Origin of the sequence: Clostridioides sp. ZZV14-6153, from assembly GCF_020657855.1 — a bacterium.
Classification (GTDB): domain Bacteria; phylum Bacillota; class Clostridia; order Peptostreptococcales; family Peptostreptococcaceae; genus Clostridioides.
On record NZ_JAGWCZ010000006.1, the window covers coordinates 57,672 to 173,014 of the forward strand.

A 115,343-nucleotide genomic window follows, 5' to 3' on the forward strand; every position below is an offset into this window, starting at 1 on the left:
GTAAATGGAATGATACCAGAAGGATTAACGCTACTTACAAGTATTGCTTTAGCTGTTGGGACAATAAAGCTTGCAAGTCACAAGACTTTAGTTCAAGAATTATATTGTGTAGAGACTCTTGCTAGAGTTGACACATTATGTCTTGATAAAACAGGTACAATTACAGAGGGTAAAATGCAAGTTGATGATGTAGTAATGCTTGAAAAAGTTGATATAAACGAGATAATGGGAAATTTGTGTAATTCTCTTAAAGATGACAATGCAACATTAAATGCTATAAGAGATAAATATGATATTTCAGATACATATAAAGTAAAAAATTTAATTCCATTCTCATCAGCAAGAAAATACAGTGGTGTTGTTTTTGAAAATGAAGGTACATACTTAATAGGAGCTTTTGAGTTTATTTTTAAAGATAGATATAAAGACTTAAAAATAGAGATTGAAAAATATTCTAAAGCAGGAAATAGAGTAATAGCTTTAGCTCATAGTAACTCTTATATGGAAGAGCATAATATACCTGAAGATATAAAACCGCTTGCTTTTATACTGATATTAGATAAAATTAGGGATGAGGCCAAGGAAACTTTAGAATTTTTTTATAATGAAGGTGTAGATATAAAAATTATATCTGGAGATAATCCTATAACAGTAAGTGAAGTAGCAAGAAAAGCAGGTCTTAAAACAGCTAATAGATTTATTGATGCAACAACATTTAAAAATGATAAAGACATATATGATGCTGTTGATAAATATAGTGTTTTTGGAAGAGTAAGCCCACAACAAAAGAAACAAATGATTATAGCATTAAAACAACAAAATCGTACAGTAGCAATGACAGGAGATGGTGTAAATGATGTGTTAGCACTTAAAGAAGCTGACTGTAGTATTGCTATGGCATCTGGAAGTGATGCTACCAAAAATGTTTCTAATTTAGTTTTATTAGATTCAAACTTTGCATCCATGCCAAAGGTTGTTATGGAAGGAAGAAAGGTAATCAATAATATTCAAAGAGCATCTTCTTTGTTTTTAGTAAAGACAATATTTTCATTCTTCTTGTCATTATTAACATTATTTTTCTTTAGTAGACAATATCCATTTGTACCAATTCAATTATCCTTGATTGGAGCTGTAACAGTAGGTATACCATCATTCTTTTTAGCTCTTGAGGCAAATAGAAGTAGAATTTCAGGAAATTTCTTGCTTAATATATTAAAAAATGCTTTACCAGGAGCACTATGTGTAACATTAAATGTAATTATTGTTTACAATATAGTCGAATATTTAGGTTATAGTTCAAGTGTATTTTCTACAATGTGTGCTATATTAACTGGTATATGTGGTCTTTTGATATTAAGACAGCAATGCTTGCCATTTAATAAAGAAAGATTATTTTTAATTGTAAGCATGACTATATCATTTGTTATTGGTATTCTATTTTTAGGTGGACTATTCTCCTTTGTAGCTCTAAGTAAAGAGCTAATCCTTATAACTATGGTATTAGCGGTATTAATGCCAATTATGATAAAAGTTATGTTATTTGTATTAGATGAGATACTAGACACAATAGCTCCAGATTTAAACTGACTTGAATAATATAAAAAAGAGCAACTTAATATTAAATAGAGTTGTTCTTTTTTTATTTACATTAAATTTTATATAAGAATATCATGTATATTTATTAATCAGCTATGTATGAACAGCAATAGTCAACAACTTCAGTTACTTTTAAATCAAAGCTTGAATCAGAAGGAACATTAAATTTTTGACCTTCTGTATATGTTACAAACTCATTGCTTCCAGGCAGTTTTACATCCATGCTTCCAGCAAGCATTTCCATTATTTCTTCTTCTCTAGTAGAAAAAGTGTACTCTCCAGGTAACATCAATCCTAAAGTTTTTCTTTCGCCATTAGGAAATATTAGTACTCTACTACTTACCTTACCATCAAAATAAACGTTTGCTTTTTTCACTGCATTAACATTTTTAAATTCACTCATTAGACAAGTCCTCCAAAATTATTTATTCATATATATTATATAAGAATAATGTAAAAATTACTATATATTTACAAATAAAATTTAGTATTTCTAAAAAAAATTAATAAAAATAAAATAAGGAAATATTTTTAAAATAATAAATGGTAAAAATTTCATAGAAATATTATATTGAACTGACAATTTTACCAATATATAATAGGAGAGGAGTTTATGAGAATTGCCTTATGCTACACATTAAAAACATAAAGATAATGTATAATCTAAATATATATAAATATACAACCTAAAGTTTATAGTTATAGAAAGAGGGGATAAACTTGTCAAAGAGAATATTGGTCATAGAAGACGATATAGATATCCAAAATATAATAAAAACATTTTTAGAAAATGCAGGTTATATCATTATAACAGCAAATGATGGTCTTGATGGGATTGAGAAGTTTAAAAGACAACAATTTGATTTGATTTTATTGGATATTTTGATGCCAAAGATAGACGGTTTTGTAGTTTGTGAAATGATAAGAAATGAATCTAATATTCCAATTATTATACTTACAGCATTGGATGAAGAAACAGACCAAGTAAAAGGATTTGAATTAAAAGTGGATGATTATATTACAAAGCCCTTTTCTACAATTGTTCTTCTAAAAAGAGTAGAGGCAGTATTAAGAAGAATCGGTGACAAAGAAGAAAATCATGAAGATAGGGAATTTTTATTATATAGAGATATCAATATTGATGTTGAAGGATATAAAGTTTTTGTTAATGGTAAAAAGATTGAATTGACTGCTAGAGAATTTGAAGTTCTAAAAGAATTAATAGAACACAAGGGTCGTGTACTTACTAGAGAAAATTTAATAAATAGTCTGTGGAAGTATGATTTTTTAGGAGATGAAAGGGTTGTAGATACACATATAAAAAATCTTAGAAAAAAACTTGATGTGGATTACATAGAAACAATAAGAGGGGTAGGATATAGGATTGATGTATTGGATTAAGAAAAGTCTAAATAGAAAAGTTTTTTTAAGTACAACCTTGATACTTATTTTGTCCTGTACGCTAATTTATATATTTATCATGATGTCAATGCCCAAAACATATAAATCATACCTAACCGATGATATCAAAAAAAATCTTGATGAATTTGTTAAAGTTATTGAGAATACTAAATATGAGGATTCAGCACCTAAATTTTATGATTTTATAATTGAAAATAATGTGTCTATTGATTTAGTGAAAAATGGAAAATTAGTAGAAATACCATCTAATATAAAGTATGGTAAATTAGGTGATGAAAATATTATATCAAATAAGAAGCAAAAAGCTATATTCAATGAAGATAATTTTTTATATAAGTACTTAAATAATAATCAAATTTCGGGAAGTAGCTATGTAAGTGCTATATCCACTGAGATTACATTTAAAGATAGTTCAGATAAATATATTCTCTCTGTTGTACCAAAATTGATGGTAGTTGATGAAGCTTCTATAATTTTATTAAAATTGATACCAGTAGTCGCAATAATGATTTTGATAATATCACTAGTTACTGCATTTATTTATTCCAGAGTAATTACAAAACCTGTTGTCAAGATAAGTAACACCTCAAAAAAAATTGCACAGATGAATTTAGATGTTAGATGTGATGTAGAAAGTCACGATGAAATAGGTTCTCTTGCTTTAAGTTTAAATGAACTTGCACATAATTTATCAATTACACTTAATAATCTTGAACATGCAAATTCAAAGCTTCAAGAAGATATTGAAAAGGAAAGAAAGAACGAAATAAGTAGAAGAGCTTTTTTTGCAGCGGTATCTCATGAGCTAAAAACGCCAATTACGATTATAAAAGGTCAACTTGAAGGCATGATATATAATATTGGCATGTATAAGGATAGAGATACTTATTTAAGACATTCACTTAAGGTAATGGAAAGCATGGAAGAAATGGTACGTGAAATTCTTGATATTTCTCGTATGGAGTCATCTGGATTTAAATTAAATACAGTAGAAATCAATATGAGTTCATTAATACAAAAATCAATACAAAATTACTTAATATTAGCAGAAAATAAGAATATAGATATTCTTAGTGATATAGAAAAAAATTTATACTCTTTTGTAGATATAAAATTGATGAAAAAAGCTATTTCTAATATTATTAACAATTCAATTAAGCACTCAAAAAACGGTGCTTTGGTAAATATAAAATTGTATAAGAATAATGAATGTGGAGTTTTTGAGGTTGAGAATTCAAATACATTTATAGAAGAATCTGAGATAGAAAATATTTTTAATCCTTTTTATCGTGTAGATAAGTCACGAAGTAGACAATCTGGCGGAAGTGGTTTAGGATTGTATATTATTAAAATTATATTTGATATGCACAAGGTTAAATATAAAATTGAAAATACATCAGTGGGTGTAAAATTTACAGCTATATTTCCTATCGCATTAAAAAATACATTGCAGTAAATATTTTATAAATAAAATAACCCTATACTAAAATTTTAAAGTTAAATTTTAGTATAGGGTTATTTTGAGTATAAACATGTATTTAAAAAGTATTTAGGTGCCATATAAAAAACAAGGTAAGAACATATTAACTACATACTTCATTTATATAATAAAAAATGTAATAAGAAACTAAAAATATGAAAGGTGAGTGAAATATGAAAATCGATGTTAAAAATTTAAATATGACTTATAAAGCAGGGAAGGAAGCACTAAAAAATATAAATATGAGTCTTGAAAGTCCAAATTTTATAGGCTTATTGGGTCCAAATGGAGCAGGAAAAAGCACTTTAATGAAGCTACTAACTTCAAGAATATTACAAACTTCAGGTCAGATTTTAGTAAATGGGAAACCTCTTCAACAGTGTGAGACAGAGTTAAAAAGTAAATTAGGATATTTACCACAAGAATTTGGATTATATGATGAATTGACAGTGTATCAATTCCTCGAATATATGTCAGTTTTAAAAGGTATTAATAAAAACACAAAAAAGATAATAGAAGAAGTTATTAATCAGACCAATTTATTAGAAAAAAGAAACTCAAAAATTAAAACCCTGTCAGGGGGACAAAAACAGAGAGTAGGTATAGCCCAAGCAATAATGGGAAATCCAGGACTATTAATACTGGATGAACCTACAGTTGGATTAGACCCTGAGGAGAGAATAAACTTCCGTAACTTATTTTCAAAAAATTCAAGAGATAAAATTGTAATATTGTCGACACATATTATAGAGGATGTTCAGTCAGTATGTAATAGACTAATCGTGATAAATAAAGGAAATGTACTGTTTGATGGAAGCTCAGAAGAGTTAATTAAAAAAGCACAAGGACATGTTGGTATTTATGAAGATAAAAATGGAGAAATACATAAAAATGGAAAAAGCAAATTTAAAGTTACATCAAGTATTCTTACCACAACAGGAACTTCATATCGTATTGTAAGTCATAAACTTCCAGATTTTGCAATATCTGTAGAACCATCCCTAGAGGATGCATATATGTTTTTAATATCTGAGGAGGAGATAAAGTAATGCAATCAATTAAATTTATCAAAGATGAGATAAAGAGGCTTTTTAGTTCAAAGATTACATGGACTTTCATATTAGTAATAGCATTGATACCAGGTTTATCAATAATAATGTATGAAATGCCTGAATTATTACTACAAAGTAATTTAGGACAAGAGCTTAGTTTGAGTGTACCTGTTTTACTTAATCCAGCAAAACTAGGGGCTTTAATAGGCACAGTCTTATTTTCGATGTTTACAATATATGAGATGGATAATGTCTACAGAAACAAAACTAATGGGATTATAGAAACTATCATGGATGCCAAAAGTTTAAATCTAGCTAAGGTAATTTCTATTCTTGTATCAGCCATAGTATCTGTAATAATTTCAATGATTATCTGTCTACCATACTCTATCATTAAGATGGGTGAGGATTTTAGTTTAAATATTTATCTGATAAATTACTTAGTTTTAATGTTACCAGCTATATTATTTGGTATTTTACTTTCAGCTGGATTTTACTCTATAACAAGACGCATTGATTTAAGTATAATTATGTTACTTATACTAATATTTTTATCTATAAATGTAAAAGATAGTTATCTTATTGATTGGGTACAGACAAAGGTAACTATTTACTCTTCTAGTTTTGGAAATGCCTTGCAATTAAGAGCTTTATATTGGAATAGACTGCTTTGGAGTTTCGTGTCAATATCAACTTATTTAATGGGTGTAATATGCACAAGAAAATATGAAAAAAATATCTTTTCATCTATGATGTTTAATATGAAGAAAGTATCAATATCAATTTTAACTGTAGTGTTAATTGCTAGTTCTTATAGTATATATGCATTAGAACCGTATTATGATGATAGTCCTCCAACTAAAATGGAGAATGTAGTAGATAAGAAATCTGGTTCAGGTGTAGTTATGGCTACTAAAGAGGATGAAAAGTTAAATAAGGATATAAAATTAATTGATTCAAATCTTGATATAAAAATAAATCCTAAGAAGGCAAGCTTGGATGGGAAAATAGAATATACTATGGAAAATAATAGTGGTAAAGAACAAAAATTGAAATTTGATTTAAATCCTGGATACAATGTTAAAGATATCAAGATAAATGGTAAAAAAGCTAAATTTGATATCTCTAAAAAGAAGCAACCAGAAGGACGAATTAGTTTAGATACAACTAAAGAAAAAAATCTTAAAATTGAAATTGAGTATGGAGGTAAATTAATAAATAATCAATTGCTAGAAGAAATTCTTTCAGGATATATAATAAGTGAAGAGAATATTAAGATAGTTGGTAGCTCAATATACCCAGAACCTAAAATTGATGTTATGAATACAATGGAATCAATGATTCACGGTAACATCACTTTACCTACAGGTATAACACCTGTAATAAGTGGAATAAGTACAGAAAAGCTAAAAGTTGATAAAAAGAATAATGAATGTACATGGAAATTCAATACACAAGGAACTAAATTAACTATAATAGCTGCGGACTATGTAAAAAAAGATATACAAGCAGGTGGGATTAAGGTACAGTTTTATTATAATAGAAAGAATGAAGACAAGATAAACAAAATGAATGCAGAGAAAATTATAAAAGATTCTATTGCTTTTTATATGAAGCAATATGGAGAATTAGAGCGTTATAAAGTTATTCCACTTAAGTTAGTAGAAGGAGGAGCTACATCAAGCATTGGGACTGGAGGAAAAGCATATGAGAATATAAGTTATATGGATGAAAGTATTTTCAACCCAGGTGTATTTGAAAATAGTATAGGAGAAGGTAGTAATGGGGCTGAAGTTTTGGCACATGAAATATGTCATCAATGGTGGGGAATTATAGTACAAGTTGATCCAATGGTATCACCTTGGTCAGCAGAAGGTATAACAAATTATGCGACTAATAAGTTTATGGAGTATGAATATGGAAAAGAGTATAGTAAAAAAACTATAGATAATTGGAAAAAAGAAAATGATAAACTTAATAGGAATTTCTATATGAATAATCCACAATATCTAGAAAAGTTACCTGAGAACTATGTATTCAATATTTTATCACCTAATTCTATGAGACTTCTTTACAACAAAATGCCACTACAACTTTTAAAGGTGGAAGAGATTTTAGGTCAAGATAAATTTGAAACTATTCTCAAAAGTTTATATGATAAATACAAGTACAATATATTAAAATATGATGATTTCTTAAAAGCTTGTAATCTTACAGGGGAGGAATTGAATCTTGAATAATTTAAAAATAATGAAATATGAAATGAAGAGACTATTATTTTCTAAGGTGTATTTAGTTTTACTATTAATAACAGGATGGTTCTCCTACAATGTTCTTAAGACAAAAACAATCTATGGTTTAAATGATACAGCACCATTTTCAGAGTGGAGCTATTCAAGTTTTTTACTTGATGTAAATCCATTTTTACTAGTTATAGTTCTTATGTTTTGTACATATATATTTTCAAAAAAAGAAGAAGCAGTAAGGACAATTACTATGACAACTAAGATAAAGCCTACAACATATTTTTGCTTAAAAAGTATTACAATAGCAGTTGGATATCTTCTAACAGTTGCAATTGTAATTGCGATAAGTTTTATTTTTTACAATAGAGTATTTCAATTCAATAACTTTGGTCAGTTTGTACAGCCTATATTTCTTATTTTAATACCATCTGTATTATTTGTATTAGGGATGGGTATGTTTATTGGTAATATAAATGGAAATTTACTATATATTTTTATTCCAATAATATTTCTTATAACAAATTCTGGTGCACTATCTATTATATCTGGTAAGAGTCTAGTAAACTCTATACTGGAGAGTAAAGTTGCAGATATGATGGGGAATCTTGCATTTAATATTCCACAGGGATTTGTAATCAGTAGAATATCACTTGGAGTTATAGGTATACTCTTAATAGTTAGTGTATGTAAAGCATACAACAAAAGTAAAAATAAAGTTTAAAAATGCTTACAAAGAAAAAATTGATTAGTTCTATAAAATCATAATTATTTTTTTAATATTTGGATGTATATAGATAATCTAAGATGTGAATAGGGGATTATATTAAGGGAAATATGATATAATTACTAAAGTTATAAATAGATTAAAGAAAAAGAGTATATTTTAACCTATAGTTTTTTAGGTTCAAAATATACTCTTTTACTAGTTATAGTTATATAAATTAAACAAATTCTATATAATCAAAATTTTTATTATAATTCTATATTAGGTTCTTCAATTAATTTTCCACATACATATCTATGAATGATATTTCTGTCATCACCAACATATATAAATCTTTCAAGTCTTTCAGGTATAGAATAATTGTCATGATTTAAATCTGAATCATCAATAATTAATGCATCAAAATCGTAGTCTTCTTCAAAACTACCAACATTTCCAAAAAAACTTCCTCCACCTTTAGTTGCAATATAAAAGGCTTCAGATAAAGATAGAAAATTGCATTTCTTATTAGAATTTACCCAGTATAATTTTGATAACTGTATTGCAGATACTATTGCCTTAAATATTGATAGTGTATGGCCACCACTTATATCAGAACCAAGGGCTAGTTTAATATTATTATCAAGTAATTTTCTAATAGGCATAGCTCCACTACCAACATTAAAATTAGAAGCAGGACAATGAACAGCCATAACCTCATTTTCTTTCATTAAATCTATTTCTTCTTGAGAGCAGTGAATACAATGAGCCATTAATGTAGGGGTTTGACCAAATAAATTGTATCTATTATAGGCATCTCCATAAAATTTAGATTCAGGTTCTAAACTTTTAACCCATTCAATTTCATCATGATTTTCAGATAAATGTGATTGTATAGGAACATTATATTTTAAACATAAATCGCCTAATTCTTTTAAAAGTTTACTTGTACAACTAGGTATAAATCTAGGCGTTATAATTGGTTTTACAATAGAATTTATGTCATTGTATTTGCTTATTATTTCTTCTGTATCGTTGATAGAATCCTCCGTATTTTCTAGTAGAGTGTCAGGACAATTCATGTTCATATTTACTTTACCAACATATGCTCCAAGACCAACTTCTTTAAAAATATCCATAAGTTTCATAGAAGCTTTTTTATGTACTGTTGCAAATACAGCTATTCTAGTAGTACCTGCTTTCCAGACTTCTTTTACAAATTTTTTATACATCTTTGTAGCATATTCTATATCTATATACTTTGATTCTTCTGGGAATGTATAAGTTTCAAGCCATGGTATAAGTTCTTTATCCATAGCCATGCCTAAATTTCTAAATTGGGGTGCATGACAATGAAGGTCGTTCATACCAGGTATTATAAGTTTATCAGTGTAGTCTATGATTTCTAAATTTTTATATTCTTTAGGGATATCTTTAAAGACACCTTTTACTTTGCCCTTGTTTAGTATAATGTAGCTATTTTCAAATACTGTAAAAGTATCTGAGGTCTTTGTAAAAATTATATTTCCTTTTATTGCTTTTAACATATAGCTCTCCTTAGTTTTAAATTTGTTAACTTTAATATATAAGTAATATATAGGCTTTATTGATTAAAATTTTACCATATGTATTATATCAAATCTGAGTTATAAATACTATTAAATAATAGTAAATAGTAGTGAAATACAGTTATTTAGTAGTATTTAAGACCAGACATATAATTGACATTAAAGAAAAAAATGTCATCAATTAACATAAAACTGAGCTGTTATCTAAAGAGAGTATTGATTATATATTCAACCCAAAATAGTAACAATGTATTATGGTCTGCTTGGATAGGGTTCTATAATAACAATAGAAGCAGTAGTAAATTTTACAGAGAACCATTCTACTGTCTGCTGAAATATTTGTTCTTCATTTATTGTAGCATTAAGGTTATAAGGAATTTATTGATTAAGTAAATAATTGTGAGTGTTCTATGTAATGCATTAAAACATACAATATTGTAAATATTATCTATCTTATAGGTTTATATTTCATTTTAGATTCTTCATCAGTTCTCTCAATTTTAAAAATGACAGGACGAATTCCATCATTACAGGAGCATATAGCCACTCCTTCTTTATCTATCCAATCTCCATAGTAAAATTTTTCACTACCATGAGATAAAGCAAATACATATTGATACATTGCTTTCCATGCTTCATCACATAATTTTTCAGGTTTAGCAAAATCTCCAAAAAATACTTCCCCTACTTCATGCATAGGACATTTCCCAATACCTTTACATCCATACTCATCTGCTAAGTTTTTGTGGAATGTTGTTTTTATCACTTCTATTTTACATTTTTTCATGAAAGTCATCTCCTCATATTTTTTAACTTTTATTTATATAAGTATATGTACTATTTTATATTTAAACAAGTACTTACTTTTAAGTAAGGTACTAACGTTTAGGATAGTAGTTTTATTACATAATGGTGATTAAATGAGTATGAAAAACTACAATATATCTGATTTAACTAATATAACTTCTACACCATTTGGATATACTCTTTCAATTATTGGAGGGAAGTGGAAAATTATTATATATTCACTTTCAAAAAAGGGATTGTCATTAATTCCTATTTTAGAGGAAATGTTGTAAATGGGATGAAAATAAAAAAATAAAAAATATATAAATAAAATGATTGTTTTTCTTGAATTTTTTATATAAATATGGAAATTTGTCTAGTTATACGTTTTTATTGACCAGTTACGCAATTGATATTGAATATTCTAAATATTGATGTTACTTTATATATGATTTAAGTGTAATAGGGGGATATTTTATAAATATGATTTGCGTTATAGATAGATAAAATTTGAAGTAGTAAAAACTTAGATTCATATTTGATGAGATTGTAGAATCTGTGTATAGAATGATTCATGTGTTTCAAGAGAATATAAAAGGTGTAATTTGTATTAGTTGTTTTGTTTTATAGTATACACTTTTTAATTGTATAATGAAAAAGTAAAGATGTACTCCCAATACATCTTTACTTTAAAAGAAGTTATAGTTACTTACAAAGTATAAAAAATTATATAGTTATTTAAGGTAGAAAATCTAAAAAGGTTTTTCTAGAAAATGAAACTTAATTTTAATTATATCTACTTACTAACAATAAAACTTGATATAAACAAGATTCAACTACAGTTTCTCCATATTCTGATATAAAATCATCTAATTGTGTATCTATAAAATTACAATAATCATATGAACTACTGATATAAGCAGTTAATATATGTGTACATCTGTCTATTTCTCCAATAAACATATTATCCATCCCCCTAAAAACTTTAGTAAAAATAAAAAAATTATATATGTGCTAACTTGCTAACATAACTTACAAAGAATTTTTTAGTACTTATCACTATAACTTTTATTACTAAATTTTTCTAGTTTTACCAATTTAGTTTTTATTCTACAAGTTAATAATACTAGAATATGATTTATTATTCAACATGCTTGTTTTAGATTAAAAAATATTATAAAATTATATTTATTTTTTGAAGAATAAACTACAACAATAAACTGATAAGGTTTACATGGGTGCATTGACTTAAAGGCTTATATATTCGAATTAATTAAATTTAAAGTAGAGAATAAACATAAAAAAGTATTCAGTGATATATTATTAAAATGAATGTAAGAATAAATAAAGTGAGATGTTGGAATATTAAAATCAACAATAAGATAAAAAATAAAATTTACTGTTACTGTTAGTAAGAACTTTAAAAGAGATATTTTGAAGAGGATGTAAAAATTAATTGATTTACTTATAGATATTTAAAAGATATAAAGAACTTGTAGATAGTTCTTTATATCTTTTTTATTATGCTAAAAAATTTTAAGATACAACAAAAAAGATAAGACTATACCTATAGCATATATATATTCTTTTATAAAAATAAATAAAACAAATGCAATTAAATTCGGTTAAACCTTAATTATTTATATGTAATATCCTGATTATCAATAATAAAATTTCTTTATTAAATATAAAATGCAATTTAAATCACTATTTGATAATTTTTCCACAATATGGGCAATAAGTGATATCCTTTACAAGTTCCATTCTTGAATTTAAATAATGATTACAATTTGGGCAACGATAAAATTTCCAATCAATAAAAATACCAACAAGTACAAAAATAATTGATATTATATAATTTTCTATAAAAAAGATAAATGCTGCTCCAATAACAAACATAGCCATAGATGTTAAGAAGATTATTTTTAATTTGGTATAAATATTTATACTTTTCATACAATCACCAACTTATTTTAGATTTAATCTTATTAATAAAAGTATAGCAAGTTTATTATAAAAAATGTAAACTAAAAAATTACAATAAAAATAAGTAGCGAATAAAACTAAACACATAATTTAAATAATTTAAGTTTTATTTAAGGTTAGAATTATATTGATATAAGATTTAAGTTTTATTATGTATATAGATAAAAAGCAATTAAAAATATTATCTCTATTTGCACACAATCAAAATCAAATTTTTAGTATAGTCATCTATACTTATTTAAGCTGTCTAATATTGAATAAGAGTGTTTATTTTGAGGGTTATATACGATGTTTGTATATAGCCCTTTTATATTGTCATTTATTATTAAGTATTAAAACAATATAAATTATTTAAAGCGTAAGAGCAGGAGGGTTGTATTAAAGTACAATACTTACTGCTTTTTTTATTTTAATTATAAAAAGAGAGGAAAATTTATATCATGAAAAGAATAGAAGAAGATTTAACTACTGGTAATGTGTTTACAAAGTTAGTAAAACTTAGTATACCATTATTTTTCATAAATTTATTGCAATCATTTTATAATATTGTAGACATGATTGTTGTTGGTCAAGTAGTAGGAAGTACTGTGTTTGTATTTGGATACAATTCAATTTGTTCTATTCTTAGGGGACTTGGAGAGACTAAACAAGCACATATTTCCAGCGATTATTGGGGTAGTCTATTTTTATAAAAGAAAATGGAAAGGTATAGCTGAGCATGTCAGAAATTAATCGTTTTAAACAGATGAAATAATAAACTAGTGGTTTTGATATAAATAAAATCAAAACCACTAGCTAGCTATTACACTGTTTTATATGAGCTATTCTATTTAGTAAGCATGACTTTAATCTTAAATTAACAATTAATAAAACTCAATTATTTATTGTATAAAGTTAGTCATAACTTTTTCTTCATATTGAGGGTCTTTGACTCCTGTTTTTTGCCCAGCTGAAATACACTTAAGGAGCCATGCCATGTTTTCACCTAAAGTTCTCATAGTTTGTAATCCCTCTTTATCTTTCATAACTTCCTCTGGTGTAAAACCATGCACCTGATTCCAGTATTGTGATGATACAATAGGCATATTACTAATTGAGAAATATTTATTTAGTTGGTCAAATGTTGCAGTTGCTCCACCACGTCGACATGATACAACTGATGCACCAAGTTTCTTTGCCATTTTACTTCCAGCTGAAAAAAATAAGCGGTCAAGAAATGAAGTTAGTTGTCCACTTGCACCAGAAAAATATACAGGAGAACCAACAATAATGCCATCAATATTATCTAGTTCTTTCGCTAACTCATTGACCTTATCATTCCAAGTACATTTGCCAGTTTGAAAGCAGGATGAGCAAGCGATACAACCTGGTATTGGCTTTTTATCTAAATACAATATTTCGGTTTCAATATCATGCTTATTTAATGTTTTAGCAACTTCATTTAATGCTGTATAAGTACATCCGTATTGGTTTGGGCTACCATTTATTAATAAAACTTTCATTAGAAATTCCTCCAGTAAACTTTATTTAATAGACATTCCAAGGGTCTTTGCTTTTTCTAAAATAGGTTTTCCATGAATATCTCCAATTTGCATGACACCACCAGCTAAGACCTCGCCTAAATTTTCCCATCCTAAATGTTTGATTAATCCGTTATAATACTGTATAGTTTCATCAAAATCATGTCCTTCTGCTACCATTAGCAAAATACAGTCTTTTTTGGGATTGTTGTAGTTGGGGTCAATTTCTGCTACAGCAAATAAACGGTCAAATGCGCACTTAAGTTGTCCACTGATACTCCAGTAATAGAGTGGAGACGCAAGTACAACGATGTCTGCTTCTTTATAGTATGGATAGATTTTATCCATATCATCTTTTTGAACGCATGGACTTTCAGTATCTTTGCCACCACCGAAACAGCCCATACAAGGGTGTATATTCATTTGTTGAAGATTAAAACTTTTAACTGTATTTTCAGATTCTTCAGCACCTGACACAAATGAATCTATAAGTACAGATGTATTTCCATTTGTTCTTGGACTTCCATTTAAAACAATAATTTTTTTGCCCATTTAAAACACCTCCTATTATTAAATTTATCAGTGATATGAAAGTACATTTGTTATAAGTTTTTTATAACTTGAATTGAAGAGTAATTGAATTAAAAATTTGACAATATGCTAAAGTACTAGCATTTAAGCAAGATTTATATGTATTATAGCAAATTGACTTTTAATTGTTCTTACACTATAATTTTATTATAAATTAGTTAAAAGACAAGTACGCACATTTTTGTTCAATACTAACCTAAAGGAGAGTGTAGCACATGGGTATGGATTGTATCTCACAGGCAGATTTAAGTGAAACAGGGTTTAGTTATACACTTTCACTGATTAATGGAAAATACAAGATGGTAATTCTTTATTGCCTTGCTGAATTTAAAGTTGTTAGATATAATGAACTAAAACGTTATATAAAGACTATTTCTTATAAGACTCTGAGCTTATCATTAAAGGAATTGGAAGCAGATGATTTGATTATTCGTACTGAATATCCTCAAATACCACCTAAAGTAGAATACAGTTTATCAAAGAGAGGGAAGTCTCTGATTAAGATTTTAGATGCAATGTGTGAGTGGGGAGAACAGAATAGAATTTAATTTTATATTTGAAGATTGTACATATTATAAAAAGACTGTAGGTAAGTTTGAATTTAAACAAATATACTTACAGTCTATATTTAAAAAAATATATATTTTCATTTATAATTTAAAAAGTTTATTTTAGATATTTATTATGAAATTTCACCACCAATTTCTTTTATATCATCTTTGTGGATTATACAAGCTTCTATGGCTAATTCCAAACCTTTAACTATTTCTTCTAAAGACATAAATGGTGTATTCTTTTTATCTATTATTTGTGAAGTCACATATGGTATGTGTATGAAGCCTCCTCTTATATTAGGATATTTTTTATCTATCATGTAGAGAATTCCATACATTACATGATTACAAACAAATGTACCTGCAGTATTTGAGACACTAGCTGGAATTTTATTTTCATTCATATGTTTTACCATGGCTTTTACAGGTAATTTTGAAAAATATGCAGGTTGACCATCTTCCTTTATAACAGTGTCTATAACCTGATTTCCTTCATTATCTTTTATTCTAAAATCATCTACATTTATAGCAACTCTCTCAGGTGTAATATCAAATCTACCTCCTGCTTGTCCGACTGATATTACTATATCAGGGTTGTGTTTTTGAATAGCTTTATCTATTGCTTCAACAGATTTTGTCATAACTGTTGGTATAGTTATTTTTATAATTTCTGAGCCCTTTATATTATCTTTGACCATTTCAACAGCTTCTTGAGCTGGATTTATTGGTTCTCCACCAAATGGGTCAAATCCTGTTAATAAAACTTTCATTATTTTACCTCCTATTCATATTAAAATCCTAAAAAATACATTACTAATATGTGTGCTACAATTAATATTAAAGCAACTGGTGCTTGATACTTTATAACAACATAATCATTTTTACATTCAAGTAAAGCTGCTGGAACTATATTAAAATTAGCAGCCATTGGAGTAAGTAGAGTTCCACAATACCCTGCTGTTAATGCTAATGCTCCAATTATAGCAGGATTTCCACCTTGAGACAATACAAAAGGAATTCCAATTCCTGCTGTTATGACTGAAAATGCAGCAAATGCGTTTCCCATTATCATAGTAAATATAACCATACCTAATACATAAGCTATAACACCAAATAATCTATTGTCAGTAGGAACTACTCCTGATATCATACCTGAGATAACTTCGCCAACTCCAGCTTGAGTAAACAAAGCACCTAATGCAACTAAAAGTTGTGGTAGCATACTAGCTGGTCCCATTTGTTGAAGTAATCTTGAACCATCGTGAACTGAGGTAGATGATTTTGATTTGGTTATTATAAGAGCAGATATTAATGCGATTATTGAACCTACACCTATTGCAAACTGTGAAGAGTTATCAAAATTAGAAAGACTCATAGCTACAATTACTGCTGCAAAAGCTAATATTAATGATGGTATGAATATTTTATTTTTAAGTTTGTCTGCCTGTTCTTTCCCAAAATTTTCATTTGGTTCTTCGTATCTTGCAAATACGACTTGTTTAGTAAGTGTTAATAAACTAGACAATATTAGTATGATTCCTATTATATTAGCTGGAATTAATCTTCCAAATATAAATGGTAGTGATATTAGTATCCAAAATAATGATGTACCATATTTTTTATTATTGTCTATTGTAGTAAAAGACCTGTATGCTATGACAATCATTAAAAGCCCCATTAATGCATAAAAAATTTCCAACGATATGTTTATAAAATTTTGCATTTTTATACCTCCTAAATAAATCTATCTCTTATGACTTTTATTTAATTTTTTATCATATAGAGTAAATTGGATTGTGGCAGCTATAAATGCTATTACGGCCATAATGATATTAGCTTTTACAATCTCAATTCCAGTTACATTATATCCAAATTGAGTAAGAGTAGATGCTATAAGTAAAACTCCACTACTACCTGCAAACAAGTTTTGACCATAGAAGTTACCATAGTTTTCTGATGCAGCAGATAATGCTTTTATGGCTTCTTCGTCTGATTCTTTTAATTCATCACTGTTGCTTAATCCAGCAGCTTGTGCCATAGGATTAACAAGTGGTCTTACAAATTGAGGATGTCCACTCATTCTTATTGATAATGCTCCAGCTATTTGTCTAGCAAACATATATATACTCAGTACTTTTCCTGTTGTGAGTCTTTGTAATTTTTCTATTAGAGAAACTGCTCTTTGTTTTAATCCATATCTTTCTAAAACACCAATTACGGGTAGTGTTAGTATAAACAATGACACACCTCTATTTGAGACAAAAGAATCTCCTAGTATTGTAAAGATTTGATTAAAATCTAATCCTGCTACAAGTCCTGTTGCTATTCCTGCTAATAATACAGTAAATAATGTATCAATTTTAAGTATAAATCCAATCACAACTATTAATATACCAATTAGTTTTATCATCAATTATTCTCCTTCCATTTTTTCTATTTTGATTTGATTTTACTAAATAAATAAAGTTAAACTCTTTTTATAGTATTTACGTTAATATGACTATTATTATAAAATTTAATAAAAAATAAGAAAGTAACTTTAAAATACTTATTTTAAAGTTACTTTCTTATTTTTATTTTAGTTTATTTAAAGTTTGTGTTTTAAAGTAATTTAACAAGAAGACTGCTTTTTTCTAAAATAGTAGCGATTTCTTTTGTATCAATTTGTTTAATTGTTTTTATGTAGTTTGGTTTTATAGGATGAGTACCTATGTATTTTTCAAATAACATAACATCATGCCAACTACCAAATTTGTATCCTGTATTATGATAAATTCCACATAGTTTGAAACCAAAGTGTTGATGAAGTCTTTCGCTTTTAATATTAGGTGATGTAATGCTAACATATAAGTTTTGAATATTTTGTAATTTTAATATATCTATTATTGAATTATAAAGAGCTATGCCTATTTTACAACTGACAAACTTTTCGTCAACATAAATTGATAATCCAGCATTCCATTGATAAGCAGTTCTTTCATTATGTTCATGAGCATAAGCATATCCAACAATTTTTTCGTCAATTAAACATACTAGATATGGATATTTTGAACAAATTGTTTTTATTCTATTTTTAAAATCACTAATATTTGGTACATCGTATTCAAAAGTAATTGCTGTATTAGTGATATATGGTGTATATATTGCTAATATTTCTTCAGCATCTGTTTCCTTTGCCAGTCTGATTTTAACTTTTCCCATAAATATCATCTCCAATGTAGTAAATATAATAGTTTTTATTTTATAATGTTCAAGTTTAAATGTGAAAACATATTATGTACTTTATTATATTTTATATCAAAAGTTATATAAGGGAAAGTTATGTAACGAAATGTACAAAAATATATGGCAAAACGTTCTATGACTTTTGAACTCTTTGAAACAAAGCAGGGGTAGATGGATTTATCAACGAAGAGTATAGCTTATTTTAGTCATTAAAATTTCTTAAAAAATTATCTATATTATCCTGTGATATTTTCAAACTATTGTAATCATTTTTTGTAACTGATTTCATAATCAATTTGTCAAAAAATTTCATTTTCTCTAATCTAGCTTCACCACCAAATACACTTATTGATTTTGCACTCTTTAATAATGATGATGGGAAATTGCTTGACAGATATTTATCCGTTTGCTCAGAGAATGCGCAACAAAGAAAGATTCCAACTTTCTTTTGGTTTAACAACTCTATATTATCATTACAGAATGTACGAATTTCTTTTGAAACTGAACCCACATATATTGAACTTCCAATAATAATGGTATCAAATTTTGATAATTCAATTTTACTGTTTTTATCCTTAATATCAACAATAGTAACATTATTTGATAGTCTACTTTTTAATATATTTGCACAGTCTGCGGTACAACCATATTTACTTGAATATATAATAATAGTATTCATATTTTACTCTCCTTTTTGTAACGCATTTTCTATAGCTTTTCGTATAGTATCACTGCTGTAAGTTGCAGAAGTTATAGCATCTACTTCTAAAGACTGTTGCTTAATAATATTATTTACAATCTTTTCAGCTGGCTTGCCTAAAAGAGTGTCATGTTTCAATATATCAATATCTTTTATTACTCCATTGTTAACTTCGACAGATACAGTAGCTTTTACTAAACCATTATCAGCACTTCCAAGATAAGTACCATTTTTTATTTTAGTAGGATTTATATTTTGTACTACTAATTTTTCTGGTTTCAAATTAACTACAGCTACAATAATAATACATATAAATATAAAAAATAAAACTGTTAATACTTTTAGAATTCTTAAAAATTTATTTTTCTTATTAAGATTTTTGCTGTGAATGCTCATTGTAAATTCCTCCAAGTAAAATATCCATGAAATTGTCTATAAATTGTGGGAAGTTATGTAAAGAATACAATTGATTTTCAACAGCACATAAAACAAAGCCTAATAATGCACTTATAAGCATCCAAGAAGCATTATCTATATTTGGTTTAAATATTTTTTGCTTAATTCCAGTAGCAATAAGTTCATCAAACACCTCTATACCATTATTAGTAGGGGTACTAGCAGTACTTTGAGATGCAAATATAATATTCATTCCACTATACATTATGGCTTTTGTCATTTCTGGATTGCTAGAAAGAATTTTGATAAAAGTAAGCATAATTTCTCTGATTTGTTTATCTACTGAAAATGATGAGTATTTATCAATAATAGCAATAGAATTATTTTCTATTTTATTATAAAGTTCATTAGCCATATCACTAATAATCTGTGCCTTATCTTTGTAATAAAGATAAATAGTGGTTGGAGAATATTCTATTTTTGTAGCAATCTTTCTAATTGATAAACTTTCATATCCCTCCTGGTTGATAATTTCAATGGCAGCATCCATAATTTTTTTTTTCATTTCTATTTTTTCATTTTTACGTCTTTCTTTGATACCCATATAATCACCTCTTTAACTTAACAGTGTTAATTTAATTTATAATGTTATTGTATCTTTTTTTTTTAAGTCTGTCAACAATCTAGTAATAATATAGATTTCTATACTTTCTATATTGGTACAATGTTTACAAATTTAATTAAGTTATTCTTAAATCAGTTTAATTTGGTCTTGTAAAATAATTTAGGATATTAAAATTGATTAGAATCTTTTTAGGCGAATACTTACTATTTTGATAAATGATATTAAAGAAAAAGATTTTTATGTTAAAAAGATATATTGGATTTATCTTGTGTTGATTTAGATAATATTAAGATAAAAAAGATATTATTTATCTAATAATTGATTCTTATATAGGATTGAAAAATGAAGATTTATTACATGGTATCTGAATGTTTTACATAATTATAAAAAACAAAAAAGAGTGCTATAGCACTCCTATTGTGAGAAATATATATGAAATTCATTTTTGCGTTAATGCAAAATGTACATATAACAAAGTTTATTTTTTATATTTACTTTATATAATAGTATATTAATATTAACTGAATATTTATTATAATTAGTAAAAAAGAAAAAGGAGTGATTTTACACTCCGGTTGTCAAAAATCTAAAACTGTCATCGCAATGTTCTTATTATAACATAATTTATGAGAATGTGTGAATATATTTAAGATTAAAAAGATATTTTTGATATAACTAAAATTATATTAAAAAATGTAATGAAGAGATATTAATATAAAAAAATTAAGACAGAGTATTTATAAATTATATAAATGAGAAAAGTGTTATAGTTAAAAAAAGTATTATCAATTAATAATTTTACGAATTTTTAAATAAAAATAGACAATAAAGATTATATGGTAGAATCACATAAAAATAAATATGTTTTTGTCTAGTTGTGCATTTTAGATTGCCAGTTATGTATTATACATTGAATATTAAGAATATTTGTGATATTTTTATAAAAAAAATAAAATAATGATTATTTTTTTTTTTATGAAGATGAATGATTTATATGCATTTAGATTTTCATTATTATGGGACATATACACGAGATAAAATCTAATTAAGGGAGTGAAATGTTATGAAAATATGTATTACAGTAGGACATAGTATTCTAAAAAATGGGGCATGTACTTCTGCTGATGGATTAGTTAACGAATATCAGTATAACAAGTTATTGGCGCCAATAGTAGCAGATATATTTAGAAAAAAAGGGCATACAGTAAGTGTAATAATATGCCCTGAAAAACAGTTTAGTTCTAAAAATGAAGAAAAGTCTTATAAAATACCTAGAGTTAATGATGGAGAATATGATTTACTTATAGAGTTACATTTAAATGCAAGTGATGGTCAAGGAAAAGGCTCAGAAGTGTTATATTATAGCAATAAAGGCTTAGAATATGCAACTAGAATATGTAATAAATTAGGTATGGTATTCAAAAATAGGGGAGCTAAATTAGATAAAGGATTGTATATTTTAAATAGTTCAAAACCTACAGCTATATTAATAGAAAGTTTTTTTTGTGATAATAAAGAGGATTATGAGAAAGCAGAAAAACTTGGATATGAGGGCTTGGCTAAGCTAATCGTAGAAGGTATATTAAATAATAATATAAAAAGTGAAGATATCAAGAAGATTAAACATACAATAGTTTATAGTGGAGATGATAGAGTTTCAGCAGAAATAATAGGATTATATTATAAAAGAAAAGACGAAAGTTATTTAGTAATAGATATAAAAGATTATAAGCCATATAAAACAGAGAATCTGTATGTTATTGGCGGAGGTGCCTGTAGCAAGATGAAAGAAATGAGTAAGACCACAGGAGAAAAATTTACACAAATATATGATAGTGATGTGTGGTCAACAATGGATAAAGCAAGAGCATTTATAAAAGAAAAAGCGTAATTTAAAATTTTTATTAAATTAAATATTTAGATAAGAAGAATTTTATATAAAATTCTTCTTATTATTTTTGATAATTTAAATTTTATGCCAAACCACATTCACATAATAAAATCATAATTCTATGAAGACAAGACTCCACAATATCTTCTCCATATTTTTTAATAAAATCATCAATCTGAGTTTCTATAAATGAATAGTATTCTTTCAAACTAACAATGTATGCAGTCATTATATGAACACATTCATCAACTTTGTCTTTAAACACAATACATCCCCCTAAAAAATAAAAATATTCAGTAAATAAAATAAATTATTTTATTTGAAAATATATATGTATAATACTTCGCTTTAATATATTTTACAAGTGTATATGTAAAACTGGATATTACAATTGTAAAACTGGTTGAATTATTATCCAATTCATTTTTTATTTACAATTATCAGTAAGCACTTGGATGTCATACTAAATAATTATTGGTTTTCGTAAACATCAATATTGAAGTATTGCAAATCTTATCATCATCTTTTTTTATTAAATAGATAAATTAATAAAAATCCAATTCCAGTTCCAATTATTATTCCTATCATAGTATCTATCGCTAATTTTTTTAATATAAAAGCTACTAAAAATACTATGAATAAACCAAATATATATCCCCAAAAGTGTGTTGAAAGTTTTCTTTTCATATAATCACCAACTTATATTAGTTTTAATCTACTTAATAAAAGTATAGCAAAAATTTTAAGAAGAGAATAGTTGCTAATTTTTTATATATTCAAAAATTTCCTCTATACTTACATTGAATACGTTAGCAATGTCAAATGCTAATTTTAATGAAGGGTTATATTTTCCGTTTTCAAGATTTCCTATAGTTTCTCTTCTTACTCCTACTAATGATGCCAGTTCATCCTGTTTCATATTATGTTTTGCTCTATATTCTTTAGTTCTTGAACGAAACATCATTATTCTAGTCCTTTTCCTTCTTTGTATTGTAAATATGCAAAAATTGCAACAAAGCTAATCATTGCTATAGAAAAACTTATTCCTAGACCATTTTCAATAGTAGAAATATTATCTGAAATGATGGATAAAACCATAGCTATTGACAGTGATGAAAGTGTAAAGAAAAATGCTGACACAGCTACTTTTCTTAAGTTTTCTCTAAATAATTCATCTGGCATAATATTAAAATATCTAAAAAAAACAATGAGATATGATTTTTATAGAAATAAATAAAAAACGCAAAAACTTAAATAAAGATTTATATAGAATAAAAATATAAACCCTTAAAAATAGGCTATATGTTAGGTATAATACTATTTGAGTATTTCAATGTTTTGATAGTTTTATATGTAAAGTTAATTAAAGGTATTAATTGTAATATTTATGATATTGTTGTATAATAATAATCGGTTTAAACGTGCCACATTTTATTAAAGTTTGTTTATTATTTGAGCATGCTTTAATGAGACACATAAAAATATAATAAATTCTTTTAAACTACAAACAGAGTTTTTGTAGTTAGTAAATCAGGTGTTTGAAAGGTTCTAGTTGATTGACATGTTATAATAAATAACTTAAAATCATAACTAAACTTAACATCTGTACTTGTTCGAGAACTCCAAGTATAAAAAACTAAGGAATTATATAGTGGCAGTATATAATTAATACCCTTAGACACACCTTTTTGAAAGTGGAAAAAAGATGTGTAGTTCTCCTCGACCACAAATCAAGGAGGATAGTAATATGGAAAAAAGAAAAGTAATAATTGATTGTGACCCAGGAATTGATGATTCTTTGGCAATCCTTCTGGCTTTAAACTCACCAGAGCTAGAAGTACTTGGAATTACCACATGCTGTGGTAACGTACCAGCAAATGTAGGTGCAGAAAATGCACTAAAAACACTTCAAATGTGTTCTTCACTAAATATTCCAGTATATATAGGAGAAGAAGCACCACTAAAAAGAACACTTGTAACAGCTCAAGATACACATGGAGAAGATGGTATAGGAGAAAATTTTTATCAAAAAGTGACAGAGGTTAAAGCAAGAAATGGAGCAGTAGATTTTATAATAAATACTTTACATAATCATGAAAAAGTATCTATAATAGCACTTGCACCACTTACAAACATAGCTAAAGCACTTATGAAAGATAAAAAAGCCTTTGAAAATCTTGATGAATTTGTATCTATGGGAGGAGCATTTAAAATTCATGGAAACTGTTCTCCAGTAGCAGAGTTTAACTATTGGGTAGACCCACATGGAGCGGATTATGTTTACAAGAATTTATCTAAAAAAATTCACATGGTATGTTTGGATGTAACTAGAAAAATTGTACTTACTCCTAATATTATTGAGTTTATAAATAGACTTGATGAAAAAATGGCTAAGTATATAACTGAAATCACTAGATTTTATATTGATTTTCATTGGGAACAAGAAGGAATAATAGGTTGTGTAATAAATGACCCTCTAGCAGTAGCATATTTTATAGATAGAAGTATATGTAAGGGATTTGAATCATATGTAGAAATTGTGGAAGATGGAATAGCTATGGGGCAATCTATAGTAGATTCATTTGATTTCTACAAAAAACATGCTAATGCGATTATTCTAAATGAGGTTGATGAAAAGAAATTTATGTACATGTTTTTAAAAAGACTTTTTAAAGGATATGAAAACATTATAGACTCTGTGGAAGGAGTGATATAGTGTGAAAAGAAAAATATGTGTCAAAACTATTACACTTATAGCCTTTGGTATTTCTATAAATATAGTAGGTGCATTTATAGCTATGGGACTAAGATTACCTATATATTTAGATTCAATAGGAACTATAATGATAGCTTCACTTTTGGGACCTAAATATGCTGTTATTACAGGCGTGTTTGGAAGTTTAATAAGTGGGGTTACATTTGATGTATATTCTCTTTATTTTGCACCAGTCCAGATATCAACAGGATTACTTGCTGGTATTGCTTTTAAAAAGAAATTCTTAACTGGTCTAAAAACTCCATTAGGAGTATTGTTATTTGCCATACCAACATCTATAGTAAGTTCAGTAATTTCAGCTTTTTTGTTTGGAGGTGTTACATCATCTGGTTCTTCTTATATAGTTCAAATTTTAAAAGTACTAGGGTTTGGAGATGTATTTAGTGTGTTTATAACTCAAGTGTTCACAGATTATACAGATAAATTAATTGCGCTTGTTTTGGTAAATTTAGGACTAAATGCAGTTCCAAAGACTTTAAAAGTATCATTAACTGGAGAAAGATAGGAGAGAATATGGATAGATATAGTGAGATAATAAATAAAAATCAAAGAGAAATAGTTTTACTAAAAAGCTTTCCATGTATATGGGGAAGATGTTCTTTTTGTGATTATATAGATGATAATTCTAATTTGGAAGAAGAAATGAACAAATTAAATTTTGAAGTTTTAAAAAATATAACTGGAACATATGGAGTTCTTGAAGTCATAAATTCCGGTAGCTGTTTTGAAATACCTAAAGATACTTTAGAGAGAATAAAGAAGATTATAAAAGAAAAAAATATAAAAAAACTATTCTTAGAAAGTCATTGGTCCTACAAAAATAGACTAAAGGAAATGAGAGATTATTTTGAAATACCTATAATATTTAAAATTGGGGTTGAAACATTTGATTATGATTTTAGAAATAATTTTTTAAATAAAAATGCAAGATTTAAAACTCCAGAAGAGGTAAAAGAATATTTTGATTCACCTTGTATTATGGTTGGAATTAAAGGACAGACTAAAGAAATGATAGATAATGATATAGATATTATTTTAAATACTTTTGAAAAAGCAACTGTGAATGTTTTTATAAACAATTCTTCTAAAATAAAAAGAGATGAAGAGCTGGTTAAATGGTTTATTAATAAGTATGAATTCTTAAATGAAAATCCAAATATAGAAGTTTTGTACAATAATACAGACTTCGGTGTAGGAGATTAGTAAGGTTTTCTAAAGAGATATTATGTTGTAGTAAATCTTAATTTAATTTAAATTTTAAATTGAAAAATTTAGTATATTTTTGAAAAAGCTTCTGATAGTTAGAAGCTTTTTTTTATATAATTTTATGTTACAATAAGAAAAAAGGAACTAAGGAGTAAATAAATGATGCTTAGTAGGGAAAAATGGGATAAATTGGAATATACCGAATTTTTAGAGTATATGAAATCTATGCAAGATATTAAGTATAGAGATTTTAATAAGAAACTTATACCAGGGACAGAAAATATAATAGGTATTAGAATTCCCAATTTAAGAAAGTTGTCAAAAGAAATAAGTAAAGGTAACTGGAAAGAATTTTTAGAAGTAGCAGAAGATACTTATTATGAAGAAGTTATGTTACAAGGTATGGTGATTGGTAATATAAATAGTAATTTTGAAGAAATTTCATATTATATAAAAAAGTTTGTACCTAAAATAAGTAATTGGGCAATTTGTGATGGATTTTGTTCTGGACTAAAGAGTACAAATAATTATAAAGAATACATGTATGATATACTAAAAAAATATGTTTGTTCAGAAAATCTGTGGGAGATTAGATTTGCATTAGTTATGTTTTTAATATATTATGTTGATGATGAATATATTAAAGATATCTTTGAATACTGTAACAATATACAAAGTGAAGAATATTATGTTAAAATGGGTATGGCATGGCTATTATCAATTTGTTTTGTTAAGTATGAAGAAGAAACACTTCTTTATATAAAAAACAACAATTTAGATGATTTTACTTATAATAAAATGTTACAAAAGATAATTGAATCAAACAGAGTAGATTTAGAAAAGAAGAATATAATAAGAAATATGAAAAGAAAGACAAGAAGATATTGACGGAGGAGTATTAATGAATAATGAAGAAAGAATTGATAAATTTTTAGAGCTTCAAAATAAAGGAATAAAATTTACAGAGATAGCTCAAAATTTAAAAATTAGTCAAAGTACTTTAAGAACTTTTTTAAATAAAAAAGGATATAAGTCAGAAAAAGGTAAATACATATTAAAAGACGAATTAAAGTATAAAGAAGATTTAGATAAAGAAAAAACTAAGGAAGATAACATTAATAATATAAAAAAGGTAAGCACCAAAAAGAAGAAATCTAATGAAAAGGTTTTAGATAAGAGTATTGAACAAATTGAGTTTAACGACACAGATTTAAAAAATACAAAGGTAAGAAAAAATATTAAACCTAAAAAAGACAGAAAAATAAATATAACTCAAGAAGATTTAGATAAGCTTTGTGAAGTGTATGATTGGTATTTAGAAGTGAAGGATTATAATATAAAACCTAAAAAAATATCTAATAAAAAAGATGTACATATAGATAATGAATCTTTAAGTGAATTAAAAACAACAAGAATACGTATAGATAAAGAAACTTGGAGTGACTTTGAAAGATTATGTAGCAACTCAAATTTTGAAAAACACCAAATACTTACACAAGCATTGAAGGAATTCATGAAAAAATATAAAAATCTACTATAAAATACTACTATATGAGGTGCTTAATATGAATAAAATAGTAAAAAAATTAATTTTTTTAATGATTATATTAACAATATTTATTTTTACACTGACTGCATGTAAAAGGGAAAAAGAACATTCTGATTCAGTTGAGATTCAAGCAGAAGACAACAATGAAGTGACAATAGATAAGGACAATGCAAAAGTATTGAATATAGGAGCAACAGATATTATAAATATAGCTGAAGATGGAAAAATAGATACATCCACAAAGATAGAAAATAATTCAACATTTAATATATCAAATGTTGAACTAATATATAATGAATACGATGCAAATAAAAAAATTACTTCATCTGATAGTAAATCTCTGTTAGATATGACTTTAATGCCTGGAAAAGTAGCTTATGTAGAATGTGGACATAAAACTTTTGCTAAAAGTGTAGAAGTCTATGCATATGAATATGAAGCAGAGGGTAAAATTGTATATGTTAATTTAAAAAAAAATACTATTGATATAAGAAATAATAAGATTAAGCTAGAAAATAGTAGTCAGTATGAAGTATTATCTACTTCAGAACTTAAAAAAGTAAATGAGTCAAAAGAGGGAATCACATATCAAATAAAAGTAAAGAATTCATCATCAAAAGATTTGGGGAATATTATCCTTAAGACAGCGGAAGTTAATGATAATGGAGAATACTTAACAGTAAGTCGTGTACCATCATACAAAGTTTTAAAGGCTTCAGAAGAAACAGATATAGATATAACATGTTCAACAAAAGCAAAGAATGTTGAAATAGTAGGATATACTTATGATGATATAAAAGAAAAGGCAAATGTAGATATTGATTTGAAATCTCATAAAGTCAAGATAGACAAATAAAGGTAGGGGATATTTATGAAGGTTTTGATAGTTGAAGATAATAGGGTGCTTTTAGAAAGTGTAGTAGAAGAACTTAGTACTCATTTTGAAACTGAAAAATGTGAAGATGGAGAAGAAGCATTATATTTAATAAATCAAAATATATATGATTTAGTTATCTTAGATTTAATGCTTCCTAATATAAATGGAATTGATATTTTGAAGAAAATGAGAATCAATAATATAGATACACCTGTACTTATATTGACCGCCAAAGAAGCATTAGACGATAAAGTAGAAGCATTTACTATAGGAGCCAATGATTATTTGACAAAACCTTTTTATATGGAGGAACTAGTAGCAAGAGTATATGCCATATTGAGGACTAATGGAAAAATAAAAGAAAGAAATGGATTAGAATTTAAATCTTTATATCTGGATACATTAGAAAAAAGAGTGTATATTGAAAAAGAAGAAATAAAACTTCAAAACAAACAGTTTAACTTATTGGAATATTTTGTTTTAAATAAAGGTTCGATTCTATTAAAAGAACAGATTTATGATAGAATATGGGGAATTGATTCAGATGCAACTATTGAAATAGTAGAGGTATATGTAAGCAATCTGAGAAAAAAACTAAGTAAATATGGATATGATAAATATATTAAAACTAAGCGTAAAGTAGGATACATATTCGATGATAAATAAGAATGTATTCACCAGCACTAAAAACCATTTAATAAAAATGTACATTGTTGTAGTGGGTAGTTTTTTAATAATATTTTCTATATTTATATATTCATATTTTAGAGGTCTTACATATAGTGGAATTGATAGTGAAATCAATGATGAACTGGAGTATATAGTTTCTCAATTTAAGAAAACCTCATTTTTAAACCCAATAAGACTTAAAGACCCTAAAGATATGGTATATGTCTATGAAGATGACAGAATAAGTTACTATACTCAAAATGAATATTTTGATGAATTACTTCCAGACAGAAGACTAGATAAGAAAAATACATTTTTTAAATATACAGAAAATGGTTATACATTTAGAGAATTAAATGTGGATATGGGCAGATATCAGATACAAATAATCAGAAACATTGACTCAGAGATGAATTCTTTAAAACAGTTGACATCTGTACTTATAATTGGAATACTAATTTCTGTTATAATCACGTACTTTGTAGCTGTATATCTTACTCGCAAAGCATTAATTCCAATAGAGACTGCTTGGAGGAACCAAGCTAAATTTATACAAGATGCTTCACATGAGTTAAGGACTCCAATAACAATAGTTTCATCAAAATTAGAAAGTATGTTAAAATCTCCAGAAAATACAGTAAATGATGAAGTTGAAACAATAGCTACTGCAATGAAAGAAACTAGAAGACTTAAAAAGATGATAACAGATTTACTATCTCTTACTAAGGAAGATTCTATTGTTAAAGTTAATTTGGAGGAAATTGATTTAGAAAAATTACTAGAAGAAATATCAGAGGATTATGTAGATATTGCTGAATTTCAAGAAAAAAAATTTACATTTCACTCTGAATTAAAGAATAAAGTTATAATAACAGATAAAAATAAATTGAGACAACTTATATTAATTTTTATTGATAATGCTTTTAAATATACTAAACTAGGTGATGAGATAGTATTAGAATTAAAAGAAGATGTGGAAGATGAAGTAACATTAATTATAAGAGATACTGGTATAGGTATAAAAAAAGAAGAAATACCTTTTATATTTGACAGATTTTTTAGAAGTGAAAATGTGAGAAATAAAGATTTAGAAGGTTCTGGAATAGGCCTTTCAATAGCGCATATGATTAGCTTGAATTTGTCTATTGAAATAGATGTAACTTCTGATATAGGCATTGGAACTACATTTGAAATATCAATACCAAAAAAATTAAAATAATAAAAATATAAAAAATCTGTTTTTACAAATAAAGAATGGGTATACTAATTAGTATAAAATAAAATATAAAAGAATTTATAAAAGTAAAATTATATTTATAAATTTCATAGTATAATTATAAGGATAATAAATTTTTAGGAGGATTAAAAAAATGGCAAAAGTTATAAATACATCTGAATTTAGAAGTAGTGTTGAAGGTAGTAAAGGAGTAGTTGTAGTAGATTTCTTTGCAACTTGGTGTGGACCTTGTAATATGTTAGGACCTGTATTTGTAGAATTAGGTGAAGAGATGAAAGACAAAGCTAGATTTGTAAAAGTTGATATAGATGAAAGCCTAGAAATAGCTCAACAATTTAGTGTATCTACAGTACCAACTATGATTATATTTAAAGATGGAGAGCCAGTTGAAACTCTAATTGGATTTATGCCTAAGAACAAAATTGAAATGAAAGTAAAATCATATTTATAAAAAATAGGTGAATATTATGAGATATGACATAGCTATAATAGGTAGTGGTCCAGCAGGATTATCTGCTGCTATAAATGCAAAAATAAGAAATAAAACAATGATTATGTTTGGCAATGATAATTTAAGCAATAAGCTTGTTAAAGCTCCTTCAATAGATAATTATTTAGGTTTTTATGATATAAGTGGAGATGAATTAAAAGACAAATTTAAATCGCATATAGATAACATGGATATTTCAATTGAAAATAAAAGAATAAATAATATTTATGCTATGGGAGAATACTTTGCAATAATGTCTGGAAATGATATATATGAAGCTACTACTGTAATCCTTGCGACTGGTGTAGAATATACTAGACCAATAAAAGGTGAAGAAGAATTTCTAGGAAGAGGAGTAGGGTATTGTGCTACATGCGATGCACCACTTTATAGAAATAAAAAAGTAGCAGTCATAGGATATAATGAAGAATCTAAAGAAGAGGCGAATTTTTTAAGTGAACTTACTTCAAAAACTTATTTTATACCTATGTATAAAAAGGAAAACCTTATGAGAAGTTCAGATAATTTAGATGATTCTATTGAGATTATACACGATAGACCAGTGCAAATAGATGGAGATAAACTTGTAAATAAGATATCTTTTAAAGAAAATCACATTGAAGTTGATGGAGTATTCGTTATAAAAGATAGTACAGCTCCAAGTACGTTGATTCCTGGAATAGAAATTGATGGTATCCATATCAAGGTTGACAATAATATGAAAACTAATATAGAAGGATGTTTTGCTGCAGGAGACTGTGTAGGTAAACCATATTCTTATATCAAAGCAGCTGGGCAAGGACAAATAGCAGCATTAAATGCTGTTTATTATCTGGATAAATTAAAAAGAGCTTAATATAACTAGTAAGTAAATTTTTAAATATACAAATAAAAAACTGTCTAAAATAATTATATTATTTTAGACAGTTTTTTATTTGTATATTATTATTTCCTTTCGAGATATCTTAGAAATGTATCTCTAGGTGTGTTTATTTTGATAGATTTAAACTAACAATTGAAATATATATAGAAATAATTAGAATTATTTATAATAAGTTCCAAAATTTAAAAATAATAGTTGAAAAATCTAATTAAGAGTACTATAATTTAATTAAGTAATTACTTAATCAAAAAGAGGTATTTATGGAAAATTTGGTTAAAATATTTAAAGCATTGAGTGATGAAACTAGACTTAACATACTTATATTAGTATCTAAAAGAAATATCTGCCAAAAAGGAATTTCTAAATATTTAGGAATTTCGGATTCTGCTGTTTCACAACATATAAAAATATTAAAAGAAGTTGGCATAATAACAGGATATAAAGAAGGATACTATGTCTTATATCATATTAACAAAGAAGTGTTTAACATATGTATGGATTTTATAAATTCTATGTTAAGTAATTCTAGTGAAAGCTTTATAGATGTATTTGATGTAAATACAATACATCTAGGATGCAGTAAAGAATGTAAATCTATGAAAAAATGTTGTAAGAGAAGGGAGAAATAATAATGAAAGTATGTATACCAGTAGAAGAAAATAAAGGATTAGATAGTAAACCATATGGTCATTTTGGTTCTGCACCAATCTTTGTTGTGTGTGATTTAGAAAGTGGAGAAGTTAAATCTTTAGACAATGGAGATTTAGGTCATGAACATGGAAAGTGTCAACCAATAAAAGCATTATCAGGTACAATTGTAGATGCAGTGGTAGTTGGAGGAATAGGGCAAGGTGCCATAGTTAAATTAAATAGTATGGGAATAAAAGTTTATAGAGCTGAATCTGATACTATCAGTGGTAATTTGGACTTACTTAAAGATGGGAAATTAGTAGAATTTCCATCAAATCATACTTGTTCACATGATGGATGTGGACATCATTAAAAACAAGATAGCTGATGAAACATATGCTTCATCAGCTATTTTATCATTTTAACAAATAAGATTCTTCATCTTTCGTATTAAATTTTGAAGTTGTACAAAGTTTTTTATATAATCTTAAATTTATAAGTATCTTACTTTAGATTTTCTTTGTATGCTTTTCTATATAGTTAATATCATTTAATATATCATTAAGTTCTTTATTGAGTGTTTTTAAATCATCTCCATCTACATTATAGTTTAAAAATAATTCTTCTACATTATCAATAATAGAATTGACTTTTCTAGTAACTTCAACAAACGTTTTAAAGTTACTACTATTTTTAGCATTTAGAAATTTGTTTAAATCCTTTGATATAAATGATATTATTTCATATTCATCATTAAACAGACCTCTACCAATAGGATATGGTTCAATTCTTTGTAAAAAATATTGATCTTTAGCATTAATATTATAAGTATAAGATATTTCCCAGTTGTCTCCTAAATCAAACTTGATAAAATATAATGTACTACTTACTTTTGATATTTTTGTAGCTCCAAGTTGTCTTAAAAGAACTTCAATTGAATCTCCTTGAACAGTATTAATATTCATATATACACATCCCCTTTAATACTATTATACTATATTTTCTAAAATTTTATAATTAAATAAACAGTAGATATAATAATAGATATAATCATAAGTGGAAAACCTATCTTAAAATACTCTTTAAAAGATATAGGATGACCATGCTTATTACCTATACCTGCTAGTACAACATTGGCAGAGGCTCCAATAAGTGTCCCATTACCTCCAAGACAAGCTCCAAGAGATGTTGCCCACCATAGTGGCATTACATCAATTCCTTCAGCCTGCATAGTCAAAATAAGTGGAATTAATGTTGCAACAAAAGGAATATTATCTAAGAATGAAGAAACTATTGCTGATAACCATAATATTAATAACATCGTAAATACAATATGGCCCTCTGTAAGTCCAATTAATGCTTGAGCTAATTTATTTATTATACCCACTTCTACTAATCCACCAACTACTACAAATAATCCCATAAAGAATAATATTGTGGACCATTCAATACCTGCCATAATTTCATCTACATCTTGTTTTCCTATAAGAAGCATTATAGATGCACCAGTTAATGCTACAACAGAAGAATCTATATGGATTGTGCTATGAAACATAAAACCAAAGAGTATAAATGCTATTAAAAGAAGACTTTTTATAAGTAAGGGTTTATCTTTAATAGATTTTTTTTCATCAAGTTTTAATATTACTTCTTTGGCTTTATCATCCACAACAAGTTCTTTTCCATAAATAAATTTAAAACATATTATTGTTATAATAAGTATTACTATAACAGCAGGTCCTAAATTTATCACAAAATCCATGAAACTAAGATTGGCAGCACTACCAATCATAATATTTGGAGGGTCACCTATAAGAGTAGATGTACCTCCGATATTTGAAGCTAAAATTTGTGTTATTAAAAATGGAACTGGATTAAGTCCCAAAATTTGTGTAATAACTATAGTCATTGGCCCTATAAGTAAAACAGTAGTAACATTATCTAATACAGCAGATAAAATGGCTGTTATAATAGCAAAACAAATCATTATTCTCCATGGATCACCTTTAGCTTTTTTTGCAGTCCAAATAGCTATATATTCAAATAGCCCTGAGTTTTTAACAACAGCAACAAATAGCATCATACCAACTAATACTCCAATAGTATTGAAGTCTATATGGCTTAATCCTTCATCAAGTGTAAGTATATTGAAGATTATCATTAATAGTGCACCACCAACAGCTGCTACAGATCTGTTTACCTTTTCTGTAATAATAGCTGCCATAACTATTAAAAATATACATATAGCTATTATTTGTTGAAATTCCATAATATAAGTACCTCCATTTGTATTCTTTTGTGTCTAATGCTAGTACTATATATAGTATTACTTTTTTCTAGTTTTTTCAATGGATGTATAAAAGTATATTATTTAACAAAGTTTTCGAAAAATTAACAGAATTTAAAGAAAATTTTTGTTATTTAAATAAATTTTAAAATCATATCATTACTTATAATATTAAACGACAAACGAAAAAATATACTCCAAAAGTATAATTTATTGTATTTGATAAGCAATATAAAATATTAATTATATCTAAATTATAAAATTAATAGAATAAAGTTGAATTTAAAGATAAAACTGCAATTTATCAAACAAATTATTCACTTTAAACCTTGTAATTTAAATTTATAAATATTATAATTAAATTAATGAATTTTTCACAAGGAATTATGCATTTTTTTGATTTTAAGATTTATTGAGAAAACAATATTAACAGGGGGTAATTAATAAAATGGATTTTTTAAATGGTATTTTAACGGGCATTAATAATGCGGTAGTATTTGTAAACAATTACTTATGGTCTTATATTCTAATTATAATGTTAGTTGTAATTGGTATTTACTTTACTATTAAAACAAATTTTGTACAATTCAGATATTTTATAGAAATGTTTAGGCTTTTAGGTGATGGTGCAGCAAATAAAAATGCAAAAAAAGAAGGAAAAATATCTTCATTTCAAGCCTTTTGTATAAGTACATCTTCAAGAGTTGGTACTGGAAATATAGCAGGAATAGCAATTGCAGTAGTAGCAGGAGGTCCTGGTGCTGTATTTTGGATGTGGCTTATAGCATTAATTGGTTCTGCTTCAAGTTTTGTGGAGAGTACATTAGCTCAAATTTATAAAGTTAAGAATGGACCAGCTTTTAGAGGTGGACCAGCTTATTATATGGAACAAGGTTTAAATAAAAGATGGATGGGTGTTTTATTTTCAATACTTATAACTATCTGTTATGGATTTGTATTTAATGCAGTTCAAGCAAATACTGTTTCATTGGCATTTAATAATGCATTTGGTATAAGTAAAATGGCTATGGGAATAGGTCTTGGAATTTTAACAGCAATAGTTATTTTTGGTGGTGTTCATAGAATAGCAAAAGTTTCAGAAATAATAGTTCCTGTATTTGCAGGATTATACATATTAGTTGCTTTAGCTATAGTTGTAATGAATATAACAGAAATACCAGGAATTATATCATTAATAGTAGAAAGCGCATTTGATTTTAGAGGAATGGCAATTGGTACATTTATGGGAGTTGTAATGACTGGAGTAAAAAGAGGCTTATTTTCTAATGAAGCAGGTATGGGTAGTGCGCCTAATGCTGCTGCAACAGCACATGTAACTCATCCTGTAAAACAAGGTTTAATCCAATCTCTAGGTGTTTTTACAGATACTATAATTATATGTAGTTGTACAGCATTCATGGTATTATTATATTCAGATTATGCTAGTAGTGGAGCAACAGGAATTGAATTAGCTCAAGAAGCTTTAACTCACCATATAGGACCAATAGGAAATATTTTTATAGCAGTTTGTATATTCTTATTTGCATTTAGTTCTATAGTAGGAAATTATTACTATGGAGAATCAAATATGGAGTTTATGAGTGGAAGTAAAACTAAACTTAATGTATTTAGAGTTTTTGTTGTAGGTATGGTTTTATTTGGTTCTCTTACTCAAGTAGAGGTAGTTTGGAATTTAGCAGATTTATTTATGGCACTGATGGCTATAATAAACTTAATAGCAATAACTCTTTTAGGTAAGTACGCATTTATTGCTTTAAAAGATTATACAAGTCAAAAAAAATCTGGAATAAAAGATCCTGTATTTATTGCAGATGAAATAGAAGGATTAGAAAATGTATCAGAGTGGCACAATGAATTATCTGATGAACGTTTAGGATAAAAAGTATTATAAAAATTATAAAGTAATTTTGATAGATTAGAGTGTATTTAATTTATATGAATATAGTATTTTAGTTAACTTATATTACTGGAATTTTTAATTTCAGTAATATTTTTTTATCTCAAGTACTTTATATTTTATTAAAAGTTTTTAGTATTTAAATACAATTTAATTATTATAAATCCTATATTAAAACTTATATTTTTAAATACTACACAATCAAATCTTGTAAGTTATCTTCAAAACTTTCTAAGTAATCACAAAATAATCTAAACTCTTCTATATTTTTGATTTCTTGTAAATTTCTTAAGTCTATCATCATATTGCTATATTTATGCAGCATAAAACTCATATCATATATTTCACATTTAACAAATCCTTCTTGATAACTGTATTTATAAGGTTCATATTTTGAAAAATTTGATTCAAAGTATTTTATTTTAGCATAACATAATCTGTGTATGTTGAATAAAAGAGCAAGCACAGATTCTTTAACTGCAAACTTGTGTGTGAAGTATTTTATAGTGTGGTATTTATCGTGTTTAAATTCCCAAATTAAATCTTCATTCAAAGTAAGAGAATATTTTTTTATAAGGTTACGTTTTTCTAGTGTTAAATTTTGTATTGAACTTGTTTTCATAATTCAGTCCCCCATAAATATTCAATAAACAACCATTAAATTATGGTGTTCATTTATAGTTTATTATTGCTTACTTAATTATATTGTATAATTAATCGAGAAAATAATAAAATAGATAATTAATATAACATTAATATATGCTATAAATAAAAACGATAGCTTTGATAGTAATATATGCGAATTTATGGTATTTTATATTCAGAGTTATATTTGTAGTTATTTTAGGCTTTTAAAAGTATTTCTAATTATTAACTTATATTTTAGGGGAGAGGGAGATAAATTGTTCAGTAAGAATGAGTATATTGTTGTAGTATGCCGTGCTTGTTTTATGTTTTATCATAAAGATAATGATTTAAAGGAGAGAATATCCTTTTCAATACAGCCTATACCAAATGTACCATTTTATCACTATCTATTTGAAGGTGATGTTGAAAACTATATTAGAAATGTACAAACCAAAGTTTCTATTAAGAAAGCAACTTTGTATGTATTAATCTCAGATGACGCATTAAGTATAGACATAAGAATATTACAAGAGTTTTTCACTCAATTAGGATGTAGAAAACTAATTTTTTCTAAACAAAATATTCTTTTAAGTAACTATGTAGAAAACTATGTTTCAATATCCTTTACTAATAGAGTTATTGCAGTTTCATATATAATCATGTTTAAAATTATTAAGTACCAAAAGACAAATATGCTTTGCCATCTTGGTACTTAATAGTATTTTATAGTCTCTATGTTAATTTCCACTATTTAATCAATAATAGTATTTAATCTAGAACCTTAAATAGGTTTGCCATTTCTAGTGCATTCATAGCACAATCATATCCTTTATTTCCGGCTTTTGTGCCAGCTCTTTCAATAGCTTGTTCAATATTTTCTGTTGTTACTATTCCAAATATAACAGGTAATTCATTATCCAAAGATACTTTTGCAATGCCTTTAGATACTTCACTACATACATAATCATAATGAGAAGTAGCACCTCTTATAACACATCCTAAACATATTATAGCATCATACTTACCATTCTTAGACATTTTTTGAGCAACAAGAGGAATCTCAAAAGCTCCAGGTACCCAAACTACTTCTATATTTTCCTGAGTAACATCATGTCTTAAAAGGCAATCTTGAGCACCAGATAAAAGTTTTGATGTTATAAATTCATTAAAACGAGAGTTTATTATACCTATTTTTAAGTCTTTTCCAATAAGTTTTCCTTCATATATCATTTTTATTTCCTCCAATTTTATTTAGGTTATAAATTTATATTTTTAGTATGTATACATATTATTGTAATAAAAATTACTTAGTAGAATAAAAATTAAATACCATTAGCTATATAATATCTAATAGATGTCCCATTTTATCCTTCTTAGTTTTTAGATATAATTTATTAAAATCATTGATTTCTTCATTAATAGGAACTCTATGTTCAATCTTTATTCCATATTTTTCTAACTGGTTTATTTTGTCAGGGTTATTACTTAAAAGATTTATACTTTTTATATGTAAGTTTTTTAATATCTGAGCAGCTATATAAAAATCCCTCATATCTTCTTCAAATCCAAGCATTAAATTTGCTTCAACAGTATCATAACCTTCTTCTTGAAGCTTATAAGCTTTAATTTTATTTAAAAGGCCAATACCTCTACCTTCCTGTTTCATATAAATTAAAACACCACTCCCATTTTCTACAATTTTTTTCATAGAAGTTTCTAATTGTAGGCCACAATCACATTTTAAAGAATGAAATACATCACCTGTTAAACATTCAGAATGAAGTCTAACTAGTGTATTTTCTTCATTTACATTTCCGTAAGTAAGTGCAATGTGTTCTTCATTTGAATAAATATCTTTATATCCTATGATTTCAAAATTTCCATATTTTGTTGGAAGAAAAGCACTAGAAATTTTTTCTATAGTGGTTTCATTTCTTTTACGATATTCTATCAAGTCTTTTATAGTAATTATTTTTAAATTATGTTTTTCTTTAAATATCATTAAATCATCAACTCTTGCCATTGTACCATCATCTTTCATTATTTCGCAGATAAGACCAATTTCTTTAAATCCTGCAAGTCTAGCAAGGTCTACAGAAGCTTCTGTATGACCATCTCTAACTAGGACACCTCCAGTTTTTGCGATTAATGGGAATACATGTCCAGGCGTTTTAAAATCTTTACTTGTGGAACTTTCATTACAGAATAGTTTGACAGTCTCAGCTCTCTCATATGCAGATATACCTGTTAAAGTGTCTATGCCATCTATAGTGACAGTAAATGCCGTTTGAAATGTGTCTGTATTTTCTTTAACCATAAGAGGTATATTTAAACTTTTAAATTTTTCTTCAGTAGCAGGTAGACAAATAAGTCCTCTACCATATGTAGCCATAAAGTTTATTGTCTCAGCTGTAGCCATTTCAGCTGCCATCAATAAATCTCCTTCATTTTCTCTACTTTCATCATCAACTACGATTACCATTTTTCCATTTTTGATATCATTAATAGCTTCTTCAATAGTATTAAACATGTAATTCACTCCTTTATTATTTTTAAAAACCATTTTTAAATAAAAATTCTTTATCTATATTTGATTTATAGTTATTACTATTAGAATTTAATTCCTTATAGTTTTTTACAAGAAAATTATTAACATACTTTCCAATTACATCACTTTCTAAATTGACAAAATCTCCAACATTCTTAGTTAAGAGAGTAGTGTTAAATTTAGTATGAGGTATAACAGAAACCTTAAATATTTCATCATCTAGATAAGCTATAGTTAGGCTTACACCATCAATAGCCACAGAGCCTTTGTGTATTATTGTTGATAAAAGTTCTTTGGATGATTGTATGCTTATTAAAACTGCATTTTCATCTTTTTCAAATTTACAAATAGTACCTTTACTATCAACATGACCTGTTACTATGTGTCCACCAAATCTAGAAGAAAGACTCATAGCTCTTTCGAGATTTACTTTATCATTTGGATTTAATGAACTTAAATTTGTGGAACGAACTGTTTCCATCATGACATCAGCAGTAAATTCATTTTTACCTAAACTTGAAACAGTTAAGCAAACTCCATTTACAGCAATACTATCTCCAAGATTTGTGCCATCTAGTATTTTATTTGATTGTATGGTGACTTTTCCACTTTTGCCATTAGCTGTGATTTTTCTAAGTATTCCAACTTCTTCTACTATGCCAGTAAACATTTTGACCTCCTAGACATGTATATTTATAAATTTAATTTAAAACATCAGACTCCACCAAAATATCTCCATCTATTAAAGTTACATTCTTAATTTCTAATTGTATAGCATCTGATAAGTAATTTATTCCCTCTCCAGAAACGAAAGTAGGAGCATCTTTTCCACCTATAATTTTAGGTGATAAAAATAATTTGACTTTATCAACTAAATTGTTTCTAAATAGACTGTCATTAAGTGTAGCACCACCTTCAACTAAAACAGAATCAATTTTTAATTCGCCTAATTTATACATTACAAATTCTAAATCTACCATATTATTTTTTTTAGGAGAAAGTACTACGTCAATATTATTTTTTATTAGAACTGATGATTTTTCACTATCTTCACAACATGTAAAAACTATAGTTTTACTGTTTTTATCTTTAACTAATTTGCTATCAACTGGCAATTTTAAATTTGTGTCTATTATTATTCTTACAGGGTGAGATACATTTTCCTGGTTAAGTCTGCAAGTTAGCAGCGGATTATCATTTAAAACTGTATTTATCCCAACCATTATACATTGATATTTATTTCTATACTTATGACTTAGATATCTTGATGATTCATTAGATATCCATTTTGATTCTAGCGATTTTGTGGCAATCTTGCCATCTAAACTTATTGCTGATTTTACAATACAAAGAGGTTTTTTTGTTTTTATGTAGTAAAAAAATATTTCATTTAATTGTTTTGCTTCTTTTTCTAATACACCTACAGTAACATCAATGTTATTGTCCCTTAGTTTTTTTACTCCATTACCACAAACGATTGGATTTGGGTCTAATGTAGATATTACGACTCTCTTAATCTTATTTTGAATAATTTTATCTACACAAGGAGGTGTTTTGCCATAATGAGAACATGGTTCTAAATTTACATAAAGAGTAGTGTCTTTTAAACTTTGATTAGCACTATTTATAGCATTTATTTCAGCGTGATTAGAGCCAAATTTCTCATGATATCCTTTACCTATTATGTCGTTATCCTTAACAATTACACATCCCACTAATGGATTTGGATTTACAAAACCTTCTCCATTTTTGGCCAATTCAATAGCTTTTTTCATATAATAAATATCTTTTTCTTTTTGACTTATAAATTTCACAATATTTACACCTCCTATTTAAACTTAGATAATTTTCAAACAAAAAACCCTGAGAATTAACTCAGGGTCTAGAATAATCTACAATAAATATTGCATAAATGCTCTACAAAAACACTTATTTAGCATATATCTTCTTCCATCCAGACTTTACTGTCGGCTTTGGAATTTAACCAAATCAACCAAGTTTTAACTCAGCTCGCGGGCTATACCGCCGATTGGGAATTTCACCCTACCCCGAAGATTAAGTATTAATTTTATATTTAGAATGTATCATAAATTATTTTACTTTGCAAACTATTTTTTAAAAAATATATGTTAATATATAATATATAACAGCTAGAAACTTTGGAATAATGCGATTGTGAATATAAAAATAAAAATTTGAACATAATCAGAAAAGAAGTTTAATTAATTTGAATTGGGAGAGAAATATATGAACAAAAAACCTTTAGAAATATTATCAAAATACTATGGATATACAAGTTTTAGAAAAGGCCAAGAGTCCATAATAAATTCTATTTTGAATAAAAAAGATGTATTAGCTATAATGCCAACTGGAGGAGGAAAATCTATATGTTATCAACTTCCAGCATTGATATTAGATGGAATGACAGTAGTGATTTCACCACTTATATCTCTTATGAAAGACCAAGTAGACGCTTTAAAAGCCATGGGAATCAATGCTGCTTTTATAAATAGTTCATTGGGAAACAAAGAATTTAATGAAATATTAAGTAATATTAGAAAAAATACTTATAAAATACTTTATATTGCTCCAGAAAGATTAGATACTCAAGAATTTCTTGAACTAATAAATAATAATGACATAAGCCAAATTGCAATAGATGAAGCACATTGTGTATCTCAATGGGGACATGATTTTAGACTGAGCTATAGAAGGATTTCTACGTTTATCAATAGTTTGTCTAAAAGACCCATAGTCACAGCTTTTACAGCTACTGCATCAGAAGAGGTAAGAGCTGATATAATAAATTTATTGTGTTTAGAGAGTCCAGATTGTTACATAACAGGGTTTGATAGAGAAAACCTAGCAATAAATATAGTAAAATCATCTAGTAAAAATAAATATATTTTAGATTATATTCAAAATCATAAAAATGAGTCTGGAATTATATATACAGCTACTAGAAAAGAAGTTGAAAATATCTATAATGGCTTAGCAAAGAGAAATATATCTGTATCAAAATACCATGCAGGTTTATCTAAAAATGAAAGAAATAAGAATCAAGAAGATTTTATAAATGATAATATAGATATAATGATAGCAACAAATGCATTTGGAATGGGTATTGATAAGCCCAATATAAGATGGGTTATACACTATAATATGCCTCAAAGTGTAGAAAATTACTACCAAGAAATAGGGAGAGCTGGTAGGGATGGAGAAAAAAGTGAATGTATACTTTTATTTTCTCCAGGAGATGTACATATACAAAAATATTTAATAGATATTGGTGTTGAAAATCCTGAAAGAAAATTATTTCAACATAAAAAACTTCAGAATATGATTGATTTAGTCTATAGTAATTCTTGTTATAGAAAGACAATATTAAATTATTTTGGGGAAAATCATGTAGAAAATTGTAATAACTGTAGTAATTGTCTAGTGGAGGGGGAAATAGTAGATAAAACCATAGATGCTCAAAAAGTTATTTCATGTGTAGCTAGAATGAAAAGAAGCTATGGTGTTACTACTATTGTAGATGTACTTAGAGGGTCTAAAAACAAAAAAATTTTACAACTTGGTTTAGATACTTTGTCTACATATAATATTATGAGAGATTATTCAAGTGAAGACTTGAAGAATTTTATAAATACATTAGTTTCTCATGGGTTTTTAGATTTAGTCGAAACTTTAGGTAGCGGAAACAGAGGAAGTTACCCAACTATAAGATTAAATGATATGTCTATGAAAGTTTTGAAGGGTGAGGCAAAGGTAGAATTTAAGGAAATTGTAATGACAAAATCCCTAGAAGTAGAAGATGAATTATATAATGCTTTAAGAGAGTTAAGACACTTAATTGCAAGTGAAGAAAAAATAGCTCCATATATGGTTTTTGGAGATGGAACACTTAGAGCTATGTCTAGTAGTTATCCAGTCAATAAAGAAGAAATGCTAAATATATCTGGAGTAGGAGAAATTAAATATCAAAAATATGGTGAAGATTTTGAAACACTAATCAAGGAATATGTCGAAAAAAATAATATAAATAAAAAAGATAAAGAAAAAAATATCGATTTAACGAATGATAATAGTGAATTTCTTGAAGTTAATACAGATAAAGCTTTATATGAAAGGCTAATAAATATTCGAGAAGAATATGCTAAAAAAGAAAAATTACTTCCATACATGATTTTAACTAATAAAGCTTTGAAAGAAATAAGTGGAAGATATCCCATTGATAAAGAACAATTAAAGGATATTTCAGGTATAGGTGAAGTAAAAATTGAAAAGTATGGGGCTAGTATTTTAGATGAAGTTAAACATTATGTAAAAGAAAATAATATTGATGTTAATTGGGAGAAAAAGAAAAAAAGAAAATTGATACTAGATGGAGAAAGCAGAAAAAACAATGAAATAGCATTAGATTTACTAAATCAAGGGAAGGACATACAAAGTGTTAGCCAAGAAATAGAAGTATCCTTATCTACAGTTATTGGATATGTATATGATTATGTGAAAGATGGGCAGAGTATGTCATTTACATTGGATTTAGAAAGTTTTTATACTGAAGATGAAAAGAAAATGATTTTAGAAGTGTGTGAAAAAATAGGTTATGAAAATTTAAATAACATAAAAAGAAAACTTCCAGATTCAATAAAGTATGAAAATATAAGGGCTGTAATACTTAAAACTTATCTTGAAAATTCGAAAAAAGGTGTATCATTAGAGTAAAGTTAGGTGGATTAAAATATAAAATTTGTATTATTGTGTTGAACTAATATTTTTGCTGTGTTATACTGAATTTGTAAAAATGATAAAAATTTAGAGCTAGGGGCGCTAGAATTGGCTAGCTGAGAGATAAAGCCGTAACTTACAAACCCTAATAACCTGATCAAGATAATGCTTGCGAAGGGAAGCTTTGTAATATAATTTTGTTATATAAATAGATAAATTATTCTGTATAGTGAGAAATTTGTCTAAGTGTATATATGATTATAAGAGTGCTTTCCAAAACAAGGAAAAGCACTTTTTTTATTGTTAAAAACTATAACTTTAATCTTGGAGGAATGTAATATGAATTATACAACGCAAATGGATGCTGCTAGAAAAGGCATAATAACTAAAGAAATGGAAATCGTTTCTCAAAAGGAACAAGTAGATGTAAATGAATTAAGAGAATTAATAGCAAAGGGACAAGTTGTTATACCTGCTAACAAAAATCATAAATCCTTAAGTGCAGAAGGTGTAGGTAAAAATTTAAGAACAAAGATAAATGTAAACCTAGGAATTTCAAGAGATTGTAAGAATATAGAAAATGAACTTGAAAAAGTTAAAGTGGCAATAGACATGAAAGCTGAAGCAATAATGGATTTAAGTAACTATGGAAAAACTAGAGAATTTAGAGAAAAAGTTGTTGAAATGTCACCTGCAATGATAGGTTCGGTTCCTATGTATGATGCAGTAGGGTATTTAGAAAAAGAACTAAAGGATATAACAGAAGAAGAATTTTTAAATGTAATAAGACAACATGCTATTGACGGAGTTGATTTTATTACTATACATGCTGGTCTTACTAGAAGTGTTTGCCAAAAGATAAAAAATCATGAAAGATTGACTCATATAGTATCTCGAGGAGGTTCATTATTATTTGCTTGGATGGAGTTAAATAATAAAGAAAATCCTATTTATACTAATTTTGATAAGATTTTAGATATATGTGAAGAATATGATGTCACATTAAGTTTAGGAGATGCTTGCAGACCTGGTTGTATAAAAGATTCTACAGATGGTGTTCAGATTCAAGAACTTGTTGTATTAGGAGAGCTTACTAAAAGAGCATGGGAAAGAAATGTACAAGTCATGATAGAAGGCCCTGGTCATATGGCTATTGATGAAATAGAAGCAAATGTAGTGTTAGAAAAAAGACTATGTCATGGAGCGCCTTTTTATGTTCTTGGACCATTGGTTACGGATATAGCACCAGGTTATGACCATATAACTAGTGCAATAGGAGGAGCATTAGCATGTGCTAAAGGAGTAGATTTTTTATGCTACGTAACTCCAGCAGAACACTTAAGATTACCTAATTTAGATGATATGAAAGAAGGGATAATAGCTGCTAAAATAGCAGCTCATGCAGGAGATATAGCTAAGAATGTTAAAGGAGCTCGTGAGTGGGATAACAAAATGAGTAAAGCTAGAGCAGATTTAGACTGGTGTGAAATGTTTAGACTTGCAATAGACCCTGAAAAGGCTAAAAGATATAGAGATGAGTCAACTCCTACTCATGAAGATAGTTGTACTATGTGTGGAAAAATGTGTTCAATGAGAACAGTTAAGAAAATATTAAACAATGAGGAACTTAATTTAATATAATTTGTACTGAAGATTGGTTGAATAAAGTCAAAAGGAGGAGGTGAGTTAGTGAAGGTTAATGGCAAGAATATTGAATTCAAAGAAAATTTAACTGTTATAGATTTGTTGAATAAATATAACTTAAAGAGTGATAGAGTTGTAGTTGAGATAAATCTAGAAATAGTTGAAGAATCTAATTACAATACATATATATTAAAGGATGAAGATGTTGTAGAACTTATTGGCTTTATTGGAGGTGGTTAAAATAAAAATCTTTGTAAATGAAATATTAACAGATGTTGAAGAAAATACAACTGCCTATAAAGTTAGAGATAATTATAATCACAAATGTGATGTATTGGTGTTGAATGGATATCCAATTAAAGCTGACATTCCACTTTCTGAAAATGATAAATTAACACTTATACAAAAAGGGGTTAAGCCTTCTTTTGATGAGCTAGAAAGCTTGTTGATAGCTAGGCATACTCCAAATGTGCATAATAAATTAAAAAAAGGAAGAGTTGCTATATTGGGACTAGGTGGACTTGGATCCAATATAGCTATCTCTTTAGCTCGAATTGGAGTTGGAGAACTTCTACTTATAGATTATGATGTTGTAGAGCCATCTAACTTAAATAGACAGCAATACTTTATAGACGATATAGGAAAACTAAAAACAGATGCTATGGTTGAAAATATAACAAAAATTAATCCATTTGTAAAATTAAAAACGCAAAATGTTTTTTTAAATAAATACGATATGGATGTACTTAAAGAGGCAGATTTGATAATTGAAGCTTTCGATGATGCTTCATGTAAAGCACAAGTTTGTAATTATACCTTACTAAACTTGAAAGATAAATATTTGATAGCATCATCAGGTATGGCAGGTTATTATGACTCAAATATAATAACTACTAAGAAAATAAGAGATAGATTTTATATATGTGGAGATTTTGTAAATGAAGCTAAATTTGGAGAAGGACTTATGGCACCAAGAGTAGCTATTTGCGCAAATCATATGGCAAATTTGGCAACACAAATACTTATAGATATGTAAATGCGTGAGTCACAAAATAAAAAGATTGAAAATTGAAAAAGTTAAGACTGGGAGGAAAGAAAATGGATAAATTAGTACTTGGAGGACATGAATTTAATAGTAGATTATTGGTTGGAACAGGTAAATATGGCTCAAATGATATATTGCCTAAAGTAATCAAAGAAAGTGGAAGCGAAATAATAACAATGGCACTTAGAAGAGTAGATTTAGATAATAAACAAGAAAATATCTTAACATATATTCCAAAAGAAATGACTATACTTCCAAATACATCAGGAGCTACTAATGCAGAAGAAGCTGTAAGAATAGCTAGAATATCTAGAAAAATGGGTTGTGGAGACTTTATAAAAATAGAAGTAATATCAGATACTAGATACTTACTTCCTGATAATGAAGAAACTATAAAAGCTACAAAAATACTTGCTGATGAGGGATTTATAGTACTTCCATATATGACACCAGACCTTTATGCTGGAAGAAGACTTATAGAAGCTAAAGCAGCAGCGGTTATGCCTCTTGGTGCTCCAATTGGTTCAAATAGAGGTCTTCAAATGAAAGAAATGATAAAAATAATGATAGATGAATTAGATATACCAATAATAGTTGATGCAGGTATTGGTAAACCGTCTCAAGCTATGGAAGCTATGGAAATGGGAGCTGATGCAGTACTTGTTAATACTGCTATAGCTTCAGCAGGTGACCCGGTGCAAATGGCTAGAGCATTTAAGTTAGCTGTAGAAGGTGGACGAGAAGCTTATATAGCAAAAGCAGGAAGTGTATCAGAATTTGCAAACGCATCTTCTCCTTTAACAGGTTTTTTAGGCAATTTATAGAAAGTGGTGATTGATGATGAGTTTTTATGAGGTAATAGAAAAATATAGGGATTTTGATTTTGATGGATATTTAAATAATGTTACAGACAATGATGTTTTAAGAAGTTTATCAAAAGACAAACTTGAGGATTTTGATATATTAAATTTACTTTCTGAAACTGCTGTAAAATATTTAGAAGCTATGGCACAAAAAGCACATAAATTAAGTGTTCAATATTTTGGAAAGATAGTCTGTCTATATACCCCAATGTATATAGCAAATTACTGTGTAAATCAATGTGTTTATTGTAGTTACAATATAAAAAGTGGAATAAAAAGAAAAAAACTAACTATGGATGAAATTAGAGAGGAAGGAAATGAAATTTCAAAAGAAGGTTTCAAACACCTACTTGTTTTAACTGGTGAAAGTAGTTTTCATTCAAGTGTAGAATATATAGGTGAAGCTATAGAAATATTAAGAGATAAATTTCCATCTATAGGAATTGAAGTATATCCGATGGAAGTAGATGAATATAAGTATATTGTAGACAAAGGTGTTGAAGGTCTAACTGTATACCAAGAGACTTATGATGAGGAAATATATAAAAGAGTACATTTAAAAGGGCCAAAATCAAATTATAAATTTAGATTAGATGCTCCTGAAAGAGGAGCAAAGGCAGGTATGAGAACTCTATCAATAGGAGCGCTTTTAGGATTAAATGATTTTAGAAAAGAGACCTTCTTTACGATATTGCATGGGAAATATCTAAAAACAAAATATCCTCATATTGAGCTTTCATATTCAACACCAAGAATGAGACCATTCAAAGGTTGTTTTGAAGAATTAGTAGATATAAGTGATACTGATTTAGTTCAAGCTATGGTTTGTATGAGACTGTTTGACCCTCATGCAGCTTTAAATATATCTACTAGAGAAAATTTAGAAATGAGAAGTCATATAATACCTTTAGGGGTAACTAAATTAAGTGCAGGTGTATCTACAGATGTAGGAGGTCATTCTCAAGATGAACATGATACTGCTCAATTCAAAATAAATGATGAAAGTACTGTTGAAGATATAGAGAAAATGCTAAATTCAATTGGTTATCAACATGTATTTAAAGATTGGGAAAGATTTTAGATGTATTTGATAACAAATAGAAATTTATGTAGTGAGGAACGATACTTAGAGGTTATTAAAGAATCTATATTGAATGGCGTAGAAAATATTATAATAAGAGAAAAAGATTTAGAATATGAAGCATTAAAAGATTTATATATAAAGATAAAAAAGAAAATCAAGTGCATTAATTTTCAAGAAAAAATATTGGATGAAAGCTTGAAGAACAGTATAAAAAAGAAAGAAAATAATGATGCCTTTAACGTAAACTTCATAATAAATAGTAATATAGAATTTTTTGAAAAGATAGATTGTCAAGGTATTCATCTTCCATTTAAATTGTTTTTGAATTTACTGGGAAATAGGTATAATTTCAATAAAAATAAAATATTGGGATTATCATTACATAAAGTAGAAGAAGTAAAGTATCTAGAAGGAATAATAAGAAAACAAAATATAAAAATAGATTACATAACATTATCACATATATATGAAACTAAGTGTAAAGAAAATTTATTGCCAAAAGGAATTGAACTTTTAAAGGAAGCTAAGAAAATTACTGATATTAAGATAGTTGCACTTGGAGGAATTCTACCATCTAATGTCAAAGAAACATTAAAATACTGTGATGATTTTGCTGTAATGTCAACTATAATGAAATCTAAAAATATTGAAGAAACAATATCAAATTATAATGAAAAAATTCAATTAGCAAAATAGGAAGTAAAGTATTTAAATTGAATAAAAATAAAAAAAGCTATCTTTTAAAATCTAAAAGAGAGCTTTTTTATTTTGTATCTTTGCTAATAAAAAATTGTAAAAAGGGAAAACTTTAGTCAGAGAGATTAAAAAATATCCTATATAGATTCAAAATTTAGTAAAGTATGGAGGACATTATAATGATTGACAGTAAGAAGAAACGATTTATTATACCACACACTTTTACAATTATATTCTTGCTAATAGTCTTAATGGCAATATTAACTTGGATAGTACCAAGTGGTGAATTTAGTAGAGAAGATGTAGAAGGTAGGATGGTTGTTGTACCAGGGACTTATCAAAGTGTAGAAAGTAATCCTCAAGGATTTACAGATGTTTTTAAAGCGCCTATAGAAGGTTTTATTGATTCAGCAGAAGTTGTAGGATTTGTTTTAATAGTTGGAGGTGCTTTTGGTATTGTAAATAGAACTGGAGCTATAGAAGCAGGAATAGCATCAGTTATATCGAAGTTTAAAGGAAAAGAACTACTTATAATTCCGATATCAATGATTTTATTTGGTCTTGGAGGTACTACATTTGGGATGGCAGAAGAAACATTACCATTTTATATGATATTTGTTCCACTTATGACATCCTTAGGATATGATTCTCTAACCGCCATTGCGATTGTATTTATAGGAGCAGCGGCAGGAGCGGCTGCATCGACAATAAATCCATTCTCAGTTGGTATTGCACAAGCACTAGCTCAACTTGCTCCTGGTTCAGGAGTAGCATATAGAGTAGTGATTTTTATAGCATATATATTAATCAGTATAGCGTTTGTAATGTATTATGCTAAAAAAGTTAAAGAAAACCCTGAAAGCTCAATAGTGTATGAGATAGATAAAAATAATAAATCAATACTTAATCATACTTCAACTGAAATAAAAGAGTTTACTTTTAAAGAAGTATCTGTTCTTGCTATATTTGGAATAGGAATGGCGATAATGATTTGGGGTGTTTTAAGCCAAGGATGGTATATCCCAGAAATATCAATGTGTTTTGCTGCGATAGGTGTACTTTCTGGATTAGTTGGTAGATTGTCACAAAGTGAAATTTCTGATAGTTTCATAGATGGAGCAAAAGATTTAGCATCAGCTGCTCTTGCAATAGCTTTAGCTCGTGGAATTGTAATAATTGCTCAAAATGGATTCATAATAGATACTATATTAAATTCTGCAGCAAGCTTTTTAGGTGGACTTCCAAAGGTTATATTTGTATATCTATCATTTTTCTTGGAAGCTGCGTTGGCATTTTTGATTCCATCATCTTCAGGACTTGCTTCACTTACAGTGCCTGTTCTTGCTCCTCTTGGTGATTTAGTTAATATATCAGCTCAAGTTATAGTAACTGCTTATCAATTTGGGGTAGGTCTTACAAACTTTATAACTCCAACATCTGGAGTACTAATGGGAGCACTTGCAGTAGCTCATGTTCCTTTCTCAAAATGGGTAAAATTTATAATGCCTATATTGTTGATTTTAACAGCTGTATCTTTAGTTTTTTTAACAATAGGTATATATATAGGTTTTTAATTGAAGAGAGTTTAATTTAATATATTTAGAAATTATATAAAATACTAAAAATATGATTATTAATAAATTGCCACCATAAATTTTTTGGTGGCAATTTATTTTATAAATGTTTCATTTCAATATTAAAACAAATTATAGCTTCCCTTAAGAAGAAGTTGCTTTATTTTATTATATTTATAATTATTTATTTAGAAGTAGGAGCTCTAAATTTATTTCTATAATGAAGCAATAAATATAATAAAGGTATTGCAAACCATATGAACTGGCATGCTGTTGTGACTGTAGCTGAATCAAAGTAAAAACTCAATATAATCATTCCAATAGCTATAACAAATGATAAATACGCAAAAATCTTACTTGCCTTTTTCCATATTTTTTCATCTCCAATGGCCCAAGCATATTTAGTATCTATGTTCTTATAAATTTGTAGTTTAGGTAATAAATTACCAAAATACATAATTATAATGGCATTTATTATAACTGATACTTTGTCGTTAATTTCATAAGAAAATATCTCATCTATACCTAGTAAAGGAATGATAAACCTTCCAACTGCGACTATTAAAAATAACATTTGTAACCTTCTTGCAGTTTTAACTTTTGGGTTATCTTTTGAAAAACCTAAAATTTCTGGTGCATTTACATAGTTTATAATTAATAATGCTACAAGTAATATTAAACCTATATTTTCCATAATAACCGTTGCCAAAACCTTATAAAACTTTATAAAGTATGTTTAATTATTGTTTCAACGTATCTGATTTTGCAAGTCAAACTACAACAAGCTACTTTCATTTGATGTGATACTCCACAATCGTAAATTCGGATACAACGCATCCTACATATTAGCATTATCTTTTTGGTGATTTATGCTAATTTATAATTTGAAAGATTAATTGAAGCATTTAAATCTCTATCAATAGATAATCCACATTTGCAATTATAATATCTATTTTTAAGTTTTAAATCTTTCTTAACCTCACCACATTGACTACAAGTTTTTGATGATGGATAAAATCTACCTGCTATAACTAAATCTATTCCTCTAAACTTACACTTGTATTCAAGTTGTCGTCTAAATTCATAGAAGCCTTGTTTTGTAATAGCTTTTGATAAATGCTTATTTTTCATCAAATTAGAAACTGATAAATCTTCTATTACAACTCTGTATGGTTTGGCTTTCACTATACTCGTTGTAGTTTGATGAAGATAGTTATTTCTAATATTTGCAAGTCTTCTGTGCATTAGTTGTATTTGCTTTTCAAGTTTTATAATATTGTTAGTTTTGACATACTCCTTTCCTTTTTTATTATTTTCATACTTACAAGAAACTTGACGTTGCAACCTACGAAGTTTCTTATCTAATTTTCTAACTACATAAGTTTTATTTATGTTCTTGTAGACTATACCATCAGAACAAATTGCTAAGTCTTTTAGTCCTAAGTCTATTCCTAATGATACATCTGTTAACTCTTCTTTAATTTCTTCTTGCTCTATACCTACTGAAATGTACCAATACTTGTTATCATAACTTATTCTTGGATTACTATATTTAACTCCAGTAGGTAATTGTTCATTAGTTCTTATCCAACCAACTTTTTCAATATTAACTAACTTTCCTTCCTTTACTTTTAACTTACAGTTATCATTGTAGAAGGACTTCTTACTTTTCCTTCTACTCTTAAATATTGGTTTATCTGATAAGCCTTTGAAAAATCTCCTGTAACTATCACAAGCATCTTTAACTGATTGTTTCGCTACATTATTAGATACTTCTTTAAGACAACTTAATTCAGATTTCTTTAATTTAGTTATTTCTTTTCTTAGTTCGTTATCTGAAATAAACTTACCACCATTTTTATAATTTTCTTCTTGTTTCGCAAGTGTCCAATTATATATAAATCTAGCAGTACCTACTGATTGCCACAACTTTTGCTCTTGAAGTTGACTTGGATACAATCTAATTTTTTTCGCTAGTATCATCTTCTATCAACTCCTTTATCATCTTCTTGGCTTTATTACCTCTCTTGCCTTGAAGCCTACAACTAAAAACTGTGATTATCTGTATCATATCTTCAACTAACTCTTGTTGCTCTGCTTTTTCAGTATTGTCAATTTTAACAGTTGCAACTTTCCTATATCTTTTTAAAAATATCCAAGAAGTTTCCAAGTACTTCTTGAAGGACTGATAAATTAATAGAATAAATCAAAAATTGTCCCATTTTTTCTGAGCTAATAAGTTCTGCATCTTTTAAAATATCTAAATGTTTAGATATTGCTGGTTTAGACATATTAAAATGACTTGCTATTTCTCCTGCATTCATATCTCTTTCATTAAGTAATTTTAAAATTTCTCTTCTAGTTTCATCACTTAATGCTTTAAATACTTTTACCATAATATCCTCCTTGCTATAGATATAAATATTTAACTAATTAGTTAAATATTTATATCTATAGTATACTCGTATTAGGAAAAAAAATCCACTATTTTTATAACTTCATTATTACGAAATCTTTTAATTTTATCTGATATTTTAATTCTAATTTGAAATATATATGAAGGTTTTTGGAGAATACTTACTTATAATAGGAAAAAATGTTAAAATAAGAATGTAGTTAAATATAAAGAACTGAAATAGCTAACAGTTATTAAACATAGGAGTGTAAAAATTTATGGGATTAAAAGAATTTGATTTTATTGAAGAGTCTATAGAAATGTTGAGGACAATGTCTCCAACATTAGAAACTATATCAGATGAAATAGAAGAGTACTTTGAAAATATCTTGGATGAAAAAAATCAAGAGTATATAAATGTAACCTCTAGAATAAAATCAGAATCAAGTTTACGGGAAAAGATAATTAGAAATAGATATTTAAAAAAATATGGGGAGGCAAGTAATCTTATTCATAATGTATCTGATTTAATAGGACTAAGAATTGAGTGTAGATTTATTGAGGATGAAAATAAGATATATAGGCTTTTAAGAAGATACTTTAATAAAACAGATGATAAAATAAACTACTATAATAAAGAAAATAAAAATATTAAATTAAAATTGTCTGAAAGACAACCTAATAAGCAAAAAAATGGATTTGAAATATATAAGATAGATGGAGTTTTTGCATATTTAGATAGAGAAGTAAAATTTGAACTTCAAATTAAATCTCTTGTAAATGTGTTTTGGAGTGAGATTGAACATAAAATAATTTATAAAAATAACACATATTTACTTGCTGATAAATTTATAAAGGATATGATGGACTCTATAAAGAATAATCTTACTATGATAGATAATCAGCTTTTGAGTATTTATAAAAACTTTCACTCAGGAAAGTCTTTTAACATGAAAGGAAGTAAAAAAGAAATTGAAAAGCTCTTTGCAAAATTAGTGTACGATGCTTTTTCAGAAAAGATGAATAAAAGTATAGGTTTTGTTGTGGATTTTAAAAAGCCATGTGAAACTATATTAAGTTATTCTTTTAATAAACAAGATATAAGCGATGAAGTTTTAGGTAATTTTATGCTCGATGAGTTTGCAAGATTAAATGAAATTGTAAATAAAGATATAGATTTTAATGACCAAATAGAGTTTGAAAGAGAACCTACATTTGATGATAAATTCTGTAATGATTTAGGAAATCATTTTAGAAGTAGACTAAATACGGAGTTTCCATGGAACTTATTTTTTAGGATATTGTTTGAAATAGAACCATGTAATAACACTGAAGACTTTGAAAACTTTGTAGAGTTTATAAAGGAAAATGTATTGCTTGAAGAAAATAGAGAACAACTCTTATGTCAATTTGAAGAAGATAGTAAATTTATAATTGAAGATATATATAATTGTATTTTTAATAGTATAAGTGAAGTTGATAGTGTTGAAATTTTATATAACTATAATCTTGAAAAAATCAATTTTACATCAAGTGAAATTATAAATTGTATCTGTAGAGAGTATGAGTGTTATAGTGAATATTTAGAAGAAAAAGAAAAACTTATGAATGCATTTAAAGAAAAAATTATTCAGGTTTTTGAGTAGTCAATCAATATTGAAATGGCGCAATAGCGCCATTTTTCAAATATATATAAATAAAAGTATTTTAGAGGAGGCGATTTGTATAGAGAGAACAGGTGTAATTTTAGCAGGAGGGAAAAGCTCTAGAATGGGGAAAGATAAAGCTTTTTTAGAATTACATGAAAAGCCTTTTATTGAAATTGCAATAGAAGTTTTTAAAAATTTTGATGAAGTAATAATAGTATCTAATAATGAAGAATTATATTCAAAATATAACATTAAAGTTTATAATGATATAATAAAAAATGTTGGTCCAATAGGAGGAATATATACTGCTCTTGAACATGCAAAGTATGATATAGTTACAGTTGCATGTGATATGCCGTATCTAAATAATGAAATAGTCGAAAAAATAGCTGATGAAATGGATGATAAAAGTGTAATTTCAGTAACAAATGGAAAGTTACAACCATTGTGTTCTGGATACAAAAAGAGTATAATAAATAAAGTATCTTTATGTATAGGGAAAAATGATTTGAAGCTTAGAACTCTTATAGAAAAAATAGATAAAAGCTATATATACTTTGATAACGAAGATTTATTTTTAAATGTAAATACTATTGATGAGTATAAAAAATTGACTGAAGTTTAATTAGCTACGGTTGTAAAATAGAGTAGGATTTATATGGAGGAGAATTTATGAATTTACTTAAATGTGATTCTTGGGCAGTGATATTAAATAATAGTGACGAAGGAAGCAAAGCATATAAAATATTAGATGAACTTAAAAAGAATATGTACAAAGTTGTTGCTATAGATGAAGAGAAAAAGAATATTGAAGGTATAGATGTATATGAGTGTCTAAAAGACGTACCACACAATATTGATGTTGTAGCTATTATAGATAAGCAGTCTAAGATGGATGCCATTTTAGAAGAGATAGAACTTTTAGACATACAAAATATCTGGTTTGAAAAAGGAAGCTTTAGTGAAATGATTATTAAAAAAATTAAGGATTTAAAATTGAATGTAGAATACAATTTAAGTTTATATGATGAGTTAACTAAGTAAAATTATATATAGAAATGATTAAGAACATAATTGGTTAACGAAATATCTTATTTTATAATATAGATTTCCTAGATAAAGTATCAAATTAAAAGATTTATTAAGAAAATTCCTATTTACATGATATAATATATTAAACAGGAATATTAAGGAGTTGATATATTATGTTAATAGTAACTACAGAAAAAGTAGAAGGAAAAAAAATAGCAGAAGTGTTAGGATTAGTTAGAGGAAGTACAATAAGAGCAAAACATGTTGGAAAAGATATAGGAGCAAGCTTTAAGAATCTTGTTGGTGGAGAACTTACAGGATATAATGAAATGCTTACAGAAGCAAGACAAATTGCAATAGGCAGAATGGTTGAAGATGCAGAATCTAAAGGTGCAAATGCAATAATAGCATTTAGATTGTCTTCAGCTTCAGTTATGCAAGGAGCAGCAGAAATGCTTGCTTATGGAACAGCAGTTATTTTAGAAGATAACAATGATATAGCTGAAAAATAAAGTATAAGTAATTAGAAAGAGACATCTTTTATAAATTTTATGGATGTCTCTTTTTGTTTGAAAAATATCAGGTAAAAGTAATTTTTAACCATTATGATAATAAAATAAGATGATATTATATAAATAAGTAAAATTATATTATATAATATAAAGTATAGACTTTAAAATTTTTATTAGTAGGAGAAAATATGAACAATGTTATAATAGTTAGAGGAGCTGGAGATTTAGCAACAGCAGTTATACACAAGTTACATAACTGTGGTTTTAAAATAATTGCTTTAGAAGTTGAAACTCCTCTTGCAATAAGAAGGAAAGTTTCTTTTAGTGAGGCTATTTATGAAAAGGAAGTTTCTGTGGAAGGTGTCTATTGTGTGTATTGCAAAGATAAAACAGAAATAAAAAAAGCTTTAAATAAAAGAAAAGTGGCGCTAATAATAGACCCAAAAGGTAAATATATAGATGAAATACGTCCTGTAGCAGTTATAGATTGTATACTTGCAAAAAAAAATATTGGAACAAATAAAGCGATGGCACCACTTACAATAGCTTTGGGTCCAGGGTTTTGTGCAGGTAAAGATGCAGATATAGTTATTGAAACTATGAGAGGACATAATTTAGGAAAAGTGATAAGAGAAGGATATGCTTTAAAAAATACAGGAATACCAGGTGCTATATTGGGTATAACTAAAGACCGAGTTTTTTATTCTGAGAACGTTGGAATAATAGAAACTATATGTAATATAGGAGATGTAGTTAAAAAAGGAGATATAATATGTTATATCACTGAAAAAAATGGAAATAAAATAGAAGTGAAAACTTCTTTAGATGGTGTTTTGAGAGGCATATTGAGAAATGGTTCACAAATAGAAAAAGGATTAAAGATATTGGATATAGACCCTCGAATGGAAGAAGTAAAAAATTCATTTACGATATCAGATAAAGGACGTTGTATAGCAGGAGCAGTTTTAGAAGCATTATTATCAGAAGGAATATTACCAGAATAGGTTCTATTAAATAGATTTTTTATTTATAAAAGTTTAATTAATATGTAAAGGGGTGAAACCATATGTTTAATGTAGCAATTATAACACTTAGTGATAAGGGCTATGAAGGGAAAAGAGAAGATATAACAGGCAAAAAATTAACTGAATTTGTTGAAAATACAGGGAATTATAAAGTTATTGAATATGTGTTGATAAAAGATGATAAGGAAATGTTAAAGGAAAATATTATAAAAATTTGTGACAGTAATAAAGTAGATTTAATTCTTACCAATGGAGGTACTGGATTTTCAAAGAGAGATATAACTCCAGAGGCTACTAAAGATGTTTTAGAAAGAGAGATACCAGGTCTTAGTGAATACATGAGAATGAAATCTACAGAAATTACTAAAAAAGCTATACTAAGTAGGGGTGTAAGTGGAATAAGGAATAATTCTATAATAATAAATTTACCTGGAAGTCCCAAAGGTGCAGTTGAAAATCTAAGCTTCATTATTGATGTCTTAGACCATGGCATAGAAATTTTAAGAGGAGAAGCCACAGAATGTGCCACTAATAACAAAAAATAGTATATAATTCAGATAGATAAAAAATAGACAAAGAGGTAGATAAAGTATGATTGATAAGTATGGAAGAAAAATAGACTACCTTCGTATTTCACTTACAGATAAGTGTAATTTAAGGTGTGTTTATTGTATGCCACCAGATGTTAAATTTGAAAAAAATTATATAAACGATAATCTAAGTTTTGAAGACTATAAATTTATTATAAAGGCTATGTCAGAACAAGGGATAACAAAGGTTAGATTTACTGGAGGAGAGCCTCTTTTATATCCCAATTTAAATGAACTTATAAGGTTTACAAGAGAAGAATGTGGAATAGAAAATATAGGAATGACAACTAATGCTCTTGGACTTTCTGATAGAATATTTGAGCTTAAAGAATGTGGTCTGAATAAAGTAAATATAAGCTTAGATTCTTTAAAGGAATATAAATATAAATCTGTGACAAGAGGCGGCAATTTAAAAGAAGTATTAAAATCGATTGAGTCATGTTTAAATTTAGGTATAAAAGTAAAAGTAAATTGTGTTGCCATAAATGGATTTAATGATGATGAGCTTAAAGACTTTATGTTTTTAACAGTTAAATCACCAATTGATGTAAGATTTATTGAACTTATGCCATTAGGTGAAGCTAATAGAGTCTACAAAAAAGGATATTTTAATGTAAAAGAAATGGTTGAAAAAATATATGGTTTATATAAAGTTAAAAATGATGAAAAAAGTACAGCAGAATATTATAAGTTTAAAGGAGCAAAAGGAAGAATAGGAATTATAACTCCATTAAGCTGTTCATTTTGCAACACTTGTAATCGTATTAGACTTACCTCTAGTGGTGCAATAAAACTGTGTCTACATTCAAAAGAAGAAATAGATATAAAACCACTTTTACATAAACCATTGTTATTTAGAGAAACTATGAAAGATATAATAAAAGAAAAGCCAGAAAAACATCATTTAATAGAAAATAAATGTAGTGATACAAATAGACGTATGTATGAAATTGGAGGATAGGTAATGTTAACACACATAAATGAAAAAGGGTATGCTAAAATGGTAGATATAAGTGAAAAAGATGATACTAAGAGAACTGCTATAGCAACAGCTACGATTACTCTTGGCAAAGAAGCTTTAGAAAAGGTAAAAAATGGACAAATAAAAAAGGGAGATGTATTATCCGTAGCTCAAGTTGCAGGGATAATGGGAGCTAAAAATACATCTTCAAATATACCAATGTGCCATCAAATTAAATTGGTTGGATGTGATTTAGAATTTGAGATAGATGATTCTATGTCTGCTATTAAAATATATGCAACCTGTAAATCGCTTGGCAAAACTGGTGTAGAAATGGAAGCATTAAATGCTTGTTCTTTAGCAGCGCTTACAATTTATGATATGTGTAAAGCAGTTGATAAAAAGATGGTCATAAGCAATATACATCTTGTGGAGAAAACTGGTGGAAAATCAGGTGATTTTAAGTTTGAATAATTTAAGAATATATGGGTGAAAATTTGGAGGAAATATGGCTAAAGTAGTGTCAATAAATATAAGTGACAGAAAGGGTGTCATTAAGGTTCCTGTGCAATGTGCAGAACTAAAAATAAATTATGGAATAGTTGGAGATGCACATGCAGGAAACTGGCATCGTCAAATAAGTTTACTTGGAAAAGAAAGTATAGATAAAATGAAAATGAGAGGCTTTGACCAATTAAAATTTGGAGACTTTGCTGAAAATATAACTACAGAAGGAATAGAAGTATTTTCATTACCTGTTGGTACAAAATTAAAGATAGGCAAATGTGAAGTTGAAGTAACTCAAATAGGGAAAAAGTGTCATAATGGATGTGAGATTAAAAAATTAACAGGGGACTGTGTAATGCCACGCGAAGGAATTTTTGTTAAGGTTTTAAAGGAAGGAGTTATAAATATTGGAGATTCAATAGATATAATTCAATAAAAATTTGATTAAACTTAAAATAAATTTCTGATTATATTTAAAAATTTTCTTAAATGTTCGTATAGCCTTGTTTTATAGGCTGTTCGGACATTTTTACTGTCAGGAGATACTTCACAATATTTCAGAATGTGTAGTGTAAAGTATTTTAAATAGATAGATTTAACAATATAACATACTGTTGTATAATATGAGATATGATTAATAAATTAAATATGGGAGGAGAGATACTCATATGCGGAAAAAGAAAGAGGAAGATTTTTAAAATATCAGAGGTTTTATTAAAAGAAAATGAGAAGAAGCTTTACACGAAAAAACATTCTTTTGCAGATGTAAGTGTAAGGAAATATTACTCAGGAACTCATTCGATTGTACTCATCATTAATGGCATAGAACAAGATAAGTTAGATTTTGAATTGAATGTATAATTTTACCTGAGTAACAAGTAGTATCCATCATATAAAATGAAAATAATTTGTAAAATTATATTCAATTGTATATAAAAATAATATAAAATTTTATTAAATTTAAAAAATACAAAATATAAATACAGTAATAATATAAAAAATTACATATAAAACTAAAAGATACAAGTAATTTACTTTTTAAGTTGACAAAATATTGCATATATATTATGATATAAATCATAAATAAATAACGTAGATTCGCAGAAGAAGAAAGTAGCATAAAGGAATTTTACAGAGAGTTAGATTTAGCTGAGAACTAATATTGAAATTTGTGTGAAAAGAACTTTGGAGAATACTATTACAGCTCTATTGTAGTAGTGGTTTAATTCGCCTTAAGAAAATGAGTGAGTAAAATAAATTTTTACTAATAAGAGTGGTAACACGGATTTGTATTCGTCTCTTGGATTTTTTCCAAGAGGCGTTTTTTATTATAAAATTATTTCAGAAAATTTAAAACTATATATTAAATGAAAATTATAAATATATAGTTGTTAATAAATTTATAAATTAGAAAATTGTAAAATAAACTAACTAAATGGTTTTACAATTTTAATGGAGGGATGAAAATGGAAGAAGAAAAAATTAATTATGCCTTGGAACAGGTTCCAGAGAATCAAAAACGTGGTTGGGTAGCTATGTTTTCAGTGCTAGTAGCGATAGGCGTGGATTTATCATCTGTTATTTTAGGAGCTGAGTTAGCTCAAAGTATGCCAATGAAACAAGCAATATTATCAGTAATTGTAGGTTCATTTTTTTCTGCTATTTTGTATACTATATGCTCTTTAGTTGGCTCATCTACAAGTTTATCTACATCTATGATAACAAAATATGTATTTGGAGAAGCTGGAGCAAAAATATTTTCTCTAGTTATAGGGGTTTCTCTATTAGGATGGTTTGGAGTTCAAGTAGGCTTCTTTGCTCAAAATGCTCAAATAATAATAAAAGATATATTTAATCTAGATGTGAGCATGCAAGTTTTAAGCCTCATAGGTGGTCTTTTGATGATGAGTACAGCTATTTATGGATATAAAGCAATGGAAAAATTAAGTGTGTATTCAGTACCATTCTTATTAATTCTTATGATGTTAACTATATTCTTGTCTTTTAAAGCAAATGGAATTCCAGTTGATGATAATATGAAATCGACTATGACATTTGCAGGTGGAGTTTCTCTATCAATGAGTATAATAATAGTTGGAGCAATAGTATCTCCTGATATAAGTCGCTGGGCTAAAAGTAGAAGAGATTGTGCACTTTCAAGTTTTCTAGGGATACAATTTGGAAATGCCTTTATGATAGTAGTATCAATAATATTAGTAAAATGTATGGGTACTTCAGATATTATGAGAATTTTTATTACATTAGGAATTGCTATACCAGGTATAATTGTACTTACATTAGCTCAATGGACTACAAATACAAGCAATGTATATTCTGCATCACTAAGTATAGCTCTTGTACTAAAAAAAGCTCCTGAAAAAGTATTAACTATAGTTCTTGGTGTTGTAGCAACTTTATTAGCTGTATTTGGAATATATGAAGGATTTATAGGATTTTTAAATTTACTTGGAATTGTTATTGCACCTGTTGGTGGTGTGTATACAGCAGAATATTATATAGTAAAACAAGAACTTAAAGGATTTGATAAGGGGATAGCATACAAACCAATAGTTAAACATTCAATAATATCTTGGATAATTGGTATATTAATAACATACCTTTCTACATATGGATTTATAACTCTTACTACTATAGCACCTTTAGATGGTTTTATAGCAGGATTTATAATACAATCAATTATTGGAAAAGCGATTTGTTCATCAAAAAACAAACAAGAAGTAAAAAAAGCAGTTTAATGAAATATGCTTGTAAAGTATAAAATAAATTTGGGATATGAGGAGAAAGTAACATGAGATTTTTAACAGAAGAAAGCGTGGATAAAATAGCAGTTGGCGCAGCAGTGCTTGGAACTGGAGGAGGAGGAGACCCATACATAGGTAAATTAGTTGCAAAACAAGCAATTAAAAAGTATGGACCTGTAAAAGTGATTAGTTTAGATGAACTAGAGGATGATGCTTTAGTAGTACCAGTATCTGGTATGGGTTCTCCTGTAATTACAATAGAAAAATTACTTTCTGAAGTGGAATTAACTACTCCTTTAGAGATAATGGAAAAATTATTGAATAGAAAAGTTGATGTTATAATTCCTATAGAAATAGGGGGAATAAATTCACTTATGCCAATAGCAGTTGCTGCAAAAAAAGGGCTTCCTATTTTGGATGCAGATTCTATGGGTAGAGCGTTTCCGGAAGCTCAAATGGTAACTTTTTATCTTGAAGGATATGAAGCATCACCTGCTGTAATGGCTGATGAAAAGGGTAATTCAGCTATCCTTTATCCTGTTGATGGAATTTGGTCAGAAAGATTGGCTAGAACTTTAACAGTAGAAATGGGAGGAAGTTCTTCTATTAGTGACTATAATTTAAGCGGAGCTCAAGTTAAAAAAGCTGCTATAGGAAATACCTTGACTATAGCTGAAACTATAGGAGGATTTTTACTTGAGAATAAGTCAGACTCAAAAGGTGCTATTGAAAATATATTGAAAGAATTAAAAGGATACAAATTATTTGAAGGAAAAGTAGTTGATATTAAAAGAGAATTAAAAGGTGGGTTTACTAGAGGGCATGCATTCTTTGCTGGAATTAATGGATATGATGGAGAATACTCTGTACTATTCCAAAATGAAAATCTAATTGCAAAAAAAGGTAGTACACCACTTTGTATTACACCAGATTTAATAGCAATATTAGATTTAGAAACTGGATTCCCAATAACTACAGAAAGAATAAAATATGGTTCTCGTGTGATGGTAGTAGCTTTTCCTTGTAATGAAAAATGGAGAACTAAAAAAGGAATTGAGACAGTTGGACCTGGATACTTTGGGTATGATGTAGAGTATAAAACAGTAGAAGAATTACAAGGAAAATAAAAATTTAGGGGGAAATTTTGATGTATCGTGTAGGAATTGACGTTGGAGGAACAAATACAGATGCTTGTATACTGGATAAGGAATTAAAAGTAATCCATTCAGTTAAAGTAGCAACTACAAAAGATGTTGAAACTGGTGTTTATAATGCCTTAAAAAAAGTTATAGATGAAAGTAAAATTGACCATTCATTAATAAAATATGCTATGCTTGGTACAACTCACTGTACAAATGCAATAGTAGAAAGAAAAAGGCTTAATAATGTAGCAATGATAAGAATAGGAAAACCAGCAACCACTGCCATTTTACCATTTATAGATTGGCCAGAAGATTTAAGAGAAAAAATAGAATTAGATTCAATATTGATATCTGGTGGTTATGAGTTTGATGGAAGAAAGATAAATGAACTTTGTAAAGATGAAGTAGTAGATTTTTGCAATAAGATAAAAGGTAAGGTAGAAAGTATTGCAATAAGTGGAGTATTTGCTCCTGTAAATAAGCAACAAGAAGAAGAAGTTGCAAAATGGGTTAGAGAGATTCTTGGTGATATTCCAATATCCTTATCAAATGAAATAGGTAATATAGGTATCCTGGAAAGAGAAAACGGAGCAATTTTAAACTCTGCATTGTCTAGAGTAGGGAAGGCTGTTTCTTTAGGATTTGAGAAAGCATTGAAAGATTTAGGAATAGATGCAGAAATATATTTTAGTCAAAATGATGGAACATTAATGAATTTAGAGTACACAATGAAGTATCCTATTTTCACAATTGGATGTGGAATAACAAATTCTATAAGGGGAGCATCCTTTTTATCAAAAGTAAAAAATGCAATAGTACTAGATGTTGGAGGAACTACGAGTGATTTAGGTGTATTATACAATGGATTTCCTAGAGAATCTTCAATTCCTGTTACAATTGGAGGAGTACATACAAACTTTAGAATGCCAGATGTTTTAACCATTGGACTTGCTGGGGGAACTTGTGTAAAAGGTGAAAAAGACAATATAAAAATAGGCCCTGAGAGTGTAGGGTATAGAATAACTGAAGATGCAATAATATTTGGTGGTGACACTTTAACTTTATCAGATGTTGTTACAAAGTTAGGCATGGCATTTGAGGATAGAAAAAGTAATGTTGAAAATTTAGATAAAGATTATTGTGATGATGTATATAAAAAAGTAATTTTAAAACTAGAAGATGCTGTAGACCAAATGAAGACTAGCCAAAATGATGTTGAATTAGTTTTAACTGGTGGAGGAAGTATAATTGTCCCAGAAAAACTAAAAGGCATAAGTGATGTTATAAGACCTCCTCATTATACCGCAGCAAATGCTATTGGTGCGGCTTTAGGGCAAATAAGTGGAGATGTAGAAAAAGTGTACAGCTTAGATAAAATGTCTAGAGAAGATGCTATAGAAGATGCAAAACAAGAAGCCATAAATAAAGCTTTAAAAGCAGGTGCTAAAAAGGATACTATAGAAGTATTAAATATAGAAGATGTTCCACTTGCATATCTTCCAGGTAATGCACTCCTTATAAAAGTAAAAGTTGTTGGAGATTTGATATAATTTAAAGAAAATTTAAGTGCTTTTAAATATGTTTTAGATATAAAAAAATCGGTGCATAGTTTGTACCGATTTTTTATCTTTATTAGTAGAGAACTCGTTTTTTTGCTTCTGCTATAGCTCTAGCAGCACTTTTTTCCTCGATTCTTTTTTCTTCTTCTCTTTTAAAAGCATTTATTGTATCATTTAAATTTTTATCGTGTTCATTTTTTTCTTTGTCTTCGTTTTCTCTGTAAACTAATACATAATCTATTATTGATTCATTTATTATTTGAGATATACTTTTATTTTCATTAATTCCTATTCTTTTAACTTCTTTAAGTAATGTTTCATCAATGTGAACCGTTGTTTGTTTTGTATTTTTTGCCACCTTAATCACCTCTTAAAAAAATTTTAACATTAAAATTTTTTATAGTCAATAAATTTTAACATTAAAATTCTTTAAAAGTTTTTATTTGTTTTTCTAAAACTTTCTATTTTGCTTATCATATTTTTTTTTATATTTTCGCCTAATACAGAAGATTTTAGTCTAGGATTTTCAATATGGTCATAAATTGGTTCTAGGAATTCAACTTCAACAGGAACAGAATTAATTTTACCAATAGGTTGATATCCTTCATAAGTATCTTTTGAATTTTTTATGACTAATGGAACAATAGGACACTTTGCTTTATATGCTATTTTTAAGGCTCCACTTCTAAAATCTGATACTAGTGAATTTGGTTCTTTAATCCATGTTAAATCCCCTTCTGGAAACACTGCCATACTCTGGCCTGTAAGTATATTTTGTGAGGCTTCAGCAATACTTTTAATCCCTTCTCGATTATTTTTTCTGTTTACATATACACATCTTAACAACTTTGCCCATTCTTTAAATATAGGTATATTTCTCCAAACTGGCTCATCTGCAATTACACATCCAATTGGTCTCTCTACACTTGCTGCTAGGATAAAACTATCAAGCATACTTGAGTGATTTACAACAAATAAGATTGGTTCTTTTGGTAATGTTTCTTTGCCAAGTATATTAAGGTCTATATTTACTATATCTAAAGATTTTTTAGCTTGTTTTTGCATAAATTCAAATTTTTCTTTTAAGCTAAATTTATCTGGATTTTTTTTGATTTTTATAAGTTTAGGTATAGAAGATGTAAAGCCTATGAGTTGATATGTAGCAAATTTTAAGTAATTATTCATAAAATTATCTCCTTAAAATAAAATTGTTTATTACTGTAAAGATTTTAACATAAAATGAAATTTAAGTCTATTTTAATTGGGATTTATAACTTACATTTAAAATAGACCTATTTTGAAATTTTTATACTTATAATTTTATTAATAAAACTATATTAATAATGTAGTATTCTATTAGATTAGCTAAATAACCTTTAAATATTATTTTGTATAATATAAATAGAAGAATCCAATATAGTATTGTTTTAAATCTTATATTATGCTAAAATTTATTTGTATTTTATAAATTACAAAAATATATAGTTTAGTTTTCTAGGGTTCCGCATTTTATAATGGGCAGGTCCAAGAGAAAACGCACGGTTATTGTGTACACGGAAGGATAAAAGCCTGGGAGATATTTAATAATATTTCTGTAGGCTTTTTTATTTTTATATATTTTAAAGTTGAGGAGGTATTCTAATGAAAAAATTTGTTGTTGAGAATGAGTTTTGGAACCTATTTCCTAGTTCAAAGATTGGAGTTGTTATTTGTCAGGACATAGACAATTCTATAATGGATAAAGAAGAATATAAGGAAATGATTTTGCAGGGAGAAGAATATGCATTAAAACACTTGAAGGATGTAGAATTTAGCAATAACCAAGTAATTAAAGTATGGAGAGAAGCATTCAAAAAATTTAAAACGAAAAAAGGAGCAAGGTCATCTATTGAGGCATTGTTAAAAAGAGTTCATAATGGAAATCATATAGCAACTATTAACCCCTTAGTGGATATTTACAATTCTATTTCACTAAAATATGCATTGCCTTGTGGTGGAGAAGACATAGACAAATTTATAGGAGATATTAGGTTGACTAGAGCAGTTGGAAATGAAGAATTTATACCATTAGGAGCAGGGGAAAACTCATCTCCATATGAAGGAGAAATAGTTTATAAAGATAATGGTGGAGCAATTTGTAGGTGTTGGAATTGGCGTGAAGCAGTGAGAACAATGCTTACTGAAAATACAAACAATGCCTTTTTATGTATTGAATTAGTAGATGAAAGCAGATTTGAAGAATTTGAGAATGCTTTGAATGATTTAGTGAAAATAGTTCAAGAAAATTTAGGTGGAACATGTAAAATTTCCATTTTAGATATTAACAATAAAGAAGTATCAATAAATTAATTTGAGGGAGTGTAGAGTAATGAGTAGTTTTAGCTATAAAGATATTTATATTGAGGATGGCAAAAGAGTATTAGAAGTAAACATACTTCCTGAAAAGTATTGTAATTTTGATTGTATATTCTGTCCTATTGGAAGGTCATATAATAAAGTAGATACACCTCAATCATTTGACAAGATTGATGACTCACTTAGAGAATTAGAACGTATGATAGAAAAGTATAAAGCAGAACTAGTTTTCATTAATTCAAAAGGAGAAGCCCTATTGAATGATAAAGTTTGTGATGTAATTGAGTTAGTAAAACGTAAAAGAGTGCCTGTACGATTACTTTCTAATGGATATTTATTAGGTAAAGATGAATATATAAAAGTAGCCAATATGTGTGATGAAATTATTGGAGAGATAAAAACAATATCGGAAAAAGATTTTCAAAAAATTCAGAGACCAATTGTAGGGTATACTCTAGAAGAATATATTTCAAATATGATTTTATTTAATAAACAGTATAAAGGAAAATTTATTTTAGAAGTAACAATTATCAAGGGATATAATGATAATGAGGAATCTATTAATAAGATAAAAAGTATTATTGATGAATTATCTCCAAATAAAGTGATTATTGAAAGAATGAACGATGAAAAATTTAAGCAAAAATTTGGTATATCTAATGAAAGGTTTGATAAAATTTCAAAAACATTATTAAACTTTTGAAAACATTAATGAAAAATGTTTATATATGAAATAAAAATCTAATAGAGTTAATCTATTGGATTTTTTTATATACAACATACTATATATCCTTACTGAATTAACTTTTATTTATGAAGATTATTTTATATTTAGAAGAGGGCTTTTTTCATTTGTCCAAACAATATTATTTACTTAATTAATAATTATCATATATATTATCAATAAAAAAAGACTCTTAAAAGAGTCTTTCCGAAAAAATCTATATAATTATAATATAGTTATGTTTTCTGCTTGCTGACCTCTAGCACCTTTAACTATATCAAAGCTTACTTTTTGACCTTCTTCTAATGATTTAAATCCTGAAGTTTGTATAGCTGAGAAATGAGCAAATACGTCATCTCCACCGTCTACTGTTATAAAACCAAATCCTTTTTCGTTGTTAAACCATTTCACTATTCCATTATTCATTAAAAATACTCCTATTAACCTATATCAAGATATACTTGATTTAATTGTGTATTACCACAAATACTATTGTATCACAGATTAATAAAAATGTCTACTTAATTGTAATTTTTAGTTAACATTTTTTGTTTATCCTTAACCATAAAAAAATTAAAAAGCTTTGTATTGCTATATATTAGTGAAAATGTAGATAAAATACTTTACTGACATTTAACTGACATAAATATTAAAATCTAAAATTAAGAGATTTAAAAATCAATGTTTATTTGCGAAAAAGATAGATAGCTATTATTTTATATTGAATAATAGCTATCTATCTTAGAGAATATATAATTATGTATTAAAGTAATAGTATAATATTTATATATAAGATAAAATATATAAATATTATACTATTATAAAGCTAGAGAAGCCCATTTTTCACATTGAGAAATTCTTTTTCCATCATCACCTTGCTCTTTATCGTATGCAAATTGAGTTAATATTTCACATGGAAATGTGTCACATAGGCCACAATGTGTAAGATTTTTATTCTCACAACATGATTTTACAGGACATTCTTCAGACCAAAAAGGTTTATCAATATTTGTACATCCAGCGCAATTTACATCTTCCTTATACTTACATTCACAACACAAAATTCCACATCTTGATTCTATCATTTTAAATCACTCCTCAAATATAAACTTTATATAATTATATGTTAAAATTTATATTTCTCATTGTAAAAATCAGACAAATTTTTTATATAGGTTGTTGGATTAACACCACAAATAGATTTAAAATCATTTATAAAGTGAGATTGGTCATAATAACCTATATTTTGAGCTAAAGTTGTAAATGACATCTTATTACTTTGTATTTCTTGTAGTACCATGTTTATACGTAATAATCTAAGGTATGTCTTAACACTCATACCAAGAGAATTATTAAAAATCCTATTTAAATGGCGTTCACTATAACAACTAATTTGAGCAATATTTTTAACAGACATGATAGAGTTTTGTTTTCTAGCATCTATAAGAATTGGTATTGTTAAATCTTTTATATTAGATTTAAATAAGTACGATAAAAATAACCTATCAAATTGTTCAATGAGTTCTTCAAGAGTACTGGACTTTTCAAAGATAGAATTAGTTTCCAAATCAAGTTGAGTGTTAAAATCTTTAACAGGAATTATTAAATCGGCTGATTCTATTTGAGGAAAACCTGTCAAATAGTATACTCCACATGGAAGAAATTCAACAAATACCCTAAAGAGTATATTTTCTATATCGTTTTTTACAATAGTAGTTTTTGTTGTAGCACCCCAAAATTTGCTATTTATACCTTTTTTACTAAATTCAAATACCATACATCCACTTGCATCAGGTATCAATGTCAGGTTTTCTATAGAATTTTTATCTTGAACAGTTATTGTATAATGGGCTATGTATGGTCTTAATAATTTGTGTGGTGAAATATATATATCATGATTGCAATTTTTTAACATGTTTTTAATTTTTTCTATCATAAATATGTCCCCCTGATACTATTTAGTGATAAATAGATTAGTTTAATTTTAATATTTTATATAATAAAACATTTTGATAAAAAAGTTTCATTGAGAGTATAAAGCATATAGAATAATTATAAAATAAAGTCTAAAAATGTACAATTATTAAAAAAATTATATGCGCTCATGAAATTGGCATATTAGATAGAGTTAAGTATAAATTAAACACAGAAAATAATAGTGTTACTTTTATAATAGATACATATAAAGATATTTTTAAGAATAAAATTTATTATTAAATAAAAAATAAGGGGAGAGTGATTTAATAGAATGGCATCAAAACAAACACCAAGAAATAATTTAGAAAAGTTTTTAAGAATAAGGGTACTGTCACATACAGGCGACAAAATACATATAAAATTACCTGTAAATTTTGCAAAGAGAATGATTGAAAACAATGCTTTAGATTTGTTTAATGGAAAAGATGATGTAGTTGATGGTAAAAAAGTTACTGAAATATTAGTTAAGGCATTTGATTATGATTTGACTGGAGAAGTGGTTCATCTAGAAAGAAAAAATGGGGATATTATTAAAGTATCAATTGTGCAATAAAATTAATTTATAGAAATTTCAATTTGATGTAATTATAAAAAACTATATAAAAAATTAATTATTTTATAATACTAAAAGCTATATAAATTTGTTATTTTGCAAATTTATATAGCTTTTTTAAGTATTCTTATTATGTGTGGTAGGTATAAAAAGTGGTATATTTATATAAGTTAAGTTTTCTGTATTGTCACTTGTAATATATATTTTAGAAGTATTTTGAAAGTTAAAAAACTGGCAGTATATTCTATTTTTCTATTGAAAATGATATAATATATCTACTAAGAGGGAGGAGGACAAAATTTTGAAGTTAAAATCCTTTCAATTGATTCTGATTGTTTGTATGATTTTTCTTTCTTTTCCAATAGAAATTAACTCTGCTTCAGATAGGGTTCCAGTTAAAGTCGGGTATTATGATGATGGCGATTATATGAGTCGAAATGAAAATGGAGAGTATATAGGATTTAATTTTGAATACTTACAAGAAATTACTAAGTACACTAACTGGAAATATGAAATAGTAGATTGTAAAAGTTGGGAAAATGCTTTTGAAATGTTAAAATCAGGTGAGATAGATGTTCTTCCTAGTGTCTATTATACAAAAGAACGCACAAAAGAAATGCTTTTTCCAACCCTACCAATGTGTAATATCTATACAACTTTAAATGTAAGAGTGGACGATACTCGTTATGATTATGAGGATTTTGATTCTTTTCAGGATATGAAAGTAGGTATTATTAGTAATAGTAAGGATGCTGAAAACTTTAAAGAATATTGTAAAACAAATGATTTTGAAGTTCAAATTATATCTTATAAAGAAACAGATGATTTGTTAAGAAATTTAAAAAATGGAAATCTTGACGGTGTTGCTATAACACATCTTGGTCGGACTAGTACATTTAAAAGTGTAGCACAGTTTTCTCCAGAGCCACTTTATACTGTGGTTTCAAATAAGAAGCTGGATTTATTATCTCAACTGAATTCTGCTTTGAATACATTGACACTTAGGAATTCAAGTTATGAAACAAAATTATACAATAAATATTTTTCTATAAGTACTGCTCAGAAGCCAGTATTTACAAAAGATGAGCAAGAATATATACAACAATCTGGTGAAATTTCAGCTGTGTATGATTCTACAAAGGCACCACTAGAATATGGTGATTCCAAAACAGGCGAGTTTTCTGGTGTGGTTGCTGATTTATTTAAGGAAATTACAAATAACACTGGGTTAAAATTTAGATTTATTTCTGCAAAAAGTTATAATGAAGCACTTCAAGTATCAAAAGATTCTAGCACATCTATAGTTTGTGGTATGGAAAACGATTATATTAATAACCAAAAAAACAATATAAGAACAACTCAGTATTATTTACGTGCTCCAGTAGTTTTAGTTAGTGGAGAAAAAGAAAATAAAATTAAAAAAGTAGCAGCTGTAAATGGTTCTTTAATTGGACAAAATATTACTGAAGATGGGAAACTAGATAGAACTATAGAATATTATAATTCTCCAAAAGAATGTTTTGAAGCTGTATTAAAGGATAAAGTGGATGCTGTTTATGTAAATACATATATTGCAGATTATCTATTGTCCAATCCTCGTTATGAAAAATTTTCTGTTTCGACTTTGACAAACTATGCAGAAGAAATAAGTATTGGCATTTCTGATTCTGCAGATTCAAGGTTATTTTCTATACTAGATAAATGTATTCAATACATGTCAACAGAACAAATGGACAGAATAATTTTAAAAAATACAATAATTCAATATGATATAACTTGGCAAGATATTATTCATCAGCATCCAATGGCAATTATTGGAGGAGTTATTATAATAGCAGCTATTATTATTATACTTTTGAGTTTTCTACTTTTATTAAAGTCAAAAAATAATAAACGTATTGAGAGTTTGTTATACCGAGATAGTCTTACAGGAATTTGGAATTTAAATAAATTTTGTAAAGAAGCTATTAAGAGTTTAAGAAATGCAGAAAGTGGTTCATATGTGATTGTTTATTTAGATATAAAACAATTTCGAATGATTAATGACACTTTAGGATTTTCAGAAGGAGATGAAATACTTTGTGTATTAGCTAAAGCTTTACAAAATACTGTCTCTTTTGAAGAATCTTGTGCTCGCGTTTCTGCAGACCAATTTGTTATGTTATTAAAATACAATAGCTGGGATTGCTTAGAAGAACGTCTCTTTAAGATTGATACTCAATTAAATGATTGGGTAGAAAAAATGAGAAAAACTTACCAACTTATTCTTGTATTTGGCATATACATAGTAAATGAAGTTGAAAAACATGATATATCTCTTATGCTTGACCTAGCAAATTATGCGAGAAGAAATACGGAAATAACTCACAAAAGTTGTGTTGTACTTTATGATATGACTATGAGAGAGGAAGGGTTACATCAAAGAAACCTAACAGATAGGATGCAAATAGCCTTAGAACATGGAGAGTTTGTTCCATACTTTCAACCAAAGGTAGATATGAATACAAATAAATTGGTAGGAAGTGAAGCACTGGTAAGATGGAATTATCCAGATAAAGGTATAATAAGTCCTGGAAAATTCATTCCTTATTTTGAAAAAAACGGATTTGTGGTAGAAATTGACTTTTATATCTATGAAGAAGTCTGCAAACTGTTAAAGAGATGGATAGATTTGGGATTAAATATTAGTCCAGTATCTTGTAATTTTTCCAGAATTCATTTTAATAATGAAAGCTTCTCAGAAACATTGATAGAAATAGCAGATTACTATAAAATACCTCACAAATACCTTGAAATAGAAGTCACAGAAAGCATTTTTGTTGAAAATCTCAATCAGATTTTGAGTCATTTTAATCAACTAAAAGAATCAGGATTTCCTATTTCTATAGATGATTTTGGTTCTGGATATTCATCTCTTGGTTTATTACAACAATTTTCTGTTGATATAATTAAGTTGGACCGTACATTTATACAAAAAGGAATGCATGGTAGTCGTGAACAAGCTGTTGTGCGTGGAGTGGTAAATATGGCAAAAGAATTAAATATGAAAGTTATATGTGAAGGAGTAGAAAGTATAGAACAAGTGATAAGACTAAAAGAAATTGGATGTTATTTGGCACAAGGATATTTTTATGCAAAGCCAATGCCACAAGATGATTTTGAGCAATTATTAAAAAATCCTGTACTGAAAATTAAATCAAATGTTTAGGGTACTTGTTTATTATATAAGAGAAAAAGTAAAATACATATTCCAAATATATATTAATTAAATTAAAAAAGCTATAAATAATAGAATTATTATTTATAGCTTTTTATTATATTAAATAGTTAATTAAAATTAAATATAAATTGTAATAACTATATTTTTTGTTTAAGTTTTAAAACTTGTGTTACTATGTTTGTTGAGTGGTCAGAAATTCTTTCTAAGTTAGTAAGTAAGTCAAGGTAAAGTACACCAGCATCAATTGTACAACTACCATTATTTAATCTAATCATATGAGCATTTCTAAAAGTTTTTTCTAAGTAATTTACTTCATTTTCAACTTCTAAAACTTTGTTTGCTAATTCAAAATCTTTTACATCTAAAACTACTAAAGCATCCTTAAAGTTAGTCATAGTTTTATTGTATATTTCATAGATTTCTTTTATTGCACTATCAGAGAAGTTAACATTCATTTCTTTAACAGTCATAGCCAACTCAGCTATATTTTCAGCATGGTCAGATACTCTTTCGATATCATTTACTGTATTGAAAAGTAAATCTGTTCTAAATCGTTCATCATCTCTAAGTGGTTCTTTAGAAAGTTTTAACAAATAATTTAATATATCTTTCTGCAATTTATTAACAACTTTTTCAGACTCAAAAGTTTTCTTAATATCTTCACTACTTTTATTTAAAAAACCTGCAATTGAATGTTCTAAAGAGTTTGTGGCCTTATGTCCCATTCTAACAACTTCTTGTACAGTATTACCAAGTGCTATAGATGGAGTACTAAACATTCTTTCATCTAAGTACTTAGTATTGTTTACAATTTCTGACTCAGTTTCTTTAATAGGTATAAGTTTGTTTGCTAATTTAACTATGTATTTAGAAAATGGCAATAATATTATAACATTTGTAAGATTAAATAAAGTATGTGCATTTGCTATTTGTCTAGCTGTGTCAGTTGGGTCAAAATGAGTAACTATAGCTGATATAGGTTTATTTAAAACAAGCATAAATATTATTGTACCAATGACATTAAAACTTAAATGCATTACAGCTGCACGTCTAGCATTTCTATTTGCACCAACACTTGATAAAAGTGAAGTAACACAAGTACCAATATTATCTCCATAAAGTATAGGTAAAGCAGCTGATAGAGGAAGTATTCCTTGAGAAGCTAAAGCGATTAGCATACCCATAGAAGCACTTGAACTTTGTATGATACCAGTGATTGCAAATCCTGCCAATATACCAAGTATAGGATTTTTACTAAAATATAAAAGTGTATCAGTAAATCCCTTATATTCAGCAAGTGGAGCTACTGCATCTTTCATAAATTCCATACCTGTAAACAATATACCAAAACCAATAAGTATTTCAGCTAAGTGTTTTGTTTTTTGATTTGATGTAAATAAATAAAATACTATACCTATACCTAATGCAATTGGGGCTATTCCTTCAAGATTAAATGAAACTAGTTGGGCAGTAACAGTAGTACCTATATTTGCACCCATTATTACACCAATGGCTTGACTTAGATTCATTATTCCTGCATTTACAAATCCTACAACCATTACAGTAGTAGCACTTGAACTTTGTATGATACCTGTAACAACTGTACCTACCAATACACCCATAACAACATTACTTGTTAAGAGTTCGATGATTTTCTTTAATTTGTCTCCTGCCGATTTTTGTAAACCTTCTCCCATTAAACTCATTCCATAAAGAAAAAGTCCAAGACCACCGATAAGACTAATTGCTATATTCACGACATTTCCTCCCTTAAGAAATTAATAAATTTTTTATATGAATTATAAACTTTATTAACTAAAATTTATCGTTTCCATAATATAGAATAACAAATTTTGTCAATTTAAATATTAACGTTTTGTTAAGTATAGGTTAAGAGAATGTTAAATCTTTAAGTTGTTGTTAATTTGAGAAAACTTATATCATGTAGTAATTTAAATACTTGAGGTGATATTTAGCATATTTTGGATAAAATCAACTTAACAAAGAATTAACTTTTTTCGTCAAAATATTTATAACTAAAAAATATCATTCTTTGCAGAATGATATTTTTTAGTTATAAATATTTTTATATTCAATTGGTGTAAGGTTGTTAAACTTTTTAAAAACCATACTATAATAATTTTGGCTATTGAACCCAACAAATACAGCAACATCTAGAATAGACATATCTTCTCGAAGTAAATATTTTTTACTTTTTTCGACTCGAACTTTATTGAGAAAATTAGTAAATGTATATCCACTTTCTTTTTTAAATAGGGAACAAAAATAACTTTTATTAAGTTGTAAATTATTACATATATCACTTACTGTTATATCTTCTGAGTAGTTTTTATGAATATAATCAATAGTTTTTTTTACATAAAAACTAAGAGCTGGTTTGTGTTTCATTTTATCATTACATATTTCTGATAAAAGATTTGATATATAATCTATACATGATAGAGGCTTAAATGGTATGTCAGAAAACTCAATATCATTATTAATGCATGATTTAAAAGGTCCTATAACAAAATAGCCACTAGAAATATCAAATTTATGTATCGGCATAATTAAAAATTGTATGTCATCGCAAAAACTTAACATTATATAGGACAAGTTTTTATTAGATATAAAATCTGTACTTTTTATATTATTGAATATGTTTAAACTAGAAAAGTACTTTTCTAGTTTATCATTGTAGCCAACGCTACAAAGTTCTTTTAAATCCTTATTAATCACTTTTGTTGGGATATTACAACAGTCAAAAAAATCATTAATGATAAGTTCTATATCATCTTTAAAACATTTCAAAAAATCACCTCATTTAAATTTATACAAATATTTTTATAAAAAAACAAATATAGTTAAGAATTTAAAAAACATATCGCGTAAAATAGTTGTTGCGAATGATAATTAATTTCGTTAAATAATATTATGATGTAAGAGAGGTAAAAAGTCAATGAAAAAAATAGCTATTTATGGGAAGGGAGGAATTGGAAAATCAACAACAACTTCCAATTTATCTGCATCACTTTCTCATTTAGGATATAAGGTTATGCAAATAGGATGTGACCCTAAATCAGATTCTACTAAAAATTTAATGAAAGGAAAATTTATACCAACAGTTCTCGATGTCATGAAAGAGAAGAAAGATGATTTGAAACTTGAAGACATAGTATTTGAAGGATATGGTGGAGTATTATGTATTGAAGCTGGAGGACCAACTCCAGGAGTAGGGTGCGCTGGAAGAGGTATAATAGCGGCTTTTGAAAAATTAGAAGAATTAAAGGCCTTTGAAATATATAATCCAGATGTAGTAATTTACGATGTACTTGGAGACGTTGTTTGTGGAGGATTTTCAATGCCAATAAGAAATGGATTTGCAAATGAAGTGTATATAGTAACTTCTGGAGAAATGATGTCAATGTATGCTGCTAGTAATATATCTTTAGCTGTAGAGCAATTTAAAAATAGAGGATATGCCTCTTTAAAAGGACTCATATTAAATGCTAAAAATGTTGAAAATGAATTAGAATTAGTTGAAAAATTGGCTGATGAAATAAAAAGTAAAGTTTTTCACTATATACCAAGAAATAAAATCATGCAACAGTCTGAGAATAATGGAAGAACCGTTATAGAAGAAGATAAAGATAATGAAATGTCACAAGTATATATAGAACTTGCAAATAAGATTATACAAAGTAACTAGATAGATATAGGTTTAAATAGAAAATACAGTTTTAAAATAAAGTTTATTATGGAGGAAATTTTTATGAAATTTAAAAAAATATGCTCAGTATTTTTACTTAGCGCATTAATATTAACAGGATGCTCAAAGCCATCAAATGATGAGTCTGCAAATAAGGAGTCAGATAACAACGTAAAAGTTGTCTCAGCCACAGTAGCAGCAACACAAGTATTGGATAAATTAGATGCTACTTTAGTAGGCATTCCAACGACTAAATCTGAACTACCAGAAAAATATAAAAATCTACCAGAAGTAGGACAAGCTATGAATCCTGATTTAGAAATTGTAGCCTCTCTTGAGCCAGATGTATTTATAGTTGATAGTATGTTTAAAGAAAATGTTGAAAAGAGTATGAAAGAATATAACCTAGATACATTCTATTTTGAAACTGGAACATACACAAAGTTTCTTAAAAGCATAGAGAATTTGGGTAATAAAATAAATAAACAAGATGAAGCAGAAAAACTTATAAAAGAGCTAAAAGGAGTAGAAGAATCTGTAGTAGAAAAGTCAAAAAAACAGGATAAAAAACCAAGGGTAGCTATTTTATTTGGTGGTGGAAATAATTTTATGTTAGCTACAAAGAGCTCATATCTTGGTGACTTGGTTAAAACAGTAGGTGCTGAAAATATAGCTGATAACTTAACAGATAGTGTGGATTCAGATTATATACAATTTAGCTTAGAACAAATTATAAAAGAAAATCCAGATTACATACTTAGATTTGCACATGGGAATATAGAAGAGACTAAAAAAGCATTTGATGATTCTTTTGATAAAAATCCTGCATGGGATACATTAAGTGCAGTAAAAAATGGAAAAGTTATAGATTTAGACTCAAGTATATTTAATGTATCAGCAAATATACATGTCAAAGATTCAATAAATAAATTGGGAGATATCTTATATGGAGATAAATAAATTTTAGGTGAAGAATATGGATAATAAAAAAGTATTATTGATATTTACAGGGTTGATAACTGTAATTATTTTATTAATTGTTTTTTCTACTGTAGGGAGTGTAAATTTAAGTATTGGGGAAATATTTGATGCATTGATAAATGAAAATAATGCAATGGTTACTACCATAGTTTATAAGATGAGGTTACCTAGAAATATTTTAGCAGCGTTAGTTGGTGCAAATCTAGCAGTTTCAGGACTATTGTTACAAGCTGTTATGAAAAATCCATTAGCAGACCCTGGTATAACAGGTATATCTACAGGAGCAAGTGTAGCTGCTATTATAATATTGCTTTTATTTCCACAATATACAAGTATGTTGCCAATAGTTGCTTTTATAGGAGGGCTCATATCTTGTGGAGTAGTATATTTGATGGCGTATAAAAATGGGCTTAGACCAGAGCGAATTATACTAGCTGGAGTAGCTGTAAACACTATATTAGGTGGTGTGATATCATATTTATCAACTATGTATAGTGAAAGAATTCAAAGTGCAATGTTGTGGTTAAATGGAAGTTTAGCCACAAAGACTTGGTTAGATGTAAATATGCTAATATGGTATTCTGTTATAGGATTGATAGGAGCTATTTTCCTCATCAGAAGTGCAAATGTACTACAATTAGGAGATGATGCAGCTACAAATCTTGGCTTCAATGTAAATAAAAGTAGGTTTTTAATCTCATTAGTAGCTATATTTTTAGCAGGTGTTTCTACTTCAATAGTTGGTGTCATCAGTTTTGTAGGTCTTATAGTACCACATATAACGCGTATGTTGCTTGGCAGTGACCATAAATATACGATACCATTTAGTATAGTACTAGGGAGTATTGTATTATTAATTGCAGATACATTAGCAAGAACAATAGGAGGCTCTATAGAGATTCCAGTAGGCGTTATTATGTCTATAATAGGGGGTCCATTCTTCTTATATTTATTAAGAAAGAGAGGCAGTTATTAATGTTCAATGTAAAAAATGTCAAAATAGGTTATGAAGATAAGATTATCATAGACAATCTGAGTGTGAGCATTAAAGAAAAAGAAGTGGTTTCTATATTAGGTCCAAATGGTTCAGGAAAATCTACATTACTTAAGTCCTTATCTAGAATTTTGAAAATTAAACAGGGTGACATATATATCGGTAAGAGAAATATGAAAGTCATGAGTAATAAAGAAATTTCGAGAAAAGTGGCATTATTAGCTCAACATAATGCCTCCCTAAAGGATATAAAAGTAAAGGATTTAATATATTATGGAAGAATACCACATAAAGGTTTTTTTGAAAGTAAAAATAAAAATGATGAAGAAATAGTAAATTGGGCAATGAGAAATACAGGTCTTGAAACATATAAAGATAAATTGGTAAGCAATTTATCTGGAGGAGAAAGACAAAGAGTATGGTTAGCAATGGCACTTTGTCAAAAGCCAGATATACTTTTATTAGATGAACCTACAACATATTTGGATATATCTCATCAATTAGAACTAATGGAGCTTGTAAAAGATATAAATAAAAAATTTGGAATGACTATAATTATGGTTTTGCATGATATAAATCAAGCGAGCAAATACAGTGATAGACTTATTATTATGAATAATGGTGCTATAGTAGCGGATGGACATCCTAATAATGTAATAAGTGAAGAGATAATAAAAGATGTTTACAAGGTAAAATGTGATATAGATATAGACCCAATTAGTAAAAAGCCTAGAATTCATCCAATAATGTTATGTAGAAGAACTAGTAGTATATAAAATTTTAATATTTAAGATGACTATAGTTGAAAAAATATAAAAAGTAATATAAGTGTAACTTTAAATTTATAAAGTTGTATAAGTAATAGGATTGGAAAGGAAAAAATATGTATACTTTAAATGTATTAAATAGATTAAAAGATATAGCGTATGATAAAGATATAAAATCTTTATCATATGCTGTGTTTCCAGGGACTCATTGTCCATTGTTTGGAGTTGTATTAACTGCATCATATATAAAAAACATGGCTCTTGTGATAGTAGGAACAAATGAATGTACTTATTATAGTAAAAATTTTGCATATCATAGACAGTCTGGTCAAGATAGTGTTTATTCAGTAGTCTTAAAAGATAAAGATATAGTTTTTGGTGCAGAAAAAAAAGTAATAGAAGCTGTAAAGTATATTTCAGAAGTTGAAAAATTTGATGCAATAATGATAGTAACTACATGTGTACCAGAATTAATAGGTGAGGATTATAATGCTTTATCTGAGGAATTGGAAGAACTGATTGGTGTACCTGTTTTAGCAGTTAATACCGAACATTATACTTGTAATTCTCATATAATTGGAATGACCAGAGCTTTAAAGAGTTTATCATCAGTTATGGAGAATTATACAAATAAAAAAGGTGTTAATATTTTAGGGCATAGACAAGAGAATGTAGAAGATACAGAGCTTGTAAAGTTACTTTCTAAAGAAGGTGTAAAAATAAATTGTGTAATACCATCTAAATGTACTATAAGAGATATAAAAAGTGCATCTAGTGCTAAATTAAATATAGTAACAGATATGATAGCATTGGATTTAGCAGAAGATATGAAAAATAAATTTGGAATAGAATACATATATTTTGATAAAAACATGAAAGAGTCAATTATAATGGAAAACTATAATAAACTTTGTAACATTTTAGACATAGATGTACAAGATGAATTATTAGAGCAAAGACAAAGATATAATTTGTTATTGAATAAATGTAGACTTCTAATGGAAGGTAAAAAGCTAATTTATGGGAATACACCAATGATGGCATTTGAAACAGTGGATTTCTTAACAGAATTAGGGTTAGTGCCAGAATTTATACAAGTGCGTGAACTTTATGAACAAGATAGTTTATTTAAAGACAACATAATAAAAAAAGGACACAATCCATATGTAAGCAGAATTGCAAATATAGCACCACTTAGAAGTTTGTATGATACTATAAATGCAGATATTTATATAGGTCATGAAAGTCCAATGTTATTAAAAGAAAAGGGACTTATACAAATAACGTTAGACGAACATGCACAAAAAATAGGATTTGAGCTTCCAATAGGCATAATGGAAACTTTAATTAAATTATTTGATGTGGAGAAAGTTACAAGAAAGGAAGTGATTTAATATGGAAGTATATAAATATTTTCCAAATCCTTCTGATAGAATGGGAATAATATTTACAGTATCATCAATAAGCGAAGCCTGTGTCATAGAATTTGGTCCATCAGGAACAACTCACTATGCTATAGAAGCAATTGGAAGTTTAAATGGAGAAGACAAAGCAAAGATTTATTCAACTCATATGAGTGAAAGCGATGTTACGTTTGGAAATTATGATAGATTAGAAAAGGCTATAATTGAAATAGATAATAATATTAAACCCAAGTATATATTTGTAATGGCTTCATCTGTATCTTCTATTATAGGTGTGGATATAGTAGGAATCTGCAATATTATAAGTGATTCCGTAAACTGTAAGCTAATCCCAATCACAACAGGTGGATTAAGAGAAGATTATAATCAAGGAGTTGAAGATTTTCTTTATATATTAGCAAAGGATGTAGTAAAAGAGAGCAATGAAAAAATTGATAGCTTTAATATAATTGGATGTAATATAGACCAATATAATTTTTTATCAGATTGTGAAGAAATTAAAAGGATGATAAAGGCTTTTTTCAAAAAAGAAGTAAATGTAACCTTTACATCATACACATCAATTGAGGAAATAGAAAATGCATCTAAGTCTAGTCTAAATATAGTACTTAGGAAAGAAGGTATCAAAGCAGCAACTTTTATGAAGGATAAGTATAATATACCTTATGTATATAAAAAGCCTTATGGAATAAAAAATACTGAAGAGTTTATTAAAGACATACAAAAAGTAACTATGTGGGATTTGAATAAAAGTGCTTATGAAGCTGAAGTATCTAGCATAAAAAGACAAGTATTTAATATAAAAAGGAAGTTTTATTTTTATGAGGGAAGCAAAAAATGTGCTGTATTTGGAGATTATGACACTGCTTTAGGGTTTAAAGATTTATTAAATGAATTAGGTCTTGAAGTTGATAGAGTTAACATATTACATAATACAGATTGTAAGGACGAATCCGTATATATTGGAAATAATGAGTTAGATAGAAACAAATATTTAAAAGAAAATGAGTTGTTGGTTTTATTTGGAGATGGTACTAGTATTGATATGAATCATAATTCAAAGTTAGATATACAGATAAGTAATCCAAACTTAAAAAGTGTAAATATATATCCATATACACCATTTGTTGGATTAAGAGGAGTGCTTTACATAATTGAAAGAATACTTAATATATCACTATAAGATAGATTTATTAAAACGTTAATGCATATTTTTTCACAATAATTTATGAATTCTGTTAGGATTTGTAGGATATGGGATATAATATAAATAAGTAAATTTTGTAAGTAGAGAATTTATTTGCTTTATTTTAATTATGTTGGAGAAGTGGGGGAATAGGTTATGGAAAGACTAATGGAGCTTTTAGAAAGAAAATTTTTAAAAGATGTAGAACTCTTAGAATTGGAAGATATAGAAAATGTAGTAGAGTGTAAAATGACACAGCCATACAATGCTCACTATAATGAATATCTAGTAAAAGTGAAAAATGGAGATATGATAGAAGAATATTTTGTGTATTTAAAACATAGATAGATGTAAAAGAGGTGTGTATTTTATTTGTAATATTACAAAATAAATACACACCTCTTTTTTTAGTGTTAAAGTGTAAAACTATAAAATTTTAATTTATATCTATTTAATATTTTCAACAATATCAGTTAATACTGAGTCTAAATCATTACTAATTTCTGTAACACCATTATGAGTAATATCTATGATTTCTTTAGTCATAGGAAGTTCACCTAGAAGTTTTAAATCTAAGTCATTTAAAAACTTTTCAGTAGAGTCACCATCAAATAATTTGATTTTTTTAGAACAATCAGGACATTGAATATAACTCATATTCTCAATAACTCCAAGAACGTTTATGTTCATTTTTTTAGCCATATTAACAGCTTTTGATACAATCATAGATACCAAATCTTGAGGAACTGAAACCATAACTATTCCACTTATAGGTATAGATTGCATAACTGTTAATGCAACATCTCCAGTTCCAGGGGGCATGTCTATAAGTAAATAATCTAGTTCTTCCCAAAGTACATCAGTATAAAATTGTTTTACAACTCCTCCAACTAGAGGTCCTCTCCAAACAACAGGCTCATTTTCGTCATCTATCATAAGATTTATAGACATTACTTTTATGTTATTTGAATTTTCTACAGGATAAATATAAGAGCCATCAGAATAAGCTTTTACATTTTTTAGACCCATAAGTCTAGGAATACTTGGTCCTGTTATATCAGAGTCTAATATACCAACTTTGTATCCCATTTTATTTAGTTTATTAGCAAGTAAAGCAGTTACAGTCGATTTCCCAACTCCACCTTTCCCACTCATAACACCAATTATTTTTCCAAATTTATTGTTAGGGTTATTTTCAATAGAACAATTTGATTGACTATTACAATTTCCCTTTGATGGACATGAATTACAATCTGCCATATCTATTACCTCCAATTTTTAGTATTTATTAGATTATTTGTAACCTACATATACTATTTTAGTACAATTAAACAATAAAGTCATTATTTAAAAGCAACTTAGAATATTTTCTATTAAGCAAATAGTAATTTATTATAAAAAAAAGAAGGTAATAAAAAAATATAACCTTCTCAATAAAATGGTTGTTTCAATTGACCTATAGAGTTTAATCATATAAATATATAGGAAATATTTCAATATATTATACATAAATGGTCATTTTATAAGTATAACTGGAAAGTATATATATTTTTTATAGAAGTTTGTTGAAAAACAATTAAAAATCATGAAGAAAAAAGATATAATTAGAAATGTAGTGATAAATTTAAAAACGTGGTAATAAATATTTTACTAAGAATGATAACATTGAAATATTTTAAATAATATCAGGAGGAATATAGATGGAAATAAAACCAAGAAGTGCAAAAGTAGAAGAGTTTAATAAAGTAACAGGATTAATAAACTATGTGTTTAGAATATCAAGAAATTATAAGCCAACTATGGTGGAAGAGTTTCCACTTTTATTGAATAAAGATAACATAGAAAATATGATTATAATATCAGAAAATGAAAAAGTAGTTTCAGATGTAAACTATTTGGTACAAGATGTATCTATTCAAGGAAATAAACTAAAGGTTGCAGCTATAGGTGGAGTATGCACACATCCAGATTATGAGAAGAAGGGATATTCATCTAAAATACTAGATAAAGCAGAAGAAAAAATGTTTTCTGATGGTGTAGATGTTTTAATTATTTCAGGGACAAGAAGTTTATATAGTAGAAGAAATTGCAGTGTGGTGAAGAGTTTCTATAAATATACAATAAAGCCAGAAAATATTGAAATACCATATGAAATAGTTGAATTTGATGAAACTAATTTTGAAAAAGATACTGATTTAAATAAAATGATTGAATTATATAATCAAAATAGTACTAGATTTATAAGAACAAGAGATGAATTTAAAAAATTATTACATGCAGCTACTCTTGCTTGGGGACCAATTAATTATAAGAAAGTATTTATAAAAGATAATAATAACATGATAGGATATTTAATAATAAGAACAATAAAAAAAGAGTACTCTATTGTAGGAGAAGTAGTTGAACTAGGATTGAATAATATAAATGTTGAAAATGTATTAAAATATACTACGAATAAATTTGGTTTAGAGTATTTAGACTATAAGGTACATGTAAGAAATCTAAAAGACCAATTAGAATGTAATGAATTAAAGTCTTTAGATTATCAACAAGGAACAATTAAAATAATAAATTATAGTAAATTATGCAATAATTTAAAAGGTTATTTTAATCAATATGTAGATTCTGAACTATTAGAGCATATTGAATTTAAACAAGTTGAAAATAAATATATCATCAAATATAAGGAAGAGGAGCTTATAATAGAAAGCTTAGATAAACTTAATAAGCTATTTTTTGAAAGAAATGAAGAACAACACAATGAATTTAAACATTTGAAAAATCTATATGAATTTACTACAAAAGTATTTCCTATAGATTTTCCATGGACTGCAAATTTAAATTATCAATAATTATTATACTTTTAACCTAAGATTTGATAAGAAATGTTCTTAAAGTATGAACTAATTTTTTATTGAATGTTAGTAAAGTACTTTTATGAAGGAATTGGAAAGGATGAGTATTATATGGATATACTTGAAAAGATAGCAGAATGTATATTAAATATGGATGTAAATAATATAGAAGGCTTGGTAAAAACTGCTATAGAGGAAAATATTAATGTAGAAGATATATATGAATATGGGTTAAACAAGGGTATGATAGGTACTTTAGACAAATTTGAGAATAAAGAATACTATCTTTCAGAAGTGATAGTATGTACAGATGCATTAAATAAAGGTATTAATCTCTTGAAGGGAACTGACAAAATAAAAGAAAAATCAAAGGGAGTAATTTTAATGTCTGTAGTAGAAGGTGATACTCATGAGATAGGAAAAAATATTGTAAAAGTAATGGTTGAAGCCACTGGATACAAAGTAATTGATTTAGGTGTAAATAGAAAAAGCGAAGATATAATAGAAGAGGCTATAAAAAACAATGTAGATATAATAGGTTTATCTTCAATGATGACAACGACGATGGAAAACATGAAATCAGTAATAAATAGGCTTAACAGACTTAATCTAAGTAAAAGGCCAAAGGTAATAATTGGTGGAGGTCCTGTAAGTATGGATTTTGCAGAAGAAATAGGTGCAGATGGATATAGTCCAAATGCTCCAAAAGCAGTTAAATTAATAGACAAACTTATAGGAGGAGAAATTTAGAATGTTTTCAGATATGACTTTATTGCAATATATAAATAGTGAAGATAGAGGATTTTTCCTGCCCGATATGGGTACAAATGGTTTATTTTTGATAAATAAAAAAGCATATGAAGTATATGATAGTGTAGATATACAATTGGAATTAGCAAGAACTATGGATAAATATTTTGAATCAGATTTTATATATTCATTTTGTGATGGGATTACATTTTGCGAGACTCTGGGATTAGAGACACTAAGACCAGATTATGATTTTCCAAGTGTATTGACACATACAATAACAAATAGTGAAAAGTTAAGAAAATTAGATGTGCCAGACCCATATACAAGTGGACGTATGCCACTTAATCTAGAAAGCTTATCACTAATATCAAAAACTATAAAAAAACCATTATATGAATCAATACAAGGTCCATTTACTCTTGCGGGTCAATTAGCTGGGGCTACACAACTTTTGAGGTGTATAATAACTGATAAAAAATTTGTGGAGGAGTTATTAGAATTCACTACTGAGTTAGTAAGGAGATATGCTGTTGCTGCAAATAAAGCAGGTGCAAAATATATTTCAATAGCAGAGCCAACATCAGTAACTTTAAACAAAACTAGATTTGATGAATATATAGTAAAAAATTTAAATAAAGTATATGATGAACTTGATTGTTGGAAAGGTATGCATATATGTGGAGATACAAGAGAGTTGTTAGATAATATGTTGAGTTGCAATATAGATGCAGTAAGTTTAGACCAAATTCTAGACTATGAAGAGATTGCACCAAGAATTCCAAAAGATATAGTTTTAATTGGAAATTTAGACCCAATAAAACTTCTTGGACGTTCCACACCTGATAAAATAACAAAAGAAACACTAAAGTTGTTAAAAAAGATGAGAAAGTATGACAATTTCTTATGCGATTTTGGTTGCAACTGTTTAAATACAACACCAGTAGAAAATTTACAAGCAGCCATAAAGGCAGGGAGAATTAGTTATAAAGAATTAGATAGGATTGATATGAATGAGTTGGAATAACAATGAAAATATGCCTTATTTAGAATATATAGATTTAGAAGATATTTATATAAATAAAGATACAGTGCTAAAGTTTTTGGGATATTCGAATAGAAAAGTTCCAGAAATGATTAATGGAATAGTTGAAGAAGAAATAAAAAGTATAAAAAGTATATTGAATATTAAGGTTTATGTAAGTGAAATTGATATTGATAAAATGCCTAAAGAGTGTAAAAAGGCATTTGCCATTTTATATACCGTAGGAGATAAAATTGACATTAAAATGAAAGATTACATGAAAAATTGTAATATGATGGCAGGTTTGGCACTAGATAAAATAGGTATAGTGTGCTTAGACTACATCAACGAGAAAATAAAAATGTATTTAAAGGAAACCTATAGTAATCTCAATATATCATATGAGATATATCCAGGAGATAAAGATTTTAAAGTTGAAAACCAAAAAGATATTTATGAATATGTAAAAAATAAATACGATAATCTAGAAATAGAAATCAATGATTATCATCAATTATCTCCTATAAAAAGTGTTGCGATGCTTATTTTAATGGGAGATAAAGAAAACACTGAATCAAGATGTAGTAAATGTATTAGAAAGTGTTTTTAGAAATTTTTACAAGATTAAAGTTGATATTGGTAAGTTGCAATAATTTTTTTAGCTTAAAGATATGCTAGCTAAAAAAATTATTGCAAAATAATAAGATTCTACTTGATATACTCATACTTACAGATTATAATAAATTTTTTAATTCAATGAGAGTATTTATTTCATAAGTGGGTATAGAACTAGTATAATTTATACTGTTATTGGAGTTTAGCCAACAAGTATCTATTCCTGAATTTATTCCTCCTAATATGTCTGAAGTTAAACTATCACCAATCATCAAAGCAGAAGTTTTATCATAACAGTTAAACTTCTTAAATGCATATTTAAATATTTCAGGATTTGGTTTTGATACTTTTACTTCTTCTGATACAATCATTCCATCAATATATTCTTTTATTTCTGAGTTTTTAAGTCTATTATTTTGGACTTTAGAAATTCCATTTGTTATTATGATAATTTTGTATTTACTTTTAAGATATGATAATACATCAAGTGCACCTGGCATTAAAAAAGTACATTCTGCCAAAAGATTTAAGTACATTTTACTAAGAATTATAGGGTCAACATTTAAGTTCATTTCCTTTGCAAAAAGTTCAAATCTAAGTAGTTTAAGCTCATCTAAAGTTATAGTGTTTTTTTCAAGGTCAAGCCAAAGTTTATCACTTATATTTCTATATATTTTTATAAATTTTTCAAAGTCAAAATCTAATCTAAATTTAGATAAAAGTTTCTTAAAAGCATAAGATTCACTCTTTTTAAAATCAAATAAAGTATCATCTGCATCAAAAAATATAAATTTATATCTCTTCATAAGGTCTACCCTTTATAGTATAACTGCAAAAACTACTTTGCTTTCACTATCAGAATCATTTTGCCATTTATGCTTTGTTCCTAAAGGAACCTTAACGCTATCACCCTTAAATAAAGTAAATTCATCATCATCCATAAAGAGTTTGACTTCTCCCTCTAAAATGTATGCAATTTCATCTCCATTATGAGTAATTCTATCTACACAAGAAGATGTATTTGGAGCCAAATCCATAATAGCAAATTCTAAATTACCACTAGAATCTGGAACTAAAACTTCATATACAACATCATTACTTCCAGGTAAAATAACTTTCTTTCTACTATCGTGTCTCACTATTAAACTTTTTTTGTCTACTTCAGATACAAAAAATGTAAATAGAGGAACATTTAGAGAAGAGGCTATAGATTTTAATGAATTTACAGATGGATTAGCAAGACCTCGTTCTATTTGGCTCAATAATGATGGTGTAACATCTGCTAGTTTTGCTAAATCTCGAATACTTAGATTTTGTTTTTTTCGAACTTCAGCTATTTTTTCTCCTAAATTTAAATCATTCATATAAATATCCTCTCTTTTTCGTTTTAAAAATATTACTTTAAAATAATCTAAATAAAAAGATTATATAGTATGAAATCATTATAACATATAAGATATAATTTTGAATAAATAATGTTAAATCTAATTGAATAAATTAAAATATAATTGACAAGTGGATACAGAATACTTAAAATATATTTAAATAAAATTAAATAAAAAATAATTAACTTACTTTAAGATAGGAGGGGATATTGTGCAAATAACAACTTTTGGAGCTATATTTGGCTTATTAGTAGCAATTATTTTAATTATAAAGAAATTTCAAGCTGTATATAGTTTAATGTTAGGGGCATTTGTTGGGGGAATAATTGGAGGCGCAAGTATAACAGAAACTGTAGATTTTATGGCAACTGGAGCTATGAATATCTCACCATCAATTCTTAGAGCTTTAGCATCAGGTGTATTGGCTGGAAGTTTAATAAAAACAGGAGCAGTTGATAAAATATCAGAACAAATCGTAAGGATATTAGGAGAAAAGAGAGCCTTACTTTCTATAGCTGCTTCAACTATGGTACTTGCAGGAGTAGGAGTAAATTTGGATGTATCTGTAATAACTGTAGCACCAATAGGTTTATACATAGGAAGAAAATTAAACTATTCTAAATTAGCAATACTTTTAGCTATGTTAGGTGGAGGCAAAGCAGGTAATATAATATCACCAAATCCAAATACTATTGCAGTAGCAGGAAATTTTTCTGTAAATCTATCTAGTGTTATGATAGCAAACGTAATTCCAGCAATTGTTGGTATTGTGTTTACTGTTGTTTTGGCAAGTGCATTAATAAATAAAGGAAACAATGTAGAATCATATGAACTTTTGGAACAAAGAGAGGATTTACCAAATTTGTTTAAGTCATTATGTGGTCCAATTGTAGCTATATTTTTATTGTTTCTAGGAAATATATCACCTATAGTAATAGACCCTATGGTTGCACTTCCTGTAGGAGGAGTAGTAACCTTAATCGCGACAGGAAATTTGAAAAATACAAGAGAGTATTTGTCTTTTGGATTATCTAAGATGCAAGGTGTATGCATATTATTACTTGGAACAGGGACTATTGCGGGGATTATACAAATGTCTGAATTACAACAGAGTACAATAGGTATACTACAATATTTAAATATGCCACAATTTTTATTAGCACCGATTTCAGGTATACTTATGTCACTGGCAACAGCATCATCAACAGCTGGAGCCACTATAGCATCATCAACTTTTTCTGATGCTATATTAAGTGGTGGATTATCACCAATTTCAGGAGCATCAATTGTTAATGCAGGTTCCAGTGTATTTGAACAATTACCACATGGTTCATTATTTCATACTAGTGCAGGCAGTATAAATATGGATATAGGTGAAAGATTTAAATTGATTCCGTATGAAGCACTAATAGGGATAGTAATGACTATAGTTTCAACATCTATACAATTAATCTTATAATAAATATAGATATTTAATGAAAAAAGTAGGATTTTGTTATTAAATATTGAATTTATATAAAAAAGAAAGATTGGAGTTTTAAGGTGAATAAAAAAAAGATAGTAATTATAGGGATTATTTATTCATTTTTAGTTGTAGTTTCACTCACAAATATGTATGTAGGCATGGAGTATAATTTGAATATATTTGAATATGTTAAGAAATCACTTCCATTTACAGAAGAGGAAAAACAATGGCTAAAAAAACATAAAAATTTAATTTATAGTTCTGACCAGAGCTCTCCTCCTCTTAGATATAAAGGTCAAGAAGATGGTCAATACAAAGGAATTGTTGTTGATTTAATTAATTCCCTATCAATCCAAATAGGTAGAGATTTCTATTTTAAACCAAATACATGGTGGAAAGAATCCTTTATAAATCCAGTGGATGATAGTATAAGATTTTTTGACTTAATTCCATCAAAAGAAAGAGCAAATAAGTTTATATTTACTGACCCCGTTTATACATTAAGTGCAAATATATTAAAAGATAAAAAAGCACAGAATATAAATAGTTATAGAGATTTAAAGGGAAAAACAATAGCAATACCAGAGGGTGACTATTCTATAAACTTTTTAAAAGAAAGAGTTGACAATATAGATATTGTGTTGACTCCAGATATAAAGACTGGAGTAAATTATTTAATGTCAGGCAAAGTAGATGCAGTTGTTGGTGATGAACCAGTATTACGATATTATGTGATAAACTATGAACTCTCAAAGAAATACAGTATTTTAAATACTCCTATTTATACCAAAAAGGCAGTTCTCGCTGTTCCTAAACAATATAAAGAATTAGTTGGTATTTTAAATAAGGGAATTTTTAAACTTCAGAAAAATGGTGTATATAAAGATTTAAATAAAAAATGGTATTCTATATATAATGAAGTCGATGATGTATTATATGATAGAGGAGTCATGCCAATCATTTATATTTTTATAGGCATAATTTTGATATCTATTTATATTTTTTATAGTTATACATATTTATTAAAAATAGAAATAAAAAGGAAAACAGAAGAAGTAATAGAAAATAAAAAGGCTTTAGAGGCCACATTTAATAGTATCACAGACATAATAATGCTTATAGATGACAATTACAATATAGTTGAATCAAATAAAGTATTCTATGATTTTATCAATGAGATACAATATAAAAAAGAAGAATTAATTGACATAATAAAAAATATTATTGAGAATACATTTTCTGAAAATACACATAAAACAAGTGAAATAGAACTGATTAATAAGATTTTGAAAATAAGTACTTTCCCTGTAGAATATAAAAAAAATAATATTGAATATATAGTAGCCGTGATTAAAGATATAACTAATGATAAAATAATAGAAGCAAAATTGCTGAGAGATAATAAAATGATATCTATAGGGCAATTAGCTTCTGGAGTAGCACATGAGATAAGAAATCCTCTAGGAATAATAAGAAATAATTGTTATCTTTTAAAAGATAATGTTACTATAGAAGAGGTAAATGATTGTGTAAAATCAATAGAAAGTAATGTAGATAGAGCAAGTAATATAATAACGAATTTATTAAATTTTGCAAGAATATCAGATGATAGTTTAGAAAATATAAATATAAGAAATTTTATTGAAAATATAGTCAAACTTCAGTATAAAGTTTTACAGTTAAAAGATGTTGAAATAAAGATAAACTGCAATAAGGATTTAGTGTGCTACATAAATGGAGAATCTTTGAAACACGTATTTATAAATTTAATATCTAACTCAGTAGATGCAATACATGAAGGCGGTAAAATTATTATAAATTGCTATGTGAAAGAGTGCTGTTTATTTATAGATTTTAAGGACAATGGTGATGGTATAAAAGAAAACGTTTTAAAGGATATATTTAATCCTTTTTATACCACAAAGCCAATTGGTGAAGGAACTGGATTAGGTTTGTACATTACATATAACGAGATTAAAAAGAATAATGGAGATATAAGTGTCAAAAGTCAATTGGGAGTTGGTACTTGTTTTTATATAAAAATTCCACTAAATAAAGAGGTGACTATATGATAAAGATACTAGTAGTTGATGATGAATTAGAGTATGGAACAATAATGAAAAAAATTTTGCAAAAGAATGGATATGTGGTAGATATAGCACTAAGTGGAGAAGAAGCTGTGAGTATTATTAAGAAAGATAAAAATTACGATTTGATTTTATCTGATGTTATGATGAAAAATATGGATGGAGTACAACTTTTAGATAGAATTAAATCTATTAATAAAAATATAGAAGTTATATTAGTTACTGGATATGGAAGTATTGAAAATGCAGTTGAAGCTATGAAAAGAGGAGCTTTATCTTATTTTATAAAAAGTAATCCTATTGAAACTTTATTAGAAGAAATTGAAAAAGTAAAAAGAGAAAAAGAAGTAGTTTGCACACAAAAAAATAATTTGGGCTTTACTTTAGAATCTAAAAATAAGGATTTTAATAATATAATAAAAATCGCAGAAAAAGCTGCCTGTAAAGATGTAAATATACTAATTCTTGGAGAATCTGGAGTAGGAAAAGATGTTTTAGCTAGATATATACATAGTCTAAGCCCAAGAAGAGATGAAATATTTGTACCTGTAAACTGTTGTTCTTTTTCCGAAAATTTATTAGAGTCTGAGTTATTTGGACATGAGAAAGGTTCTTTTACTGGAGCAATAGATAGCAGAAAAGGTAGATTTGAACTTTCAAATAGGGGTACTTTATTTTTAGATGAAATAGGAGATATACCTTTAAATGTGCAAGTAAAATTGTTAAGGACACTTGAAGAGAAATCTATAGAGAGAATAGGAAGTAATAAGTCTATTAAAGTTGACTTTAGATTAATTTGTGCAATGAATAAAGAACCTAAAATAGAAATATTAAATGGTAATATAAGAGAAGATTTTTTTTATAGAATAAGTACAATAACAATAACTATACCACCTTTAAGAAATAGAAGAGAGGATTTAAATACACTTATAGACTTTTTCTTAAATAAATACCAGATTGAACATGATAAAAAAATATCCTCAATTGATAAAGAAGTAGTGGATTTTTTGATAAATTACGATTATCCAGGGAATATAAGAGAATTAAAAAATATAATCAATAGATTAGTAGTTTTAAGTGAAGAAAGTAAGTTATCAAAAGACAATTTGAACTTAATATCAAACAATATAAACATAGATGATAAAATAAGTATTAGACCTCTAAGAGAAATAAGAAAAGAATTTGAGTGTGAATATATTGAAAAGGTTCTATCTCTATGTGGAAATAATATTTCAAATACAGCAAAAAAATTGGAGATTAGCAGAAGACAATTAACTAATAAAATATCAGAGTACAATATTAAGTGAGAAAAAAACTTCTCATGTACTGAGCAAAAAATTTCTCACAATTATTAAAAGATAAGTAGAAAAATTCTACTTATCTTTTTTATTATAATTTTTAAATTTAAGACTTACAATAATTATAGGTAGATTCAATGTTTATATAAGTAAAAAATGAAAATATCTATAGAATCAACATAAAAAAGCTATATTTTAAATAATTGGCATATAAAATGCTTTGTATATAAATAAACGTAATAATAAATATTTTTAATTGCGATTAAATGTATTAAGGGGGATTTTCATATGAAGCTAGAGCTAGGGAATATATTTATAAAAAATATTGAATTTGGAGAGAAAACAGAAGTAAAAGATGGCATATTATATGTGAATAGTAAAGAAATAGAACAGATAGCTTTAGAAGATGAAAGAATTGTAAGTGTAAATGTTGAACTTGCAAGACCTGGCGAATCAATAAGAATAGCACCAGTTAAAGATGTCATAGAACCTAGGGTTAAAATTGGAGATGAAAGCAAAATATTTCCTGGAATTATTAACAAAGTAAAGACTGTAGGAAGTGGAAGAACTCATGTACTTTCAGGAGCTTGTGTTATAACTTGTGGAAATATAGTTGGATTTCAGGAAGGTGTAATTGATATGAGTGGTCCTACTGCTAAATATACACCTTTTTCAAAAACAAATAATGTATGTATTGTGATAAAAGCAAAAGAGGGTATAGAAACTCATGATTATGAAGAAGCAGCTAGAATAGCTGGATTAAAGATAGGTGCATATATAGGAGAAGCAGGCAAGGAAATTGAACCAGATGAAATAATAGTATATGAAACAAAACCACTATTAAAACAAGTGAAAGAATATCCAGACCTACCAACAGTAGCATATGTCCATATGTTACAATCACAGGGACTTTTACATGATACTTATTATTATGGAGTTGATGCTAAGCAAATAGTCCCAACATTTATGTATCCAACTGAAATAATGGATGGAGCCATAATATCTGGTAATTGTGTTGCACCATGTGATAAAGTGACTACTTTCCACCATTTAAATAATCCAGTTATACATGACTTGTATAAAAGACATGGAAAAGACCTAAATTTTATAGGAGTAATTTTAACTAATGAAAACGTATTTTTAGTTGACAAAGAAAGAAGTTCTGATATGGTTGCAAAGTTAGTAGAATTTTTAGGTGTTGATGGAGTATTAGTAACAGAAGAAGGATATGGGAATCCAGATACTGACCTTATGATGAATTGTAGAAAATGTAGTGAAGTTGGAGCAAGTGTAGTTTTAATCACTGATGAGTTTCCTGGAAAAGATGGAAAGAGTCAATCTATAGCAGATGCTACGAAAGAGGCAGATGCACTTGTTTCTTGTGGTCAAGGAAACTTAGTAGTCCATTTTCCTGCTATGGAAAAAGTTATAGGAACTTTGGATTATGTAGAAATGATGATTGGTGGATATAAAGGATGCTTAAATGACGATGGAAGTATGGATGCGGAATTACAGATTATAATAGCATCAACTATAGCAAATGGTTACAATCATTTGACAGCAAGATATTATTAAATAAATATTTGAGTATAGATTATTGTTAATACCATTATTAATTTAATTGATGTAATAACTATAAATTGATTTGGAGGATTAAGATATGAGTAAAATCAGAGTTGTTCACTATATAAATAATTTCTTTGCTGGTATAGGAGGAGAAGAAAAAGCAGATATTCCACCAGAAAAAAGAACGGGAGTAGTAGGGCCTGGAATGGCATTTCAAAGTCAATTTAAAGACGAAGCGGAGATAGTTTCAACTGTAATTTGTGGAGACACATATTTTGGAGAAAATATTGAAGATGCTACTAGAGAACTTTTAAAAATGATAAAAGAAGAAAAACCTGATTTATTTATTGCAGGGCCAGCATTTAATGCAGGTAGATATGGAGTAGCCTGTGGAACTATTTGTAAAGCAGTTGAAGAAGAACTAAATATTCCTGTAGTCACAGGAATGTATAAAGAAAATCCAGGTGTAGATATGTTTAAACTAGATTTACACATAATAGCTACAGGAAATTCAGCAGCTAGTCTTAGAAAGGTAGTTCCAATAATGTCAAGACTAGGGCTTAAATTAGTTAATGGTGAAGAAGTAGGGCCTCCTGAGGTAGAAGGATATATAATGAGGGGAATAAGAAAAAATTTCTTCCATGAACTTAGAGGTTCTGAAAGAGCGATTGAAATGTTGGTTAAGAAAATGAATGGAGAAAAATTTGAGACTGAGTATCCAATGCCTGAATTTGATAGAGTTACACCTGTAGAGGCTATCAAAGACTTATCTAAAATAAAACTTGCATTAGTAACTTCTGGAGGTATAGTTCCAACTGATAATCCAGATAAAATCGAATCTTCAAGTGCTACTAAGTATGGTATTTATGATTTAACAGGCATGAATTCTATGTCAAATAAAGATTTTACAACTATACATGGAGGTTATGATAGAGCATATGTACTTGAAAATCCAAACTTAGTTGTGCCATTAGACGTGGTTAGAGAATTTGAAAAAGATGGTGTAATTGGAGAATTGGCAAATTACTTTATAACTACTACAGGGACTGGAACAAGTGTAGGTAATTCTAAGAGATTTGGAGAAGAATTTTCTAAAAAATTGGTAGAAGATAAAGTAGAGGCTGTAATTTTAACATCTACATGAGGTACTTGTACTCGTTGTGGAGCAACGATGGTAAAAGAGATTGAAAGAGCAGGTATAGCAGTTGTCCATGTTTGTACTGTAGTACCAATATCACTTACAATAGGAGCAAATAGAATTGTTCCAGCAGTAGGTATACCATATCCACTTGGAAATCCAAAGCTAGGGGAAGAAGAAAGTAAAAAAATTAGAAAGAACATAGTTTTAAAGGCCTTAAATGCATTAAAAGAAGATGTAGAAGATCAAACCGTATTTGAATAATAAAAATATAACACAACACTAAAATTAAAATAGATATCATAAAATAGTTTCTGAAAATTATTTTATGATATCTTTTTTTATTAAGTAATTTAAAAACATTGAATATATTTTTATATTTTTAAATTAAATTTACTAGAATGAAAGATTAAATTTAGAGTATTGATACATAAATTTAAATTAGATATACTATGAAAAGTAAAGTTATTCACTTTGGAACATATATTCAGCATATTAGAACAGATTAATTGAAATAAAGAAGTTAACTTTATATAATAAAATAATATGAGAAAGAAGGTGTTACATATTGATTTCAATTGCTATTTGTGATGATGAATCGTATATGTTAAATGATTTAAAAGAAAATATAGAGCTATATATGAATAGAAATAATTTATTGTATAATATAGAACTTTTTGATAAAGCTGAGACTCTATTATATAATCATGAAGTATTTGATATTATCTTTTTAGATATACAGATGGAAGGTATTAATGGAATGCAAGCAGCTAAAAAATTAAGGTCATGTGATAATGATTGCTTTATAATTTTTGTGACAGTTTTAAAGGAATTTGTATATGATGCTTTTGAAGTAGATGCTATAAATTATTTGATAAAACCATTGTCTAACGAAAAACTAGCTAAGACAATGGATAGGATAATTATAAAGCTGGAGAGTAATGAAAAGAATTATATAACAATACAAAAAGGGCACTCATATTGGAGATTGAAAATAGCAGATATTTTATATTGTGAAGTTATAAAAAGAAAGATTTATATCCATTTAAAAAAAGAAATTATTGATTATTATGAAACTATTGATAGTCTAGAAAGAAGCTTGCCAATAAATTTTTTTAGATGTCATCGTAGTTATATAATTAATTTACAATCTGTATATAGCTATGAAAATGGTAATGTAGTTATGGAAAATGGAGATATGATACCTGTTTCCAGGTTACGCCAACAAGAATTTTCTGAAGCTATGCTTAAGAATATGAAAAATAGGAGGAGATAACATGGCTAATTTACCTTATTCTAATTCATTATTAGAATATAGTATTTTATTCGTCTTTGCAATAGATAGAAGTCTAATAGCCATATTGCAATATTATTTTCTAATTAGTTTTACAAATACTAAGTCAAAATTTTGGTACTGTATTTTATACTTGTTAGTATCAGTTTTGTCAATTAGTATAAATACATATTTTAATTTATATAATTTATTTTATTCACAGCTTATATTTTTTCTACTGACTTTTTTGTTTGTAAAGTATGTAATAAAAAAATCTACAGTTTTATCTATAATATTATCTCTATTAGTATATGTAATTGAGCAGTTAGCATATGGATTTATGGCTCCATTTAATTATCTACTATTTATAAATAATACAGATATAAACATTTATAAATTTGTTGTAAATACGGAGATTTCATTTTTTATTACGATTATAATAGTTGGATTTATATATTGGTACAGTGCTAAAAAATTTAATATTAAAACTGTAAAATTTGATAGATATTCAATAATTTTAATAACTCCATTGTTACTCATAATATTATTTTGGCAATCATTTGAGAATACTGGTTATTCAAGTTCAACCATAAATATCGATACGAAACTTCAAACTGTAAAATTATTAATGAATACGTCTCTTACTAAAGAAATTCAAGCTTTCCTTTTTTCTTCAATTGGAATTATATGTGTGTTTTTCTCTTTATTTGAGTTTAAGAAATTGATGCAATATTTAAAAGAAGAGAAAAATAAAGCGATTTTAAATCAACAAATTCATTCTCAAAAAAATTACATTGAAGAAGCAAAATCTCGATTGTCACAAACAATGTCTTTTAGGCATGACTTTAACAATCATCTAGCTATTGTAAATGGACTGCTAAAAAAAGGCGAAATTTTAAAAGCACAAGAGTATTTAAATAAACTCGAAAAAATAACCAGTGACCTATCATTTTCTTGTAATACAGGAAATGTTGTAATTGATGCCCTTTTCAACAATAAATTAAGCATAGCAAAACAATTAGGAATACAGGTGGATTGTGATGTAATTATACCAAGTGATACTAGTATAAATGATGTTGACCTCTGTATAGTATTTGCCAATGCTATTGACAATGCAATTAAAGCCTGTAAACTTGTAGATAAACAAAATAGATATTTAAAACTCTCAACTAAACTAGAGGGTGGCTTTTTTATGATAGAAATAAAAAATAGTTATAATGCAGTAAATAATTACACAAGTGGCTCAGGTATCGGAATTTCAAATATAAGAGAGATTGCTAAGAAATATCAAGGGGCTATAAGTATAGAGAATACACAAGAGTATTTTCAAATAAATATATTACTAATTATTTCATTACACTGTACTGACATTTCAGAACAATTAACTTGAAAATAGAATTTGTAACCAATATTATATATGTAAATAAAAAGTTTAACATATAGAAATAGGAGGTTACTAAAATGAAAATTGGAAGTATAAATGGTCAAACACCAAGAACATCTAATATAGATGGTTCAAATAATAACCAAAGCGAAATACAAAGTTTAGAACAACAAAAAAAAGTATTACAAGAAGAACTGGAGAAAGTTAAGAGCAATAAAAGCATTGATAGTGAAATGGCTAAGTCAAAAATAGAAGATTTAAAAAAAGAAATAAAAGATATAGAAAGTAAAATTCAAGAACTAAAAGGAGAAAAAACACAAGAGTCAGATGGAGGACAAAATACTGTTTCTGAAGTGAAAAATAGTACATTAGATAGAAAAGAAGAAAATTCTAATAATAAAAATGCAAAAACACCGTGTGATGTTTTTGAAAAAGGCAATGAAGAAGAACAATGGGACAATACTTATAGCCTTGTTCAAGATGATAAAAATTTAAAAGTAAAATTTAATAGACCTATATAGTTTATCTAGAAAATTAACTTATTGAAATGGTAATTAGTATTTTATACTCTTAAGTAATAATTACATAAATATATTAATTGTAAATAAATATACTATATTTATTCAAATTTACATATAGCTTTACAACTATTATTTATAAATTTCTATTTTAAGTTTTATACCGAATATAAATATTAGTGAATATCCTCTTAAGTTTACTTATGGTTCTAATGCAAATAAAAAAAGAGATTTTAAAATCTCTTTTTTTATTTTTATTCTATATTAATTATTTTTTAAATTTATATTTTTTGCATCAGATTTTCTAATAGCTAAATCAAATCCTCTAAATCTAATCACTATCGGATCATTAAGAGGGGCTATTTTTTTTACTTCAACTTCAGTGCCATCTATTAATCCTAAAGCAAGAAGTCTCTTCATAAGTTTTTCATTCCCAGCTATATTATCTATAATTCCCTTTTGCCCAAGTTTTAAGTTGTAAACAGTCATTATTAACACCTCCTAATGAAAATCATTATCAAGTTCTATATTTATAATATATAATAAAAAAGCTAAATTGTCAATATATAACAAAAAATAAACATACTAACTCAGTATGTTTATAAAAAGTAGTATACAAGGGATACTAATGGCATCTAGTAAAAAACCACTTACTAAGGGAACAACCAAAAATGCTTTTGGAGAATCTCCATATTTTTGTGTTAAAGAGCTCATATTGGCTAAAGCATTTGGAGTAGCACCTATTCCATGTCCAATTAAACCACTTATTATGATGGCAGAATCAAAATCTTTTCCAAGTATCCTAAAACAAATAAATACTGAAAATAAAATTATAAAGATTACTTGGAAAGTTACTATTAAGAGAATTGGAGGCAATAGTGTTGATAATTCAAATAAATCTATATTCATAAGCGATAATGTTAGAAAAATTCCTAATGAAAGTTCTTTTAGAAACTCTATAAGTTTAAAGTTTAACTCTAGTATATTTATCTTGTCATTTAAATTTCTAAAAATAACTGCTGAAAACATACAAGTCACAACAGAAGGTAAAAGAATGTTACATGTCATATAAAATATTCTACTTATAATTTCGCCTGTATTTATACAAATAAATATAAGAAGAACTTGCTCTAAAAATATAGTAGGATTTATAGTTTGAGAAAATTCGTTTTTGATTGCTCTATTTTTGCTTCTAAAAAATTTATTTTTTAATCTCATTGAATCTTTTTTATATCTAAAACCTGATAAATCTATTTTTGTTGAAGGTTGCAATTTATATTTTTCTATCAGAAATCTAGCAACAGGACATCCTAATATCCCACCTATAATAAGACCTATTGTTGCAGCAGATAAACCAACACCAACTGCACCATCTACACCAAGACTTTCTATTGTAAGTCCAAATGCAGCTGAATAACCGTGACCACCTTCCATAGATACATTACCACACATAAGCCCTAAAAGTGGTTCAAATTTTATAATTTTTGATATTGATATAGCTATAATGTTTTGACAAAAAGCTAGTATTCCGCATAAAATCCAATATCTAAATAATACACTACCACCTTTTTTTATAAGGTTTATGCTTATTTCAAGCCCAATAGTTGTAAAAAAGAAAGTTATGAAATTTGGCATTAAGTTTCCACTTACAGATATGTCTGCTATATGAAAATATTTAAGAAATAAATTTAAAAAACAAAATAATAGACCTCCTATTACTGGTGCAGGTATACAGAAGTTATTTAAAAATTTAATCTTATTTTTTAACAGATTACCAATTAAAAAGAATAGCATAGATAAGGTTAAAGTTTGTACAGTATTAAAAGTTAAAGTAATCAAAATAAATCCTCCTTGTAATTTAAAATCGTCTTTGTATAATTTAAATTATTATGTAATGGAATTTTTACTATCAAATGTATATTAATAAATGTATATTAAAAAAAATCAATGGATATAATTAGATAATCATAAATTAAATAAGAATATTTTACTAATATACAGCTTTTAACATGAAAAATTTTAGTATATTGTTATAATAGAAATAAGACTTAAAAATTTATCAATAAGATATGTTATTTATAAGTGTAAAAGGAGGATAAAATGTTTGAAAATTTACCTAAGGTAGAATTGCATTGCCATTTAGATGGAAGTGTTAGAGTGGAAACTATATTTGATATAGCGCTTAAAGAGAAAATAGATTTGCCTTCAGATAATATTAATGAAATAAAAAAATTATCGAAGGTTCCACATGATTGTACTTCACTTGATGAATATTTAAAAAGATTTGATTTACCTCTAAAAGTTATGCAGTCTAAAGAAAGTTTAAAAAGAATTACTTTTGAACTTTTGGAGGATGCAAGTAAAGAAAATATTAAATATATAGAAATTAGATTTGCTCCATTACTTCATATTCAAAGAGGGTTGAGTATTAAGAGCATAATTGAAAGTGTAGTTGAAGGAATTAGAGATGCTGAAAGTCTTTATGATATAAAAGGGAATTTAATATTAGGTTGTATGAGAACAATGACCCCAAAAGAGGCATTATTGGTAATTGAAGCAGGTAAATCCTTTATAAATAGAGGTGTTGTAGCGGTAGATTTATGTGGTCCAGAGAAAGAAGGCTTTTGTAATGAATATGAAGAAGCTTTTAAACTAGCAAGAGATTATGGATATAAAATTACAGTGCATGCAGGAGAAGCAGCAAGTGGAAAAAATGTATTAGATGCTATAAGTATTTTAAAGGCAGATAGAATTGGTCATGGTATAAAAATTAATGGAGAAAAAGAAGCATACGATTTAGTTAAAAATAAAAAAGTATTACTGGAAATATGTCCAACCAGTAATGTACAAACTAAGACAGTAGATTCTTATAAAACACATCCATTTTACGATTTTTATAAAGATAATTTACCTGTAAGTATAAATACTGATAATAGAACTGTATCAGATATAAGTTTAAATTCAGAACTAAATCTAATATTTGATATATTTAATCTAAGTTTAGAAGACTATAAAATAATTTATAAAAACACAGTAGAAGCAAGTTTTGCAGATAAAGAAACTAAAAAATATTTATATAGTCTAATTTAGTAGGTTAAATAGATTAAAAATTTAAATTAATTAAGTAAGTTAATTAAACATATATTTTAGAGTAGGAGATAAATTTGAAAAATTATAAAGAGATTTCTTATAATGAATTAGCAAAAAAAGAATTAGAACAATGGAAGAAAGATATATTGAAAAAACCGTCTATATTTGATAAAGCTTCAAAAGGTATACAAAATAAATTCAATGGAGTGTTGCCAGATAAATACCATGAAATAATGACTTCTTCAATAAAAGGAATGACAAAAACTGTATTTTTTGGATATAAATATGCTACAAAGTCACCAATTAGAAATATATCCTTAGAAGAAAGGGAAAAGTTAGTTGAAGAAAAGGCTAAAAATTATAAAACTACAGCAATGATTGAAGGAGCAGGTACAGGAGCTGGAGGTATTTTTTTGGGGCTTTCTGATTTTCCTCTACTTTTAGGTATTAAGATAAAATTTTTATATGATGTTGCTTCAATATATGGATATGATGTTAAAGATTATAGAGAAAGAATTTATATACTAAGTATATTGCAGTTGGCTTTTTCTAGTCAATCGAATATAAATACAACATTTAAATTGATGAGTAATTGGGATGAGTATATAAAAAATTTACCAAATGATATCAATGATTTTGATTGGAGAACATTTCAGCAAGAATACAGGGATTATTTAGATTTAGCTAAACTTTTGCAACTAATGCCTGGAATAGGGGCATTTGTAGGATTTTATGTAAATGGAAAATTAATTGATAAATTACATGAAACAGCAGTATTTGCTTATAGATTGAGGATTAGAGAGCTTAATTGATAAATGGTAAAATTTTTAAATAGATATAAAATATATCTATATATATATTGATTTGCATTGATAAAAACAATGATGGATGAAAGGTAAAGCATGATAAAATCTAATGTAGAGGTTTGTATTTTAATGGAAATATTTACGTTTTATTGTTTAAAATACAAAATGAATTATAAAGAGAAGTAATTGGGAGGAATATTTTCATGGCAAATTTACCAAAACAATTTGATAGTTTTAATGAAGCTAGACAAAAAGGATTTATAAATGCAAAGGAACTTAAAGAAAGTGGGAAAAAAATGGTTGGAGTGTTCTGCACATTTACTCCAGTTGAGATTCCAATGGCAGCAGGAGCAACAGTAGTAGGTGTTTGTGGAGTTAGTGAAGAACCAATTCCAGATGCAGAAAAAGTGTTACCAAGAAATCTTTGTCCTTTAATAAAATCAAGTTATGGGCATGCAATAACAGATACATGTCCATATTTCTATTTTTCTGATTTATTAATAGGAGAAACTACTTGTGATGGCAAGAAAAAAATGTATGAAGAGCTTGCAAAGGTTAAACCAACATATGTAATGCATTTACCAAATACTGCAAAAGGTAAGTTTGCTTATAAGCTTTGGAAAGATGAAATGGTAAAATTAAAAGATGAGGTTGAAAAATCTTTAGGCGTGACTATAACAGAAGATGATATAAGAGCGGCCATAAAAGATAAGAATGAAGAGAGAGAACTTTTAAAAGAGTTTTATGCACTTGGTAAATTACAACCATCTGCACTTACAGGTCTTGAACTTCATAATGTACTATATCAAGCAGGTTTTAAATTTGACCGTACTGAACTTAAGCAATCTTTAAGAAAAGTTATAGATGATATGAAAGAAAGATATGAAAAAGGAGAATGTCCAGTTACAAAAGATAAACCAAGAATTCTTATAACAGGTTCTCCAATTGGTGGAATAAGTGAAAAGATAGTTAAAACTTTAGAAGATGCTGGAGCATCAGTTGTGGCATATGAACTTTGTGGAGCTATAAGATCAAATGATTTATTAGTTGATGAAGAAACAGAAGATGTGTATGATGCTTTAACACAAAAATACATAAATATAGGTTGTTCTTGTATGATGAACAATGACCATAGGATTGAACTACTAGATAGAATAATAGATGAATATAATGTAGATGGTGTAATAGATGTAGTTTTACAAGCCTGTCATACATTTAATATAGAAAGTTACAGAGTAAGAGAATTTGTTACAAAAGAAAAAAATAAGCCATTTATGTCTCTTGAAACTGATTATTCAAAATCAGATACTGAACAATTAAGAACTAGATTTGAAGCGTTTGTAGAGATGTTATAGGAGAGTAATAATAGGAGGGGTTATGTTTAGTATAGGAGTGGACTCAGGGTCAGTAGCAACAAAAGGTGTGTTATTTGATGGTGAAAAAATTGTCAAAAAAATAATTATACCAACTGGATGGAGCCCTAAAAGTACATCTAAACAAGTTTATGAGTTGTTAAGCGATGGAATTGATAAAAAAGATATAAAAAAAGTAGTAGGTACAGGCTATGGCAGAGGGGTAATGGACTTTGCCGATAAGAAAGTAACAGAAATAACGTGTCACACTAGAGGCGTTTACTTTTTAAATGAGAATGTAAGGACTATTTTAGATGTAGGTGGTCAAGATAGTAAAGTTATAAATTTAGATAGAGATGGAAATGTATTTAATTTTATAATGAATGATAAGTGTGCTGCTGGTACTGGTAGGTTTTTAGAAATTACCTCTAATCTTTTGGGAAGTGATATAGAAAGTATTGATACGCTAGCTCAAGGAAATGAACCAGTTAATATATCTAGCATGTGTACAGTTTTTGCAGAGTCCGAAATAGTAAGTCTCTTAGCTCAAAATATTTCTACTGGAGATGTAGCAGCAGGAATACTTAAATCTATTGCAAATAAGTCAACATCGATGTTGGCAAGAGGAGAAATAGTAGATGAAGTTGCATTTACTGGAGGTCTTGCGAAGAGTAAAGTATTAGTAAAAATGATAGAAGAAATATTAGATAAAAAAATATTTATTGCAGAAGATACTCAGATAATAGGAGCATTAGGGGCTGCAGTAATTGGATTTAAATAAAAATATCTTAAAGAATAAAATAAAAAGCTGAATTTATCCAAGATAATTTCAGCTTTTTATTTTATTCTATTTATTTTTAAAGGAAAACTTTGGTATAATTGATTTAAATGATTATATATTTAGAAATAATTAATATTTAGTCATATATAGTATTAAATTTTTAAAAATTAGCTCGAAGTTAGGGGGAGAAAGTATGAAAAAGTTTGCTTCAAGAAAAGCATCAAGGTTTATTGCATTATTTTTAATATCTATTTTAGTAATGTCAACGATTCCTGTATCAGCTGAAAATGGAAATACATTGAATCAGATAAAAAAAGCTGAATACAGTGAGACCTATAAACAATATCTAGAAGATGCTAAAAATGGACGTACAGAAAAATATAATGGGATTATACCAAATCCATATCAATTGGAAGGTACTAAAGTTCGAAGTAAAGGAAGAACAGCTCCAGCATCTTATGACCCAAGAAAGTTGGGATTAATGACCTCAATAAAAAATCAAGAAAATCTTGGAATATGCTGGGATTTTGCAGCCATGGCAACTTTAGAAAGTTTTCTAAAATTAAAGAATTATGGAGACTATGATTTATCAGAAGAACATTTAAGATGGTGGGCTTCAGAAGGTGAATATGGATGGACTGTAAATGATATGGATGGTGCTTTAAATTATGAAGCTATGGGATACTTAACATCTTGGTCAGGTCCTAAATTGGAAAAAGATATTCCATATAACGGTAAAATATCTAAAGCACAAGGAGCAACAAAACCAGCTAATATGAATACAGCACCAACTATTTTTAATGTAACAGATGCTGTATGTGTAAGTAATGATATGAACTCTACAAAAAATGCTATATTACAGTATGGAGCAGTAACATCAGGTTATTATGAAGATATTAAGTATCAAAGTGAAGACAACAATTCATATTATTGTCCAACAAAAAGTTTCAATACTAACCATGCTATTTCAGTTGTAGGTTGGGATGATAATTATTCTAAAGATAACTTTAATTCAAGTAATAGACCATCAAAAAATGGTGCATGGCTAATAAAAAATAGTTGGGGAGATTATAATTCTGAACGTGGATACTTCTGGATATCTTATGAAGATAAGACACTTATGTCTGATATAGATAATTTCTCAATCAGAGGAGGTCAAAAACCTAATGATGATGAAAAAATGTATCAACATGACTACGCAAGTATTGTTCCTTTAATTTCAAATAAAATAACAGCTGCAAATGTATTTGACTTTAATAGGGGAGATGAGACTCTAAAATCTGTAATGTTTTTAACTGAGAGTATAGGAGCTAAGTATGAAATATATTATGCTCCAGTAGTAAATAGCATACCTCAAGAAAATAATATGAAAAAATTAAAAGAGGGTACTACGCAATATTCAGGATACATAACCGTTCCAATCGATTCTTTTGATATACCAGAAGGAAAAGGTGCTATAGTAGTTAGCATAGAAGATAAAAATGGAGAATCAACTATAGGTTCTGAATCAAATGTGCCAGGTTATGATACGTTTAAAGCAAAAGCAAACTTAGGAGAAAGTTACATTATAGATAGTACTGGAAAATTCTATGATATAAATAGAGATAGCAAGTTTTATCCATGTAACTTTACTATAAAAGCTGTTACAGAAAAATCTTCTGATGAAAGTATTCCAAATGAATCTTTAATTGGTAGTGATAGATATGAAACTGCCATTAAAGTTAGCCAAAATGGATTTAGTTCTTCAGAAAATGTAGTTTTAGTAAATGGAGGTTCAATAGTAGATGCATTGGCAGCAACTCCTTTTACATCTGCCATCAATTCACCGATACTATTAACACAAAAAGAAGCTTTGAATTCAAAAACTAAAGCTGAAATACAGAGATTAGGTGCAAAAAAAGTATACTTAATAGGTGGAGAAAATTCCATAAGTAAAGAAACTGAACAACAATTAAAAAACTTAAATATATCAACTGAAAGAATATCAGGAAGTGACAGATATAAGACAAGCTTGCTATTAGCTCAAAAGTTGAATAGTATAAAAAATGTCTCTCAAATAGCTGTTGTAAATGGTGTAAAAGGTTTAGCTGATGCAATTAGTGTAGGTGCAGCCGCAGCAGAAAATAATATTCCAATTATACTTGCAAATGAAAAAAGCGAATTGCAAGGAGCAGATGAATTTTTAAACTCACTAAATATAGAGAAGTCTTATATTATTGGAGGTACAGTATCCTTATCAACTAGTTTGGAAAGTAAACTTAAAAACCCAACTAGATTATCTGGTAGTAGTAGAGACGAAACAAATTCAAAGATAATAGATAATTTTTATAAAAAAGATACTTTGAAAAATGCATATGTAGTTAAAAATGGAATAAAGAGTCAAAATGATTTAATAGACGGTCTAGCAGTTGGTCCTCTAGGAGCAAAAAATGGGTCACCAGTAATTTTGGTTGGTGATAAATTAGCTGATAGTCAAAAAGATATTCTTAAAAATAAAACTTTAGAAAAAGTAACTCAAGTTGGTGGAGGTGCAAATCAAAACGCCTTTAAGGAGTTAGTAAAATTAAAAAGTGTTAAATAAGATACTAGTAGATTAATATATTTCTAGTAGATAATGACAAATTGAAGCTGTAAATAGCCATTTTGAATTATTGATAACTGAAACAATCAATAATTATAAGATTCTATTTACAGCTTTAAATATACGTATTAATATTTTCAATGTATAAAATGTATAAATAGAAAAGGGTTATTTTTATATAGAAAGTCTTACATACTATATAAAAATAACCTGTATTTAATTAACCTTTTTATATAGTTCTAATAGCTATTATAGAGCTAAGTGGTAAATATAGTGTGTAAGTCTCGTTTAAAGATGGATTAGATTCGTCTATATATCTTGAACAAAGTGTAATTGATAAGCTGTCTGCTTCTATAATTTCCCCATATAGAGGGCAACTGCTAAAATAAGAATTTACTTCAACATATTTATTTAAGTTTTCTTGAACAAAATCATAAAAACGATTTTTTGTAGTAGTAGTCATAAAATCAACTCCTTCATTTTTTATTAAAAATGGAACATTTAAAAAGATAAATATGATTACTGCTATTAGAAACTAAGTTAAAAAATAAGCAAATAGATATGAAAATAGAATAATATATTATTTATATTTTAATTATAACATTATAGAATAAAAAAAGCTATATAAAATTCAGAATTTTCGAAGATTTTTAATAGAATTAATAAATTTATTGACATTAAAGAGTAAAAGAATTATATTGACTATAAAGATTAATTTAGTCAAATAGGAGATGAGAGGATGCCTAAATCATATTCTGATAAAGAAAGAGAGTACATAGTTAAAAGACTTAAAGAAGAGGCTAGTTTGTGTATTGAGCAATATGGTATTAGAAAAACTACTGTTGATGAACTTGTAAGGCGAGTAAAGATTCCAAAGGGAACTTTTTATCTGTTTTTTCAATCGAAAGAATTACTTTTTTTTGAAGTATTGAAAGATATACATGATTCAATACAAAACCAAATGTTATACGAATTAAAAAAACTTGATGAAAGTGTTACATATGATAAGTTGACAGATATATTTATGAAATTTTATAAGCTAGTTGATGATACTTCAATTTTAAATCTGTTAATTAATGGAGAGTTTGAAATACTAATGCGAAAATTACCAGATTATATAATTGAAGAACATTTTAAGCATGATGATTTTGAAATTAGTAAGATGATATCTTATATACCAAATGCAAAAAATAAACATGTAGAAAACTTTAGTGGGGCATTTAGAGCAGTATTTCTTACTATGTTATACAAACATGAAGTTGGTGAGAATTGTTTTGATGATGCTTTAAGATTGATGATAAGAGGTCTAGTTATACAACTTATGGAATAAATTTTTAAACTTGTTTGCTAGTATTTTTACTAAAAAGTATTAACAAACAAAAAAATTGGTTTTTATTGACTATATAATTAAATTAGTCAAATATATAAAAAGGTGGGATAAAAATGATTAAAGTTGATAATTTATCATTTAGTTATACAGATAAAAAATTTTTACAAAATATTAATTTTGAAGTGGGAAAAGGAGAAATACTAGGATTTTTAGGACCATCTGGAGCAGGTAAATCAACATTACAAAAAATTCTAATTGGTATGATAACCAATTATGAAGGAAGTGTACTTGTAAATGGAATAGAAAGCAAAAAACATTCAAATAAATTTTATGAGAATATAGGAGTTGATTTTGAATTTCCTAGTTTATATGAAAAATTAACTGCAATAGAAAATTTAAAATACTTTGGTTCTTTATATTCTAAAAAATTACTACCAATTGGAGAACTACTAAAATCAGTAGGATTAGAAAATGAAGCAAATAAAAAAATATCGGAGTATTCAAAGGGGATGAAATCGAGATTAAATTTTATAAAAGCTTTATTACATAATCCAGATATATTATTTTTAGATGAGCCAACAAGTGGTCTTGACCCATCAAATAGTAAGATTATGAAAAATATGATTCTATCAGAAAAATCTAAAGGTAAAACTATTATTTTAACAACTCATAATATGTTGGATGCAACAGAACTTTGTGATAGGGTAGCATTCATTGTAAATGGGAAAATATCTGCATTAGGTACACCACATAATCTTATTATGTCAAAAGGTGCTGTTAAAATTAGATATACATATTTTGATAATGGAGAAAAAATTTCTGAATGTTTTTTAAGTGATACTAGTAACGACAAAAAATTAAATATGCTTATTAAGGAAAATAAGCTCTTATCAATACATAGTAGTGAACCAACATTAAATGATATTTTTATTGAGATAACAGGGAGGAATTTACAATGAGATTAAAAAATCTTATCTTAGGAGATATAAAGTTTCAATTTAAATATGGATTTTATTTTTTATATGTTGTTTTAAGTATTGTATATATTTGTTTGCTTAATGCATTTCCACCATTATTGAGAGAAAAGGTAGCTATAATTATGATTTATTCTGACCCAGCAGCAATGGGATTATTTTTTATGGGAGCAATTGTACTTCTTGAGAAGAGTCAAAGAGTTTTAAATTCTCTAGCGGTATCTCCAATAAAAATATCAGAATATATTTTATCAAAGGTGATTTCATTGTCAATGATATCTAGTATTGTAGCTATGGTAATTGCAATTACAGCAAATTTAAATAATATTTTGATAGTAATTATAGGAACCTTCTTTGCATCGATAATATTTTCATTACTTGGGCTTATATTTGCAAGTAGAGCATCAAGTTTAAATCAATTTATTGTTTTAACTATTCCTGCTGAGATTGTCTGCTTTGTGCCACCAATAATTAATGTATTGATGGATTTAAATGTATTTACTAATTTGTATCCTTTCAATATATGTATTTCTCTTATTAGTGGAGATAAAAATTCTTTAGTAACTAATATATTAATTTTAATATTGATGACTATAATAGTTTATTTCATAACATATTATTTTGTTTGTAGTATTTGGAAAAAGGTAGGTGGTATAAAGTTATGATAAAAATTATTAATGCTTTTAGACAAGAATTTGAGCAAATAAAATGTGATGCTATGCTTTTTGTAGTATGCATTTCTCCAATATTATGTGGAGGTCTTATAAAATTTGGAATACCATTAATTCAGAATATATTAATTGATAGCTCTTATTATCAATTAACTTTAGAACCATATTTTTTAGTATTTGACTTGCTTTTAGCTTTCATAACACCTTTTATGTTCTTTTTTGCTTCTACTATGGTTATGTTAGGAGAAATTGATGATAATATTTCAAAGCACTTGATAATCACTCCTATTGGAAAAAGTGGTTATCTTATTTCAAGACTTGGAATACCAGCTATCCTAGCATTTGTCATTACAGTAATTTTATTACTAACTTTTTCGCTAACTAAAATTTCTTTTTTATTAAATTTAGCGATTTCTTTAGTAGCTTTGATGCAAGGAATTATTATATCAATATTAATAACTTCTTTATCATCAAATAAATTAGAAGGTATGGCACTTACAAAGTTATCAGGTCTTTTTATGTTAGGTATTCCAGCACCATTTTTTATTTTAAATAAAATACAGTATATTTTATTTTTCTTACCATCATTTTGGTTAGCAAAGGCATTTAAGGATAGTAACTACATATATATTTTTATCTCATTTATTGTATCATTAATTTGGATTGTTTTATTACTTAAAAAATTCAATAAAAAAATATCTAGTTAAATAGATTATTAAAATAAATGTAAGGTTGACTTGACATAAAAATTGGAAAATGTTACAGTTTAAATGTAAGGTTAACATTACATGAATGGAGTATATATGAAAAATAAAATCAAGGTATTAAGAGAAAAATTGGGGTTAACGCAAGAACAACTAGGAGAATTAGTAGGAACATCTAGGCAGGCTATAAATGCTATAGAGACTGGTAAAAATGAACCTTCAATATGGTTAGCATATGATATTTCAAGAGTTTTTAATGAACCAATTGAAAATATATTTTTATTTGAAGAGAGTGAGAGAAAATCAAGAGCTCAGACAAGTAGGGGGGAATATTATGGCTCTAAGAGAGATTAGAACTTTTGACGATGAAATTTTAAGAAAAAAGAGTAAGAATGTAGAAAAAGTAGATAATAAGATAAGAGACCTATTAAATGATATGGCAGAAACGATGTACAACACGCCAAATGGTGGGGGGTTAGCTGGGTGTCAAGTAGGAATATTAAAACGTTTAGTTGTTATAGATTTAGGAGAGGGACTTATTAAACTTGTTAATCCTGAAATTATTAAAGAAGAAGGAGAGCAAATTGTTGTTGAAGGTTGCTTAAGTTTTCCTGATGTATGGGGAAAATTAAAAAGACCTAAAAAAGTCACAGTTTCAGCTTTAGATGAGAATGGTGAGAAAATAACAATTAAAGGCTCAGGACCCATGGCAAAATGTCTTTGTCACGAGATAGACCATTTGAATGGCATAGTTTTTACAGATAAACTTATTGAACGTGTGAAACTATAATGTAATTTAAGTACTAAATTTAGAGAATATTTTATAGTGAGGAGTTAAATTATGAGATTATGGCATAAGGATTTAATTGATGTATTACCTAAAAATCAATTAGTAAGTCAATGGAGAGAACTATTCGCTATAAAAGGTTCTATAGAGAAAAAAGGTACTCCAAATCATCTATTAGTAAATAAAGTATTAAATTATAGTATAGATGAATTTAAATTTTATGCAAAAGTTATACATGATGAAATGGTGAAAAGGGGTTATAGACCTAATGAAACTAAGTTTATAGAAATGCTAAAATGGAATAATAACAATTTTTCAATGGATGTATCTGTATTACATAATCTAAATTTAGAAACTTTATATAGAGATTGGCATAATGAAGTATATTTAAAACAATGTCTATATAATTTAGAAGAAAAAGCAATGTGTGGAGGAATATCCATGAATGAATGGAATATATTACTTTGTAAATACGGTGATGACTATGACTTATGGTATGGTAATAGCTTACTTTAATTACTATAATTTAATATTATGGTATGATTAGATGTAAAGAGGTGATTGTTTGTATAATAAAGTAAAATATACTCCAATAAATTGTGAAACTGCTTGTAATAAACTAAAAAGAAGTATGCCGTATAAATGGGATTTAAATATTTATCGTGGTTGCGAACATGCATGTAAATATTGTTATGCTATTTATTCACATAAGTATATGAATTCTAGTAATTATTTTGAAGAAATTTATGTAAAAACAAATATAATAGAAAAACTTGAAAAACAATTGAGTAGTAGTAAATGGAATAGAGAAGTAATTAATATAGGGGGAGTGACAGATAGCTATCAGCCTATAGAAGCTGAGTATAAGATTATGCCAGAAATATTGAATCTATTAATCAAATATAAAACCCCAGCGATTATTTCTACAAAATCAGATTTAATTTTAAGAGATTATGATTTGATTGATAAATTATCTAGAATTACATATATTAACATAGCTTCTACAATTACAACAGTAGATGAAAAGACACAAAAGCTCATTGAACCGAATGGAGTAGATTCAATGAGAAGATTTAAAATGTTAAAGGAATTTAGAAAAACTAACGCTTCAGTTGGTCTTCATATTATGCCAATTATACCTTATATTACAGATAATTTTGATAATATAAATTCATTGTTTAGATACGCAAAAGAAAGTAATGTACAC

At 27.2% G+C, this 115,343-nt stretch carries 122 protein-coding genes, 1 pseudogene, 4 riboswitches and 1 other annotated feature (2 of these 128 cut by a window edge); of the genes and pseudogenes, 81 read left to right on the forward strand and 42 right to left on the reverse strand.

Going from position 1 to position 115,343, the window contains the following annotated elements:
• A protein-coding gene (locus KGF46_RS09375) for an HAD-IC family P-type ATPase (RefSeq protein WP_227829711.1) crosses the window boundary here: on the forward strand, positions 1–1,587 show its 3' portion. The gene continues 771 nt to the left of window position 1, outside the view; only the last 1,587 of its 2,358 coding nucleotides appear in the window; the start codon falls outside the window, past its left edge; the stop codon is at positions 1,585–1,587.
• A 94-nt stretch (positions 1,588–1,681) separates the two neighbouring features.
• Here KGF46_RS09375 and KGF46_RS09380 read toward each other — a convergent pair whose 3' ends face one another.
• On the reverse strand, positions 1,682–1,999 hold the full coding sequence (locus tag KGF46_RS09380) for a pyrimidine/purine nucleoside phosphorylase (RefSeq protein WP_227829710.1): 318 nt from the start codon (positions 1,997–1,999) through the stop codon (positions 1,682–1,684).
• A 317-nt stretch (positions 2,000–2,316) separates the two neighbouring features.
• On the opposite strand from KGF46_RS09380, the gene KGF46_RS09385 reads away from it, so the two are divergent.
• The 5 genes from KGF46_RS09385 (at position 2,317) to KGF46_RS09405 (ending at position 8,517) form a co-directional block, all read left to right on the forward strand.
• Positions 2,317–2,997 (forward strand): response regulator transcription factor, encoded by a 681-nt coding sequence (locus tag KGF46_RS09385; RefSeq protein WP_227829709.1) that lies wholly within the window; start codon positions 2,317–2,319, stop codon positions 2,995–2,997.
• Between the two features lie 88 nt (positions 2,998–3,085).
• Complete coding sequence (locus KGF46_RS09390) at positions 3,086–4,474, forward strand: sensor histidine kinase (protein ID WP_227854697.1); 1,389 nt, start codon at positions 3,086–3,088, stop codon at positions 4,472–4,474.
• Positions 4,475–4,671: 197 nt separating this feature from the next.
• Positions 4,672–5,547 (forward strand): ATP-binding cassette domain-containing protein, encoded by an 876-nt coding sequence (locus tag KGF46_RS09395; protein WP_227861947.1) that lies wholly within the window; start codon positions 4,672–4,674, stop codon positions 5,545–5,547.
• The gene (locus KGF46_RS09400) at positions 5,547–7,790 is read left to right on the forward strand and encodes a M1 family aminopeptidase (RefSeq protein ID WP_227861948.1); all 2,244 of its coding nucleotides are present in this window, start codon (positions 5,547–5,549) and stop codon (positions 7,788–7,790) included. The genes KGF46_RS09395 and KGF46_RS09400 overlap by 1 nt, the downstream gene beginning before the upstream one ends.
• A complete protein-coding gene (locus KGF46_RS09405) occupies positions 7,783–8,517 on the forward strand; it encodes a hypothetical protein (RefSeq protein WP_227829705.1) in 735 nt (244 codons plus the stop codon). The genes KGF46_RS09400 and KGF46_RS09405 overlap by 8 nt, the downstream gene beginning before the upstream one ends.
• Before the next feature lie 251 nt (positions 8,518–8,768).
• On the opposite strand, the gene KGF46_RS09410 is transcribed toward KGF46_RS09405, so the two are convergent.
• Both KGF46_RS09410 and KGF46_RS09415 read right to left on the reverse strand, forming a co-directional pair.
• Positions 8,769–10,046: an amidohydrolase family protein gene (locus tag KGF46_RS09410; protein WP_227829704.1), complete on the reverse strand. Its 1,278-nt coding sequence runs from the start codon at positions 10,044–10,046 to the stop codon at positions 8,769–8,771.
• Positions 10,047–10,515: 469 nt separating this feature from the next.
• Positions 10,516–10,854, reverse strand: coding sequence for a TIGR04076 family protein (locus tag KGF46_RS09415; RefSeq protein WP_227841788.1), 339 nt, complete (start codon positions 10,852–10,854; stop codon positions 10,516–10,518).
• Positions 10,855–10,993: 139 nt separating this feature from the next.
• Here KGF46_RS09415 and KGF46_RS09420 point away from each other — a divergent pair, with 139 nt between their 5' ends.
• A complete protein-coding gene (locus KGF46_RS09420) occupies positions 10,994–11,146 on the forward strand; it encodes a hypothetical protein (RefSeq protein ID WP_227861459.1) in 153 nt (50 codons plus the stop codon).
• A gap of 493 nt (positions 11,147–11,639) precedes the next feature.
• Here KGF46_RS09420 and KGF46_RS09425 read toward each other — a convergent pair whose 3' ends face one another.
• Both KGF46_RS09425 and KGF46_RS09430 read right to left on the reverse strand, forming a co-directional pair.
• Complete coding sequence (locus KGF46_RS09425) at positions 11,640–11,816, reverse strand: hypothetical protein (protein ID WP_227433148.1); 177 nt, start codon at positions 11,814–11,816, stop codon at positions 11,640–11,642.
• 744 nt (positions 11,817–12,560) lie between these two features.
• Entirely contained in the window at positions 12,561–12,809 is a 249-nt protein-coding gene (locus tag KGF46_RS09430) for a hypothetical protein (RefSeq protein ID WP_227829701.1), read from the reverse strand.
• A gap of 470 nt (positions 12,810–13,279) precedes the next feature.
• Between KGF46_RS09430 and KGF46_RS09435 the strand changes: the two genes are divergently transcribed.
• On the forward strand, positions 13,280–13,531 hold the full coding sequence (locus tag KGF46_RS09435) for a hypothetical protein (RefSeq protein ID WP_227841787.1): 252 nt from the start codon (positions 13,280–13,282) through the stop codon (positions 13,529–13,531).
• A 189-nt stretch (positions 13,532–13,720) separates the two neighbouring features.
• On the opposite strand, the gene KGF46_RS09440 is transcribed toward KGF46_RS09435, so the two are convergent.
• Positions 13,721–14,341 (reverse strand): flavodoxin family protein, encoded by a 621-nt coding sequence (locus KGF46_RS09440; RefSeq protein ID WP_227829699.1) that lies wholly within the window; start codon positions 14,339–14,341, stop codon positions 13,721–13,723.
• 21 nt (positions 14,342–14,362) lie between these two features.
• On the reverse strand, positions 14,363–14,911 hold the full coding sequence (locus KGF46_RS09445) for a flavodoxin family protein (protein WP_227829698.1): 549 nt from the start codon (positions 14,909–14,911) through the stop codon (positions 14,363–14,365).
• A 254-nt stretch (positions 14,912–15,165) separates the two neighbouring features.
• Between KGF46_RS09445 and KGF46_RS09450 the strand changes: the two genes are divergently transcribed.
• The gene (locus KGF46_RS09450; protein WP_227829697.1) at positions 15,166–15,498 is read left to right on the forward strand and encodes a winged helix-turn-helix transcriptional regulator; all 333 of its coding nucleotides are present in this window, start codon (positions 15,166–15,168) and stop codon (positions 15,496–15,498) included.
• A 134-nt stretch (positions 15,499–15,632) separates the two neighbouring features.
• Here KGF46_RS09450 and pcp read toward each other — a convergent pair whose 3' ends face one another.
• From pcp to KGF46_RS09485, 7 genes are all read right to left on the reverse strand, one after another.
• Positions 15,633–16,274, reverse strand: a complete 642-nt coding sequence (pcp, locus tag KGF46_RS09455) for a pyroglutamyl-peptidase I (RefSeq protein ID WP_227841786.1) — start codon at positions 16,272–16,274, stop codon at positions 15,633–15,635.
• 20 nt (positions 16,275–16,294) lie between these two features.
• Complete coding sequence (locus tag KGF46_RS09460) at positions 16,295–17,227, reverse strand: DUF979 domain-containing protein (protein WP_227829695.1); 933 nt, start codon at positions 17,225–17,227, stop codon at positions 16,295–16,297.
• Positions 17,228–17,248: 21 nt separating this feature from the next.
• Positions 17,249–17,914 carry a DUF969 domain-containing protein gene (locus KGF46_RS09465; RefSeq protein WP_227829694.1) on the reverse strand — a complete coding sequence of 222 codons (666 nt, stop codon included), beginning with the start codon at positions 17,912–17,914 and terminating at the stop codon, positions 17,249–17,251.
• A 191-nt stretch (positions 17,915–18,105) separates the two neighbouring features.
• Complete coding sequence (locus KGF46_RS09470; protein ID WP_227829693.1) at positions 18,106–18,705, reverse strand: GNAT family N-acetyltransferase; 600 nt, start codon at positions 18,703–18,705, stop codon at positions 18,106–18,108.
• A 226-nt stretch (positions 18,706–18,931) separates the two neighbouring features.
• Positions 18,932–19,408, reverse strand: coding sequence for a flavodoxin domain-containing protein (locus KGF46_RS09475; protein ID WP_227841785.1), 477 nt, complete (start codon positions 19,406–19,408; stop codon positions 18,932–18,934).
• A gap of 3 nt (positions 19,409–19,411) precedes the next feature.
• Positions 19,412–19,825 carry an FMN-binding protein gene (locus KGF46_RS09480; protein ID WP_227841784.1) on the reverse strand — a complete coding sequence of 138 codons (414 nt, stop codon included), beginning with the start codon at positions 19,823–19,825 and terminating at the stop codon, positions 19,412–19,414.
• On the reverse strand, positions 19,800–20,429 hold the full coding sequence (locus KGF46_RS09485; RefSeq protein WP_227841783.1) for a TetR/AcrR family transcriptional regulator: 630 nt from the start codon (positions 20,427–20,429) through the stop codon (positions 19,800–19,802). Before KGF46_RS09485 ends, KGF46_RS09480 begins: the two co-directional genes overlap by 26 nt.
• Before the next feature lie 1,084 nt (positions 20,430–21,513).
• On the opposite strand from KGF46_RS09485, the gene KGF46_RS09490 reads away from it, so the two are divergent.
• Complete coding sequence (locus KGF46_RS09490) at positions 21,514–22,341, forward strand: N-acetylmuramoyl-L-alanine amidase (protein ID WP_227828397.1); 828 nt, start codon at positions 21,514–21,516, stop codon at positions 22,339–22,341.
• An 82-nt stretch (positions 22,342–22,423) separates the two neighbouring features.
• Here KGF46_RS09490 and KGF46_RS09495 read toward each other — a convergent pair whose 3' ends face one another.
• The 4 genes from KGF46_RS09495 to KGF46_RS09510 all read right to left on the reverse strand — a co-directional run bounded on the left by KGF46_RS09495 (position 22,424) and on the right by KGF46_RS09510 (position 23,550).
• Positions 22,424–22,606, reverse strand: coding sequence for a hypothetical protein (locus KGF46_RS09495; protein WP_227828398.1), 183 nt, complete (start codon positions 22,604–22,606; stop codon positions 22,424–22,426).
• Between the two features lie 254 nt (positions 22,607–22,860).
• The gene (locus KGF46_RS09500; protein ID WP_227828399.1) at positions 22,861–23,028 is read right to left on the reverse strand and encodes a succinate dehydrogenase; all 168 of its coding nucleotides are present in this window, start codon (positions 23,026–23,028) and stop codon (positions 22,861–22,863) included.
• A gap of 73 nt (positions 23,029–23,101) precedes the next feature.
• Complete coding sequence (locus KGF46_RS09505; RefSeq protein ID WP_227828555.1) at positions 23,102–23,302, reverse strand: helix-turn-helix transcriptional regulator; 201 nt, start codon at positions 23,300–23,302, stop codon at positions 23,102–23,104.
• A gap of 2 nt (positions 23,303–23,304) precedes the next feature.
• Positions 23,305–23,550: a DUF3796 domain-containing protein gene (locus KGF46_RS09510; RefSeq protein WP_227828556.1), complete on the reverse strand. Its 246-nt coding sequence runs from the start codon at positions 23,548–23,550 to the stop codon at positions 23,305–23,307.
• A 393-nt stretch (positions 23,551–23,943) separates the two neighbouring features.
• A riboswitch (PreQ1 riboswitch) is annotated at positions 23,944–23,987 on the forward strand.
• Between the two features lie 101 nt (positions 23,988–24,088).
• On the opposite strand from KGF46_RS09510, the gene KGF46_RS09515 reads away from it, so the two are divergent.
• The 12 genes from KGF46_RS09515 (at position 24,089) to KGF46_RS09570 (ending at position 33,031) form a co-directional block, all read left to right on the forward strand.
• Positions 24,089–25,057: a nucleoside hydrolase gene (locus KGF46_RS09515; protein ID WP_227828400.1), complete on the forward strand. Its 969-nt coding sequence runs from the start codon at positions 24,089–24,091 to the stop codon at positions 25,055–25,057.
• A gap of 1 nt (position 25,058) precedes the next feature.
• Positions 25,059–25,622 carry an ECF transporter S component gene (locus KGF46_RS09520; protein WP_227861949.1) on the forward strand — a complete coding sequence of 188 codons (564 nt, stop codon included), beginning with the start codon at positions 25,059–25,061 and terminating at the stop codon, positions 25,620–25,622.
• An 8-nt stretch (positions 25,623–25,630) separates the two neighbouring features.
• A complete protein-coding gene (locus tag KGF46_RS09525; protein WP_227828402.1) occupies positions 25,631–26,320 on the forward strand; it encodes a radical SAM protein in 690 nt (229 codons plus the stop codon).
• Between the two features lie 162 nt (positions 26,321–26,482).
• Complete coding sequence (locus tag KGF46_RS09530) at positions 26,483–27,211, forward strand: DNA alkylation repair protein (protein ID WP_227828403.1); 729 nt, start codon at positions 26,483–26,485, stop codon at positions 27,209–27,211.
• Positions 27,212–27,224: 13 nt separating this feature from the next.
• The gene (locus KGF46_RS09535; protein WP_227828404.1) at positions 27,225–27,863 is read left to right on the forward strand and encodes a DNA-binding protein; all 639 of its coding nucleotides are present in this window, start codon (positions 27,225–27,227) and stop codon (positions 27,861–27,863) included.
• Between the two features lie 25 nt (positions 27,864–27,888).
• A complete protein-coding gene (locus tag KGF46_RS09540; RefSeq protein ID WP_227828405.1) occupies positions 27,889–28,728 on the forward strand; it encodes a hypothetical protein in 840 nt (279 codons plus the stop codon).
• A 15-nt stretch (positions 28,729–28,743) separates the two neighbouring features.
• Positions 28,744–29,415 (forward strand): response regulator transcription factor, encoded by a 672-nt coding sequence (locus KGF46_RS09545; RefSeq protein WP_227828406.1) that lies wholly within the window; start codon positions 28,744–28,746, stop codon positions 29,413–29,415.
• Entirely contained in the window at positions 29,405–30,637 is a 1,233-nt protein-coding gene (locus tag KGF46_RS09550; protein ID WP_227828407.1) for a sensor histidine kinase, read from the forward strand. Before KGF46_RS09545 ends, KGF46_RS09550 begins: the two co-directional genes overlap by 11 nt.
• A 151-nt stretch (positions 30,638–30,788) precedes the next feature.
• On the forward strand, positions 30,789–31,106 hold the full coding sequence (trxA, locus tag KGF46_RS09555; RefSeq protein ID WP_227828408.1) for a thioredoxin: 318 nt from the start codon (positions 30,789–30,791) through the stop codon (positions 31,104–31,106).
• Between the two features lie 16 nt (positions 31,107–31,122).
• A complete protein-coding gene (locus KGF46_RS09560; protein WP_227828409.1) occupies positions 31,123–32,001 on the forward strand; it encodes an NAD(P)/FAD-dependent oxidoreductase in 879 nt (292 codons plus the stop codon).
• A 287-nt stretch (positions 32,002–32,288) separates the two neighbouring features.
• A complete protein-coding gene (locus KGF46_RS09565; protein ID WP_227828410.1) occupies positions 32,289–32,657 on the forward strand; it encodes an ArsR/SmtB family transcription factor in 369 nt (122 codons plus the stop codon).
• Between the two features lie 2 nt (positions 32,658–32,659).
• Positions 32,660–33,031, forward strand: a complete 372-nt coding sequence (locus KGF46_RS09570) for a NifB/NifX family molybdenum-iron cluster-binding protein (RefSeq protein ID WP_227828411.1) — start codon at positions 32,660–32,662, stop codon at positions 33,029–33,031.
• A gap of 136 nt (positions 33,032–33,167) precedes the next feature.
• On the opposite strand, the gene KGF46_RS09575 is transcribed toward KGF46_RS09570, so the two are convergent.
• Entirely contained in the window at positions 33,168–33,623 is a 456-nt protein-coding gene (locus KGF46_RS09575) for a hypothetical protein (protein ID WP_227433186.1), read from the reverse strand.
• A 38-nt stretch (positions 33,624–33,661) separates the two neighbouring features.
• Complete coding sequence (locus KGF46_RS09580; protein ID WP_227433187.1) at positions 33,662–34,927, reverse strand: ArsB/NhaD family transporter; 1,266 nt, start codon at positions 34,925–34,927, stop codon at positions 33,662–33,664.
• A 466-nt stretch (positions 34,928–35,393) separates the two neighbouring features.
• On the opposite strand from KGF46_RS09580, the gene KGF46_RS09585 reads away from it, so the two are divergent.
• Positions 35,394–36,845 (forward strand): alanine/glycine:cation symporter family protein, encoded by a 1,452-nt coding sequence (locus tag KGF46_RS09585; RefSeq protein WP_227828412.1) that lies wholly within the window; start codon positions 35,394–35,396, stop codon positions 36,843–36,845.
• Between the two features lie 211 nt (positions 36,846–37,056).
• On the opposite strand, the gene KGF46_RS09590 is transcribed toward KGF46_RS09585, so the two are convergent.
• Positions 37,057–37,485: a hypothetical protein gene (locus KGF46_RS09590; RefSeq protein ID WP_227828413.1), complete on the reverse strand. Its 429-nt coding sequence runs from the start codon at positions 37,483–37,485 to the stop codon at positions 37,057–37,059.
• A 280-nt stretch (positions 37,486–37,765) separates the two neighbouring features.
• On the opposite strand from KGF46_RS09590, the gene KGF46_RS09595 reads away from it, so the two are divergent.
• Positions 37,766–38,206 (forward strand): hypothetical protein, encoded by a 441-nt coding sequence (locus KGF46_RS09595; RefSeq protein ID WP_227828414.1) that lies wholly within the window; start codon positions 37,766–37,768, stop codon positions 38,204–38,206.
• Between the two features lie 52 nt (positions 38,207–38,258).
• Here KGF46_RS09595 and ribE read toward each other — a convergent pair whose 3' ends face one another.
• The 4 genes from ribE to ribD form a co-directional block, all read right to left on the reverse strand.
• The gene (gene ribE, locus KGF46_RS09600; protein ID WP_227483246.1) at positions 38,259–38,720 is read right to left on the reverse strand and encodes a 6,7-dimethyl-8-ribityllumazine synthase; all 462 of its coding nucleotides are present in this window, start codon (positions 38,718–38,720) and stop codon (positions 38,259–38,261) included.
• Positions 38,721–38,826: 106 nt separating this feature from the next.
• Positions 38,827–40,020 carry a bifunctional 3,4-dihydroxy-2-butanone-4-phosphate synthase/GTP cyclohydrolase II gene (locus tag KGF46_RS09605; protein WP_227828415.1) on the reverse strand — a complete coding sequence of 398 codons (1,194 nt, stop codon included), beginning with the start codon at positions 40,018–40,020 and terminating at the stop codon, positions 38,827–38,829.
• A 22-nt stretch (positions 40,021–40,042) separates the two neighbouring features.
• On the reverse strand, positions 40,043–40,708 hold the full coding sequence (locus tag KGF46_RS09610; RefSeq protein WP_227828416.1) for a riboflavin synthase: 666 nt from the start codon (positions 40,706–40,708) through the stop codon (positions 40,043–40,045).
• Positions 40,709–40,739: 31 nt separating this feature from the next.
• A complete protein-coding gene (gene ribD, locus KGF46_RS09615) occupies positions 40,740–41,852 on the reverse strand; it encodes a bifunctional diaminohydroxyphosphoribosylaminopyrimidine deaminase/5-amino-6-(5-phosphoribosylamino)uracil reductase RibD (RefSeq protein ID WP_227828417.1) in 1,113 nt (370 codons plus the stop codon).
• A 124-nt stretch (positions 41,853–41,976) separates the two neighbouring features.
• Positions 41,977–42,098: riboswitch (FMN riboswitch) on the reverse strand.
• A 187-nt stretch (positions 42,099–42,285) separates the two neighbouring features.
• Here ribD and recQ point away from each other — a divergent pair.
• The 8 genes from recQ to KGF46_RS09655 all read left to right on the forward strand — a co-directional run bounded on the left by recQ (position 42,286) and on the right by KGF46_RS09655 (position 51,678).
• On the forward strand, positions 42,286–44,769 hold the full coding sequence (gene recQ / locus KGF46_RS09620) for a DNA helicase RecQ (RefSeq protein ID WP_227828418.1): 2,484 nt from the start codon (positions 42,286–42,288) through the stop codon (positions 44,767–44,769).
• 88 nt (positions 44,770–44,857) lie between these two features.
• Positions 44,858–44,969: riboswitch (TPP riboswitch) on the forward strand.
• Between the two features lie 142 nt (positions 44,970–45,111).
• A complete protein-coding gene (gene thiC / locus KGF46_RS09625; protein WP_227433195.1) occupies positions 45,112–46,413 on the forward strand; it encodes a phosphomethylpyrimidine synthase ThiC in 1,302 nt (433 codons plus the stop codon).
• 48 nt (positions 46,414–46,461) lie between these two features.
• Positions 46,462–46,656 carry a sulfur carrier protein ThiS gene (gene thiS / locus KGF46_RS09630; protein ID WP_227828419.1) on the forward strand — a complete coding sequence of 65 codons (195 nt, stop codon included), beginning with the start codon at positions 46,462–46,464 and terminating at the stop codon, positions 46,654–46,656.
• Complete coding sequence (gene thiF, locus KGF46_RS09635; protein WP_227861961.1) at positions 46,643–47,452, forward strand: thiamine biosynthesis protein ThiF; 810 nt, start codon at positions 46,643–46,645, stop codon at positions 47,450–47,452. The genes thiS and thiF overlap by 14 nt, the downstream gene beginning before the upstream one ends.
• A gap of 62 nt (positions 47,453–47,514) precedes the next feature.
• Positions 47,515–48,285 carry a thiazole synthase gene (locus tag KGF46_RS09640; protein WP_227828421.1) on the forward strand — a complete coding sequence of 257 codons (771 nt, stop codon included), beginning with the start codon at positions 47,515–47,517 and terminating at the stop codon, positions 48,283–48,285.
• A gap of 16 nt (positions 48,286–48,301) precedes the next feature.
• The gene (gene thiH, locus KGF46_RS09645; protein WP_227861950.1) at positions 48,302–49,405 is read left to right on the forward strand and encodes a 2-iminoacetate synthase ThiH; all 1,104 of its coding nucleotides are present in this window, start codon (positions 48,302–48,304) and stop codon (positions 49,403–49,405) included.
• On the forward strand, positions 49,406–50,104 hold the full coding sequence (locus tag KGF46_RS09650) for a thiamine phosphate synthase (RefSeq protein ID WP_227828423.1): 699 nt from the start codon (positions 49,406–49,408) through the stop codon (positions 50,102–50,104).
• Positions 50,105–50,283: 179 nt separating this feature from the next.
• A complete protein-coding gene (locus KGF46_RS09655; protein ID WP_227828424.1) occupies positions 50,284–51,678 on the forward strand; it encodes a YfcC family protein in 1,395 nt (464 codons plus the stop codon).
• A 184-nt stretch (positions 51,679–51,862) separates the two neighbouring features.
• On the opposite strand, the gene KGF46_RS09660 is transcribed toward KGF46_RS09655, so the two are convergent.
• The 4 genes and pseudogenes from KGF46_RS09660 to KGF46_RS09675 all read right to left on the reverse strand — a co-directional run bounded on the left by KGF46_RS09660 (position 51,863) and on the right by KGF46_RS09675 (position 54,074).
• Positions 51,863–52,372 (reverse strand): SdpI family protein, encoded by a 510-nt coding sequence (locus tag KGF46_RS09660; RefSeq protein WP_227850424.1) that lies wholly within the window; start codon positions 52,370–52,372, stop codon positions 51,863–51,865.
• A 173-nt stretch (positions 52,373–52,545) separates the two neighbouring features.
• A complete protein-coding gene (locus KGF46_RS09665) occupies positions 52,546–53,661 on the reverse strand; it encodes a transposase (protein WP_227861951.1) in 1,116 nt (371 codons plus the stop codon).
• Positions 53,639–53,794: pseudogene (locus KGF46_RS09670) on the reverse strand (IS607 family transposase); the annotation flags it as partial. The pseudogene KGF46_RS09670 and the gene KGF46_RS09665, both read right to left, overlap by 23 nt.
• A 19-nt stretch (positions 53,795–53,813) precedes the next feature.
• The gene (locus tag KGF46_RS09675) at positions 53,814–54,074 is read right to left on the reverse strand and encodes an autorepressor SdpR family transcription factor (protein WP_227828427.1); all 261 of its coding nucleotides are present in this window, start codon (positions 54,072–54,074) and stop codon (positions 53,814–53,816) included.
• A 277-nt stretch (positions 54,075–54,351) separates the two neighbouring features.
• On the opposite strand from KGF46_RS09675, the gene KGF46_RS09680 reads away from it, so the two are divergent.
• The 13 genes from KGF46_RS09680 to KGF46_RS09740 all read left to right on the forward strand — a co-directional run bounded on the left by KGF46_RS09680 (position 54,352) and on the right by KGF46_RS09740 (position 65,803).
• On the forward strand, positions 54,352–55,719 hold the full coding sequence (locus KGF46_RS09680) for a GTP pyrophosphokinase family protein (RefSeq protein ID WP_227828428.1): 1,368 nt from the start codon (positions 54,352–54,354) through the stop codon (positions 55,717–55,719).
• A gap of 124 nt (positions 55,720–55,843) precedes the next feature.
• Entirely contained in the window at positions 55,844–56,347 is a 504-nt protein-coding gene (locus KGF46_RS09685; protein WP_255287807.1) for a molybdenum cofactor guanylyltransferase, read from the forward strand.
• 47 nt (positions 56,348–56,394) lie between these two features.
• Positions 56,395–56,766 (forward strand): CoA-binding protein, encoded by a 372-nt coding sequence (locus tag KGF46_RS09690; RefSeq protein WP_227828430.1) that lies wholly within the window; start codon positions 56,395–56,397, stop codon positions 56,764–56,766.
• A gap of 161 nt (positions 56,767–56,927) precedes the next feature.
• Positions 56,928–57,266: a heavy metal-binding domain-containing protein gene (locus KGF46_RS09695; protein ID WP_227828431.1), complete on the forward strand. Its 339-nt coding sequence runs from the start codon at positions 56,928–56,930 to the stop codon at positions 57,264–57,266.
• Positions 57,267–57,454: 188 nt separating this feature from the next.
• Positions 57,455–58,270, forward strand: a complete 816-nt coding sequence (yqeB, locus tag KGF46_RS09700; RefSeq protein ID WP_227861952.1) for a selenium-dependent molybdenum cofactor biosynthesis protein YqeB — start codon at positions 57,455–57,457, stop codon at positions 58,268–58,270.
• Between the two features lie 62 nt (positions 58,271–58,332).
• Positions 58,333–58,836 (forward strand): molybdenum cofactor biosynthesis protein B, encoded by a 504-nt coding sequence (locus KGF46_RS09705; RefSeq protein ID WP_227828433.1) that lies wholly within the window; start codon positions 58,333–58,335, stop codon positions 58,834–58,836.
• A 46-nt stretch (positions 58,837–58,882) separates the two neighbouring features.
• Positions 58,883–59,842 (forward strand): GTP 3',8-cyclase MoaA, encoded by a 960-nt coding sequence (moaA, locus tag KGF46_RS09710; protein WP_227828434.1) that lies wholly within the window; start codon positions 58,883–58,885, stop codon positions 59,840–59,842.
• Between the two features lie 3 nt (positions 59,843–59,845).
• A complete protein-coding gene (gene moaC / locus KGF46_RS09715) occupies positions 59,846–60,316 on the forward strand; it encodes a cyclic pyranopterin monophosphate synthase MoaC (RefSeq protein WP_227828435.1) in 471 nt (156 codons plus the stop codon).
• Positions 60,317–60,350: 34 nt separating this feature from the next.
• Positions 60,351–60,785, forward strand: coding sequence for an MOSC domain-containing protein (locus tag KGF46_RS09720; RefSeq protein WP_227828436.1), 435 nt, complete (start codon positions 60,351–60,353; stop codon positions 60,783–60,785).
• Positions 60,786–60,979: 194 nt separating this feature from the next.
• Positions 60,980–61,210 (forward strand): hypothetical protein, encoded by a 231-nt coding sequence (locus KGF46_RS09725; protein ID WP_413840993.1) that lies wholly within the window; start codon positions 60,980–60,982, stop codon positions 61,208–61,210.
• A 231-nt stretch (positions 61,211–61,441) separates the two neighbouring features.
• Positions 61,442–61,653 (forward strand) — a binding site (T-box leader).
• Between the two features lie 162 nt (positions 61,654–61,815).
• Positions 61,816–63,105 carry a cytosine permease gene (locus KGF46_RS09730; protein WP_227828437.1) on the forward strand — a complete coding sequence of 430 codons (1,290 nt, stop codon included), beginning with the start codon at positions 61,816–61,818 and terminating at the stop codon, positions 63,103–63,105.
• A 53-nt stretch (positions 63,106–63,158) separates the two neighbouring features.
• Positions 63,159–64,238, forward strand: coding sequence for a DUF917 domain-containing protein (locus tag KGF46_RS09735; protein WP_227828438.1), 1,080 nt, complete (start codon positions 63,159–63,161; stop codon positions 64,236–64,238).
• Between the two features lie 20 nt (positions 64,239–64,258).
• Entirely contained in the window at positions 64,259–65,803 is a 1,545-nt protein-coding gene (locus tag KGF46_RS09740) for a hydantoinase/oxoprolinase family protein (protein WP_227828439.1), read from the forward strand.
• Between the two features lie 82 nt (positions 65,804–65,885).
• Here the strand turns inward: KGF46_RS09740 and KGF46_RS09745 are convergent, their stop codons facing one another.
• Both KGF46_RS09745 and KGF46_RS09750 read right to left on the reverse strand, forming a co-directional pair.
• Positions 65,886–66,170 carry a transcriptional regulator gene (locus KGF46_RS09745; protein ID WP_227828440.1) on the reverse strand — a complete coding sequence of 95 codons (285 nt, stop codon included), beginning with the start codon at positions 66,168–66,170 and terminating at the stop codon, positions 65,886–65,888.
• Between the two features lie 71 nt (positions 66,171–66,241).
• Complete coding sequence (locus KGF46_RS09750; RefSeq protein WP_227828441.1) at positions 66,242–66,997, reverse strand: lysophospholipid acyltransferase family protein; 756 nt, start codon at positions 66,995–66,997, stop codon at positions 66,242–66,244.
• A 298-nt stretch (positions 66,998–67,295) separates the two neighbouring features.
• A riboswitch (guanidine-I (ykkC/yxkD leader) is annotated at positions 67,296–67,390 on the forward strand.
• Positions 67,391–67,453: 63 nt separating this feature from the next.
• Between KGF46_RS09750 and KGF46_RS09755 the strand changes: the two genes are divergently transcribed.
• Both KGF46_RS09755 and KGF46_RS09760 read left to right on the forward strand, forming a co-directional pair.
• Positions 67,454–68,161: a B3/4 domain-containing protein gene (locus KGF46_RS09755; RefSeq protein WP_227828442.1), complete on the forward strand. Its 708-nt coding sequence runs from the start codon at positions 67,454–67,456 to the stop codon at positions 68,159–68,161.
• A gap of 19 nt (positions 68,162–68,180) precedes the next feature.
• Entirely contained in the window at positions 68,181–68,870 is a 690-nt protein-coding gene (locus tag KGF46_RS09760) for a radical SAM protein (RefSeq protein WP_227828443.1), read from the forward strand.
• 246 nt (positions 68,871–69,116) lie between these two features.
• On the opposite strand, the gene KGF46_RS09765 is transcribed toward KGF46_RS09760, so the two are convergent.
• The 3 genes from KGF46_RS09765 to KGF46_RS09775 form a co-directional block, all read right to left on the reverse strand.
• Positions 69,117–69,317, reverse strand: a complete 201-nt coding sequence (locus KGF46_RS09765; RefSeq protein ID WP_227828444.1) for a cold-shock protein — start codon at positions 69,315–69,317, stop codon at positions 69,117–69,119.
• A gap of 392 nt (positions 69,318–69,709) precedes the next feature.
• Positions 69,710–69,976 (reverse strand): DUF3795 domain-containing protein, encoded by a 267-nt coding sequence (locus KGF46_RS09770; protein ID WP_227483233.1) that lies wholly within the window; start codon positions 69,974–69,976, stop codon positions 69,710–69,712.
• Between the two features lie 41 nt (positions 69,977–70,017).
• Complete coding sequence (locus KGF46_RS09775) at positions 70,018–70,827, reverse strand: helix-turn-helix transcriptional regulator (protein WP_227828445.1); 810 nt, start codon at positions 70,825–70,827, stop codon at positions 70,018–70,020.
• Between the two features lie 312 nt (positions 70,828–71,139).
• Between KGF46_RS09775 and KGF46_RS09780 the strand changes: the two genes are divergently transcribed.
• A complete protein-coding gene (locus KGF46_RS09780) occupies positions 71,140–71,421 on the forward strand; it encodes a hypothetical protein (protein ID WP_003420428.1) in 282 nt (93 codons plus the stop codon).
• 301 nt (positions 71,422–71,722) lie between these two features.
• Positions 71,723–74,629 carry an EAL domain-containing protein gene (locus tag KGF46_RS09785; RefSeq protein WP_227861953.1) on the forward strand — a complete coding sequence of 969 codons (2,907 nt, stop codon included), beginning with the start codon at positions 71,723–71,725 and terminating at the stop codon, positions 74,627–74,629.
• Positions 74,630–74,778: 149 nt separating this feature from the next.
• Here KGF46_RS09785 and KGF46_RS09790 read toward each other — a convergent pair whose 3' ends face one another.
• Together KGF46_RS09790 and KGF46_RS09795 are read right to left on the reverse strand one after the other, a co-directional pair.
• The gene (locus tag KGF46_RS09790; protein ID WP_227850419.1) at positions 74,779–76,398 is read right to left on the reverse strand and encodes a Na/Pi cotransporter family protein; all 1,620 of its coding nucleotides are present in this window, start codon (positions 76,396–76,398) and stop codon (positions 74,779–74,781) included.
• A gap of 313 nt (positions 76,399–76,711) precedes the next feature.
• Positions 76,712–77,452: a helix-turn-helix domain-containing protein gene (locus tag KGF46_RS09795; protein WP_227850418.1), complete on the reverse strand. Its 741-nt coding sequence runs from the start codon at positions 77,450–77,452 to the stop codon at positions 76,712–76,714.
• Between the two features lie 148 nt (positions 77,453–77,600).
• Here KGF46_RS09795 and KGF46_RS09800 point away from each other — a divergent pair, with 148 nt between their 5' ends.
• The 7 genes from KGF46_RS09800 (at position 77,601) to KGF46_RS09830 (ending at position 84,050) form a co-directional block, all read left to right on the forward strand.
• Positions 77,601–78,350, forward strand: a complete 750-nt coding sequence (locus KGF46_RS09800) for a nitrogenase iron protein NifH (RefSeq protein ID WP_227828449.1) — start codon at positions 77,601–77,603, stop codon at positions 78,348–78,350.
• 63 nt (positions 78,351–78,413) lie between these two features.
• Entirely contained in the window at positions 78,414–79,310 is an 897-nt protein-coding gene (locus KGF46_RS09805) for an ABC transporter substrate-binding protein (protein WP_227828450.1), read from the forward strand.
• Between the two features lie 16 nt (positions 79,311–79,326).
• A complete protein-coding gene (locus tag KGF46_RS09810) occupies positions 79,327–80,307 on the forward strand; it encodes a FecCD family ABC transporter permease (protein ID WP_227828451.1) in 981 nt (326 codons plus the stop codon).
• Entirely contained in the window at positions 80,307–81,101 is a 795-nt protein-coding gene (locus KGF46_RS09815; protein WP_227828452.1) for an ABC transporter ATP-binding protein, read from the forward strand. Before KGF46_RS09810 ends, KGF46_RS09815 begins: the two co-directional genes overlap by 1 nt.
• Before the next feature lie 107 nt (positions 81,102–81,208).
• On the forward strand, positions 81,209–82,486 hold the full coding sequence (locus KGF46_RS09820; RefSeq protein WP_227861454.1) for a nitrogenase component 1: 1,278 nt from the start codon (positions 81,209–81,211) through the stop codon (positions 82,484–82,486).
• A gap of 1 nt (position 82,487) precedes the next feature.
• On the forward strand, positions 82,488–83,699 hold the full coding sequence (locus KGF46_RS09825) for a nitrogenase component 1 (protein WP_227841761.1): 1,212 nt from the start codon (positions 82,488–82,490) through the stop codon (positions 83,697–83,699).
• A gap of 159 nt (positions 83,700–83,858) precedes the next feature.
• On the forward strand, positions 83,859–84,050 hold the full coding sequence (locus tag KGF46_RS09830) for a hypothetical protein (protein ID WP_227828455.1): 192 nt from the start codon (positions 83,859–83,861) through the stop codon (positions 84,048–84,050).
• Between the two features lie 99 nt (positions 84,051–84,149).
• On the opposite strand, the gene KGF46_RS09835 is transcribed toward KGF46_RS09830, so the two are convergent.
• Positions 84,150–84,962 (reverse strand): Mrp/NBP35 family ATP-binding protein, encoded by an 813-nt coding sequence (locus KGF46_RS09835; protein WP_227840239.1) that lies wholly within the window; start codon positions 84,960–84,962, stop codon positions 84,150–84,152.
• Positions 84,963–85,402: 440 nt separating this feature from the next.
• Here KGF46_RS09835 and KGF46_RS09840 point away from each other — a divergent pair, with 440 nt between their 5' ends.
• The 4 genes from KGF46_RS09840 to KGF46_RS09855 all read left to right on the forward strand — a co-directional run bounded on the left by KGF46_RS09840 (position 85,403) and on the right by KGF46_RS09855 (position 88,941).
• Positions 85,403–86,554 carry a GNAT family N-acetyltransferase gene (locus KGF46_RS09840; protein ID WP_227841760.1) on the forward strand — a complete coding sequence of 384 codons (1,152 nt, stop codon included), beginning with the start codon at positions 85,403–85,405 and terminating at the stop codon, positions 86,552–86,554.
• A 114-nt stretch (positions 86,555–86,668) separates the two neighbouring features.
• The gene (locus KGF46_RS09845; protein ID WP_227841759.1) at positions 86,669–87,307 is read left to right on the forward strand and encodes a cobalamin-dependent protein; all 639 of its coding nucleotides are present in this window, start codon (positions 86,669–86,671) and stop codon (positions 87,305–87,307) included.
• A 1-nt stretch (position 87,308) separates the two neighbouring features.
• Positions 87,309–88,334 carry a uroporphyrinogen decarboxylase family protein gene (locus KGF46_RS09850; RefSeq protein ID WP_227828459.1) on the forward strand — a complete coding sequence of 342 codons (1,026 nt, stop codon included), beginning with the start codon at positions 87,309–87,311 and terminating at the stop codon, positions 88,332–88,334.
• On the forward strand, positions 88,321–88,941 hold the full coding sequence (locus KGF46_RS09855; protein ID WP_227828460.1) for a hypothetical protein: 621 nt from the start codon (positions 88,321–88,323) through the stop codon (positions 88,939–88,941). Before KGF46_RS09850 ends, KGF46_RS09855 begins: the two co-directional genes overlap by 14 nt.
• Before the next feature lie 124 nt (positions 88,942–89,065).
• On the opposite strand, the gene KGF46_RS09860 is transcribed toward KGF46_RS09855, so the two are convergent.
• Positions 89,066–89,752, reverse strand: coding sequence for a YjjG family noncanonical pyrimidine nucleotidase (locus KGF46_RS09860; RefSeq protein WP_227828461.1), 687 nt, complete (start codon positions 89,750–89,752; stop codon positions 89,066–89,068).
• A 12-nt stretch (positions 89,753–89,764) separates the two neighbouring features.
• Complete coding sequence (locus KGF46_RS09865; RefSeq protein WP_227840755.1) at positions 89,765–90,310, reverse strand: helix-turn-helix domain-containing protein; 546 nt, start codon at positions 90,308–90,310, stop codon at positions 89,765–89,767.
• 232 nt (positions 90,311–90,542) lie between these two features.
• Between KGF46_RS09865 and KGF46_RS09870 the strand changes: the two genes are divergently transcribed.
• The 8 genes from KGF46_RS09870 to KGF46_RS09905 all read left to right on the forward strand — a co-directional run bounded on the left by KGF46_RS09870 (position 90,543) and on the right by KGF46_RS09905 (position 101,063).
• On the forward strand, positions 90,543–91,790 hold the full coding sequence (locus KGF46_RS09870) for a GntP family permease (protein ID WP_227841758.1): 1,248 nt from the start codon (positions 90,543–90,545) through the stop codon (positions 91,788–91,790).
• Between the two features lie 83 nt (positions 91,791–91,873).
• Complete coding sequence (locus KGF46_RS09875; protein WP_227828464.1) at positions 91,874–93,868, forward strand: ATP-binding protein; 1,995 nt, start codon at positions 91,874–91,876, stop codon at positions 93,866–93,868.
• Positions 93,865–95,190 carry a sigma-54-dependent transcriptional regulator gene (locus tag KGF46_RS09880; RefSeq protein WP_227828465.1) on the forward strand — a complete coding sequence of 442 codons (1,326 nt, stop codon included), beginning with the start codon at positions 93,865–93,867 and terminating at the stop codon, positions 95,188–95,190. The genes KGF46_RS09875 and KGF46_RS09880 overlap by 4 nt, the downstream gene beginning before the upstream one ends.
• Before the next feature lie 279 nt (positions 95,191–95,469).
• Complete coding sequence (gene grdG / locus KGF46_RS09885; RefSeq protein WP_227828466.1) at positions 95,470–96,756, forward strand: sarcosine reductase complex component B subunit alpha; 1,287 nt, start codon at positions 95,470–95,472, stop codon at positions 96,754–96,756.
• Between the two features lie 85 nt (positions 96,757–96,841).
• Positions 96,842–98,149, forward strand: coding sequence for a sarcosine reductase complex component B subunit beta (gene grdF, locus KGF46_RS09890; RefSeq protein ID WP_227828467.1), 1,308 nt, complete (start codon positions 96,842–96,844; stop codon positions 98,147–98,149).
• Positions 98,150–98,453: 304 nt separating this feature from the next.
• Positions 98,454–99,161: a LytR/AlgR family response regulator transcription factor gene (locus KGF46_RS09895; RefSeq protein WP_227828468.1), complete on the forward strand. Its 708-nt coding sequence runs from the start codon at positions 98,454–98,456 to the stop codon at positions 99,159–99,161.
• A gap of 1 nt (position 99,162) precedes the next feature.
• The gene (locus tag KGF46_RS09900; RefSeq protein ID WP_227828469.1) at positions 99,163–100,548 is read left to right on the forward strand and encodes a sensor histidine kinase; all 1,386 of its coding nucleotides are present in this window, start codon (positions 99,163–99,165) and stop codon (positions 100,546–100,548) included.
• A gap of 71 nt (positions 100,549–100,619) precedes the next feature.
• Positions 100,620–101,063, forward strand: coding sequence for a FlxA-like family protein (locus KGF46_RS09905; RefSeq protein ID WP_227828470.1), 444 nt, complete (start codon positions 100,620–100,622; stop codon positions 101,061–101,063).
• Between the two features lie 261 nt (positions 101,064–101,324).
• Here KGF46_RS09905 and KGF46_RS09910 read toward each other — a convergent pair whose 3' ends face one another.
• Complete coding sequence (locus KGF46_RS09910; protein WP_003423664.1) at positions 101,325–101,549, reverse strand: FeoA family protein; 225 nt, start codon at positions 101,547–101,549, stop codon at positions 101,325–101,327.
• Between the two features lie 96 nt (positions 101,550–101,645).
• Positions 101,646–102,899 (reverse strand): sodium/glutamate symporter, encoded by a 1,254-nt coding sequence (locus KGF46_RS09915; protein ID WP_227828471.1) that lies wholly within the window; start codon positions 102,897–102,899, stop codon positions 101,646–101,648.
• A 261-nt stretch (positions 102,900–103,160) separates the two neighbouring features.
• On the opposite strand from KGF46_RS09915, the gene add reads away from it, so the two are divergent.
• The 5 genes from add (at position 103,161) to KGF46_RS09940 (ending at position 109,670) form a co-directional block, all read left to right on the forward strand.
• The gene (gene add / locus KGF46_RS09920) at positions 103,161–104,150 is read left to right on the forward strand and encodes an adenosine deaminase (protein ID WP_227828472.1); all 990 of its coding nucleotides are present in this window, start codon (positions 103,161–103,163) and stop codon (positions 104,148–104,150) included.
• A gap of 74 nt (positions 104,151–104,224) precedes the next feature.
• Positions 104,225–104,962: an EcsC family protein gene (locus tag KGF46_RS09925; RefSeq protein WP_227828473.1), complete on the forward strand. Its 738-nt coding sequence runs from the start codon at positions 104,225–104,227 to the stop codon at positions 104,960–104,962.
• Between the two features lie 197 nt (positions 104,963–105,159).
• Entirely contained in the window at positions 105,160–106,311 is a 1,152-nt protein-coding gene (locus KGF46_RS09930) for a double-cubane-cluster-containing anaerobic reductase (protein ID WP_227828474.1), read from the forward strand.
• Between the two features lie 22 nt (positions 106,312–106,333).
• Positions 106,334–107,089: an acyl-CoA dehydratase activase gene (locus KGF46_RS09935; protein ID WP_227828475.1), complete on the forward strand. Its 756-nt coding sequence runs from the start codon at positions 106,334–106,336 to the stop codon at positions 107,087–107,089.
• 193 nt (positions 107,090–107,282) lie between these two features.
• Positions 107,283–109,670, forward strand: a complete 2,388-nt coding sequence (locus tag KGF46_RS09940) for a cell wall-binding repeat-containing protein (RefSeq protein WP_227828476.1) — start codon at positions 107,283–107,285, stop codon at positions 109,668–109,670.
• Positions 109,671–109,899: 229 nt separating this feature from the next.
• On the opposite strand, the gene KGF46_RS09945 is transcribed toward KGF46_RS09940, so the two are convergent.
• The gene (locus tag KGF46_RS09945; protein ID WP_227433254.1) at positions 109,900–110,133 is read right to left on the reverse strand and encodes an ATPase; all 234 of its coding nucleotides are present in this window, start codon (positions 110,131–110,133) and stop codon (positions 109,900–109,902) included.
• Between the two features lie 276 nt (positions 110,134–110,409).
• Between KGF46_RS09945 and KGF46_RS09950 the strand changes: the two genes are divergently transcribed.
• From KGF46_RS09950 to KGF46_RS09985, 8 genes are all read left to right on the forward strand, one after another.
• Entirely contained in the window at positions 110,410–111,000 is a 591-nt protein-coding gene (locus tag KGF46_RS09950; protein ID WP_227828477.1) for a TetR/AcrR family transcriptional regulator, read from the forward strand.
• Between the two features lie 113 nt (positions 111,001–111,113).
• Entirely contained in the window at positions 111,114–111,959 is an 846-nt protein-coding gene (locus KGF46_RS09955; protein ID WP_227828478.1) for an ABC transporter ATP-binding protein, read from the forward strand.
• Positions 111,956–112,639, forward strand: coding sequence for an ABC transporter permease (locus KGF46_RS09960; RefSeq protein ID WP_227828479.1), 684 nt, complete (start codon positions 111,956–111,958; stop codon positions 112,637–112,639). Before KGF46_RS09955 ends, KGF46_RS09960 begins: the two co-directional genes overlap by 4 nt.
• Positions 112,636–113,352: an ABC transporter permease gene (locus KGF46_RS09965; RefSeq protein WP_227828480.1), complete on the forward strand. Its 717-nt coding sequence runs from the start codon at positions 112,636–112,638 to the stop codon at positions 113,350–113,352. Before KGF46_RS09960 ends, KGF46_RS09965 begins: the two co-directional genes overlap by 4 nt.
• Before the next feature lie 96 nt (positions 113,353–113,448).
• A complete protein-coding gene (locus KGF46_RS09970; RefSeq protein ID WP_227828481.1) occupies positions 113,449–113,703 on the forward strand; it encodes a helix-turn-helix transcriptional regulator in 255 nt (84 codons plus the stop codon).
• Positions 113,684–114,139 carry a peptide deformylase gene (def, locus tag KGF46_RS09975; RefSeq protein ID WP_227828482.1) on the forward strand — a complete coding sequence of 152 codons (456 nt, stop codon included), beginning with the start codon at positions 113,684–113,686 and terminating at the stop codon, positions 114,137–114,139. The genes KGF46_RS09970 and def overlap by 20 nt, the downstream gene beginning before the upstream one ends.
• 51 nt (positions 114,140–114,190) lie before the next feature.
• Positions 114,191–114,652: a pyrimidine dimer DNA glycosylase/endonuclease V gene (locus KGF46_RS09980; RefSeq protein ID WP_227828483.1), complete on the forward strand. Its 462-nt coding sequence runs from the start codon at positions 114,191–114,193 to the stop codon at positions 114,650–114,652.
• 49 nt (positions 114,653–114,701) lie between these two features.
• On the forward strand, positions 114,702–115,343 hold the 5' portion of the coding sequence (locus KGF46_RS09985; protein ID WP_227850407.1) for a radical SAM protein. 261 nt of this gene lie beyond the right edge of the window; the window shows 642 of its 903 coding nt (coding positions 1–642); its start codon is at positions 114,702–114,704; its stop codon lies beyond the right edge, outside the window.

Coding starts and splice junctions, on each gene's coding strand:
- KGF46_RS09720 (WP_227828436.1), top strand. CDS start 60,351: ATGGCTAAAGTAGTGTCAATAAATATAAGTGACAGAAAGGGTGTCATT.
- KGF46_RS09535 (WP_227828404.1), top strand. CDS start 27,225: ATGAATAATGAAGAAAGAATTGATAAATTTTTAGAGCTTCAAAATAAA.
- KGF46_RS09675 (WP_227828427.1), bottom strand. CDS start 54,074: ATGGTAAAAGTATTTAAAGCATTAAGTGATGAAACTAGAAGAGAAATT.
- KGF46_RS09820 (WP_227861454.1), top strand. CDS start 81,209: ATGTATACTTTAAATGTATTAAATAGATTAAAAGATATAGCGTATGAT.
- KGF46_RS09640 (WP_227828421.1), top strand. CDS start 47,515: ATGGATAAATTAGTACTTGGAGGACATGAATTTAATAGTAGATTATTG.
- KGF46_RS09950 (WP_227828477.1), top strand. CDS start 110,410: ATGCCTAAATCATATTCTGATAAAGAAAGAGAGTACATAGTTAAAAGA.
- KGF46_RS09935 (WP_227828475.1), top strand. CDS start 106,334: ATGTTTAGTATAGGAGTGGACTCAGGGTCAGTAGCAACAAAAGGTGTG.
- KGF46_RS09750 (WP_227828441.1), bottom strand. CDS start 66,997: ATGAATAATTACTTAAAATTTGCTACATATCAACTCATAGGCTTTACA.
- KGF46_RS09695 (WP_227828431.1), top strand. CDS start 56,928: ATGTTAATAGTAACTACAGAAAAAGTAGAAGGAAAAAAAATAGCAGAA.
- def (WP_227828482.1), top strand. CDS start 113,684: ATGGCTCTAAGAGAGATTAGAACTTTTGACGATGAAATTTTAAGAAAA.
- KGF46_RS09460 (WP_227829695.1), bottom strand. CDS start 17,227: ATGCAAAATTTTATAAACATATCGTTGGAAATTTTTTATGCATTAATG.
- KGF46_RS09760 (WP_227828443.1), top strand. CDS start 68,181: ATGAGTAGTTTTAGCTATAAAGATATTTATATTGAGGATGGCAAAAGA.
- KGF46_RS09765 (WP_227828444.1), bottom strand. CDS start 69,317: ATGAATAATGGAATAGTGAAATGGTTTAACAACGAAAAAGGATTTGGT.
- KGF46_RS09780 (WP_003420428.1), top strand. CDS start 71,140: ATGGCATCAAAACAAACACCAAGAAATAATTTAGAAAAGTTTTTAAGA.
- KGF46_RS09465 (WP_227829694.1), bottom strand. CDS start 17,914: ATGATAAAACTAATTGGTATATTAATAGTTGTGATTGGATTTATACTT.
- KGF46_RS09960 (WP_227828479.1), top strand. CDS start 111,956: ATGAGATTAAAAAATCTTATCTTAGGAGATATAAAGTTTCAATTTAAA.
- KGF46_RS09845 (WP_227841759.1), top strand. CDS start 86,669: ATGGATATACTTGAAAAGATAGCAGAATGTATATTAAATATGGATGTA.
- KGF46_RS09655 (WP_227828424.1), top strand. CDS start 50,284: ATGATTGACAGTAAGAAGAAACGATTTATTATACCACACACTTTTACA.
- KGF46_RS09580 (WP_227433187.1), bottom strand. CDS start 34,927: ATGGAATTTCAACAAATAATAGCTATATGTATATTTTTAATAGTTATG.
- KGF46_RS09805 (WP_227828450.1), top strand. CDS start 78,414: ATGAAATTTAAAAAAATATGCTCAGTATTTTTACTTAGCGCATTAATA.
- KGF46_RS09480 (WP_227841784.1), bottom strand. CDS start 19,825: ATGAGCATTCACAGCAAAAATCTTAATAAGAAAAATAAATTTTTAAGA.
- KGF46_RS09685 (WP_255287807.1), top strand. CDS start 55,844: ATGGGGAAAGATAAAGCTTTTTTAGAATTACATGAAAAGCCTTTTATT.
- KGF46_RS09550 (WP_227828407.1), top strand. CDS start 29,405: ATGATAAATAAGAATGTATTCACCAGCACTAAAAACCATTTAATAAAA.
- KGF46_RS09445 (WP_227829698.1), bottom strand. CDS start 14,911: ATGGGCAAAAAAATTATTGTTTTAAATGGAAGTCCAAGAACAAATGGA.
- KGF46_RS09955 (WP_227828478.1), top strand. CDS start 111,114: ATGATTAAAGTTGATAATTTATCATTTAGTTATACAGATAAAAAATTT.
- KGF46_RS09800 (WP_227828449.1), top strand. CDS start 77,601: ATGAAAAAAATAGCTATTTATGGGAAGGGAGGAATTGGAAAATCAACA.
- KGF46_RS09660 (WP_227850424.1), bottom strand. CDS start 52,372: ATGGAAAATATAGGTTTAATATTACTTGTAGCATTATTAATTATAAAC.
- KGF46_RS09705 (WP_227828433.1), top strand. CDS start 58,333: ATGTTTAATGTAGCAATTATAACACTTAGTGATAAGGGCTATGAAGGG.
- KGF46_RS09815 (WP_227828452.1), top strand. CDS start 80,307: ATGTTCAATGTAAAAAATGTCAAAATAGGTTATGAAGATAAGATTATC.
- KGF46_RS09740 (WP_227828439.1), top strand. CDS start 64,259: ATGTATCGTGTAGGAATTGACGTTGGAGGAACAAATACAGATGCTTGT.
- KGF46_RS09945 (WP_227433254.1), bottom strand. CDS start 110,133: ATGACTACTACTACAAAAAATCGTTTTTATGATTTTGTTCAAGAAAAC.
- KGF46_RS09665 (WP_227861951.1), bottom strand. CDS start 53,661: ATGATACTAGCGAAAAAAATTAGATTGTATCCAAGTCAACTTCAAGAG.
- KGF46_RS09435 (WP_227841787.1), top strand. CDS start 13,280: ATGAAAAGAATAGAAGAAGATTTAACTACTGGTAATGTGTTTACAAAG.
- KGF46_RS09835 (WP_227840239.1), bottom strand. CDS start 84,962: ATGGCAGATTGTAATTCATGTCCATCAAAGGGAAATTGTAATAGTCAA.
- moaC (WP_227828435.1), top strand. CDS start 59,846: ATGTTAACACACATAAATGAAAAAGGGTATGCTAAAATGGTAGATATA.
- KGF46_RS09390 (WP_227854697.1), top strand. CDS start 3,086: ATGCCCAAAACATATAAATCATACCTAACCGATGATATCAAAAAAAAT.
- KGF46_RS09930 (WP_227828474.1), top strand. CDS start 105,160: ATGGCAAATTTACCAAAACAATTTGATAGTTTTAATGAAGCTAGACAA.
- KGF46_RS09650 (WP_227828423.1), top strand. CDS start 49,406: ATGTATTTGATAACAAATAGAAATTTATGTAGTGAGGAACGATACTTA.
- thiH (WP_227861950.1), top strand. CDS start 48,302: ATGAGTTTTTATGAGGTAATAGAAAAATATAGGGATTTTGATTTTGAT.
- KGF46_RS09965 (WP_227828480.1), top strand. CDS start 112,636: ATGATAAAAATTATTAATGCTTTTAGACAAGAATTTGAGCAAATAAAA.
- KGF46_RS09425 (WP_227433148.1), bottom strand. CDS start 11,816: ATGTTTATTGGAGAAATAGACAGATGTACACATATATTAACTGCTTAT.
- KGF46_RS09410 (WP_227829704.1), bottom strand. CDS start 10,046: ATGTTAAAAGCAATAAAAGGAAATATAATTTTTACAAAGACCTCAGAT.
- yqeB (WP_227861952.1), top strand. CDS start 57,455: ATGAACAATGTTATAATAGTTAGAGGAGCTGGAGATTTAGCAACAGCA.
- KGF46_RS09560 (WP_227828409.1), top strand. CDS start 31,123: ATGAGATATGACATAGCTATAATAGGTAGTGGTCCAGCAGGATTATCT.
- KGF46_RS09415 (WP_227841788.1), bottom strand. CDS start 10,854: ATGAAAAAATGTAAAATAGAAGTGATAAAAACAACATTCCACAAAAAC.
- KGF46_RS09585 (WP_227828412.1), top strand. CDS start 35,394: ATGGATTTTTTAAATGGTATTTTAACGGGCATTAATAATGCGGTAGTA.
- KGF46_RS09905 (WP_227828470.1), top strand. CDS start 100,620: ATGAAAATTGGAAGTATAAATGGTCAAACACCAAGAACATCTAATATA.
- KGF46_RS09970 (WP_227828481.1), top strand. CDS start 113,449: ATGAAAAATAAAATCAAGGTATTAAGAGAAAAATTGGGGTTAACGCAA.
- pcp (WP_227841786.1), bottom strand. CDS start 16,274: ATGAAAGTTTTATTAACAGGATTTGACCCATTTGGTGGAGAACCAATA.
- KGF46_RS09810 (WP_227828451.1), top strand. CDS start 79,327: ATGGATAATAAAAAAGTATTATTGATATTTACAGGGTTGATAACTGTA.
- KGF46_RS09450 (WP_227829697.1), top strand. CDS start 15,166: ATGGGTATGGATTGTATCTCACAGGCAGATTTAAGTGAAACAGGGTTT.
- KGF46_RS09860 (WP_227828461.1), bottom strand. CDS start 89,752: ATGAAGAGATATAAATTTATATTTTTTGATGCAGATGATACTTTATTT.
- KGF46_RS09855 (WP_227828460.1), top strand. CDS start 88,321: ATGAGTTGGAATAACAATGAAAATATGCCTTATTTAGAATATATAGAT.
- KGF46_RS09545 (WP_227828406.1), top strand. CDS start 28,744: ATGAAGGTTTTGATAGTTGAAGATAATAGGGTGCTTTTAGAAAGTGTA.
- trxA (WP_227828408.1), top strand. CDS start 30,789: ATGGCAAAAGTTATAAATACATCTGAATTTAGAAGTAGTGTTGAAGGT.
- grdG (WP_227828466.1), top strand. CDS start 95,470: ATGAAGCTAGAGCTAGGGAATATATTTATAAAAAATATTGAATTTGGA.
- KGF46_RS09840 (WP_227841760.1), top strand. CDS start 85,403: ATGGAAATAAAACCAAGAAGTGCAAAAGTAGAAGAGTTTAATAAAGTA.
- KGF46_RS09530 (WP_227828403.1), top strand. CDS start 26,483: ATGATGCTTAGTAGGGAAAAATGGGATAAATTGGAATATACCGAATTT.
- KGF46_RS09910 (WP_003423664.1), bottom strand. CDS start 101,549: ATGACTGTTTACAACTTAAAACTTGGGCAAAAGGGAATTATAGATAAT.
- KGF46_RS09725 (WP_413840993.1), top strand. CDS start 60,980: ATGATTAATAAATTAAATATGGGAGGAGAGATACTCATATGCGGAAAA.
- KGF46_RS09755 (WP_227828442.1), top strand. CDS start 67,454: ATGAAAAAATTTGTTGTTGAGAATGAGTTTTGGAACCTATTTCCTAGT.
- KGF46_RS09610 (WP_227828416.1), bottom strand. CDS start 40,708: ATGTTTACTGGCATAGTAGAAGAAGTTGGAATACTTAGAAAAATCACA.
- KGF46_RS09490 (WP_227828397.1), top strand. CDS start 21,514: ATGAAAATATGTATTACAGTAGGACATAGTATTCTAAAAAATGGGGCA.
- KGF46_RS09825 (WP_227841761.1), top strand. CDS start 82,488: ATGGAAGTATATAAATATTTTCCAAATCCTTCTGATAGAATGGGAATA.
- KGF46_RS09525 (WP_227828402.1), top strand. CDS start 25,631: ATGGATAGATATAGTGAGATAATAAATAAAAATCAAAGAGAAATAGTT.
- KGF46_RS09940 (WP_227828476.1), top strand. CDS start 107,283: ATGAAAAAGTTTGCTTCAAGAAAAGCATCAAGGTTTATTGCATTATTT.
- KGF46_RS09735 (WP_227828438.1), top strand. CDS start 63,159: ATGAGATTTTTAACAGAAGAAAGCGTGGATAAAATAGCAGTTGGCGCA.
- KGF46_RS09690 (WP_227828430.1), top strand. CDS start 56,395: ATGAATTTACTTAAATGTGATTCTTGGGCAGTGATATTAAATAATAGT.
- thiC (WP_227433195.1), top strand. CDS start 45,112: ATGAATTATACAACGCAAATGGATGCTGCTAGAAAAGGCATAATAACT.
- KGF46_RS09775 (WP_227828445.1), bottom strand. CDS start 70,827: ATGATAGAAAAAATTAAAAACATGTTAAAAAATTGCAATCATGATATA.
- KGF46_RS09590 (WP_227828413.1), bottom strand. CDS start 37,485: ATGAAAACAAGTTCAATACAAAATTTAACACTAGAAAAACGTAACCTT.
- KGF46_RS09680 (WP_227828428.1), top strand. CDS start 54,352: ATGGGATTAAAAGAATTTGATTTTATTGAAGAGTCTATAGAAATGTTG.
- KGF46_RS09900 (WP_227828469.1), top strand. CDS start 99,163: ATGGCTAATTTACCTTATTCTAATTCATTATTAGAATATAGTATTTTA.
- recQ (WP_227828418.1), top strand. CDS start 42,286: ATGAACAAAAAACCTTTAGAAATATTATCAAAATACTATGGATATACA.
- KGF46_RS09880 (WP_227828465.1), top strand. CDS start 93,865: ATGATAAAGATACTAGTAGTTGATGATGAATTAGAGTATGGAACAATA.
- KGF46_RS09575 (WP_227433186.1), bottom strand. CDS start 33,623: ATGAATATTAATACTGTTCAAGGAGATTCAATTGAAGTTCTTTTAAGA.
- KGF46_RS09475 (WP_227841785.1), bottom strand. CDS start 19,408: ATGAATACTATTATTATATATTCAAGTAAATATGGTTGTACCGCAGAC.
- KGF46_RS09980 (WP_227828483.1), top strand. CDS start 114,191: ATGAGATTATGGCATAAGGATTTAATTGATGTATTACCTAAAAATCAA.
- KGF46_RS09770 (WP_227483233.1), bottom strand. CDS start 69,976: ATGATAGAATCAAGATGTGGAATTTTGTGTTGTGAATGTAAGTATAAG.
- KGF46_RS09730 (WP_227828437.1), top strand. CDS start 61,816: ATGGAAGAAGAAAAAATTAATTATGCCTTGGAACAGGTTCCAGAGAAT.
- add (WP_227828472.1), top strand. CDS start 103,161: ATGTTTGAAAATTTACCTAAGGTAGAATTGCATTGCCATTTAGATGGA.
- KGF46_RS09420 (WP_227861459.1), top strand. CDS start 10,994: ATGAAAAACTACAATATATCTGATTTAACTAATATAACTTCTACACCA.
- KGF46_RS09850 (WP_227828459.1), top strand. CDS start 87,309: ATGTTTTCAGATATGACTTTATTGCAATATATAAATAGTGAAGATAGA.
- KGF46_RS09485 (WP_227841783.1), bottom strand. CDS start 20,429: ATGGGTATCAAAGAAAGACGTAAAAATGAAAAAATAGAAATGAAAAAA.
- KGF46_RS09440 (WP_227829699.1), bottom strand. CDS start 14,341: ATGAAAGTTTTATTAATAAATGGTAGCCCAAACCAATACGGATGTACT.
- KGF46_RS09605 (WP_227828415.1), bottom strand. CDS start 40,020: ATGTTTAATACTATTGAAGAAGCTATTAATGATATCAAAAATGGAAAA.
- KGF46_RS09505 (WP_227828555.1), bottom strand. CDS start 23,302: ATGTTTCGTTCAAGAACTAAAGAATATAGAGCAAAACATAATATGAAA.
- KGF46_RS09565 (WP_227828410.1), top strand. CDS start 32,289: ATGGAAAATTTGGTTAAAATATTTAAAGCATTGAGTGATGAAACTAGA.
- KGF46_RS09515 (WP_227828400.1), top strand. CDS start 24,089: ATGGAAAAAAGAAAAGTAATAATTGATTGTGACCCAGGAATTGATGAT.
- KGF46_RS09400 (WP_227861948.1), top strand. CDS start 5,547: ATGCAATCAATTAAATTTATCAAAGATGAGATAAAGAGGCTTTTTAGT.
- KGF46_RS09570 (WP_227828411.1), top strand. CDS start 32,660: ATGAAAGTATGTATACCAGTAGAAGAAAATAAAGGATTAGATAGTAAA.
- KGF46_RS09380 (WP_227829710.1), bottom strand. CDS start 1,999: ATGAGTGAATTTAAAAATGTTAATGCAGTGAAAAAAGCAAACGTTTAT.
- ribE (WP_227483246.1), bottom strand. CDS start 38,720: ATGATATATGAAGGAAAACTTATTGGAAAAGACTTAAAAATAGGTATA.
- KGF46_RS09430 (WP_227829701.1), bottom strand. CDS start 12,809: ATGAAAAGTATAAATATTTATACCAAATTAAAAATAATCTTCTTAACA.
- KGF46_RS09500 (WP_227828399.1), bottom strand. CDS start 23,028: ATGAAAAGAAAACTTTCAACACACTTTTGGGGATATATATTTGGTTTA.
- moaA (WP_227828434.1), top strand. CDS start 58,883: ATGATTGATAAGTATGGAAGAAAAATAGACTACCTTCGTATTTCACTT.
- KGF46_RS09470 (WP_227829693.1), bottom strand. CDS start 18,705: ATGGGAAAAGTTAAAATCAGACTGGCAAAGGAAACAGATGCTGAAGAA.
- KGF46_RS09395 (WP_227861947.1), top strand. CDS start 4,672: ATGAAAATCGATGTTAAAAATTTAAATATGACTTATAAAGCAGGGAAG.
- KGF46_RS09865 (WP_227840755.1), bottom strand. CDS start 90,310: ATGAATGATTTAAATTTAGGAGAAAAAATAGCTGAAGTTCGAAAAAAA.
- KGF46_RS09830 (WP_227828455.1), top strand. CDS start 83,859: ATGGAAAGACTAATGGAGCTTTTAGAAAGAAAATTTTTAAAAGATGTA.
- KGF46_RS09540 (WP_227828405.1), top strand. CDS start 27,889: ATGAATAAAATAGTAAAAAAATTAATTTTTTTAATGATTATATTAACA.